This is a genomic window from Bacillus cereus group sp. MG9 (assembly GCF_040459995.1).
In the GTDB taxonomy this organism is placed as follows: Bacteria; Bacillota; Bacilli; order Bacillales; family Bacillaceae_G; genus Bacillus_A; species Bacillus_A mycoides.
Map to the genome: position 1 here is coordinate 2448250 of NZ_JARVHC010000001.1, position 115343 is coordinate 2563592.

Below are 115343 nucleotides of genomic sequence, written 5' to 3' on the forward strand. Positions count from 1 at the left end.
AAGAGGAAATTACAAAAATGCCTAATGACAATGAGCCAGTTACAAAAAAATCACATATTCGAGATGTCGAAATTCTGTCTCCCAAAGAAGTATTTCAAAAACTAAAACAAGGAGACTTTGATCCTATAATATCTTTCAAAGCAGGTGATACATTAGTCATTACAGATTATAATATAGATTACTACGCTGATACAAAAGGCTTTTCTCAACCTATATATGTTTTTCAAGTACGCTTAAATGATAATGGGAAAGATAGTTGGTCTCAACCTATTTCTGCGAGAAGATAACGTAGATTTTCATGTTTTTGTTCATGTGAAATAGTTTAATCGAGTTGTCTTGCTCATTTGAAAAATCTCCTATGGAATTTAATTGAAATTGAAAAACATTTAAGAAGAACAATTACGCTGTGGGCTATTGTATAGTGTAGATATGAATAACAAAAAAGGGGAACTATATATGTGGAAGCGATTTGTAGCGATTGGTGATAGTTTTACAGAGGGGATAGGGGATGAAGTTGAGGGAATAGCATTAAAAAGCTGGGTAGATCATTTTGTTCAGCTGTGTGTAGATGATTTAAAATATGCTAATTTTGCAAAGCGTGGGTTAGTAACTAAAGAAATTCGCTCGCAGCAATTGGAACAGGCATTAACTTTTAATCCAGATTTGGTTAGTCTAATTGCAGGTGCAAACGATGTTTTAAAAGGACGTTGGAATCATCAAGCATATAAGAACGATATGGAATGTATGATAGATACATTAAGTAAAGCAGGTGCTGATATTATTATAGCAAACCTTCCAGATTTTACAGTTCGGCTTCCGTTTCCTTCTGAAAAAAAACAAGTATTAAAAGAACAATTATTAGAGGCAAATGAAGTTATACTTTCACTGAGTAGAGAGTATAAGCTACATCATGTTGACTTTTGGAATCATCATTTAGTTAATGACAATACGCTTTGGTCTACGGATTTAATTCATCCAAACTCAAAAGGATATGTAAAAGTTGCTGAATTGATTTTTAGTAGTTTGCCTGTACATGACTCTTTTAAATAAGCTGTAGAATGATCTAAACTCCTGTCGCATGCTGTACAGGGGTTTTTGGTGCGAAAAAGAAGGATATAGAGTGCCTATAAATTATACTTTAAGTAATTCTTTTTATTGTTTATATTTTTGTTATTTTCTGTTGCAGAATCCTTAGTATAAGGATTCTTTTTTTGTATCAATAATCTATAAAGAAAAAAGATGAAATTGGCGGAAATGAACTAAAAGGTATTTTAAATGAATTGTTAAAACAACACTAATAATGATAACGTTCGCTAAATATATTCGTCGTTTGTAAGAATCTTAAAATCCTCCCTTTTGGATGCAGCTTACCCATAAATTTAATTTTTTTGTAAATGTGGAACTATTTCATTACTTACACTGTCTATTAAGCGTTAAAACATTTTTTATTTAACATATTTAGAAAGGAATAATCATTTTTAATTAAGGGAGAAGATTGAATTGAAAAAAATATGGATGCTGCTTTTCTTTTGTTTTGGAGTTATGTTGGTAGGATGCAATAAAGATGAGCCGCCAAAACAAGCATTTGAAGAATATATCAATTTATGGAATGATAAAAAATTTACAAATATGTATGATTATTTATCAGAACATGCAAAAAAAACGATTTCTAAAAAGGAGTTCACAGAGAAATATCAAAAAATTTATGAGGGTATTGGAGTTAAGAATTTAAAAATTAAAACGAAAGGAGCGAATACTAAAGATAAAGAACTTTTTCTTTTTGAAGTTAATATGGATACGGATGGAGGAACAGTTTCATTCATCCATGAAGCAAAACTCGTGAAAGATAAAGATAAGGAATCTTGGAAAATAGATTGGAAACCAGACTTCATTTTCCCAGGTATGAAAAAAGATTACAAAGTACGTATGCAAACAGAGCAAGGAAAACGCGGAGAAATATATGATCGAAATGGAAAAGGGCTTGCAACGAATGGTAAAGCGACTGAAGTTGGAATTATTCCAGAGAAACTAGGTGAAACGGCAGCGCAAACGAAAGAAATAGTAGCACAATTACTTGATATGTCTATAGAAGAGATCAATCAAAAGCTCGCAGCGAAATGGATAAAACCAGATTCCCTTGTACCAATTGGTATTTTAAAAGAGGGAACGAGACAGAATGATTATATTGAATTAGAAGGAGTTTCATCTCGCCCAGTAAATATTCGTACGTATCCATTAGGAGAAGCAGCGGCACACTTAACGGGATATATAGGAAAGGTAAATGCAGAGGAGTTAAAATCGCTTCAAAAAAAAGGTTATCAAGCAGATGATTTAGTGGGTAAGACAGGTTTAGAGAAAGTATTAGAGAATAAATTGCGTGGTGAAAAGGGTGGACGCGTATTTATGGAAGATGAGAACGGGAAAGAGATTAAAAACGTAGCAAAACAAGAAGCAAAAAAAGGGGAAAATGTTACGTTAACTATTGATGCTGCAATTCAAGAAAAAATCTTTAATGTGATGAAAAATGAAGCAGGATCTAGTGCAGCGGTCAATCCTAAAACGGGTGAAACAATCGCACTTGTAAGTAGCCCTGCTTATAATCCAAATACAATAGTTAGAGGAGCATCAAAAGCTCAACGGGAAGCATGGAATAATGACTCGAAACTGCCAATGATGAATCGCTTCACACAAGCGTTTGTACCAGGTTCCGTATTTAAAACGATAACAGGTGCAATTGGTTTGGAAACAAACACAATAAATCCTAAGGAAGAATTTAAAATTCAAGGATTAAAGTGGACAAAAGATTCATCTTGGGGAAATTATTATGTAACACGTGTGAAGGATGCTAGTCCAGTTGATTTTGATAAGGCAATGAAGTACTCTGATAATATTTATTTTGCTCAACAAGCTTTGAAAATAGGAAAAGATCAGTATGTAAATGAATTTAAGAAATACGGATTTCATGAAAAATTACCAATTGAATACGAATTCCCTATTTCAATCATTGCAAAAGATGGGATAAAAAATGATATTCAACTAGCAGACACGGGGTACGGACAAGGACAAGTATTAATGACACCTCTTCATTTAGCATTGACTTATGCACCGATTGTCAATGAGGGTAACATTCCGTCACCGCATCTTATAAAAAAAACAAAAGAAGCGGGAAATTGGAAAGAAAATGTGATTTCTACCAAGAATCAAGAGATATTAAAAAGTGCGTTAATAAAGGTTATTAATGATCCTGATGGTGCTGGGAGAATTGCTAAAGTTGATGGTGTAACTCTCGCTGGTAAGACAGGTACAGCAGAACTGAAAGAATCGAAAGAAGCAGAGGGTAAAGAACTTGGATGGTTTGCAGCTTTCGATGCAAGCGCGCCAAACATGATTGTTACCATGATGATTGAAGATGTAAAAGGAAGAGGCGGGAGCAACGTTCCAGGTGAAAAAATAAAACATGTTTTTCAGAAATAATACTTAATTAGAAGGTGAAATTTACTTCTTTAGTAAATATACAAACCTTACCGATTCAAGATTATATTAGGAATCGGTTAATTTATGTCTAAACGCAGATTTTATGATTTTAATAATCGTATTTAATTACGTGTTTTTTACACAATTAAATACGATTATTTTTTATTTGAAAATTATAAAACAACAAATTTTAAAATGTTAAATTAGATAATTGAAATTTAAAAAATAAGAGCTATTATACTTACCTTTATTTTCAGAAATATTACAAAGCTGTTAGTTTGAAGTAAGGTTATTCAATATAAGTAAGAGGGGAATTTCTTTATACTAAAAGATAAAAGTATTAATTAGATATTTCTAGATAATAAATAGATACATAAATAAAAGGAGCTAAATATATGTATAAAATCATGATTGTAGAAGATGACCAAAAAATTTCTAAACTACTTCAATCCCATATTAATAAGTACGGGTATGAAGGGAATATTACAGAGGATTTTGAAAACATTTTGGCTAACTTTGAAAAAATTCAACCTGATTTAGTTTTATTAGATGTAAATTTACCGAGTTTTGATGGTTTCTACTGGTGCCGACAAATTAGAACGGTCTCTACTTGTCCCATTATATTTATATCAGCACGTAGTGGAGAGATGGAGCAAGTTATGGCACTTGAACATGGTGCAGACGATTATATCACTAAACCGTTTCATTATGAAGTTGTAATGGCAAAAATCCGAAGTCATCTTCGAAGAATTTACGGAGAATACGCACCGAAAGCGGAAGAAAGAGTTGTTCAGCAATCCGGTTTAATACTTTATCCAGAAAAAATGGAATTAAAGCTAAATGATAGCATGTGTATACTGTCAAAAAAAGAAACTGTTTTACTAGAAACTCTCTTACGACAATCTCCTAGTATTGTTAGTCGAGAGAAAATTTTAGAAAAACTTTGGGATGACTATACGTATGTAGATGATAATACGTTAAGTGTAAATGTTACACGTGTCCGAAAAAAATTAGAGGAAATCGGAATAAAAAATGCATTAGAAACAGTTCGTGGTGCTGGATATCGTTTGAAAATAACTTGGAAGAATGATGAGGTATAATAATGAATTTATTTTTACGTGAACATATCCCTTTCATCTGTTTCTCAATCATTCAGCTATTTGTCGTTCTAACTGTTTATTGGCTGGATGGATATAACCACTTATCTACTGCGTTATATAGTGTGTTTTTAGGAGGATGCTTTTTAATTGCGTTTTTACTTTATCGCTACTTTAGCCATCGTAGATTTTATAACAAATTATCCAACCCTTCTGAAACATTAGAGGACTCCTTAGAAGAACTCGATTCCACTCCATTATCAGTAGCACTTCAGCGTGTGTTAAAGACACAATACAGTCAATATCATCAACAGTTAAAGACTTGGGAATATAAACAAAAAGAGCACCTTACATTTATTAATCAATGGGTGCATCAGATGAAAACGCCCCTATCAGTTATTGAACTGATCACACAAGAAGAGAATGGGGAGGTTTTTGAAAGTATTGTGGAAGAAGTAGATCAAATGCAGTACGGATTAGAAATGGTCTTATATATGGCGCGATTACAAACGTTTGAGCAAGATTTTTATGTGGAAAGAGTTTCGTTACAGGAAATCGTTCAAGAAGTAATCCGTGAAAATAAACGTCTGTTTATCCGTATCTATGTTTATCCAGAAGTAAAAGTAAAACAAACTATTATGGTAGAAACCGATAGAAAGTGGCTTCGGTTTGTTATTCATCAAGTGATATCCAATGCCATTAAGTATTCAGCAGGAAGTAGAAAAAACGTTACTATTACTACATTAGAAGAAGAGCGCTCAGTAATCCTTGAAATACACGATCATGGTGTGGGAATCCCAAAAGAAGACCTCCCGAGAGTATTCCGCCCATTTTATACGGGAATAAACGGTCGGAAATTTAAGGAATCTACTGGGATGGGATTATATCTTGTGAAAAATATTATAAAAAGATTGGAACATGATATTGAAATAAAGTCGGAAGTAGGAAAAGGAACAACAATCTGTATTATTTTCCCTTATGAAAATCGTTAGAATGGTATTTAGTCTGACTTTTCAGAAATATTACAGACCTGTTAGATATATGAAAGGTTAATCGATATGAGAAGAAGGGACGCTTAGATAAACTTAGGTTATTAAAAGATAAAAAGGAGCAAAACGATATGGAAATATTAAAGGTCTGTGAACTGAGTAAAATCTATACAGGAAAGGTATCTTATGAAGCGCTCGCCGACATTAATTTGAGTGTGAAAAAAGGAGAGTTTGTAGGAATAATGGGACCATCAGGAAGTGGAAAAACTACTTTGTTGAACATGGTTTCTACTATTGATTCTCCCACATCAGGAGAAATATTGATTAATGGAGAAAATCCATATCAATTATCTCAAAATGAACTGGCATTATTTCGAAGACGTGAATTAGGTTTTGTGTTTCAAGCATTCAATCTTCTTACAACATTAACTGTAAAAGAAAATATTGTTCTTCCTCTGACGTTAGATGGTACTAAAGTTGAGGATATGAATCAGCGTGTAGAAGGTATTGCAGAAAAATTAGGCATTCAAGATATATTAAATAAACGAACATATGAAATATCGGGCGGACAAGCACAAAGAACAGCAATTGCACGTGCTCTAATTCATAAACCTAAATTATTACTTGCAGATGAGCCGACAGGAAACTTAGATTCAAAAGCGGCTAATGATGTAATGGAGTTATTAAAACGATTAAATAAAGAACAAGATGCAACAATGATGCTTGTTACGCACGATCCAGTGGCTGCAAGTTTTTGTGATCGCGTTGTATTTATTAAAGATGGAAAATTATATAACGAAATTTATAACGGAGAAAACCAACAAATGTTTTATCAAAAAATTATAGATGTACTTGCATTACTAGGAGGTCGTAAGCATGACTTTTCAAAGATTCGCTTTTAATAGTATCATTCGAAGTAAGCGGAATTATGCTGCACACTTTCTAAGTAGCTCATTTTCAGTTATGGTTTTTTTCACATATTCACTCTTACTTTTTCATCCTGATTTACAAGGAGAACTAGCCTCCACAAGTAAAACAATGAGCCTTTTAGGAACAATGGGGATGCAAATCTCTCAATATCTCATTTTTGTATTTTCATTCTTCTTTCTTTTATATTCGGTGAGTTCTTTTTTAAAAACAAGAAAAAAAGAATTTGGAATTTTAATCATGCATGGTATGACACCGGCGCAGTTAAATAAATTAATTTTTTTAGAAAATATGTTAATTGGAGTCGCTTCAATTACATTTGGTATCTTAATTGGTTTGATATTTTCAAAGCTCAATTTATTGGCAAGTGAAAATATATTAGCGATTGATAAGGGTCTTCCTTTTTACGTTCCTATAAAAGCTGTCTTTACGACAACTGGCGCATTTTTGATTCTGTTTCTAGTCATTTCGTTGTTTACTTCTAAAATGGTAAAAGCAAACAAGTTAATTGATTTGATGAAATCAGAGGAAAAGCCAAAACCAGAGCCAAAGGCATCAAAAGCATTAGCATTCCTTTCCGTATTATTAATTGGGTTAGGGTATGGATGTGTGTTCTATTTCGTACTAGAAAGAAACTTCATTATGCCTTACTTACTTGGAGGGGTAGTCTTTGTAGTGATAGGGACATATTTTCTATTTTCACAGTTGAGCGTGTATGTAATAAGTGTCTTAAAGAAAAAAGACACTTTGTTTTTTAATAAAACAAACCTTCTTACTATATCTGAATTGGCCTATCGTATGAAGGATAATGCAACTATGTTCTTTATGCTAGCGATTGTTTCCGCTGTGGCCTTCACAGGGATTGGTACATGCCTAGCAATGGGAAATAAGGGATTAACCGAAATGACCAACCCATTTGCATTTACATATACTTCGTTAGGAGAAAATGCACAAGAAGAAGAGCACATTACAGAAATAAAAAAACAACTTACTCGCTCAAATTTCTCTTATCAGGTAGCGGTTACGAATCCTAAATTCACGGAAAATAATTTAGTGCTAATCAAAGTATCAGAGTATAACAAGTTTGCAAAAATCTTCGGGTATGAAATGGAAAAGATAGATAATGATCAAGAAGCGATTATAGTACCCTCAATAATTTCGCAAAAAGAAAAGTATGCAAGAGGAAAAGATATACCCGAGAAAATAGATGTAGTACAGGAAAACTTAGAGATGTCCCTTGGGGTCAAGAAGGCAGTCCCATATATAGTTCTCCCAAATACAATTGGAGCTATTATTGTTGTTTCGGATTCTTTGTACGATACAATCCCGAATAGAAAGACAGAAGATGATTCTTACGTAATGAAAAGTCAATATGGATTTGTAGTGGAAAATTGGGAGAAATCAAGAGTGGTTACAAAAAAATTAGAAGCAACAATGGGTAATAATAATTCGGTGCAAGCACATCATTATTTTAAAGCATTGTATTCTGAATGGATTTTTTCGAAACAAGAGAACGGTATTTTACTTATTGTCAGTGTATTAGTAGGGATCGTATTCTTTACGTTCGCAGCCAGCCTATTATATTTCAGGCTATATGCAGATTTAGAAAGGGAACAACAACAATATGAAATGATTGCGAAGGTCGGTCTAAGTAGAAGAGAGCTAAAGAAAATCGTAACGCGTCAGCTTACGTTAATGTTCTTCTTGCCTTTAATTATAGCGATTATTCATAGTGGTGTCGCTTTTATAGCCTTGCAACAGCTAATTGACTTCTCTGTTTTAAAGATGTCCATTTTAATTATACTAGCCTTTATATCCATTCAAAGTGTGTACTTTTTCACTGTCCGTTGGCGTTATTTACAACGGTTATATAAAAAAATCATGTAACGTATTGATAAAACAAGCAAAGAGGAGAAAAAGAAATGAAAAAAGTAATGAAAGTGTGTATGGCAGGAGTTGTATCAATTTCTATGTTAGGGGCTTGTTCTTTTGGAAAGAAAGAAGAACCAAGGAATGCCGCTTTATTGATTGGGGAAGAACAATCATTAAAAGAAATAGTAAGTCAACATAAAAGTGAAATTAAGACCAACACTTTATATAAAGTGAAAAAAGCAGAAACTGGCGGTAAACAACTATTAATTATGGAACGAAAAACTGCAGAGAAGATGGTTGAGATAGGTGTGTTGAGAGAATCAGATAATGATAATGAAGTATGGAGTTCAGATCCAATAAAGTCATTACCTTCAGCTCCAAAAGGTAAAGCTGTATTATTGGCTAGTAAGAAAAATAAAAAAATTAAGGAATTAACAATTAATGAAAAGAAAATAGAAGCCCAGTATGCTAGCGATATTTGGTTCGGTCACTATCGTAATTCAGATTATGAGGAGCTGATTGTAATTGTTGACAATACTACTTTCAATCAAATTCCTGTAAATGAAACATCAATGGAAATCCTTCATTTCAATAAATCGTATGGTGAAGATAGACCATATAACACAGATGATGTTACGGCTGTACAAGCAGAAACTGAATGGAAAAAACTCACTAAAACTATGGGGAGTCAAGTGGATGTATTAGATGCGGTTTCTATTATAAAAAAATAATGAAAATATATTTAATACAGAAAAACCAGGATGATTTTAAGAATTTATCCTGGTCTTTTTTATTACATTTTTTTAAGAAATATCATCTATCGAAAAAAAAGATAAACAATGGAACAAATGAAACTTGTATCATGTCTATATATTGAAACCATATTAAAAGTGAGGGCAGCTTTATGTTTATTCAAATAAGTTTGAGGTGTGGAAATGGAACAGAAGTTTATTGAAAAATGTAATCATGATGAGCTTGACTATGTTATAAAAGACTATTGGCAAGATGTATGGAATTATTCATTTATTATTACGAAAGATCCACACTTATCAGATGACATCACACAAGATGTATTTATTAAGGTTTTTAAACATTGGAATTCGTTTCGAAAGGAGTCATCTATTAAAACGTGGATATTAAAAATTACAAGAAATACGGCAATAAACTATTTGAAATCCTCTTATTTTAAAAGGATATCTTTAGTGGGATTTTTTAGCGACGATAAGCAATCTCCATCGGCAGAACAAGAATTTTTTAATCAAGAGGAAATGAATGATGTGTGGGATGTTGTATTAAAACTACCTAAAAAACACCGCGAAATACTAATATTGGACGCGAAATATGAATTATCTTATGAAGAAATGGCTGAAACATTAGGTGTATCCATTGGAACAGTCAAATCTAGGTTAAGCAGAGCAAGAAGTAAAGTTTCAAAATTAATAGGGGAGGGTAGAAGTGATGAACAGTAAAAAAAATCCTGACTGGTATAGCAAATTAAAAAATGGACCAATGGAGCGTCGTAAAGATGAAGAAGCATTTATTTATAAAATAAAGCAATCGATATACCAAAATAGTGAAGTAGACTCTGTACCATACAAGAGACCATTTCGTAAAAAAGCATTGCCTATTGTAGTTGTTTTGGTTTGTACAATGTTATTTTTTATTGTTCAACAACCTTGGCTTGATGATAATAAATCACCGGTACAAAGTAGTACTCAAATTAAGCCTAAAACAAAAGATGAGTCTGCTCAAGATCCATCATTAAAACAATTTATGAATGAGTTATATCGAAGTACAAATTCAAAAAATGAAAATGACCTGTATAGAGCGTTAAATGATGAAGTTCTATTTAAAGGGAAAATTTATCAGAAGGATGAATTGAAGTTTGATGAGGATATTTTTCATGAGTTGCAAGTCGCTCTTACAATGGGGGGAGAATTTGCAAATGATACAAAGAAAGTATACAAAGTACCAAGTGGATTGACAGAAAGTAACCAACCAAAGCAATCGCATTTTATATATGCAACTGTTACTGGAAATAAAACGAAAATTTTAGCTGAACCAAAACGAGAATCACAAGTTTTATATGAAGTATCTAATGAAATGGTAAAAGCTTTGATTCCAGAAAAAGCACAGAATGATGGATATATAAAAATATCGACAATTAACGGTTATACTGGATATGTACAAAAAGAGTATGTTTTAACTGATATTAAATATTCTTTCATATTTGAAAAGAATGATGAAGGCATATGGGGAATAACGAATATAGATTCTATTTGGTAAAAGAGGAAGGTTCACTTTAATGAACCTTCCTCTTTATCTTTATCCTCTTTTTGAAGTGAATTCCAGCACTCTAAAATTTCTGATGTAACGAGAGCAGCAATATTTTTTTCTGAATTACTACCAGGAATAACGACAGAAATAGCAATTTTTGGATCTTCGGTAGGAGCATATGCAATGAAAAGAGAATGATTTATCATTCTTTCTTGCTCGTTCGGAGAGCCAGTTATCCCTGTTTTACCCGCGACATGAAAGGGCAAGTTTTTAATCTCCTCTATATTTTGACTCATCCCACCTTGCACGACACTCCAAAATTTCATAGGATAACGATTTGAACTTTCTAAGAGTGGTTTAAACTTTTTTGTTTCCTTATCGTCTTGACCAATAATAGCACTTACGATTTGAGGTTTATATTTATCACCTTTACTTGCCAAAGTTGCTGCATATTGAGCAAGTTGAAGAGGGGTGTGTACTTCATTTCCTCCCCAAGATGCATTTAATAAAGCAGAGATTCCATTTTCAAACTTATTAGATGGATGAAATTCATATTCTCCGTCTTCTTCAAAGGGTAAATCAATACCAGTTTTAGAGCGGAGGCCAAATTGCTTTAAATAATCTGTCCATATATTTGCTACTTTTTCTATATTCCCATTATTTCGGTTGAATAAGGGGAGAGCTACTTTTGCTGTCATAAATGTATTTGATGAATTAATGATAGCTTGACTCGGTGTAATTTCACCTGTTGGTGTTCCAGGAGCATTGGTGATGTTATTTTGATTATCATACTGAAAACTACCATTATCCAAATATGTATCCTCAGGTTGAAAAAGCTTTTCGTTTAATCCGATTAAAATAGTAAGTGGCTTTATAGTAGAGGCCATATTTACATAAGATTCACCATACTTTAATTTTTGAATTGCTTTATTTTGCGAAAGGGATTTAATGTTTTCTTTTTTAGATGATACATGTGTATTTAATATATTTGGATCAAAAACTGCCGAATTGGCCATAGTTAATATTGCGCCAGTTTTTACATCGGTTACTACTGCATAACCAGCATTAGCATCAGGTACTTTCTTAATTTGAGATCTTAGTGCTTCCTCTGTTTTTTGCTGCAATTTAGAGTCTAAAGCTAGCCGGACATCTTTTCCTTTTTGTACTTTTTGAATGTTCCATAAGAACTTTTTATTATTCATTTTAAAAATCAGAGTTTTTCCGGGTTTTCCTTTTAAATCATTTTCATATTGAAACTCAATCCCACTTTTACCAACAGGTACATACTTAGAATTAAGGTCATTTTCTACATACCCAATTACTTGTGAAGCAATTTCGTTCTTTGGATAATATCGAATGAATTCGTCTTTGATCACTACATTTTTAGGTTTATTCTTGTTTATGAATGAAATTTCATTTTCATTTATATCAGAGTATAAGGATATTTCATTCATAGTCTGCTTATTACAGGATTGTTGTAATTGAGATTTTATGTCCTCTGTAGAAATGTCATGTTGAAACTCGTTTGAAAATTGATTGAAAAAAGCTAATGTGTTTGATGTATCTTTATTCGATAGTTTTTCATCATTAGAAGTGCAATATAGAGACTTAACTTTCTTATTTGTAGCTAGTATTACACCATTTTGATCCAGAATTTTTCCTCTTTCAGCTGAAGAAGTTGCGATAGTAATTGAAATGAAGTTGATTTTTAATAAAATTAGTAAAAGCACACTTACAATAGAAAGAACCGCAAAAAATCTCCATCTTTTCGTATGTAACATATAACCCTCCCTTATGTAGCCTATTCCATCTTATAGTTAATTATTTTTTTTGTAAATGTGGAACAACTTTATGATTTAGATTGTCTATTAAGTATTACAGCATGAAGAAAGGAACAATCAGTATGAAAAAAAGTACATGTTAATAGTAAGTCTATGTGTAAGTTTAATATGAGTCATTATACAGTTTAGCATTTCTAATGCAGGCGACAAAAAAATAGAGAAAAAACAGGAAGGGAGATTTATCAATTACACGGCTAAACCAAAAGGAATGGATGCTTACAAGGATTTAACAAAAAAGATAAGACACTATTATAACTGAATAGTGGTTTCTAATATATAGGGAACGCTTTTAGTATATTTATTTACTAAGTATTAGTGAGGATTTCCTGAAGAATTATATGGAGGATTTATGAAAGAACAAAAAGTAAAGAAACAGAAGACATATATATCTATTCGATTGAATATAATGTTCCTTTGCATATTTGTACTATTCTCAGCTATTATTATGCAGCTAGGAAAAGTACAAATCGTTGAGGGAGAGGCTTATAAGAACCAAGTGGAAAACAGTCAAAATGAAACAACTAGTATACCAGTTCCACGTGGACAGATTCTAGATCGAGAAGGGAAAACGGTCGTTAATAATAAATCTCTTCGCACAATTACGTATACAAGGGTGAAGGGGATTACGAGTGAAGATATTTTAAAAACAGCAAAAGACTTGGCGAAGGTACTTGAAATGCCTGAGCAAGATATAAATAAATTAACCGATATCGATAAAAAAGATTTCTGGATGCAATTGAATACGAAACGTGCGGAATCAAAGATTACTAAAAACGACATAGGAAAGTTTAAAGAAAAGGGAATAGAGGGAAAAGAACTAGACAAAAAAATTCAAGACTTAAGACGAAGTCGCGTTACAGAAGTAGAATTGGCAGAATTAACAGCACAAGATTTAAAGGTGTTAGCTATTAAAAGTAAAATGAGTTCAGGTTATCAACTGACACCACAAATTATAAAAAAAGATGTGACAGATCAAGAATATGCGCGGATAAGTGAAAAACTTGCGGAGTTTCCAGGAGTAGATACAACAGTTGATTGGGAACGTAATTATGTAAATGGTAATTTATTTCGTTCCGTGTTAGGTAATATTACAAGTAGTGAAGAAGGATTACCGAAAGAAAACTTAGATTCTTATTTGGTACGTGGATATAACCGTAATGATCGTGTAGGAAAAAGTTATATTGAACAACGATATGAAGATGTATTACACGGCACAAAAGAAGAAGTGAAAAACATTACTGATAAATCAGGAAACATTATAAACACAGAAATAATCTCTAAAGGAAAAAGTGGTAGTAGTTTAACATTAACGATTGATATGGAATTACAAAAGAAAGTGGAAGAAAGTATAGAGAAAAATTTGAGAGCTTTTAAGAGTTCAGAGCCATTGTTGGACCGAGCGTTTGTCGTCATGACAAATCCAAATAACGGACAGATTTTATCTATGGCAGGCAAAAAGATTGTAGAAAAAGAAGGGAAAATAGAGATTGAGGATTTGGCATTAGGTAACATGACAACTTCGTATGAGCTAGGATCAGCTGTAAAAGGCGCAACGTTATTAACTGGATATGAGACAGGGGCAATACAGCCAGGAGATCAATTTTATGATGCACCGATGAAATTTAAAGGTACACAAGCCAAGAAATCATGGAATGTATCCGGATTTGGTAATATTAATGATTTACGAGCTTTACAAGTATCTTCGAATGTATACATGTTCCAGACAGCTTTAAAAATTGCGGGAGTTAATTACGTACCGAATGGTTCATTGGATATTAAACAAGAAGCATTTGATAAAATGCGTTATTATTTTAAACAATTTGGTTTAGGGGTACCAACCGGTATTGATTTACCGAATGAAATAATTGGGCAAACGAGAAAAGTAGATAGTCAACCTGGGTTTTTACTAGATTTTTCTATCGGTCAGTATGATACGTATACGCCATTGCAATTGGCACAATATATTTCAACTATTGCAAATGGTGGATATAGAATGCAACCCCAAATTGTACAAGAAATACGAGAGCAATCAATAAAAGAAGAAGAGGTCGGTAAAGTTATACGCTCTATAGAGCCTGTCGTATTAAATCGAGTTGATATGAAGAAAGAACATATTGATCGGATAAAAGAAGGCTTTAGATGGGTATTCCAAGAAGGTGATGGAACTGGCGTGAAGTATTTCAAAAATGCGCCATATAAACCAGCAGGAAAGACAGGGACAGCTCAAACTGTATATGGTGGAGATGATCCAATTGGTAGAAATGCAAAAGGAGAACGTATGGAATGTTATAACTTAACATTAGTTGGATATGCTCCATATGATAATCCAGAAGTAGCATTTTCTGTAGTAGTCCCATGGCTTCATGATGATAAAAATGGAATTAATTCTATAATTGGAAAGGAAATTTTAGATGTATACTTTGATTTAAAAAAGCAACGTATACATGGTGAAGCTGCTAGTACAGATAGTTCGAATCAAAGATAGTAAAATTTGTGCACTTTTCTCAGGGGAAGAGACCCTGTTTATATAAAAGCCTTTATAAGTTAAAGAAAAAGGAAAATTTGAAATAAGAGATAGCGGCTATCATAGTTGCTATCTCTTACTTTTGTTAATATCTTGGCTACTAGTTAAAAAGGTTTTAAATTTATGGAACAAACTTGTTTCTTAGATGGTCTATTATGTGTACGTATAAAAACAGGTTTTCAAATAGGATACAGTGTATTGAATTTACTACTTGTTTTCAGTATTGAAAATTTGAAAGGAATGATGATTTTGAAAAACAAGAGGATGCTAAAAATAGGTTTATGTGTTGGTATATTAGGTTTAAGTCTTACAAGCCTAGAAGCTTTTACAGGAGGGGCATTGCAAGTTGAAGCGAAAGAAAAGACCGGACCAGTTAAACATAAAAATCATGCGACGTATAAAGAATTCTCTCAACTTGAGAAAAAATTTGATGCTCGATTAGGTGTGTATGCTATTGATACTGGTACAAATCGAACAATTGCTTATCGACCTAACGAAAGATTTGCCTTTGCATCAACCTACAAGGCATTAGCGGCAGGAGTATTGCTACAGCAAAACTCAACTGAGAAATTAAATGAAGTTATCACTTATACGAAAGACGACTTGGTGGAATATTCACCCATTACAGAGAAACATGTAGATACAGGCATGAAACTTGGGGAAATTGCAGAGGCGGCTGTTCGTTCCAGTGATAATACCGCCGGGAACATTTTATTTAATAAAATAGGCGGACCTAAAGGATATGAAAAAGCACTTAGACAGATGGGTGATCGGGTTACTATGGCTGATCGCTTTGAGCCAGAGTTAAACGAAGCTACTCCAGGAGACATTCGTGACACTAGTACAGCGAAAGCCATTGCTACGAATCTTAAAGCTTTTACGGTCGGAAATGCACTTCCAGCTGATAAACGTAAAGTTCTTACAGAGTGGATGAAAGGAAATGCTACAGGAGACAAACTTATTCGTGCAGGCGTACCAACTGACTGGATAGTTGGAGATAAATCAGGAGCTGGAAGTTATGGGACACGCAATGATATTGCTATCGTTTGGCCGCCAAATAGAGCACCCATTATCATCGCAATTTTATCTAGTAAAGATGAAAAAGAGGCTGCCTATGATAATCAACTAATTGCAGAGGCAACTGAAGTGATAGTTAAGGCTCTTAGGTGATAATCTCTCAATTCTTTATTTAATGTAATTGAAAATATGAACTTGGAAAGCGATTCTTTTTAATGTGAAAAGAATCGCTTTCTTGTATTCCTATCATGAATAGTATAAAAGAAAAAATCTATTGGCTAGAATCAAATCAAAAGACCCTTCCTCAAGTATAATCACTCTTCACATAATAATACTGGAGGAAGGAAAATTCATAGGAGAAATTATATAAAATACAAGAATAGAGTGATTTAATTTCTAATGGTCCCTGTATCTTTTATTTTGACGTGTGTCTTTACATTTATTTTAGCCTCTGCTAACGCTTGCAACCAATTTCCTTTTACTTTTTTCCACTCGTTATATTGAAAAGCTCTAGCATATAACGATAATCCGATAGGATCAATTTTATTCTTTTGTAATTCATACAACATATTTTGTAATTTCTTATTAATTTCTTTTTGAACCTCATTTTCTAAATTATGTATGTTTTTTTTATTATCATAATGCTCCTTAATTAAATGTGCGTTAGTTTTTTCTATTATAGCTACATTAGCGTTTATATCGAAATTAAATACAAACTTTCCTTTTTGAAAATTAACATCTATTTTCCTAGTCGCATTCTGTATTAATATAGAAGTGTTTGGTTTTTGGCTGGATTTTTTAGGTGGAAGCACAAGGTGTAGTATCATCCGGCCTTTATTTTTGGGCTTATTTAAAAGATTGAAGAACTTAACATTTTTTTTAGGGATACGGCTTAAATATTTACCTTGTCGATCTAAAAGTGCAATTCCTACCGTGTCGATTTCATTCTTTGCTTTTTTTATAACTGGAACAGCTTGTGTCATTCCTTCTTCATTTTTTTCTCTCATTAATTGTTGAATCGTGGAAGAAACGGATTGATTATTTTGAATGGAGGATTCGATTACACTACTTATGTAAGATGGTAGTGATGGTTTATCGGGCTTATTAATTGTGAAAATTTCTTCTACAGGTCCATCAACAAGTACTACTTTAGCATTAATGGTAGCGTAAGGATCACGGTAAGAAGAATCAAGCTCCTGCATCCAATTTGCTTCTTGGGCCAATTTTTTCCCAATTAAAATGATTTCAGCTTTTGAGGCTGTCATATAGCCCGTTAACTTCGTATCTATTTTACTGAATCCATTATATACAGTGGATGCCCGCGTCCATTGCTCTATAGTACTTCTTTGCTGTTTATGATGAAAGAGTGGTATGCTTGTGCCCACTTTTATGTCTCCATTAGAAGTTCTATCTAAGGCGATTAACAGGATTAATGAAACCTGTTCAAGAGGGATTCTTTGACTACAACCGATTAAACATACACAACAAGTTACAATCCATATCCATTTTCGAATCAAAGTTGTTTCCTCCTAGTTAACCAAGTGAAAAGAATGCTGTATGCGAAAAAAAAGATTGGTAATAGAATAAAAAAAATGATATTTAAGATATCCATAAGAGAATATATAAACAAATATTGATCCACGTCGGGATTTAGAAAAATAAATAAGCCGACTATTAAAAACATAAAACTAACGAGCACCCAATTGCGAGCATTTTTTTGAAGTAAAATGGTCACAGATTCAAAACTGAAAAATAAATACGGATATATTGTAGTAGAAAATACAATCAAATAGTAAGCGATATATATAATTTCTAATCGTTCTATGAATGAAAAACGAACCCCTTTTAACAAATGAAATACTGGCCAAATTACGTCTTTTATCCCCTCCGGACTAAAGTATATATAAGAAAGAATAGTCACATATAGATAGAAAAACATGGTTCCAGTATTCGCTATTAGTATTCCTTTTATGGCTTTTTGTTTTTTTTGTAAGAACGGATAAATAAAATATGCAATTTCTAAGCCAGCATAAGGGGTAATTGTTTCTTTTGTTGCCTTTACAATAGGGGATATGCCATCTTTAAAAATAGGTAGTAGGTGTAAAGGATTGTAGTTACTCTTTAATGAAAACAGAAGAAATAGTGGCATCCAAGCAGTGAAGAAGAAAACAAGCATAGAATAACTAGTAAGAGCCCTTATCCCACTCAATGATAAAATAATAAAAGGCAATAGTAATAATATGGCGATTTGATAAGCAGGAGTGGAAGGGAATATCCACACTTTTATAATGTCAGTTGCCTTTAATAAAGTATTAAAACCAGCAAAAAATAGATAAAAGGCATATAAAAGAAGAAAAATTGTTCCTAGCCATTTACCAAAGTATGTTTTTAAAATCTGTGAGAAATTTTTGCTAGGACTTTTTTGTAACATTAATACAATAAATACGCCAATTATAGAAGTAACCATCCATCCCAGAATGATAGAAATCCAGCCATCTGTGCCAGCGGTAGTAGCAAGTGGGCTTGGCATAATTAACATACCTGATGCAAGTTGCAGTGAATGGATGAAAACAATAAATTCAAATAAAGTTATGTTTTGAAATTTAAGATTCCCCATGCGAACCACCTTCTTTTTTCTTTTTTTGTTCCGGCTGTCCTGTACTCGAGCGGGTGGTGATCATGGAAATAGGAAATCTTACAAAAGAATCTTTTAACTCTTGGAGACGAAATGGTGCAATTGGCAATCCATATGGTGAACCATAGGAAGTTAATGAAACAAAATGAGCAAATAAGAGCATTAATCCACTAACAATACCTACAATCCCATAAAAATAGGCTAATAACATCATTGGAAAACGAATAAGCCGAATACAACTTGATAAATCATAATTAGAAACAATAAATGATGCAATGGCGGTAATAGATACGATAATAACCATAACGTTACTCACAAGACCAGCTTGAACAGCCGCCTGCCCAATTACAATCCCTCCAACAATTCCAATTGTTTGTCCAATTGGTTGTGGTAAGCGAATACCAGCTTCACGTAGCATTTCTAGTGTGATTTCCATTATAAAAGCTTCCAATAAAGGAGAGAAAGGGACTTTAACTCTTGACGTTGCAATAGAAGTGTATAGATCTAAAGGAATGATTTCAAAGTGAAAAGAGACTATAGCAATATAAATTGCGGGTAAAAAAATAGCTATAATAAATCCTGCAAATCGTAATAAGCGAAAAAATGATGCAATGAGCCAATGTATATTATAATCATCTGGAGTCTGAAAAAATCCAATTAAATTCATTGGGACAATCATCGCACCAGGAGATCTATCAATTAACACTGCTACTTTTCCATCAAGTATATGATTAGAAATGGCATCTGGGCGTTCACTTAAATAAGCCTGTGGAAAAGGAGTCCAATTTTGATCCTTTGTAAAATTAGATAGTTCTCCAATGCTCAATACCGCATCCGTTTTAATTTTACAGATTCTAGTTTCTATTTCTTGGACCACATCTTCGTTTGCTACATCCCCTAAGTAAATTAAATAGACTAAAGAAGTGGCGCGTTCTCCAATTGTCATTTTTTTAATTTTCAATTCAGTAGAAGGAATATATCGACGAATTAAGCCTATGTTTTTTGTGGCATTCTCAATAAACCCATCATGTGAGCCTTTAATAGTAACTTCTGAAATGGGTTCTTGAATCGCTCTTTCTGCCCAGCCTTTTGTATTTATTAGAAGGGACCTCTTTTCTCCTTCCATAAACAGTACACATTGTCCCTCAAGTAATCCTTCTTTAATTTCATTCCACGTATATACTATTTTGGTATGAGTAGCAATAATATTAGAATTAAATATTTGACTGTCTTCATTCACTTCTTGTAATAATGGTGTAACAACATTTCCTTTTAATGCAACACCATCTGTAAGGCCTTCAAAATAATATAGTAAAATATTCGTGTTTGTTTTTAATTGCAAAGGATGTTCAATCAAATCTGCACTAATATCAAAGATGTTATCTAATGTATTTTTAAGTTCTTTTAAGTTACTTGTTTGGATTTTTTCAATGGTTTTATCTGTCTTTGTTTCTAGGGTCTTTTCATTTAAGGACAAAATTGACACCTCTTTAATATATAACGATTAGTTGTAGTTATTATTTTTATATGTTTGAATTTTATTCACTAATTTAAACGGATTGAGATCAAGAATAACTAAAATTGAAGTACTATATTATAAATTCAATAATTGAGAGTAAAAAAGTAGATGTAATTTGTGTAGAAATCTAAGTATCAAGATAGAAGTGAAATTTGAATGATTATAATAAAAAAGAACCCTTGATAGGTTCTTTTTAATAGTTGGTAAATATGTTGTCAACAATAGATGGCGATAAAGGTAGTAATTTAGATGTCTTTATGTTACTCAGCTGAATTTTGTAGGAAGAATTATTTTTTCATACCTCAATGCTCAATAAAAAAGGACATTTCATTTATTTGGGTGTTTTAGTGTATTTGAATTTTGCACGCTAACAAATTTTGTTTAGGGACAAAATGTGAAGTTTTATTCTGAAATAACAGAAAGTTAATGCGGCAAAATTCCTATTGGTAATTTGGATAGGTATCAAATATTTCTTTGGCCTTATTTTCTTGATATGACCGTACGTTTATATGTTTCTAAGGGAAAGAAATATTTTCATTTTTATTACCATCTATTGTTTGATTAAGATGGTAACACGAAAATGAAACGTTTACAACCAGAAAATAAAGAAAAAATATTAAAATGCGACTTTTTTCGACAAATATTCCTATAAAACGTTTTGTAGGAATTAGAAATAACTAAATTAGTAATAATAGCTTAATATATTAAAGGGAAATTCAATGAATAAGAGTCCAAAGGCATGAATTTAAATGATAAAGTTATAATTTTCTTTTTTGAACTGTAAGTGTTTTACAAGTATAGTTAAACTTTAATCCAACTAGCATTTCTTCCTTTTGTCACTAGCTTAATATGGCCAAACAATTGCAAGGAATTTAAAGCCTTACTGATTGTACTCTCTGCTATGTCTGGATATGTGTTACGAATACACTCCTTAGTAAAGGGTTGTTTTTGTTTAAGGATAAAATCCTGAATTCTCTCCACTTTAGTATGCTTACATATAGAATCTAGAACTGTATTATGAAGATCTTTGTACGCCTCTAATATAATAGTTAAAAACGTTTTTAACCAAAAGCTACTATTATGTTCCTCGCAGTACCAATTTACCGAAGATTTATAAATCGAATTGTAATATTCAGATTCATTTTTCTTAATGTATTTATCCAGACATACATATTTTACAAATGTATTTCCACTCTTAATTAATAGCAATTGCATTAACATAAGTGCCAATCTGCCGTTACCCTGATTAAAAGGGACTATGCAATAAAAATTAAATATAAAACGAGCTATTAATAAAAGTGAATGATGGCCCTTACTAGAATTTAATGAGTTATATTGATCACATAATTGTTCCATTACTTGTGGAATAAGCTCATGTGGAAGAATGCGGTAACTATTTAAGTGCATTCCGTTTTCAGGAATACCTGGAATAGTAAACGGTTTTTCGCGCCATTTGGCACTGTCAGAGGTAATGTAATGTATTAATTGAAAATGTAATTCCTGTATAGTCTCTGGATTGATTAATAAATCACAGGAATTCTTATGTACAAAAGTAAGTGTTTGATAAAAACAAAAGATAGCATCTTCCGAAATATTTTGAGGTACTATATCATCTAAAATAAGTTCTTTCAATCTTTTATTAGGGACTTTTATATCTTCATAGGTAGTAGTAAAGTTTTTTATGTAATGAAGTGGTATGGTTTTTTCTAAGCTAGTAAATATATCAGGATTTTGTTCCTGATAAGCAGCTAATTTTCCTTTTAATTCACTAATTTCACTAATTATATTTAATAGTCTCCTTTTTAATTCAATATTTTTATACCTGTCATCGAAAAAATTTCTCATTTTTATTCCCCCTGTAACCCCTTAACATGCTGTTACATAAATCTTTCCATTCTAAAGATAGTTTACAACATTATTTTGAAATAACAATATATTTATTTTGATTTTGAACTTATTTTAGAATCAAAATTGTTATTTAAATTTGATTAACGAGTTAGAACTTATAATTAATCATGTTTGAATAAAGAATGAATATACACAGATAGAAAATATAGTTTGACTTAAATTCCTTTTTATGAATTTACGAGGTGAAAATATAATTTTAGAATTATTATTAGTGTAGTTTGCTGTATTATTGCTGGGAATTTACTAGAAAGTAACTAATTTTCACAAATAAAATAAAGAAATCTTAAAGAGGAATCAATAGGATCTAATTTGAATAGGCATAATCCTAACATTAAATGTGCAAATGTACAATAATTAAATGAAAAAAATATAAAAATATCGACTTTTTTCGACAAAATAAATTAAATAGAAAAATAATCTAATGTAAGAAAATTGTTGCTTTAGATGGTCTCTGCATTTCATAAATTAATATTGAAGGAATTATCAAATGATTTTTACGAGTAATAAAAGAGTAGATATATATATTAAATTGTGACAATTATAAAGTTAGTATTCTCCATTTTCATTATTTAATTTAACAAATTTAATAATAGTAAGGTGACTTTTCTATATTTAATATAAGTATTTGAGGGGGTATGGTGATAAAAAGTGTCATTTTCTATATATCCATGTAGCATTTAGCACTTGTATTGCGAAATATTTTGACATAAGTTAATTTAAATATTAGGTACAGAAACATTTTAAGGAAAAGAGTCAGTATAAAAGTACCCTGAAAAACGTTTCACCCTAAAAACGTTTTTCCTCAAGAGATTTTTTCTCAGGAGCACTAAAGTTTTTTAATTTGTTTCTGTGCCTTATTAGATAAAAATAATATAATAAGTTGTTTAGAAAAGGTGAAAATTCCCCCCATTATAAAATGAACTCATATCACTTAACGTCCGTATGGTCTAGTTAAAGTAGGAATTTAAAGAAAAGGAAAGGGCTAGCTCTAGTTATAATTAGTGCAATAAATAGGGGGCTACTCAAATTTTTTTGTTAGATTTGGTAGGAGTAATATTTACGTTTGTTGGACTAGGTGTATTAAAGTGCATACCCTTTTTGATTCAACCGATGAGGCGCTAATCAAGGATTTAATCATCTAGAATTTAGAAAGGTTAAATGTGGAACTGAATTTTCTGCTAAATTAGTAGAGACTAAAACAATCCCCTTAAATTGAACTATTCACTACTTAACGTCCTGATAGATTGTTTGAAGTGTTAGTAGGCAAATCTAAAAATAAAAAAGGATATTCTACTCTTCTTTTATGTATATAAAACAAAGTGTAAGGTAAGTTCCAGATCCAAAGTGTTTTATTTAATATTCATTCAATCTCATGCGTACTACTTTTATTTTCTTAAGAGCATGTATTTGCGTGGATGCTCTTAAGAGAATAAAATGCCTAAAAAAATAAGTATAAGCATACATTTTAAAAATTGATATATCGTATATAATAAAAAACTCCTTGTTCTTCAAATAACGAACAATACAATGTGAATGAAACTCTCAGAAGAATTTACATATAGAATTCACCTTAACTCAAAAAAACACATTTTATGCAAAATTATATTTGCTGCTATAGAAGGGTGGGGGTTAACATGACCAAAACTTGGTGTAGGTTCGTATTCCTTGTAAAATAAGTGATTCTTTACTGTTTTCTCTAGTTGTATCTATTAATGATTCATCAGGTTTCCTTCCAGTGGAAGGGACATAAGTTGTTACTACCCTTGGAAATATATTAATAAACACCCATTCAAATTTTTCGATATTTCTATTTCCAAATTCTAATGTTTCAATTGGCTTAATTGTATTTTCTCTATCAAAAAATTTTATTATGTAAAACCTTTTTGAGAGGTCACTACTATGTTCAATAGTCCAAATTAAATTTTCCATTTTCTTGATTTGCAACAAGTCCATTTCCGAAAATCCTTTCATACATAAATATAGCGAATGTTCCTATTCTATACTATATATTTTGAAATTTAAATAGTTATCTTATACGATGGGATAAAAAGAAGTTAATACTCTAAAATTTATCTTAGAAAAGGACACACCTACGCATACATATGCTATAGGTGTGTCCTTTTTTAGTTGTTTATAAGTTTCCTACAGAGTTATTGAAGTAAAGTTTCAACAGTGTCTCCATAGTGAAGTGAGATTCATTATATAAGATTCATTTAAACCGTATATTAAGTTCATATGAATCACATATTGGAATTTTACAATATGTGTGTAAGGCGTTTCTGGAATTATATTATTTTGAAAATATAAACTTCAATATACCAAAAAGTAAGAATATTAAACCGTAATAATTTTAGAATATACTTCTAATTAAAAGACGTGCGGAAATGCACGGATAATAAAGGAGAATTTCCTATGACAATGTATAAAAGTGAAATGAAAAAGAGTGTAATAACTGAAGAGGATGTAGATATGTTAAAAATAATGGCACATCCAATTCGATTGCAAATTATAAACGAGTTAATTCAGTATAAAAAATGTAATGTTACACAATTGACGGAACTTTTAAAAATTCCACAATCTACTGTTTCCCAACATTTATCGAAAATGAGAGGCAAGGTGCTAAAGGCTGAAAGAAAAGGCTTAGAGATGTACAATTATATTACTAATTTAAAGGCGAGTCAGATTGTAGGGATTTTAGGTTTGTAAATAAACAAAACTTCACACATATCATTATAAGTAAAGCACAGAATAATCCCCCCACAAATAAGTGGGGGATTTCTTTTATGACAAAATATCAGTTTTTTTGAGGAGTGTCACGATAGTCACCATGTTCTAATGTGTTAGTATATGAAAAATTTTGAAAGTGCTAAAATGCTTGATATTATTCACTAGAAGTTATGTCGCAAAAATCTTTTAATTTCATCAAAAGCTAAGTGACGATGACCAGCCTGACAATGTTGTTCACCACCAGTTTTCTTAGTGAAAACTACAGAAGTGATGGAGGCTGCATTACATAGCTCCGATTCGATTTGCGGTAATCGGCTAATTGGAACGTACTGATCGTCTTCACCAGCCAGGAGCAATACTTCTTGATTTATGAACTGACCGATTCCTGCCATCGTATGTTTTTCAAAGTTTTTAAGTAAGCTAAATGGCGTTTTTTCACCTGTATTTTCCATACCTTTTTTAACTTTCCAGTTCAGGTCGATGCTGGTGGCCATCATTTGTTTAAACATGGTATTAATTTTGTCAGCTTCATTAGTAGCCAGAAGCGTGGTCAATTTATTCCAGATATTATCCGGCATGCGCATCTTGAGTGCATCAAGGCCACTATAAAAAATATTAAAGGCGATGACTTTGTCGATTCGTTTTTCAAAAGCGGCGGCACGCATTGCCAAGTAGCCGCCCCAAGAAGCTCCGAGAATACTAACACGGTCAAGTTTGAAATAGTCAATGACTGTGGAAACGGGCTTCTCCCAGTTGTGGATGAATTTTAAGCCGTTTTTCAGTGCTGTTCCTTGTCCAGGTCCATCAAAAACTATAATATTATAATTGATTCCTATGAGGTAGTTCATCATCTTCATCATTTCCTCCATGTAGGAATCGTAGCCTCCAAAGAAAAGTAGTGTATTACATGCGCCTGGTGTCATGAATTTGATTGCAGGAAGATAGGAATCTTCATAAGGAATTTGAAAGGTTTCATACTCAAAGTCATGAAAGCCCTTATAAAAAGTTTCACGGTATTTTTGGTACACTTTTTCTTTTTTTGGATCGGATGATTCCATATAAAACTCGGCAGCCTGATAATAAATCGAAGCTAGATCGAAGTCTTTCTGATGCTCCCGCATTGCTGCATATTCTATCCAAGTGTTATACCAGCTGTCCGTGTCTGTAAGTCTTGGGATGATGGCTTGCAAATCCTGATTTGCCCGCTCATCGTCTTGATAGAAATCGTTGAAAAAACGGTTAATTTGCAAATTGAACTGTTCGTTGTTTACATACTGTTTAAACATAAAATCCCTCCTTATATTTGCCTACAAGGTAAGGATAAGAGAAGTATATTAAAGAAACAACAAGCAGGAAAGGGTAAGAAGTACGAAATCGAACCATAAGGATATAAATGGTTTGATAAGCAACTTTGGGAAGGAGATTGATTATTAATGGGAGAGGATGTTCGCGTTTATAAAACGAAGAAAAATATTTCTAATACACTTATTACCCTCTTGAACGAAAAAGAGTTTGGGCGAATTACAACTAAAGATATTTGCATACATGCTATGGTGAGTAAGTCCACATTTTACAGCCATTTTGCAGATAAATATGATCTTTTGGAAAAATTAGTGCGAAATTATGTCTGCTGGTTCAAGGAAGAAATTGAATTTCGTTTCGCATTAATAGAGAATGGAAATGTGGCTCAAGCTATTAATATGATAACCGATAAGATCTCAGCGCGAAAAAAAGAGATTGCAACTTTACTCCATGTACGTGTTCCCTCAGCGGATTTACGTTTAGAATTAGAATCCATTTTATATAATGCTTGCTATTCCTATTTGAAAGAGCAGCAGGTTGAAGTAAGTGTGCCGATTGACTTTGTAGCTCAGTTGTATACAGCAAACGCAATGGTGTCAATCAATTGGTCGCTGAGCAACGATAAAAATCCAGATGTGGTTGAACTAATCGATAATATGCAGGGATATGTTTTTGATCTGATTTTGTCAGGTGGCGAGAGAATGTAATAAATCATGAAACCTGCTTAATAATGTAGTTATCGTGTGGGGTGTGGTTGTAAAAAAATAAGTAATCGATATTTGGATTTTTTGTGAATCTTTATTGGTTTTTTATAAACTCTTTACTACATAATGTTACAAAATAGAATTAATTTGCTTAATTTAGCCCCATATCAGGTTAATAAATAAACTAAATGTGTTTATGTTATTGAACTATTAATATATTAGTAGGTGATTTGTTCGTTTATCCCTATATTGCTATTATATTAGCATAAACAATATATTGGGGGGACAAGTATGAATTTGAAATTAACATCTAAGTTAGAAAGATTAAGAAAAAGTAAAAAAGGAATTGGTGCTTGTGTTTTAGCTGCAGGGGTGACGGCAATTACAATGATTCCTCAAAGTGCATATGCACATGGGTTTGTTGAAAAGCCGAGTAGTCGTGCTGCTTTATGTAGTCAGAATTATGGAGCATTAAATTTAAATTGTGGAAATGTAATGTACGAACCTCAAAGTCTAGAAGCACCTAAAGGATTCCCAGATGGTGGACCGATTGATGGGAAAATCGCTTCGGCAGGAGAACTGTTTGGAGGGATTCTTGACCAACAAACATCAAATCGCTGGTTCAAAAACACAATAAAGGGGGGAGCAAATACATTTACATGGAAATACACAGCGGCACATTCTACAAGTAAATGGCATTATTACATTACCAAAAAGGGATGGGATCCTAATAAACCATTAACACGTGCTGAATTAGAACCAATTGGAACTGTGAAACATGACGGTTCGGCAGCATCAAATAATTTAACACATACAATTAATGTACCAACTGATCGCAATGGTTATCATGTTATTTTAGCTGTATGGGATGTAGCAGATACGTCAAATGCGTTTTATAATGTAATTGATGTAAATCTAGTAAATAATGAAGCTCCCGATACAGTAGCTCCAAGTCAACCAACTGGATTAAATGCGTCTAAAGTTTCTGCCAATAGTGTTGAACTAACATGGAAGGCCTCAAATGATAATATAGGCGTAAAAGAATATCAAGTGTTACGTAATGGAGAAGTAATTGGTACGGTACTAGGTACAACTTTTACTGATAAAAAACTAAAAGCAAATACGGAATATCCCTATACAATAAAGGCATTAGACGCTGCTGGAAACATATCAAAAGAAAGTGAAAAACTAAAGGTTAAGACAACAAATGAAACTCCAGATAAAGAGGCTCCGACTCAACCAAAAGGATTACATAGTATGGGTACAACAGCGACAACTGTTGATTTGATGTGGAGTGCGTCTGAAGATAATGTAGGTGTTGATCATTATGTTGTATATAGAGAAAGCACTGGGGTTATGAATAAAATTGGGACAGCGGATAATACATCCTTTATGGATAAAGATTTAAAAACTAATACATCGTATAAATATGTAGTGACGGCGGTTGATTTAGCTGGAAATGAGTCTAGTAGAAGTGATGTTTTAACTGTAGCAACAAAACTAGAGGACTCTACTTATGAAAAATGGGATGCAAGAAAAGCATACAATAAAGGTGATAAAGTAGTACATGAGGGAAAATTGTATGAAGCGATTCAAAGTTATCAAGGGAACGGCGATCCAAATTGGATTTTTGCACTATCGCTTTGGAAGCCAGTTTTAAATAAATGATAAGTGGAAAAGGGTAGTTATCACTTATTCTATGTGCAATACCGGAACAGGGGTGCAATTTTTACTCTTCATCCCAATATATACGAAATGAAATTATTAAAGAACCCCAATGGTATTCCATCAAAAAGGAATTCCATTGGGATTCTTTATTTTTTAATTTGTAATAGCGTATATTTTCACTGTAAATTTGTTAGTGGCACCAAGTGGGCTTGCAATATAATATTTAGTATTCGTATAAGCTTCAGTCCTAGATCCATGTGAAATATTTTTCCAACGAGTAGAATCTGTACCTAGGGAAACGTCAATCATTACATTGAAAGAGATAGAAGAAGGATGATCTTTTTCTGAAGGCTCAATAATCCATTTTAATTCCTTAGTACCTACAGGTAAACTATCAATTTTAAAGTTTTGACTGGATCGATTTTGTTGTCCGGATAAAGGGCTAGATTCGGATGAAATTTGCGAAATTAATATTTCTTTTTCATTCGAATGTATACCATTTAATTTAATGATACTATCAATTAAACCTGGACCAGGAAAATCAGCTGCGATAATACCAGAATGTTTAATTCCACCTTGTTGCAAGAGTTCGGTCCCCAGTGTATTCATTCCACCATAAAATACTTGACCATTTATATCACGAGGGAAATCTTCCCACGCATTAGTTGTAGCTTTTTGAATCATCTTGAGGTTACTATCAGTATTTCTGCTCTCTTTACCACTTGCAACAAACCAAGGATAAACATTATTTAATAATGCAGCAGCACCACCTGTGCCACTAAAATAGTTAAGATAGATTTTATCATTGTTAAAATTATTATTTGCATTTTGAAGGTGGGTTCTCACCGCATTCCATTTTTCATACATTCCGTCTGGTCCGTTTTCAATTTCAAATGTATCTTGTATATTTAAGCTATCGTAATTAATACCATATTGCTGAGAGGCTGTAAAGTTTTGTAAGATTAAAATTTTCCCTCGGATGTCTGCTAGAGTAGGGTTATTTCTTTTTGAAGTTGGTACAGAACTCGGATCCCAAAAATAGGAAGAATTAAGGTCTTTGTATTTATTAAGTATTTCCTCGAATGATAGTGAGCCACTTTCAGGAGTAGTTTCTTCTTTTAAGCGCATTAAAATTGTTTCTGTAGGATGATCTTTTAAAAATTGAATTGCCTCTTTTAATACATCTTCAAACATTGCTTTTTGATTTACAATCCCATGGTACATTGCAAAAGAATCTTTTACACGTTTAACACGCATATCTACATATCGAATTCCGGAATTTAATTGTTGTGGTAGACTCATAGTTTGATTTCTTGTCAAATTTTCATCAAGAAAACTTGCTCCATGTAAAGCCATTGTACCGTGAGTCCCTGGAATAGATATTTCACTCAATTTTGTTGAATCTGCTACTTTCGACATCCATGCTGGGTTTTGATAGCCTATATTGGATTCATAGGAATAACCTGGATGACTATCAGCAAAAATAGTAGATGGTGTACTTAAACTTGCTAGTGTGAAACAAGTAAGGATACTAATTTTTAAAAAATTCCTCATTTTTATTTTGTTCATTTTATCTCTCCTGACTTTTAAACAATAGATATAATAAAACAAGATGATTTTTTACTACATCTATTGTTTTCATTCTTAAAGTAATGAATTTTTGTGTTTGAAAAAATCAAAATAGGGTAGGAAGTTATTTGAGATTTTAATAGTTTGTTGTAATAAATTGTATCTAATAGTCAAACGGATTCTTAAAGAATTGAAGCATAGATAGGTAAAAAACAAACTTTCCGCTGTACTGTATACAAACAAAACAGAAGTCTTAAAAAAGACTTCTATTTTGTGATATATAATGAATGATAAGGTGGTTAACAAATCAAGATAATGTGACTGAGTGGTAAAAATCTATTTATAGCTGTTTCAGAATTTTTTATAACAAGGTTACTTATGAAAAATGGGACTCTGTTAGGCTAACAAAAATTAAGAAATTCTACTCATTACAACTTAAACTAACTACAGTTGCGATAGATTGGGCTGCATGTTCCCAGCTTCCATCTATCACTTTTCCAATCTGTTGACCAAGTGCATTTAAATCATTTGGATTAACTGGAATCCCATTATACGCAGCAAGAATTGATAAAAGTGGAGCGGCAAAAGGTGTCCAACCACCTCTATCAATATTAAATACAGGCTTATCTATTACCTTTCCATCTTGCACTGTAAACTCATAATAAAATTGATCATCTGGACGAAAACTTAAATGATGAGAAATTTGTCCCTTAACATATGTTTTACCGCCACCTAAATTTACTACTTCAATTGGTTTTACATTAAATTCATGCTCAAATACTTTAATTTTTTTAACTTCTGGACCATTTAAGGCAGCTTTAACTGCTGTTTCCAAATTATTTTGTGCAAATGGTTGAATACTCATCTGTGTCTCTTCTTGTTGGATAGGAGCCTCTTTTTCAGCAGCAAACACCGATGTACTTGGTAGTGCACCTGTAGCCAATGTAGCTGCAAGTGCTGTCGTCATCATGATTTTTCTTTTCATCTTCATAGTTTTCTTCCTCCCTTAAAGTTATGATATATAATTTTTTAAAGACTGACATGGGGCAATATTTTATTTCATAATGTACGCAAAAAACTAGTTTAAGAATTATGTGAAATTATGTCAGGAAATTAAAGTTAATTATATATGCACTTACAATGATAGCTATCTACACATGTTTTTTCAATTTTCTAACAAATAATACAGTAATACCTTTTCATAAGGCAATTTAGTGTTTCAATTCTCTCTTTGTACGTTTTAAACAAATTAAAATCGTAGTGGTAATAATATATTTGTAATCAAATGTCGTATATACTTCGAGAAAAGTACACAATATTTTTATAAAAAACTATAGGAATTATCATGATATAGTTATCAAACTAAGTAAGAAAAATGTTAATATTATGAAGAGATTCCAGTGATCTGCTATAAAATTACTGGAAAATGAGCATGACATCATACACGCATGCGATTGAAAAATTTTATAAGTGGCGTATAAAACTATAACAAATACTACAAATCAATTAAAAAATTTCAGTTATTCTGAATGCGAAGGGCACGTAATATTTATTGTGAACTGTAGTACTGATCAAGATTTTAGGAGGAAATATGAACAAGAAGACTAAAAGAATCATATTAATTATTGGTATATTAGTAGGCATTAGTATCTTTTTATATTTACAAAACAATTTAATAAGTATAACTGAGGTTAAAATAACCTCTAGTAAAATTCCCTCTTCTTTTAAAGGATATAAAATACTACAAATTTCAGATTTACATAATAAAAAATTTGGTGATAATCAAGACGTTTTAATTCAAAAAGTAAAAAGCATAAATCCAGATATTATTGCTATTACGGGTGATTTAATAGACAGTAAATCGTACGATGCAGAAATTAGTATGCAAGTAATACGAGAACTTGTAAAGGAATATCCGGTATATTTTGTGACAGGAAATCATGAAAAATGGTCAGGAAAATATAACAGTTTAGAAAAAAAATTAAAGAAACAGCATGTCACTGTTTTAAGAAATGAACATGTAATAATACAAAAGGGAGGACACGAAATAAACTTGTTAGGAATTGATGATCCCGAATTTAATACTGGAGATATTGATGAAGGAAGTATTGTAAAAGATGCAATTGTAAAAGCAAAAATTGAAACGCAGCCAGATAGGTATAATGTATTATTATCCCATAGGCCTGAATTTTTAGAAGCATATGCTGATGAGCAAGTAGATTTAGTGTTATCGGGTCATGCACATGGGGGACAAGTTCGGTTACCTTTTATCGGGGGATTAGTTGCTCCTAATCAAGGAATACTGCCCAAATATACAGCGGGTTTATATGAACAACAAAATACGTCTATGATAGTTAGTAGAGGATTAGGCAATAGTATCATTCCGCAAAGAGTTTTTAATAGACCTGAGATTGTAGTCGTGCAGTTAAATTAATCTGTACGGCTTTTTTGTTCAGGAGAATAATTTAAAGGTAGTTTTTCTTGAGTACAAGTTTCCATTACAATTTTGTTAAAATTTTTCAACGTTACATAAAGTAACAAAATTTGACCTATTGAGTTTGTTATAGTGTAAATAATCAAAAAACTTAAAAATTAGTCGAGTTAAAATAGTTATTATTAAGCAATATTAAAAATATAAAGGGGTGTACAAATGCATAAAGAATTTGAAATTGAAGAATATACGGCGATTGAGGAGCAAATTCATTATTATAGTACGTCTTTATTAGTAAGTCATCCTGAGCAAATTGTAAAGTATTTAGAAAAACGGTTGGAAAAGTATGCAGAAACGTTACAATATGCACATTTATATCCGGAAACGGTTATATTACCAATACAGCAAATAGTTATCGAATATTCATTAGATGTTGCTAGAATTAGAAGGTATTTAAATTTAAAAACATAACAAAAATCGAATAATTTACAATGAAACAGAGTCGACTTTAAGAAAAGATATTCTAATGTCGACTCTGTTTCATTGATTTAGTAAATAACAGAAAAAATATATGTTTGAAAAGTTTGACATATAATAATTCGAGAGTAAAATAAAAGTGAGTACTCACTCATTTCAAAGAAAAGGGGGATTTTTAGTGCAGCAACCTTCAATTATTTTACGAGATGTATCAAAAAGTTTTGGGAAAAAAGAAGTTTTGCATAACCTTTCGCTGCAAGTAGAAAAAGCAGAAATTTTTGGCTTGGTTGGACCTTCCGGATCAGGGAAAACAACACTCATTAAAATGATTGCAGGTATTAATGAGTCAACTACAGGGGATGTAATTGTTTTTAATACAAACATGCCTAATCTAAATGAAATGAAAAGAATTGGTTATATGGCTCAGGCTGATGCATTATACGAAGAACTATCGGCATATGAAAATGCAGATTTTATTGCAACGATGTATGGGTTAAAAGGTAAGCGTAAGAAAGAGAGAATCGTAGAAGTTTTTGAACTTGTGCAATTATCAGAGCATATGAAAAAGCAAGTACAGCATTTTTCAGGTGGAATGAAAAAACGTTTATCATTGGCGATAGCACTCCTTCATGAACCAGAAATATTAATTTTAGATGAGCCAACAGTTGGGATAGATCCTCTACTTCGAAAATCGATTTGGGAGAAGTTTTATGACCTTAAAAAGAAAGGAACAACTATTATTGTAACAACGCACATTATGGATGAAGCTGAGTTTTGCGAACGTCTAGGGCTAATTAGAGAAGGGAATTTAGTTGCGATTGGCACACCGGAGGAATTGAAAAAACAAACATCTTCTGGACGAATTGAAGATGTCTTTATGTTAGAAGGAGTGATTGAATCATGAGAGTTAATGGTGTAGTCATCCGTATCATTCGTCAATTTTTTCGAGATAAGCGTTCTTTAGCAATGATGTTTGGGGCACCAATGTTATTACTTTGGTTATTGTCGCTAGTATTTACACAAAAAGACTATATACCGCATATTGCTGTAGTCGATGTACCTGCTCCTATAGTAAAAGCAATGAAAAATCAAGAAGCATCAATTTATGAATATAGTAAAGACAAAGCAATTTCGGAGTTAGAAAAGCAAAAGGTAGATGCAGTAATTCATTTAGAAAATGGAAAAATGAATCTTCTATTAGAAGGCAGTGATTCATCAAAAAACCGTGCGGTACTTCAAGTATTGCAAAAGAGTACAGAGAAGAATGATGTATCAATGATGAAGCCTGAAGTGGATTATTTACATGGCTCTAAAGACATTACGATGTTCGATGGGCTTGGTCCCGTATTAATTGGTTTCTTTACATTTTTCTTTGTATTTATATTGTCCGGAGTATCTTTTGTAAGAGAACGTTTAAGTGGTACATTAGAGAGATTATTGTCCACACCAGTGAGAAGATGGGAAATAGTTTTAGGATATATTATTGGTTTTGGAATCTTTGCATTTATACAATCTATTATAATTGTAAGTTTTTCAGTTTATATTTTAGATTTATATGTAGCTGGCTCAATATGGCTAACGCTACTTATAACATGTATGCTTTCTTTAACTGCACTAACATTAGGCACGTTTTTATCGGCATACGCAAATAATGAATTTCAAATGATTCAATTTATACCGCTTGTTATCGTGCCACAAGTCTTCTTTTCTGGGTTGTTTCCAATGGAATCCATGAATACATGGTTACAAATGTTAGGTAAATTATTTCCACTCACATATGGTGCTGACGCTATGAGACAAGTAATGATTCGGAATCAAGGGTTTACAGAGATTGCATTAGATCTTACTGTATTACTACTTTTTTCACTATTATTTGCAGTAGGAAATGTATTTGCATTAAAGAAACATCGCAAAATATAATGATGATAAAAAGGAGCACAATAAATGAAGAAGGATTGGCTGGAAGAATTAGTTGCCGCAACGAATACTGATAAACGTAATGAACGCCAAATGCGTATATTAGAGGCAGCTGTTGATATGTTCGGAGAAAAAGGGTACGCCTCAACTTCAACGAGTGAAATTGCAAAGCGAGCTGGTGTAGCGGAAGGAACAATCTTCCGCTACTATAAAACGAAAAAAGATTTATTGTTTGCAGTCGTGATGCCGACCTTAACAAAGTTCGCTGCACCATTTTTCGTACAAGCCTTTGCAAAAGAAATATTTAAAACAGAGTATGAATCGTATGAAGTGCTTTTAAGAGTAATAATTCAAAATAGATTTGAATTTGCTAAAAAGCACTTTCCAATGATAAAAATATTAATTCAAGAAGTACCATTTCAGCCAGAACTAAAAAGTGAAATACAACAATTAATAGAAACAGAACTGCTTGTACATTTTAAAAAGCTGATTGCAAAGTTTCAAGAAGAAGGGGAAGTTATTGAACTTCCGCCTTCTTCTGTATTACGTCTTACTTTATCAGCTGTATTAGGGTTGCTCTTAACGAGGTTTTTATTATTGCCGGAAGAGAAATGGGACGATGAAGTGGAAATTGAAAATACGATTCAATTTATATTGTATGGACTAACGCCACGGAGGTAATGTGATGCGACAATTTGCTAAACCGATAATTGTTGTAAGTAAATGTTTAGAATTTGATGCCTGTCGTTATAATGGAGAGATGGTTCCAGATTTAACAATTCGAAACTTGCAGCCATTTGTTACATTTATACCTGTATGTCCTGAAGTAGAAATTGGTTTAGGGACTCCTCGTGAAACGATACGTATTGTAGAAAAAAATGGTGTGAATAGGCTTGTACAACCGTCAATACGAGAAGATGTAACTGAAAAAATGAATGGATTTTCAAATGCATTTTTACAAACATTACCTGAAGTTGACGGTTTTATTTTGAAGAATCGTTCGCCAAGTTGCGGAACTCGTGATGTGAAAATCTATTCTGGTTTTGAAAAAGGGCCAGTAAAAGGAAAAGGAACTGGATTATTTGGCGGAGCAGTAATAAAAAAATTTTCGCATCTTCCAATTGAAGAAGAAGGTAGATTGTCGAATTTTATTATTAGAGAGCATTTCTTTACAAGATTGTTTACAATCGCGCATTACAAAATGATTAAACATACTAAAAACATAAAAGAACTCGTAGCGTTTCAATCAGATTATAAGTATTTATTTATGGCATATAATCAGGTGAAACAAAAAGAATTAGGGCGTATTATTGCAAATCAAAAAAATGAAACAATTGAAGTCGTATTTGATAACTATGAGAAGACTTTATATGAATTATTTATTCGCGCGCCTCGCTATACATCGAATGTAAATGTATGTGAGCACATTTTCGGATATTTTAAAACAAAGCTAAAAAAACAAGAAAAAGATCATTTTCTAGAACTGATACAAAAATATGCAGAAAAGAAAATACCACTTAGTAGTTTGCTTACAATTTTAAAATCATGGGCCATTCGATTTGATGAAAAGTATTTATTAAGACAAACATATTTCGAACCATACCCTGAAGGGGTAGTAGAAATTTCTGATTCGGGAAAAGGTAGAGATTATTAAACAATAAATTACATAATTCGACACAAAACCTCCTATGTTGTTGTAGAACAATGTAGGAATTTTTTTGTGCATTGGTACAGAATCTGTTTTAAAATTAAGTTATGACAGAATTATAGCAATTATCTAACTAATATTCGTGTCTTTTAAGAAGTAATGTTTGTAGTAGAAACTCGCACGCTGTCGAAACTCAATATTCGATAAGGGGTGTGTAGCGGAATGGAATTTACTCTAACTCGCGAAAAACAAATGATTAAAGAAATGGTACGTGATTTTGCTGAAAAGGAAATCGCACCGAAAGCTGTATATTATGACAAAACTGCGGAATTTCCATATGAAACATTTCAAAAAATGGGCGAACTGGGATTATTAGGTATCCCATTCCCGGAAGAGTATGGAGGTTCAGGTGGCGATACGTTATCGTACGCGTTAGCTGTTGAAGAGATTGGTCGTGCTTGTGGTGGAACAGGTTTAAGCTATGCTGCAACAATTTCATTAGGTGCTTCTCCAATTTATTATTTCGGTACAGAAGAACAAAAACAGAAATTTTTAGTTCCAATGGCGTCAGGTAAAACGTTAGGTGCTTTCGGATTAACGGAGCCAAATGCTGGATCTGATGCAGGGGGCACACAAACGAAAGCAACTTTAGATGGCGATGAATATGTTATTAGTGGTGAAAAGTGCTGGATTACAAACGCAGAGTATGCAAATACAATTATTGTAACCGCTATCAACGGTTTTGAAGACAATGGTAAAAAACGTATTTCTGCATTTATCGTACCGACTACTAGTGAAGGATTAACGATTTCAAGCCCTTACGATAAGATGGGTGTTCGTGCTTCTAATACTTGTGAAATCGTACTTGATGGTGTACGTGTACCGAAAGAAAATATTCTTGGTGATGTAAATAAAGGATTTAAACAATTCTTATATACACTTGATGGAGGACGTATTTCAATTGCAGCATTAGCAGTAGGTATTGCACAATCTGCATTTGAGCGTGCATTGCAATATGCGAAAGAACGTCAACAATTTGGAAAACCGATTTCTAATTTCCAAGCGATTCAATTTAAATTGGCTGATATGGCGACTGAAGTAGAATTAGCGCGTAATTTAGTACATAAAGCAGCTTGGTTAAAAGATAACGATAAACCTTTCGGTAAAGAAGCGGCTATGGCAAAGTTGTTTGCATCTGAAGCTGCAAGTCGTATAGCAAATCATGCAGTACAAATTCATGGTGGATATGGCTATATGCGTGAATACGAAGTTGAACGATATATTCGTGATGCAAAACTTTTAGAAATTGGTGAAGGAACTTCTGAAATTCAACGTCTCGTAATTGCAAGACATTTAGGATGTAGATAAAAAGGAGGGGTCACTATGTTTCAAAAAATATTAATTGCTAATCGCGGGGAAATCGCAGTTCGCATTATGAAAACTTGTCAAAAACTTGGCATTCGCACTGTTGCTATTTATTCTGAGGCTGATGAAAATGCCCTTCATGTAAAATTGGCAAATGAAGCTTACTTAGTAGGCGGTCCACGTGTCCAAGAAAGCTATTTAAACCTTGAAAAAATTATTGAAATAGCTAAGAAGACAAATGCTGAAGCAATCCATCCGGGGTACGGATTATTATCAGAGAATCCATCTTTTCCGATTCGCTGTAAAGAAGAAGGAATCGTATTTATCGGTCCTTCAGAAGAAATCATTACTAAGATGGGAAGTAAAATTGAGTCACGTATAGCGATGCAAGCAGCAGATGTGCCAGTAGTTCCAGGTATTACTACAAATATTGAAACTGCTGAAGAAGCAATTGAAATTGCGAAACAAATTGGTTATCCATTAATGCTTAAGGCATCCGCGGGCGGCGGAGGCATTGGAATGCAGTTGATGGAAACTGAGCAAACGCTCACCAAAGCATTTGAAAGTAATAAAACAAGAGCGCAAAATTTCTTTGGTAACGGAGAAATGTATTTAGAGCGCTATATAGCAGATGCACATCATATTGAAATTCAGCTTTTAGCAGATACACATGGTAATACAGTGTATTTATGGGAACGCGAATGTTCAGTGCAGCGCCGAAATCAAAAAGTAATTGAAGAAGCACCTTCACCATTTTTAGATGAGGGTACACGAAAGGCTATGGGAGAAGTTGCTGTACAAGCTGCTAAAGCACTTGGTTATACAAATGCAGGTACAGTTGAGTTTCTTGTAGATGATCAAAAGAACTTTTATTTCTTAGAAATGAATACGAGATTACAAGTAGAACATCCAGTTACAGAAGAAATTACTGGGTTAGACTTAGTTGAACAACAATTACTTATCGCATATGGTGAGAAGCTATCATTTACACAGGATGATGTAAAACGTAGTGGTCATGCCATTGAGGCTCGTATTTATGCAGAAGATCCGAAAACATTCTTCCCATCACCTGGGAAAATTACAGATTTAACGTTACCGACAAATATACGTATTGATCACTTTTTGGAGAATCAAGTAACGATTACACCTTTCTATGATCCAATGATTGCGAAAGTAATCGCACATGGTGAAACTCGTGAAGAAGCGATTTCAAAATTAAAAATTGCTCTAGAAGAGTTAAAAGTAGAAGGTATTAAAACAAACACACCAATGTTACTGCAAGTACTCGGAGACGATGTGTTCAAAAGTGGTATTTATACAACGGGTTTCGTAACGAAACAACTTGTTAAAAAGTAAGATTTATGAATATTAAGGGGGAAAAAATGATGACGAAAGTATATGCATCGATGGCAGGAAATGTTTGGAAGATTGTTGTAGGAGTAGGAGATACAGTAGAGGAAGAGCAGGATGTCGTCATTTTGGAATCTATGAAAATGGAAATTCCAATCATTTCAGAAGAAGCCGGAACTGTTATGAAAATAAGCGTTCAAGAAGGCGATTTTGTAAATGAAGGAGATGTATTACTAGAAATTGAATAGGGAGATATAGGGGGAAGCGAATTGAAACTACCTAATTTTGCTGTCATTAAAGAAGTCGGGCCACGTGATGGCTTACAGAATGAAAAAAAGATTGTTGGCACAAAAGATAAAGTAAAATGGATTCAACTACTTACAGAAGCGGGATTGTCGTACGTTGAAGTTTCCTCATTCGTTCACCCTAAATGGGTTCCTGCATTAGCAGATGCAAGTGATGTATTTTCTGAGCTAAAAAGGGATCCAAATGTTACATATGCAGCGCTTGTTCCAAATCAAAATGGTTTGGAGCGAGCTTTTTTGCAAAATGTAGATGAGGTGAATGTTTTTTTATCAGCAAGTGAATCTCATAATAAAAGTAATATTAATAAATCTATTAAAGAAGCATTAGCTGTAATTGAAGATATAACAAAACAGGCAACGTTCGAAGGTAAAAAGGTAAGAGGCTATGTTTCTACTGTATTTGGATGTCCTTATGAAGGGGATATAAGTGCCACAGCAGTTGACGAAATATGTAATCAACTATTTTCATACGGCATTTATGAAGTTTCTCTCGGTGACACGATTGGTGTAGCGAATCCATTACAAGTAGAACAAGTATTAGAACATTTATTACAGAAGTATGATGCTTCGCAGTTTGCGATGCATTTTCATAATACGTATGGAATGGCTCTGGCGAATGTAGTTAAGTCATTAGAATATGGTATTACAACATTTGATAGTTCTTGTGGTGGACTGGGAGGATGTCCTTATGCACCAGGAGCATCGGGTAATGTTGCTACTGATGACTTAGTGCATATGCTCCATAAGCTGGGAGTCCAAACTAATATTGATGAAGAAAAGTTATTGAGAGCTAGTCAGTTTATTCAAAGTAAGTTAAATATCCAATTACCGAGTCATGTGTATAGAGCGCTTCAACATAAAACGATAAGTAGGTGAGAAGATGCTACAATTACAAAACATTTCAGTTGACTATGTTACACCGCACGTTGTAAAGATTTCGTTAAATCGTGAAAGACAAGCAAACTCATTGTCTTTGGCATTATTAGAAGAATTACAAACTATATTAACTCAAATAAACGAAGAATCAAATACGCGCGTTGTTATTTTAACAGGGGATGGCGAAAAAGCATTTTGTGCTGGTGCTGATCTAAAAGAGCGTGCAAACATGAATGAAGAACAAGTTCGCGATGCTGTGGGTATGATTCGTTCTACTATGGAGATGGTGGAACAATTACCACAACCAGTTATTGCTGCTATTAATGGAATCGCACTTGGTGGAGGTACTGAATTAAGCTTAGCTTGTGATTTTAGAATTGCTTCTGACACTGCAAGTCTAGGTCTTACTGAAACTTCTCTTGCAATTATACCTGGAGCAGGTGGTACGCAGCGTTTACCGAGATTAATTGGAGTCGGTAGAGCGAAAGAATTAATTTATACAGGAAGACGTATTTCGGCGCAAGAAGCGAAAGAATATGGTTTAGTAGAATTCGTAGTACCAGCTGATTTACTAGAAGAGAAAGCAATTGAAATTGCAGATCGAATTGCTAAAAATGGTCCAATTGCTGTTCGATTAGCAAAAGAAGCAATTTCAAATGGAATTCAAGTAGATTTACATACCGGCTTACAAATGGAAAAACAGGCGTATGAGGGCGTAATCCATACGAAAGATAGATTAGAAGGATTACAGGCATTCAAGGAAAAACGCAAACCAATGTATAAGGGGGAGTAAATATGTTAGATCAAAAACAACAATCTAATTCATTTGAAGAAAGAGTTGAAACAATTAAGCAAGGCGGGGCACCGAAATACCATGAACAAAACAAAGCAAAAGGAAAACTTTTTGTTCGAGATCGTTTAGCTCTTTTATTCGATAATGGTGAATATGTGGAAGATGCATTATTTGCAAATTGTGAACAAACTGGATTACCAGCTGATGGTGTTGTAACTGCGACTGGTAAAATACATGGTCGTACTGCGTGCGTAATGGCAAATGATTCGACTGTAAAAGCTGGATCATGGGGAGCACGTACAGTTGAAAAAATTCTACGAATTCAAGAAACAGCAGAAAAATTACGTGTACCGTTATTTTATTTAGTTGATTCTGCTGGAGCGCGTATTACAGATCAAGTTGAAATGTTCCCTGGACGCCGCGGTGCAGGAAGAATCTTTTATAACCAAGTGAAATTATCTGGTAAAGTGCCACAAATTTGTTTATTATTTGGACCTTCAGCGGCTGGTGGTGCGTATATTCCAGCATTTTGTGACGTTGTTATGATGGTTGAAGGAAATGCTTCTATGTATTTAGGGTCTCCGCGTATGGCTGAAATGGTTATCGGTGAGAAGGTAACTTTAGAAGAAATGGGCGGAGCACGTATGCATTGCTCAGTATCAGGATGCGGAGATGTTTTATGTAAAACAGAAGAAGATGCAATTATGCAAGCAAGACAATATATTTCTTATTTTCCAAGTAACTATTTAGAAAAGACTCCTTTGATTACACCTCAAGAACCGAAACAGTTCGATAAAACGTTAGAAGAAATCATTCCAGAAAATCAAAATGCTCCTTTCAATATGAAAGATCTCATTAACAGAATTATTGATGAAGGTTCTTTCTTTGAAGTGAAAAAATTATTTGCTCAAGAACTAATTACAGGTTTAGCACGCATTGATGGTAAGCCAATTGGCATTATTGCAAATCAGCCGCGTATGAAGGGCGGCGTATTATTCCACGATTCAGCTGATAAAGCAGCGAAGTTTATAAATTTATGCGATGCATACCATATCCCATTATTATTCCTTGCAGATGTACCTGGATTTATGATTGGTACAAAAGTAGAACGTGCCGGAATTATTCGTCACGGTGCAAAAATGATCTCTGCAATGAGTGAAGCAACTGTACCGAAAATTTCTATCGTCGTTCGAAAAGCATATGGAGCTGGCTTATATGCAATGGCAGGTCCAGCGTTTGAACCAGATTGCTGCTTAGCATTACCAACAGCTTCTATTGCAGTAATGGGTCCAGAAGCAGCGGTTAATGCTGTATATGCAAATAAGATTGCAGCTTTACCAGAAGAAGAGCGTGCAAGCTTTATTGCTGAAAAACGAGAAGAGTATAAGAAAGATATTGATATTTACCGTTTAGCATCAGAGATGGTGATTGATGGTATTGTTCATCCAAATAATTTACGTGAAGAGTTAAAAGGACGATTCGAAATGTATATGAGCAAATATCAAGTATTCACGGATCGTAAACATCCTGTATATCCAGTTTAAAAGCCCTATTTAGGGCTTTCTTGCTCAAAAAGTCAAGGAGGGGAAAACATTGAAACAAGCAGTTTGGTTTCCAACAGAAGAATATAAAGAAAAAACGCGTTTATTTGGTTGGATGAAATCATTAGGCTATGAAGATTACGAAGCTTTTTATAATAAGTCAATTGAAGAAACAGCATGGTTTTGGGGAGAAGCTGAGAGAGCAGTTGGCTATCAGTGGATGAAACCATATACAGAAGTGTTAGATTTAGAAAATGGTACACCGTTTGCACAGTGGTATACTGAGGGAACTTGTAACGTTGTAGAATCTGCTTTATCTCGCTGGCTTGCAGACGATAAAATGAAAACACAAGCAGCACTTATGTATGAAGGGGAAAACGGAACTTCAAAATCATTTACATATGAAGAGCTTGACAGCTGGGTAAGTCGTGTTGCCAACGGTTTGAAACATGCTGGTATTGAAAAGGGTGATCGTGTAACAATTTACATGCCAATGATTCCTGAAACAGTTGTTGCTATGTTAGCGGTAATGAAAATTGGAGCGATTATTTCACCAATATTCTCAGGTTTTGCTGCTGATGCAGTAATGACACGTGTACAAGCAGCTGGTTCAAAAATGGTTATTACCGCAGATGGCTTTTCACGCCGTGGGAAAATTGTTTCATTAAAAGATGAAGTAGATAAAGCTTGTGAACATTGTCCAACTGTTGAAAAGGTGGTAATTGTTCGTCATGCAGGAAATGATTTTACACCGCATAATTATGATTTTTCATGGAGTACGTTAGAAAAAGAAAAACCATTTATACATGCTGAAGAAATGAACAGTGATGATCCATTAATGCTTATCTATACATCTGGAACGACTGGTAAGCCGAAGGGGACAGTACACACACATGCTGGTTTCCCGCTAAAATCTGCATTTGATGCAGGATTTGGAATGAATATAAAACAAGGCGACCGAGTATTATGGGTAACTGATATGGGCTGGATGATGGGACCATTTTTACTATTCGGCTCTTTAATTAATGGCGCAACAATGGTTATGTATGAAGGTGTCCCAGACTTTCCAGAAGCAGACCGCTTATGGGAGACAGTCGATAAATATGAAATTACTCATCTCGGTATTTCACCAACGTTAATCCGTGCATTAATGGCAAAAGGTGATGAATATGTAAATAAACACTCGTTAAAGAGTTTAGAAGTATTCGCATCAACAGGAGAACCTTGGAATCCAGACCCATGGATGTGGTTATTTAATACAGTTGGTAAAGGTAAAGTACCAATCTGTAACTACTCAGGTGGAACTGAAATTTCTGGTGGGATTTTCGGTAATGTTCTTATAAAGCCAATTGCACCGATTAGTTTTAACGCATCTTTACCAGGAATGGCAGCAGTTGTACTTGATAATCAAGGTAAACCGATTCGTGATGAAGTCGGAGAATTATGTTTAGAAAAACCGTGGGTTGGTATGACGAAAAGTTTCTGGGAAGATGATGAACGTTATGTGAACACATACTGGTCACGTTTTGAAAATAAATGGGTTCATGGTGACTGGGTCATTTATGACGGTGAGCAATATATCATTACAGGGCGTTCAGATGATACGTTAAACATTGCTGGAAAACGTATTGGGCCTGCTGAATATGAATCTATTCTTGTGAAACATAATGATGTAATAGAAGCAGCGGCAGTTGGTGTACCGGATGATGTAAAAGGAGAAGTTTGTCATTGTTTTGTTGTATTACGAGACGGTGTAATATTCTCTGGAGAGTTAAAGAAAGAATTAATGAGTTTAGTAAACTCTCATATTGGTAAAGCTTTATGTCCAAAAGACATCCACGTTGTAGAAGATTTACCAAAAACACGAAATTCTAAAGTAATGCGACGTGTTATTAAAGCAGCTTACTTAGGAAAAGAGTTAGGAGATTTATCGTCACTTGTAAATCCTGAAGTAGTTCCGTTTATTCAGGGGTTACAGTCTAGCAAACTATAAAATTACGAATGAGCTCTATGTAAATAGAGCTCATTTTTAATGTTTACAAAAAGAAAAGAGAGAAAAAGTAAATTTGAAGTTAAAAAATCTACTATTAGTGTTAAGTATGTCTGTTTGTTTTTAGTTTTTATCAAAATAGGATACTGTGGCTGTCTATTCAATGGAGTGAATGAATTTTGTTAAGAATGAAAATTTAGTGAAGAAAAAAGTAATGAATAAAAGGAGAAATCCCTGGGGGACAGGGATTCAATAAGGGAGATATTATTGTCGTTCAATGTCGAAATTTGGCGTATCCGACAAATTAATATTATCACGAATTTTCAGGAGATTGTGATAGTGGATGTGTCAAAAATGTGTACGGGTTTCATATAAAAGTGTTATTTAAATAGGAAAAGGGAAAAGAATTAAGTTCACTCGTTCTTAAGATTTTTTCCCTTTTAAATTTACTGTTTGTTCGTTGTTCTATATACATCTGAAATTGGTAAATCTTCGCCATGTAAAGCTTGAGTACTGTCCTTTTTGTTTGAATTATGTGCCTCCTGAGAGGTTTCTTGCAGTTGTTCTTGGGCCTTACTAGGGGTATTCAGCGCATCTAATGACACAGAATCAAGTTGTTGACTTAATAAATCTTTTTTATCCATGTTATGTAGCTCCTTTTTGAACTTAGATATAAAAACAAAGTATTTTTAAATAGTTACGTGGGTATTATGTATCTTTGAATGGAATTATATACACAAACTATATTGAGAATTTAACTAATTATAAAAATTACTTGTGCTGACAAGCTTAAGAAATATAAAGATCATTAGTTCTTAATAAAAGCGTTATTTTAGTAGGGTGTTACGAAATTTCATTTGAAAGGAACATCCCAATGATAAAAAAGAGCACTGTAAATCAGTGCTCATCTTATTAGATATTGCTTAGTCCTTAAAAATAAAACCGTTACGGACAATTCACAATGGTAATAGTGACGCTAGCCATTGTTCCAGGAGAATCAAGAAGTGAAGCAGTAACGGTTACTGTTCCAGGCCCATTAGCGGCTAGAAATACAGCGGTAAAGTTACCTGAAGCATTGGTAATGACCGCAAGAGGAACCATGAAAGCAAGAGAAGGGTTACTAAATGAAAAACTGACCACTACTCCTGGAGTAGGACTACCGTTTACTAATACTTGACCCGAAAAAAATAAAGTATTATTTCCTTGAGTGGATACACATGCTGTGGTTTCGTTAGAAGTCAAGGTAATAGATGCAGGCCCAGCAGGAAGATTAAATCCAGTTGGTCCAGTTGGTCCGGTAGAACCAGTAGAACCAGTAGAACCAGTAGAACCAGTAGAACCAGTAGCGCCAGTAGCGCCAGTAGAGCCAGTTGATCCGGTTGAACCAGTTGGTCCAGTTGGTCCAATTAATCCAGTTGATCCGGTTGAGCCAGTAGCTCCTGTAGAACCGGTGGGACCAGTAGGACCAGTAGGGAATTGAAAGGGTTGAACAGGTGGAAGTGTAGGTCCAATAGAACCCGGATTAAGTGCAGCAAAATATAAAAACTCGTCCATTATTTATCACCTCTAAAAATCGTATTACTAATAGTAAATGTAATGACAGAGCAAAGTGAAATGGACAAGCGGTTGTATTTTAACAAATTAAATAAAATAGTTATCTGATAGAAAGAGAGATTAGTATGATTTCTTTAGAAATTAAATATAAAAAGGCGATTATCTTCAAATCGCCTTTTGGGTAATGCAGTGTAATTTTATTCAGTTATTTGAAATATAGTTTCATTCGGTTTAGAAAATCCATACAGTTTCCTTGCGAATTTTAAAATTTCTTCTTCACTACCTGTTAAAACTTTAACATCATTCTTAAGGGAATGACCATCCTTCTTTACAGAAGATAATTTTTGTTGCTCCGTATTCAGCGTGATTTGTTTTTCTTTAATCATTTCTTGTTGGTCATTCAGAGAATATTGAAGGACAAAAATTATAGGTAATATAATAGCCAAAGTAGTTATAATACGGCGTCTTGTTTTTTTTATATTACCTTGTTGGGTATTAGGGTTCACTTGCTGTGAGGGTATCTTAGGATTTGATTGTTGTGATGATATTTTTGGGATGTTTCCCATTAAAATGCCTCCATTACTGATTGTAGAATTTAAACTGTTTAAAAGTATTATAAATGTTCAATGGGAATTTTAGAAGATAGTTTAATATAGGTGAGTTTTGTAAAGTTTAAACAAAATCCTTATTTAAATAAAAGGAACCCCGATTGTCTGCGGGGCTCCTAAGGGTAATCGTCAAGTAATGACGTACTCGACTAGTTAACGATACCATGAATTTTTTGGTAAATATACTGGTAAATGCGTCCAAATTAATGAGAGCATTATTTGAAACAAAAACGCTATTTTAATAGGGAGGGGAATAATGATGATTCCATGGGACAAGCGAGTATACATTGTATCAAGGTGATCATTTTATTACAGAGGGGACAATTTTAGAGGTTAGTGAAAAGGCGAATGAATCATTATATTGGCTTTGGTGCATGTTAGCTCCAAGCTATGAAAAAGTGTGCGGTAATAGTACAAAGCGACTTCGGTTGATTCGGATAGATGATGATGAAGAATGATATAAAAATTTCATTTTGTAGAGAAATGAGGTGATTAAGGATGGGCATAGAATATGCCATGTTTGTATTAAAAAAGAGCAGAATTTAGCCTATATATAAAGATTTTGGAATTGTTCTAAAGGGGGGAATATCTGAAATATAAATAATTGAGGGGAGTGAACTAATAATGGAAACTAGTACTTTTTTAGGATTGTTTTGGGGATGGATAACGGTTATCGTATCGGGAATACTTTTCGTACGTCCATCGGTACTACGTGAATTGAAAAAATTAGTGGTTGAAGACAGAGGATTTGGTATTATGTATGGTTTTCTATCGATTTTCCTAGGGTTAGGTAGTGTAATCCTACATAATGTATGGGTATTCAATTGGCAGGGGTTCCTAACGGTTATTGCATGGCTTGCATTATTAAAGGGAATCTACATAATTGCATATCCTGAACCCTCCAAGAAAACAGACTTTGAATTAAGGGTACTATCTACACGTATAGTGCTCGCTATCATTGGCGCCTTGGCTTTATGGATGCTTATAGTAATCTATATAAAATAATCCTTTTCTAATAAGAACTATATTAAAATAAATCTCTACGTGTTCATTGACAAAAAGCTGACTATACTTAGTCAGCTTTTTGTATATTACATTCTAGTGTTTATCGGTCACAAAAGACATGTTCTCTCTTTTAAGTCGATATTGAAAATATTACCAATTTTTTCTTTTACAATGACAACAAATAAAGAAACATTTACAACGACACTTATTTCGTTTAGAACTCCAATCATCATCACAATGATTCTTTTCTTTAGATTTCCACCAATCATCATCACAATGATTCTTTTCTTTAGATTTCCACCAGTCATCACAACAATGCTTTTTCTTAGAACTCCAGCAATCATTTTTCCAGGACATTCTTTTATACCTCCCTTCAATAGGATTCATACTATTCTATGTTTTAGTAAAAGAATGGCTTGTTTATTAACCTATTATTTTACCTTTATATGATAGAGTGCTTTCTACTAGATATAGAATTCATACAAACTATGCTAATTTTCAAGAGATAGTTGAGAGAACTATTGGTTATGATATTAATCAACAAACACTTGTTGAAGGAAACGTTAAGATTTTAAATAATATCTTATTTTGGAGTACGCTTTTCTGAATGTATATTTCACAATGGTAAAGGAAAAATACACCATATCACTGCGAACAAAGCCTATGTATATGTGAAGTAATAGGAAAAGGTGGTCCCTATTCAAGGAGCCGGCTTATTAAAAGTATAAATAAGAAGGTTTAGTACAAGTGTTTGTTTTTTTATTTCTATGCTTTTGTCTCGTACACTTTTAAGCTATTGGACATACTTTACTAGTAGAAAGGATTAGGGGGTGAGGTTTTGGGTTCTCGATTTAATAATTGTAGAAAGAAATGTACGTGTAAGCATGATGATTGTTGGGACATTTTTGAAGAGTGTAAAAAGGAAAAGAATGAGAAATGTGACAGCTCTTGTGTACAAGGAATTAGAGATGAGCTTAAAAAATTAATTAATAAAACAGTGCGAATTAACACTGAAGGACGTACTTATATAGGTACTGTTTCTTCGGTAACTTGCGATGTTGTTAAGCTAGCTGCTATTCCTGGTTCAGTTGCAGCAATTATATCTCTTTGTAAAATTGAAGCAATTTTACCACCTGCTACAACTGTTACTGATGAGTTTGATTTTAACGGTGTTGACGTAGCAAATAAAGATTAATTATACTTTATTGATGCTAAGCCATTCTTATGAATGGCTTTTTATTTTGCGTGCCCAGCTAAGCTGGGCACTGCTTGCTGGTGAAAGTCCAGCCTAGGTAAGAGCCAAGTCGCCTAGTAGCTGACAGGCAGCTGGTGGAGAAATCCTAAGGTTGAAGCCCTGTGACAAAGTAACTTTTACTAGAAGTGCGAGCGAATCAACAGACCGTAACATAAAGTGAACCTTGCCGCCTCGTTAAAAGCAACCTAGAAATAGGACAAAGGGAAGTCGAGCCTGGTGAATATGGGCGAAGACCATGGAAGATGTAAAGAACTTGGAAATACGACATCGAAGAATCCCTCGGGGTACGGAGGGCGGTATGTTGAGAAAGTAGTGTCTGGAACTGGGGAGCCCCTCCTTTGCCCTTTCTTTCAGAAAGGAGAGAGGAAACCTATAAGCATATACGAAATGGTGGACTGTAAAGAGGGAGTCGGAGGAGGTCATAGTACTGAATATCATAACGACAACACAACGTTATGTAGGGAAGGACCTCTACTTTGTTCATAAGTTGGAAGGAGGTAAGAGTGAGTGAATGCTGGAAAACTAGCTAACTACACTGATGTAAAAGCTCAAGAACTTTGGAAGACTTTATATCTTTGTGCCAAAGAAAGTTCAAGTCGTAGGTTTCACGCGTTGTATGACAAAATATATCGTCCTGACATATTGGCTGAAGCATGGAGAAGGGTAAAACGAAATCAAGGAAGCGGTGGAATTGATGGACAGACGATTGAAGAAATCGTGTATCAATATGGAGAACGAAACTTTCTCAATGAATTATATATAGAATTGAAAAGTAAATCATACCATCCACAAGCTGTAAGAAGAATGTATATTCCAAAAGGTGATGGAAAACAAAGACCGCTTGGAATTCCCACGATCAAGGATAGGGTTGTACAAATGGCAACGAAATTGGTGATAGAACCTATCTTCGAAGCCGATTTTCAAGACTGTTCGTATGGGTTTCGCCCGAAACGAAACGCACATCAAGCGATATCGAAGATACGGAAAGCGAGTAAAACATCTCATTGGATTGTAGATGTAGACATACAAGGATACTTTGACAATATTAATCATGACAAATTAATGAGGCTTGTAGAAAGAAGAATCAGTGACCGAAGAGTGTTAAAACTCATTAGAAAATGGTTGAAAGCGGGAATCATGGAACATGCGCAATTTCATGAAACGACATTAGGTACACCACAAGGTGGCGTGATATCTCCATTACTTTCTAATATATATTTAAACTATATGGATACCATTTGGGAAAAGAAGTGTAAACATTTGGGGGAACTAATTCGATATGCGGATGACTTTGTCATCGTATGTCAAACAAAACAACAAGCATTAGAGAGTATTCGGATACTACAATCCATTATGAATAAGTTAGAACTTACAATCCATACAGAAAAGTCGAAGCTAGTGAATACGTGGGATGGAAACGAGGGATTTGATTTTCTAGGATTTCACCACCGAAAATACCCTAAACATGTGAAAGGCGGGAAGAAAGTGCATGTGATGGCACATATTCCGAGCCAGAAAGCCATGAGGAAAATGCGGGAACGCATTAAAAGATACACAGAGCCGAGGAACAAACTGTATTTACAATTGGAAGAGATGGTGAAAGGTTTAAATAGAATTCTGCAAGGATTCAAGAATTATTATAGCTTATCTTCAATTGGACAGAAGTGGCTCTGTAAAATAGACTGGTACGTCCTAGAACGACTTAACCTTTTTTGGAATAAGAAAAGAAATGTTCGAAAGAAACATGGTCGTATCAAGGACTTGATGAAGAAAACAACATATGCACTCGTGAAAGTAGGAGGATAGAACAAAACTGAACGCCAAAGAAGGAAGAACATCGGAAAGCCGTATGAGGGAAAACCTCACGTACGGTTTGATGAGGGGAAGCTGAAACAGAAAAGGGATGGCAAAGCCATCCCTAAAGAAAATTTAATCTGTTTCAGTTTTCTACTCTACGTTTAAAAGGGAATATATTTTTCATATAGAAATAAATTTGAAGGTGTATAAAAGGTTGTGTGAAAGGAGAATGAGAGTGATCAAGCTGAAACAATTTACAAGAACTGATTTCAAACAATTAATAAATTGGATTAATTCCGAAGAATTTTTAATACAATGGTCGGGAAATGCATTTACATATCCTTTAAATGAACAGCAATTAGAGAAATATACAGAAAGTGCAAACACACTGGCATTCAAAATAATAGATGAAGAGACTACAGCAGTTATTGGTCATATTTCTCTTGGACAAATAGATAATATAAATAAGTCTGCTAGAATTGGAAAAGTGCTAGTTGGTAATACGAAAATGAGAGGGCGTTCTATAGGGAAACATATGATGAAAGGCGTACTTCGTATTGCTTTTGAAGAATTAAAACTACATAGAGTAACTCTTGGTGTTTATGACTTTAATAAGTCAGCTATTTCTTGTTACGAAAAAATAGGTTTTGTAAAAGAAGGTTTATTAAGAGAGTCAAAAAAAGTAGGAGAAACGTATTGGAATTTATGGGAAATGAGTATGTTAGAATATGAATGGAACAATAAAAAAAGTGTTTTATAATTATATTATGTTAACAAAAGGGGTTTGGTGGGAATCGTGAATAAAAAAACAAAAATAATTTCAATTGCAGCTGTTTCAGGGGGCGGTAAAACTACCATTACAGAAAGTTTAGCTCATGAGTTGAAAAACTCAAAGGCTCTATATTTTGATAGATATAAATTTGATAACTGTCCGGTTGATATTTGCAAATGGATTGATGATGGAGCTAATTACGATGAATGGGTACTTACACCGCTAATGAATGATATTCAGCGTTCTATACAAGATAGTAGTTTAGATTATATTATTGTAGATTATCCTTTTGCATACTTAAATAGAGAAGTGGGACAATTCATTGATGTAACTATATTTATCGATACACCTTTAGATATTGCGATGGCTAGAAGGATTTTGAGAGATTTTAAAGAAGATACAATGAGTGAAATACACAATAATTTGAAACATTACATGACACATGCGAGAAAAGCTTATTTAAAGGCGATTCATACTGTTAAGCCGAATTCGGATATTGTATTGGATGGATCTTTATCTATAAGTGAAATAATTGATCAAATAATAGAGGAACTTAATCGAAGAGAAGTGATTGTGAATGGTTAAATGTATAAAACAATATGTACAAGTTGATAGCTTTAAAATATATACAAAAATATTTCAAGGAAAAAAGCAGCAGCCTGTTATTATAATGGAAGCAGGTTATGGCGATTATTCAAAGGCATGGGATCGTATTGCGGAAGGGCTGACAGAATATGGGACGGTACTCACATATGATCGAGCTGGATTAGGAAAAAGTGAGAATAGCTCTAAGCTACGCATTAGTTCTGAAATGGTAAAAGATTTAAGAGATTGTTTAAAGCAACTTCATTTAAGCCCACCATATATATTTGTAGGTCATTCATTTGGTGGTATTAATGCACGTTTATTTACGACTTTTTATCCTGATGGTATGTTGGGAATCGTTTTGGTTGATTCAACACCAGAAAATTATAAAGAAGATTTTTTACCAATAATGCCTCCAGAATTTCAAGAAGCTTACTATAAGCAATTTGTATATGAAAGTTCATATGAAGAGTTTATGTTTAGTCTAGGTGAAGCAGATCGACATTGTAAATCAATGAGTGATATTCCACTTGTCGTGTTAGCTGCTGGAAAAAAAGCTTTTTATTCAGCAGATGCACAACTGAAATGGTTACAATTGCAAGAATAATTATTACAATTATCAGCCAATAATAAATTTATAATTGCAGAAAATAGTGGTCACTATATTCAAAAAGATGAACCACATTTTGTAATAGATGCTGTTAAGTGGATCCTTGGGGTAGGGGAGAGATAAATATGTACACTTTATTTCAATACAATTGGCAAGTAAGAGATGATTGGTTTAAATGGTGTGAACAACTTACAGAGGAAGAATTGCTTCGCAAACGTGTTGGAGGTGTTGGGAGTATTTTAGAAACACTTTTCCATATTGTAGATGTTGAGTATAGCTGGATTAGTGCGCTTCAAGAAAAAGAGGATAACGAACCACAGTTTAAAGATTATCAATCAATCAAAAAAGTGAAAGCGTTATCTGATTTATATAGACGAGAATTAGATAACTTTTTGCAGTTATGGTCTGGCGACTTCGAATCAAAAATATTGAAAGCTTCATGGACAGATAAAACATATAAATACGGTGAAGTTTTAAGGCATGTAATTGTACATGAAATTCATCATATTGGTCAGATATCTATATGGGCAAGAGAATTAAATCTTCAGCCCGTTTCAGCGAATTTAATTGGAAGAGGATTGTAGATTTAGAAACCGACTTGCAGTGTAAACGCAAGTCGGTTTTTATATATAAGAAGATTTCTTAATTAAAATCCTCGGCTTTTTTTTGACGTATATATAAAAACATTAAGATTGTAATGATGAAAAAGATCATAATCGTTTGTATGATTAAATTTTTAAACTGAAACAATATTGTCCAAGATGTAACAGCATCTTTAAAAGCTTGGAGTGCAGAGTACGAGGAAGGATCAAAACCGTACTGAAGTAACTTTTTTGTTTCAATAAAAGTACTGTTTTCATCACCGGCGTCTAATATTACTGAAATAAGTCTAGTATCTCCTCGTGTGGCTGTACTGACAAAACTATAATTACCATTAGTTGAAAAACTAGTTTGTAAGCCGTCAACACCTTGGAGTTTAATGTTTTTATTAAGGGAATATATCATTTTATTTGTATTGAAAACTTTTGAATCTTTGAAGGTAAATTGGTAAGAGGTTAGTTTCGTAACATTCAATACATCTGGAAAGTCTTTTACTAATTGTGTTGCTAGTTTAGCGACGTCTATCGATGTTGTAGTTGATTGTTTATTCGTATCGTTATTAATTCCAGTAGCATTTAGAAACGGGGATGGTTGTGATAACTTTAGTTGTTTTGCTTTGTCATTCATTAAAAGTGTAAAGTTATCTTCGTTTCCAGCAATGTGTTCTGCAAGGGCAAGTGCGGAACGATTATTCCCTGTCAAAAACAATGCATGAAGTAAATCACGAACCGTCGTTTTATCTTTCGAAGTTACTTGTATAGGACTCGTTTCTGCTCGGAAAACTTCGTTACTTATTTTTACTAATTCATCTAACTGTATTTTTCCTTCATTCAGTTGTTCCAGTGCGATATACTCTGTCATTAATTTAGATAAAGTAGCTGATTGTATAGGAGTTTCTTCATTTTTTTTATAAACAATCTCACCAGAATTAGTATCTATTAAAATAGCTGATTTAGCTTGAATAATTGGACCATTTACATAAAGATAAAAATATAAAACGATAAGTGCAGTAATAAGAAAAGATAATAATAAAACTGTTATTTTTTTTAAGAATTGCATTAGCGATCCTCCTACTATTACATCAATAATATTATTGTAAAAAGGAATGCTTAATTAGGAAGAAAGAAAAGGTAAAGAATTTCTAAAGAATTATAAAGGATTATTAAATTTTGGATATTGATGGAATATAAAAGGTTCAATTTCTTATATGATAAAAAATTGAACCTATAAATATGTGGTATTAAGCTTTATAAGGGAGTAATTTTACAGTGAAAGTTGTTTTTTTATCATCGCTATATACTTCAATTGTTCCTTTATGCAATTCAACAATACTTTTTGCAATTGCTAATCCGAGCCCAGATCCACCAGTGTTTGTTGAACGTGATTTTTCAACACGATAAAAACGTTCAAAAATATGAGGTAAATCAGTACTAGGGATAGGTTGTCCGTAATTTGTTATATCAATTGTAATCATGTTATTGCTTTCGTAAGCGGTAATATCAATATGATCTCCATCATTTCCATAAGTAATAGCGTTTATGATTAGATTTTCAAACACACGTACTAATTTATCCCCATCAGCTAGTACCATTAGCTTTTGAGATGGGAAAGAAGGGCGACATTCAATATTAGCTTCTTGAAGCTGTATCCGAAATTGGACAGTTAATTGTCCAAGCAATTCTACAATATCAATGGGAGCAGAATATAAACTTAACTCTTTATTTTGAACGCGTGTATATTCAAACAAGTCATTCATTAATGCATTAAGACGAGTTACTTTAGCGTAAATGACTTGAATATAGTATCGTAATTCTACTTCATCTCTATAATTATCATGATGGATTAAATTTACGTATCCAACTATAGATGTAAGAGGGGTTCGTAAATCATGTGATACATTTGTAATAAGTTCGCTTTTTGCTTGTTCTGCCTGTCTTTCTTCATCAATTGATACTTTTAATTGCTCAATAATTTGATTGACCCCAGTTGCCAGTTCTTCTAAATAATTATGGTGTACGATGGAAACTTTATGATTAAAGTTTCCACTTGCAATATACCGAATCTCTTCAATCATTTTTTTTATACAAGTTTCATAGTAAACCTTTCTTTCATGACGATAAAAAATGTATAAATAGGATGAGAAAATAGAAAATAAAAACAAATAAGATACAATCATCATCCATAAAGACTCTTTTAATCCAATATATTTTTCATGGCCAAAAATTCTAATGAATTCTTTTCCTAGTTCGCTTAGAGTAAGTGAACTCTCAATTACACTCGTTACGAGGCGAAATATAATTAATTCGGTAATTGGTGTAAGAGTGATAGCTAATAAAAGCCAAAAAATAAGCTTCCACTTTGGTATATCTTTTAATATATCAAATGCTTCATTTCTCAATTTTATATCCTACTCCCCAAACCGTATGAATTAGTTTTTCACCATTCATTACGGTTTCAAGTTTATCGCGTAAATTACTAATATGGACCATTACCGTTTTATTAGAACCATAACCGTCTTCATTCCAAACTCGTTCGAATATCTCTTCAGAGCTAAATACTCTTCCAGTATTACTCGCTAGTAAATATAAAATATCAAATTCGATAGAGGTGAGTTTAATATATTCTCCATTTACTTTAACAGTATGATTATGTTTATGTATTTCAACAGAACGAATACGAATAATACCATCTTCATTCTTTTGGGAAGTAGCATTTTGGAAAGAGGATCTTCGTAATAAAGCTTTCACTCTAGCCACTAATTCTAGTGGATTAAACGGTTTAATCATATAATCATCTGCGCCGGTCATAAGTCCTAAAATTTTATCCATATCTTCAGCCTTTGCACTAAGCATAAGGATAGGTACAGTATTATTTTCACGCACTTCTTGACAAACTTCCAATCCGTTTCGTTTTGGCATCATAATATCTAAAAGCATAAGGTCAACTTCATATGTACATATCATTTGTAATGCTTCATCACCATCATAAGCTTTATAAATGTTATAACCTTCATTTCGCAAATAAACAGCGAGTAATTCTACAATATCTTTATCATCATCAATAATTAATATGTTTTTATTCATCATATAGTTCCTTTCCTTGCGAATCATCAATATTACTATAATATCAAACATTTATGTATTTTGTAGTAATGTTTCTACATTAAATTTCACGTAACGTATTAAAAAGGAATTAATACAATTATAACGAATACAAAATAAGAAGGAAATTTAAATTTCACATTATATTGAAAGTTAGTTATAGGGGGCTTGCTATGTTATATAATGATATATATTCATTTACTCCAACTGGAAAAATAGAAAATGATATTAAAGCTTTTCTATTAAAATACAATAAAGAATTTACATATAAACATTCAATTCGTGTGGCAAATGAGGCGAGAAAAATTGCGAAAATATTTTATGAAGATGAAGAAAAAGCAGCGATTGCAGGGTGTTTACATGATATTAGTGCAATTTTTCCGAACGAGGAGCGGATTGCAGTTGCTGAAAAATTCGGAATAGAAATATTACAAGAAGAACGAGAATTCCCAATGATTATTCATCAAAAATTATCGAGAGTAATTGCAAAAGAGATATTTAAAATAGAGGATGAAGAAGTTTTAAATGCTATCTGTTGCCACACTACTTTGCGTAAACATGCTACAAGGATGGATTTAGTACTATTTGTTGCTGATAAATTAGAATGGGATCAAATAGGGACACCTCCATATTTAATAAATGTAAAAAAAGCTTTAGGAAACTCTTTAGAACATGCTGCTTTTGTATATATTTCATATTTGTGGGAAAGAAAAGATATATTAAAAGTCATACACCCGTGGTTAGAAGAAGCATATTGGTATTTAAAAGAAATTGTAGAGTAGAAAGGGTATGAAAATGCAATTAAAAGAATATATGAATCAAACATTCCCAGGAGTTACATTAGTACCGTCCATATACTTTCAGTCGGAAAATCATCTTCATTTTGATTTTGGGAAAGATAAATATCAATTCAAAGAAGATGGTAACACGTATAATATGGAATATTTCACACAACTATATAGGTATAATAAAAGTCTATTTAAAGATATATTTTCAAAAGAAGATACCGTCTTTTTAGTCACAAATGTTTATCGATTTAAACAGGAAAATATAAAAAATGCGCAGAAAATAAATGTATACAATAGGTTTATTAAAAAGAGCGGTTTAAAGTTTCATATTAGACAAGAAACATTACCTTTTCTATTTGAAGATGAAGAAGCTGACTTATATTGTACATATCAATTTTCTTTAAAATGTCTTGCTGAAGATATTAAATATGAACCGCTTATTCAAGCAGCTAATCATGAAGATTTCCCTGACCTACGTCCACGTCTAGGGCGAAAAAAAGAAATTTCATATCCAGATGTATTTTTTATAAATGTAACAAAGGATATTATCATGTTTATTTATGGTGATAGAGGATGTGAAGTAATTGCGAAGAATAAAGAAAAGATACGGGATTTATATGAGAAGTATAAAGAGTGGATACCAGAATATGAACGAGAGAGTATAGATGACTTATTTACATGAAAATAGGAGGAAGTGAAGTGTGTAATGAAAAGGATCGCAATTGTATCTGCATGGGAACCAGAGCTTACGTATTTGCATCAACATTATCCAAGTGAGCGTGTAGAAAAAATAGCAGCTTGGGAATTTCATTTTCATTCTATTAATGAATTAGAAGTTATTTCAGTTGTAACTGGTGTCGGTAAAGTAAGTTGTGCTAGTTGTGTACAACTATTAATAAGTGAATTCCAGCCAGACCAGTTATTTATGACAGGGATTTGCGGGAGTTTATCAGATAAGGTGAAAAATGGACACATCGTTGTAGCTCTTAATACTTTGCAGCATGATGTTACTGCGGCTGGTTCAGGAGAAGATAGTTTTAATCTATATGATGGTAGAACAGCACCTATTGAAACAACTAAATCACTCGTAAAGCGAATGAAGAAATTGCGTTCGTATGACCCGGTCCATTTTGGTACATTTCTATCTGGAGATCAGCGTATTCGAAGTTCAGAAATGAGGTATTTACTGCATACTGTATACGGTGCTTTAGCCGTTGATCAAGAAGTGGCAGCATTTGCTTATGTATGTCATGTAAATAAAAAACCATTTCTATGTTTAAAAGCTGCCTCAGATCAAGCGAATGACAAAACGAAAGAAGAACAAAAGGTTTTTAAAATGTTAGCATGTGAACGAGCATGTGAGCATTTAATTACTTTTTTACGTGTTTATGAGATTACTGTAGTTAACAATGTATAGTAAGAGGAGTATAGTGATGCAAGCTACAAATAAAATAGCGATTCTTGGTGCGAATGGAAAAGTCGGAAAATTCCTCGTAAATCAAGCGTTAGAAAAGGGCTATCAAGTACGAATATTAACGAGAAATTCTAAAAATATGACGATAACTAATGAAAATATAGAGACTATCAGTGGGGATGCCCGCGATTTTTCAGTCATACAGGAATTACTTCAAGGGTGTAAAGCTGTGATTAATGCGGTGGGTCAGCCGAAAAATGAACCTTATATTTTTAGTACAGTTACGAAGCATATTTTAAAAGTAATGAAGGAATATGAAATGAAGCGCTATATTCTTATTTCTGGAGGCTCCTTAAATGTAAAAGGAGATCAGAAGGGAATTGCAAATAAAATAGGGGCTAATTTGTTTCGATTATTTCTTCCAAAGATGATGCAGGATAAATATAAAGAATTGCAAATTATACAAAGTAGTGAAATAGATTGGACAATTGTTAGATTACCGTTTGTTATAGAGGGAAATGGGATCGGTGATATTAAAGAGAGTTTAGTAGATATGCCAGGAATCAAAATTCAAAATGGGGATATTGCACCGTTTGTAATAAAACAAATTAATAGTGAAAGATATATAGGAAAGTGTCCGCTCATTTCAAATTAAGAGATATCGTTAAAAATTAAAGAATAATGGATATAGTGGTAATAGTTTATTTCATGTGTTTGAATGTTGAGTTTAATACAAGTAAGAGGAGGATAATTCTATATGATTCAATATAAAAGGTGTAATGAAGTAAATATTGATTTAGTATATGAAGCGTTTAAAGATGGTTTTTCTGATTATATTATTAAAATGGAAGTTTCAAAAGAGGATTTTGTACAACGGTTTTTGGGACCAGAAGGTAACTCGCTAGAACACTCCTTTATTGCGTTAGACGGTGACAAATCTGTTGGTGTAATACTTGGTGGTATTAAGGTATATGAAAGTATAAAAACAATGCGCTGCGGAACATTAGCTGTTCATCCAGAGTTTCGAGGCATTGGTGTAAGTCAAAAGTTATTTGAGTTACATAAAGAAGAAGCGACACAAAATAAATGTAAGCAGCTTTTTCTTGAAGTTATTGTAGGAAACGATCGGGCGATTCATTTTTATAACAAATTAGGTTATGAAAAAGTATATGATCTTTCTTATTATAATTTAAATGATTTAACTAAAATAATGAATAAAGGTAATAAAAATATTGAAGTAAAACAATTAGAATTTCCAACATTTAAAGTTGAAATTCAGAAATGGCTAAGCTTCCATATAAATTGGCAAAATGATATTGATTATATCGAAAAAACAAATCATACATTTTACGGTGCATATGTTGATAGTGATATAAAAGGTTCTGTATGTGTAAATGAACAAGGAAAAATTAGTTTTATTTTCATAGACAAAGATTATAGAAATATTGGTGTTGGGACGAAATTATTACAGGTAGCAAGTGAAGAATTAAAGTTATCAAGTTTATCAATTGGGTTTCCAAACAACAATTTACTGGAAGGGTTTTTAAAGAAATCTGGATTTGAAAAGAATTCTTTAGCACAATATGAAATGTATTTATTGCTATAAAAAGCGGAGGGAATTATTCTTTTCGCTTTTTATTTTGTACTATAAACGTTTTTGCTGTATGTGGGAGGATAAGTAAAAACAACAGAAGTTTTGTTATCTATCTTATTGAACTAACTGGCACTTTAGTTGAAGAAGGAAAAAATATAGTAAACATAGAATATATTAATACATTAAAAGATTTATGAGGTGAAAGTGATGGCAATTAAGCAAGACGAAATTAAAGTAGTAGTCGGAGCTGGAGTATTTAATAATAATCCAGGTTGGGTTCAAACGCAAGAAGATGAACTTAATTTACTAGACAATACCACTTGGGAAGAAAGATTTGAATACAATTCCATTTCAGCTATTTTAGCAGAGCATGTATGGGAACATCTTACTTTTGAAGAAGGTGTAAAAGCAGCTGAAATCTGTTATAAATTTTTAAAGCCATCAGGTCATATTCGGTGCGGAGTGCCTGATGCATTTTTCCGAGATGAAACCTACCAAAATATAGTTCAAATAGGCGGCCCTGGCCCGAAAGACCACCCAGCTGCAAGCCATAAAATCGTACATAATTATAAAACATTAACGAGAATGTTTGAAATTGCTGGATTTGAGGTAGTTTTACTTGAATATTGTGATGAAAATGGTCAATTTTATTACACAGAATGGGATGCGAATGACGGCGTTATTTTCCGTTCGAAAAGGTATGATTCTAGAAATAGAGGCGATAAACTTGGTTTTCCATCGCTAATTGTTGACGCGATTAAAAGGTAAGTCATTCACCTAAAATAGGTGTTAGTTCTATCAGTTCATGAGTCGCAAATGCGGCTTTTTTTATTTGTTTTGTAAACCTACGTTTAGCAAGGAATTAGACATACATAATAAGTGATTTTGAACATTACATAACTTGATTTGAATACTATATTAGCTCTTATTAACACCATTTATCTTAAAGGAAATTGCTTTTAAATATTTAATGGAAATATCATATAAAGTAAATAAATCAACGTTTTCTCATGTTGAATTTTTTGCGGAAATGTTGAGGTACGCCTATTGTAATAAACACATGGAGAGAATATATAATAACTCAATTAATGTTCAAGATACCATTCACACATTAAATTAATATTTCATTGCCATAGAGATTTCTTTTATACATAAATTCGTGTAAAATAAAACAGGAACATACATTCTATACAAGAGTAGGAGGAAATAAATATGTTAGCTCAAATAGAGAAACAAACTGATGGCTATATTATAAAATTTGAACGCCAATTTCCCAATACAATAGAGGAAGTTTGGTCTGTTTTAACTGAAAACAGCAAGCTTAAAAAATGGATGTCTAATTTACAGATTGAAAACCTTAAAACAGGTGGAATTATAAAGTTCGACATGATGGATGGTTCATTTTTAAATATTGATATTTTAGAGTGCCAACTAAATTCAGTACTTGAATTCACATGGGATAAAGATCGTGTCCGATTTGAAATACATAAAGAGGAAAATGGTTCTCTTTTACTACTTAAAGAATACATTCATGAATTAACTGATCATACACCAAAAGATATAGCTGGTTGGCATATTTGTCTTGACCTTTTTTCTTCAGTTTTAGAAGAGGAAGAGAAGGGATTTTCTAAAAACGAATGGCAACAATGGTTCGAAAAATACAAGGATAAGATTCAAGAAGTGAGAGGATAATTGTATAATAGGTAATATTCATTATGTAATTATTATATTGTAAAAATGATTTTGTGGAAAAATAAGAATAGAGGTTAATATGAAAGTAAATCAATTAATTGCTAATAACATAAATAAACTTGATACTGTTATTCCATTTAATAAATCACTTGGTATTGCTGGTTTATCTGGATCTGGAAAAACAACTCTTTGTCAAACAATTGGTGAAGAATCAAAGAAGCGTCTAGTTTCCTTATTGCCAAAGGCTGAATATCAATATTTATTTCCTAATATTATGGAAACTAATTTTAGTGCCATTAAGATGGAGGAAATGCCTTTAGTACTTTTTTTAGGAAAATCATCAATTTCTTCCAATCCGCGTTCGACGATTGGTACTCATACAGGTGTTTTTAAAGAGATTCGTGAAAAACTAGCGGAAGAATTTAATTTTTCACCTGAAGTCTTTTCATTTAATAATCAATTAGGTTGGTGTGCTGGCTGTAAAGGGCGTGGTACTACTAAAAATATTGAGTGTGAAAAATGTAAGGGGAAACGTTATAGTGAAGAAGTTGAACAACGTACTATTGAGTTATTTGCTAAATCACATACAATTTCGGATATTAACGATTTAAGTGTTGAATCTATTCTTTCATTAGCAGAAGAATTAAATATTAGTGAAGCAAAACAACATATATTGCAAAATATTATCAATATGAACATTGGTTATTTAACATTAAATCGAATTATGGGTACGTTGTCAGGTGGAGAATTAACACGACTTTACTTAGCTGAATTCATGGCAGTAAGTGAAAATGCTGTAATTATTATTGATGAGATTTCCGTGGGGCTTGATCACGAAACATTATTACAAATATTAGAAGAGATCGAAAAATTAGGGTGCAAAAATCAAATTTGGCTCATTGATCATTCAGATACAGTACTGGATACAACGGATGAGCAAATGTTCTTCGGACCTGGTAGTGGAAAATATGGTGGAAAAATCGTAAAAGAATCACCAAGGCCAAAGCCAATACTATCGGAACGAAATTACAAAATGCCAACAGAATATTATACATTCCATGAATTATATTGCCGAAATATCCAAATGACTGAGTTTCAGATTCCTAAAAATAGACTTGTAACTGTTACAGGAGAGTCTGGATGCGGGAAATCTACACTTGTCAATGAGTGTTTAGCTACAGATTTCTTGAAACGATATCCAAAAGATAAACTAGTTATGGTAGGGCAAGATCGAAACCAATCGATTACAAGTCGATCAACTGTAGCAACTTTCTTAGATATTAAAAAGAAACTGACAAAGTATAGTGAAGAAATTGATGATATTTTTGAGCGCTCAATTGAGGATATTATTGATGAAATTCCAAACGAAGATATTGCGTATAAACGCTTGAGCCTACTAATCAAATTAGGACTGGGCTATTTAACATTAGAACGAAAAACACAAACATTATCAACGGGTGAGTTTCAATGTGTTCATTTAGTTTCTGAGTTATTTGCAAAAACAAGAAATCCACATACATTGTTTATTTTTGATGAGCCTTCAAAAGGTTTATCGCAAAATATTTTAAATCAATTTATAGATAGTGTTAGAGGGATATTACAAGATGAATCAGTCTCTATCATAATGATTGAGCATAACAGTTACATGCTAGAAAGTTCTGATTATATTGTCGATTTTGGAAAAAGACAGCTTGAATCTATAGAGCATCTTGATGTAGTAAGTCATGATGATTATTATCGTCAAAAAAGCAGTGTGAATAATGCTGAGCAAATACATATTTCTTCAACACTGAATCAACAAAATGGAATTAATTACTTAGAAGAAAATCATATTGATTATTTTAAAAATGCAGAAAACATCTATAAGGGTGGCATATTAAAAAGCTTATCATCAATGGCTCGTTTAATTTACGGTGAATACGAATCTGATACAATTGCACCTGTAGTTGCTATTGATTTCGAAAGACATTTGTATAGTCAATATAGTTTCTTATATGAAATTGGTGGATTGATCAATCATATTGTAGCTGCTCATCCGACTAATAAAGATACGAGAAGCTTCGATTTCTATTCTCAGGATAATCATTGCCCATCATGTTCGGGACGTCTTCAAATTGAAGTTTTTGATAAAGAAATTACAATTCAAGATAAAAATGTTCCATTTTGGGATGGTCTATTCGATCCGGAAATCATGAAAGTATTAAAATTTTATCAATATGAAAAAATAGAATTTCTATTTGAAGAAATTAAAAATGAGCTTGGTCATGATTTGTCAAAGAGCTATAATGATATGTCTGAGGAAGAAAAACATACATTTTGGTACGGCTATTTTGATAAGTCCTTTTATGATAAGAAAGGAAAGACACGTAGAACATGGGTAGGATTTAATACAATTATTGGCGGATATATTGTTATTTCAAAAGCAGCTATTAAAGAAGATATTAAGACTTCTAAAGAAATGATGACATGTCCAATTTGTGAGGCAACTGTATTAAATCACCAAAAATCGCTTGAATTTGGAGATACAGATATTCGTGAAATTATCAATCAGCCGCTTAATGAAATAATAAAAATTGTAGGCGATTTACCTGTACTCATCAAATTGAAATCTATCGTAGGTGACAATATGATTATGACAGAAGATGTCTCTTTACTGCCTAGGAAAACACAAGTTGCACTGAAAATGTTTGAATTAGAACAAGCAAGCTTTTCAAATTATGACATGGTGTTACAAAATGTTTTACCATTCTGGAGCCAAATTAAAGGTAATATCGAATCAATCAGCAATAATAATAAGGTGACTATTTGTGATTTCCAAAATATCAATGAAACAAGAGAAACTATCATAGATAAGTATTTCACAAATGGAAAATATAAAAAATTAACATATGTGTATGAAGCATTTGGTTATAAAAAATTAGTTACCCAAATTAATAAAATTAAAAAAAGCAACCCATGTCCATTCTGTAACGGAAAAAAAGTTATAACCGAGGATAATCTACATGATGGCGTGTTTAAATTAACAATTCCATGTATAACTTGTAATGCAAGTGGTATTAATGATGAAGGGCTTAAAGAAATTGTTGATGGCATAGATGTACAAACATGGTTAACTGGAAAAGTTAGTGATGTTGTGGATGAAAGCTTACGAACTGAGGATGTTGCAGACATTCTAATATTTAATCGAATTAGTGAGTTGAATAAGCGAGAAATGATGGCAGTTTATGAATGTCTTGAGAAAAATAATTAAATTAAGAAGAATAAAAAATAGTGGTCAGTTAGGGATTAAAAACTCATTTGCAATAATCTGCAAATGAGTTTTTATGTTGAAGAAGAGTTTCTTTAAACGTGTTAAGGTAGATAGATAATAGAGCAAGAAAAATCTATTTGTAATACCAATATAAATTATTCTTAAATTTAAAACTGAAAGGTATTACAGGTTGGCATTTATGTTTAAGTTTTGTTAGTCTTTCTAAGATGTAAATACATTTATCTGTGAGAGTTAGTTTTAAATCGTTAATTATGATTATTTATTATATAATTATTGACGTATAAAAATGTTTTTTGGGGATAATAATTTAGGTTATTTGGATAATAACAAAAGGAATATGCTACTTTTTTAGTGATTGTATAATTATTAGAATTTTTAAATTTAACAGAAATATATACTTGAATGAAGTATATATTTCTGTTAAATTTATCGTATGGATAGAACAAGCTTAATTAAAGGGAATTTAGAAATGTGTGTATTGTCTATTTTGTCTACAAAGAAAAGTTATGGTTATGAAATTATGAAAGAACTCGAAGTACATAATTTAAAATTGAAAGGAGTAGGAAGTATTTATCCCATTTTAACTAAACTGAAAAATCAAGAGTGGGTTAATACTTATCAAGAGGTGACGGATAGTGGTAAAGTTAGGATTTATTACGAAATTAATGAAAATGGAAAATTACGTCTTGAGAAGAAAGTTAATGAATGGTTAGAGTTGCAATCTGATATTAAAATATTATTAAAGAGTGGTTTGAAAGGAGACCTTCTGAAATGAGGAGTGAATTAAAAGATAAAGAACAGCAATTTTTAACAGGCGTACTTAAGGAATTAAAGCAATATGATATAAGTTTAGAAGAAAGGGAAAATATTAAACAACAAATTTTAGAGCATATCCAAGAATGTCGTGAACATGGTGAGGAAAGTATAAATGACCTAGGAACGCCTCAATTATTTGTTCAAGACTTTTTGGAGATAAATGAAATTGATCTGCGAGTGAAAATGAAACAACTTCAAAATATAAATAAAAAATCTAATACATTAATCATAATTGGCATATTTGTCGCATTTATTACATACCTCATTTCACAAACTACACTTTCAATATTTTTAACTGAATCCCTTAATCCAACCAACAGTGAAAATAACTTTAATTTTAATCTTTTATATCGAATAGCAGAAAATCAATGGTGGAACTCTATATTAATAATGATTAGTTTAATGGTTTCTTTATTAATATCTATAATTTTAGTAATTTATAAAAAAAGAAAGTTATCCGAAGTACATTAAGATGAAGATATCGAAATATAAATTGTTTCTAATTTGTATAGTTTGTAATGTATTAATGTTATGTATTGCACATTCAAAAGTTTACGCTCAGCAAAATATTAGAGTTACTTTAGATATTTATATTGAAAAATTTTTAAAGGAACATAAAATTCCAGGAGCTTCAGTAGCTATTGTACATAATAGAGATGTATTTTACACAAAATTATGGGGGGTTACTGGAGAATCTGAAAAAAAGATAACTAGTAAAACACCATTTGCAATTGGATCAATAAGTAAATCTTTAACTGGTCTAGCTATAGTGAAGTTAATAGAAAATAAAAAAATAAATTTAGAGGATTCAGTTCAACAACATCTTCCTTGGTTTAAAGTAAAAGATAATCAATCGGCCTCAAATATAACAATCCAACATCTACTAACACATTCAAGTGGAATGAGTACCTATGAAGGTTTAGCATTATCAGATAAGCAATCAAAGACTACTACGGCTATAAAAGAAAATGTAATGAAACTGTCGAATGTAACATTAACTGCTCCCCCAGGACAAAAATATCAATATAGTAATGCAAATTATCTCGTTCTTGGTGCACTTATTGAGGAAGTTTCAAAAGAGACATACTCTACTTATATGGAGAAGCAAATTTTTCAGCCATTAAGAATGAATGGTGCAGCAGCAAATAGTGAAGATTCTTATAAAAAGGGTTATTTAACAGGTTATCAATCATGGTTTGGAATACCAAGAAAAAGTACGGTGTCGTATGATAATGGTGGGACACCATATGGATATATTACAGCAAATCTAGAAGATATGATTCAATTCATTAAGTTTTTGAATCACCAAGAGCATACACAATTTTTAAATAAAGATAGTATGGATCTTTATTTATCTCCATTATATAAAATAGATTCAGCGAAATATTATGGTTTTGGACTGAGGACAACAAATATAAATGGAAACGAAAAGATGGTTTGGCATTCAGGCTCAACTCCTGATTCACATGCAGAAATATTTATTTTAAATGAAACTGGCTGGGGTGTTGTGATTTTAACGAATAAAAATCATGTTTTAGAAGAAGCATCACTACCAGAATTTAAAAAAGGGATTATTAATATTTTGAATGGTGAAGAACCGGTTGATATACCAAAAAATATACCAATAGTTCAAATTGTTATGTCAATATTAATATTCGCACTTTTCATTACAGCAATTATGTTAATAATAAAGTATAAACGTAATAAAATTTGTGAAAAAATGACCTGGCTTTTTCTAGGGAGTTTATTTCTAATATTATCTATTACTTTAATTCCACTTCTTATTTATAGTACAAATTCACCGTGGCAGACGATTAAAACGTTTTCTGCAGATGTAGCGTTGCTCATTAGTATTATAGTTACTTTATTGAATGTAAATGGATTAATATCAATATATATTGCGTTGAAAAGTGAATTGGTAAATAAGTCATAAGAGCTTTTAATTATATAAATATAATACATTAAATAATTGTTTAAACTGTTATAAATAGTTGACTCTCACACAATGTCATTGTTTAAGCTTAAGTTGAGCTTCGAATAATTGTAATAAATAGGAGGAACTAATGTTCAAAATAGGGGATTTTTCAAAACTTTCTTCCATTAGTATACGTATGTTGAGACATTACGATAAAGTGGAATTATTACAACCAGTAAAAGTCGATGAGCAAAGTGGTTATCGATTTTATTCAGCAGCCCAATTAAAGAAAGTAAATCAAATTCAAGTGTTAAAAGATATGGGATTTAATATTGCCACTATTAAAGAATTAGTAGAGAGTGAAAATATTGAAGTAATAAAGTCACAATTTGAAAATCGTAGTGCTCAAGTAAAGGAAGAAATGGACGATCTCAAAAAACAATTACGTCTCCTCGAAGACTCAATGAAAACGATGAGAGAGGATGTTATTGAAATGAACTATCATGTTTCATTAAAAGAAATTCCAGAAAGAAATGTAGCAAGTGTTAGAAAGGTTATTCCATCGTATAATTGCGAAGGGGATTTATGGAGTATATTGATGCAAGAAATTAATGTTAAAAATATTAGTATAGCTAATCCGAGTTATAGTATTGCTACATTCCATGATCAAGAATATAAGGAAAATGATGTGGATGTAGAAATACAGATAAATATTTTAGGGGAGCATGAAAATACAAAAGATGTTAATTTCAAAAAGATAGATCCATCCTATGTAGCTTCAATAACAGTTAACGGAAGTTATGAACAAATGACAGCTGTAAATGAGGCGGCAGCAAAATGGATTGAAACGGAAGGTTATGAATTAGCTGGACCGATGTTTAATATTTATCACGTTAGTCCAGCGATGGAATCAGATCCTAATAAGTGGGTTACAGAGGTTTGTTATCTGATAAACAAATAAACAATAAAGTAAAAAAGGCATCGTATATGCCTTTTTTACTTTATTTCTATCTGGAAATATTTAGCACAAAGGACTCGTTGATTAACCATAATAGCCTCCTTAATACTAGTTAATCTAAGGAGGCATTGAATTGTTATAAATTAATGATATGTGTATCCTCCATCAGGAAATAATACATTACCTGTAGTAAAACCATTTTGCATTAAATACAGGACAGTATGTGCAATTTCATCATTATACCCAGGTCTCTGTACAAGAGAAAGAGATTTATAATCTTCATAAGCAGCTAGTCTTTTCTCATTTTGTTCATTCTCTCTTCGTATCGTTCCAGGAGAAACAACATTAACTCTAATAGGAGCTAATTCAACAGCTAAAGCTTTCCCTAAGCTTTCAATAGCACCATTACAAGCTCCGTAAGCAGGCGCTCCTTTAAGTGGCCGTTGACTAAATGCACCGGACATTAATACGATAGATCCAGAGTTTGAGAGAAAAGGAATTGCATATTTTACGGCATAATATTGTGGCCAAAACTTTCCGATAAAGCTGCTTTCGGCGATATCATCCGTAGCAGTTATTGATCCAAGTGTGTAAGAGGCTCCTGGTGTGAATAAATGATTAAAATTCCCAACCTTCTTGAAAAAATCTTGTAATTGCTCTTTATTTTGATTATCCAATACATAAGTTTGAAGATGGTTGTTATTTATTAATTCTCGAGAAATTTTTAATTTTTTTCCGAGCGTCCTGCAATAATAACATGTGCGCCTTGTTCGATTGCTTGTTTTGCTGTTACTAATCCAATACCAGAACTCCCGCCGATGATAACGATATGTTTATCTTTTAATACAGTAATAGACATGATTAAACATCTCCCTTAATATAAGATTTAAAATAAGTTGTGTTAATTTTATTATTCGTTAAAAAATGACTACTGAAAAGTACGCACTTTATATGTACTTAGTCGCGAATTTCGTACTAATCGCTTGTTATATGGATACATAATATAAAAAATTACTCATTATAATTTATGATTTGAGGGGAGTGGTGAGGAAAGTGAATTTAGAGGAACCGAAATTAAAAGGGGTAATAGCGACATTACGAATAATCGGTGGGAAATGGAAGCCACTCATTTTATTTATATTATTAACAGATGGAACGAAACGGTTTGGTGAATTAAAGCGATTAATACCAGGCATTTCTCAAGGGACATTAGCGAAGCAGCTTCGTGAATTAGAGCACGATCAACTAATAAAACGCGAAATTTATCAAGAAATACCACCTAAAGTGGAATATAGCTTAACTGAGCATGGGAAAACAGTCAGTATTGTTTTGGATAGTATGTGTGGTTGGGGAAGAGGACATTTAGAATATATCGATAAAAACAAACTATAATATTATTATGTAAACTAAATGGGATTTGTCGAAACATATCGTTTTAATAATTTGTATTTTATAATATACAATTAAATAGTGTTATAGGTTATTATATATACAGTCTTCCAGATGAGGTGATATAGATGAAATGCTGTATCGTTCGAAGTAACTAGTTATTCGGGGCTGAAAAAATGCGTAGCAGATATAAAAGAAGACGTAGGCCCTTTCACGATAATATCAACTATGAGTCTATTTCGAGAATCATCTAAACAGTTAATGCATTTTTACAAAGGGGAAATAATAAAATGAATGAATTAGAGTATAAAAGTTTTTATGATAAAGTGGGACGATTAAATGGGTGGGACTTTAGTAAGCTAAAGTGTGAAACTGTAGGTGACACTTGGGACTTTTATGGTGAAGTGCAAGAAAGATGTAAACCATCAGATATTCTACTTGATGTTGGCACAGGTGGAGGAGACAATATATTAAAAATAGCATCTTCAGCTGCATTACTGATTGGAATAGATAATTCTAATGGAATGATCAAAACAGCACATTCCAATTTGAATAAAGCAGGTGTACAAAATGTTGAATTTCTTCAAATGGATTCGGAATTTTTAACGTTTCCGCATGCTCATTTTGATATTACTTCAAGTTGTCATGCGCCGTTTGTAGCATCTGAATTGGCAAAAGTAATGAAAAAAGGTGCTTTTTTCTTAACACAACAAGTTAGCGAACATGATAAATTAAATCTTAAAGAAGCATTTGGTAGAGGGCAATGTTTAGGTGAAAGCGATGGTACGTTAAAAGATAATTATATGGGTGAACTTATTAGTGCAGGATTTGAACTCGTACAAGTACGTGAATATGATGTTACTGATTATTACAGTACTCCTGAGGATCTTATTTTCTTATTAAAACATACGCCTATTATTCCTAGATTTGGAGAAAAAGAAGAGGACTTTAATATTTTACAAAAGTTCATTGACGCTAATAGTTCCGAAAAAGGTATTCGTACGAATTCAAAAAGGTTTATGATTATTGCTGTTAAATCATAGTGTATTTTAACGTAAAAGCTGATTTTCTTTAAAAGAAAATCAGCTTTTTTTGTGGAAAAGTATGCAGGGAAAACTTAAAAATCATAGAAATAGGTAAAGTGGTAATCTGAAAATTGAAATATAGGGGATAATTATTTTGAAACGTTACTATATTAACAACGAAAAAATAAACGCACATATTACTGAGTGGGGAAATAATGAAAAGCCCGTTATCTTTTGTTTACATGGGTTAGGTAGTACGAGTTTAAGTTTTATAGAAATTGCAGAAGAATTAAAGGAAGAGTATAGATTTATCTCCATTGATGCACCTGGACATGGTAAAACACCGCCCTTTGAAAGAACGGAAGATTATGAGATGCTGAATTTAGCAAACTGGTTAAATGAAATAATAAATGAACTGAGAATTGAACATTTCTATTTTTTATCACATTCGTGGGGAAGTTTTGTAGCACTATTTTATTTATTAAATAATCCAGAAAAAGTACTAGGAAGCATTCTTATTGATGGAGGATATCAAACAAAAAGGCTTCAAGAAGAAACGCTTGAAGAGGAAATCGCGTATTACGAAAAGGATTTTGAAGAATATATTTTTAATAATTGGGATGGATTTTTCAAAAGTGAAAAAGAAGCATATACTAGGTGGTCTCCATTATTAGAAGTTGCTGTAAAAGACCTAGGGATTGAAATGGATAATGAAGTATGTTGGCATGCGAGAGGTACAACAGCTGGTAATATAATAAGAGGTATGCATAAAGATGAAACGATAGATATTTACGAGAAGTTACCGGCTAATATTATATTGCTTCGAGCTACAGTTCCACAAATATGGGATGAATATAGAGATAAAACAGTGAGAATTTTCAAGTTAAAAACTGGCGCGAAAGTAAAATTAATCTCTGATACTACACATTTGTTACACTGGGATAAACCAGAAGTTGTTATAGAGGAAATAAAAAGTAATTGGAGCTAACATATTCATACTAAAGTTGTAGTTTTTATATAAAAAATCAATCCTTCCGTTTGATTTTATCTATTTATAATTGTAATACAATACGAATAGATAGTAAGAAACAAGGGGGAATGTAGTGTGATTACACATATATCAGATATAAAACTACAAACGGTTTCCATAGAAGGGGTAAAACAAGTCTATAAAGACATATTATCTTTTCCGATAAAAACAGAAACAGCAACATTTATTCAATTTGAAGTCACACCTTACACAACAATTAGTTTCCAGGAAGTATATGAACCGATTGCACCTGCACATTTCGCCTTTGAGATTCCATATTCAAAATTTCATGAAACAGTAAGATGGCTTGAAGGTTCTGGATTACTCATTGTGAAATGGAAAGATGGTCATACAATTGATGAGGAAAACGGTCTATTCAATTTATACTTTAAAGATGGTGATGGAAATCTTCTCGAAATTATCGCACATAGTTATGTTAAAGAAGAGGTATTAGTCCCGCATTCACCGTTAAACATTTTATACGTAAGGGAAATTGGTCTTCCGGTTAAAAGTGTACCTGTATTTACGGAATGGTTGAAATCAAATCTAGACATGAAAACGAAGGAAGATGGGGATATTTTCAACTTTGTTATAGGTGGCACTGCATATATCGTTGCAACCTGGTGGCAGCGACCGTGGATTCCAATCGCGATGAAAGCTTTACCACCGAAAGTACATGTTTCATTCGGAACAGCGGATCATGCGTTTTTACAACAAATCCAAAATAATTTTAAGAAAAATGGTGTTCCATTTGAAAGTAAACATACTGAAGTATTGTTTATTCAACAAGGGTATTCATTTTCTGTTTTGCATACACCGGAGTTTCATTCCGATATTCCTAGAAAATTAAACTTACCACTTTCTATATAATTATAGGGAGGGGTAAGTTTTTTTTATTTTCATGAAGAAGGGTTTCAGTATAATTACACTGAATTTATAGAGGACTATAAAGCGTTATTCTAATTTACTGTAAGGAGAGAAATGAATTGAATCTAGGAAATCCGATAGCCAAAGGAAATACGGCTGAAATTTATCTTTGTGATAATAAAGTTGTGAAATTGTTTAAAGAATGCCTCCCTAATACAGAATCTCTATACGAAGCACAAAAACAAAAGTATGCATATTCATGTGGTTTACACGTTCCTAAAGTATTTGAAGTTACAGAGATACAAGGTAGACAAGCTATTATTATGGAATATGTAGTAGGAGAAAGTGTTGGTGAGCTTTTGCTTAATAATTTGAGTAAAGCGGAGCATTACATAAGTATATGTGTTAGTGTACAACAAAAGATTCATGCGATCTGTGTGAGATCGGATGAAATAGAGCTGATGGAAAAGAGGCTTTATCGTCAAATTAATTCTGTTCATAATCTGGATGAAAAACAAAAGGGAAATATATTAAAAAAGTTAGATTCAATCACATTTGAACCTAGATTATGTCATGGTGATTTACATCCGTTTAATTTAATTATGAGTAATGGTGATGTGAAAATTATAGATTGGGTTGATGCTAGTTCAGGTGATATTCGTGCGGATGTGTTTCGGACATACTTATTGTATTCACAGAATTCAGTGGAATTAGCTGAAATGTATTTACATATATATTGCAAAAAAACAGGTCTATTAAGAGATGAAATTTTCCAGTGGGCTCCTATTATTAGCGCAGCTAGATTGGCAGAGAGTACACCTCTGTAAATAAAAGATGTTTTCAAGTATTTATTTTGATCCCTATTAAAATAGTGAATCATTTATTTTTTTACTCATTGATTCTCTCCGTTATTTTTCTTGCTAATTCTTTTCGGTTTGTCATATACTTAAAAGAGACCAAACGTTTTCTTTTAGGAGGACACAATGCGTAAAGGTGAATTAACAAAAAGAATGATTCTTGATCGTTCCTCTGCTCTGTTTAATGTAAAGGGGTATAGTGGTTCTTCAATTTCTGATATTATGCGAGAGACTGGGCTAGAGAAGGGCGGTATTTATCGTCACTTTAAAAATAAAGATGACTTGGCTGTTCAAGCCTTTCAGCATGCAACTTCACAAATGGGAGTGCGTTATGTCGAAGAGATAAAAAAAGCATCCAATACGTTGGATAAGTTAAAAACTTTTATTTCAGTTTTTACATCTCTCATTCATAATGATCCTCTTCCAGGAGGCTGTCCAATCATGAACGTAACGTTAGAAGCAGATGATTCCCATCCTCTCATGGCAGAACAAGCACAGATAGCGATGAATCAATTACTTGGAATAATTGAAAAGATTATTACGTATGGAATTGAGCAAGGAGAGTTAAAACCAGATACTCAAGCAAAACAGATTGCTATCATCTGGATTTCTTCTCTTGAAGGAGCACTTGCCTTGTCACGCTTATACCAAGATACAGTTTATATTGATACAGTATCGTCACGACTTTTAGATGAATTGGAAAAACAAATTACGGCCAACTAAGCCGTAATTTTTATCGCAAAAAAGAGACTGTTCGGTTTTTTTTGAGGGGGTGATCACTTAATAGAAATTCCATGATGGAACTATGAAAGAACGGATGAGAGAAGAATGGTACTAATACAAAATAGTAAATTGAAAAATGTGTAGAATATGAACGATTTCGGCCTAACTGTTTCTAATTTTTGGAGGAGTGTGAAAAGGGATATGAGAGAATTTGAAACAATCGTAATTGGCTCTGGACCTGGAGGATATGTTGCTGCAATAAGAGCTTCACAATTAGAGAAACAAGTGGCAATTATAGAAAGAGAGAATCTTGGTGGCGTATGTGCTAACGTCGGCTGCATTCCATCTAAGGCACTTATTTCTGTAGGTCATCGTTTTGAGGAAACAAAGCATTCAGAAAATATGGGTATTTTTTCTTCTGGTGTAAATGTTGATTTTGCAAAAGTACAAGAATTTAAAAACAACGTTGTAAAGAAATTAGTAGGTGGTGTAGAAGGGTTATTAAAAAGCAATAAAGTAGAAGTGATAAAAGGTGAAGCTTATTTCATGGATGCTAACACTATACGAGTAACCAATAAAGATGCAGCTCAAACATATACATTTAAAAATGCAATTATAGCTACTGGATCACGCCCAGTTGAAATTCCAACATTTAAATTTACAAAACGTGTGATTAACTCTACAGGTGTACTTAGTTTAACTGAAGTTCCAAGTAAATTGGTTGTAATCGGTGGTGGTTACATTGGTACTGAATTGGGCTCTGCTTACGCTTCCCTCGGTTCTATAGTAACAATTATTGAAGGAGGTAAAGATATTTTAACTGGCTTCGATAAACAAATGACTCAAATTGTGAAAGAAGACCTTATAAACAAAGGTGTTACAGTAATAGTAGATGCATCCGCTAAAGGTGTTGAAGAAGTTGAAAATGGTGTAATTGTTACCTACGAAATTGATGGTGAAGAAAAGAAAGTTGACGCTGATTACGTATTAGTAACGGTTGGCCGTCGTCCTAATACTGAAAATATGGGTTTTGAAAAAATCGGTATTGAGTTTTCTGACCGCGGTTTATTAAAAATTGATCAACAATGCCGTACTAACCTTCCGAACATTTTTGCTATCGGTGATATTATTGCTGGTCCACAGCTTGCACATAAAGCATTTTACGAAGGAAAAGTAGCTGCTGAAGCTATTTCTGGTGAACTATCATGTGTTGATTACTTGGCAATTCCAGCAGTTTGTTTCACAAATCCTGAATTAGCTACAGTTGGTTATACTGAAGAGCGAGCAAAGGCAGAAGGCATGGAAGTAAAAGTGATTCAATCCCCATTTTCAGCAAACGGTCGTGCACTTGTATCAAATGAAGGAAAAGGGTTCTTGAGGCTATTGGTGCGTAAAGAAGATGGTGTATTAGTAGGTGCTCAAATCGTGGGTAATGGTGCATCAGAAATAATTGCCGAAATGGGTTTAGCAATTGAATCAGGCATGACAGTTGAAGATATTGCATTAACACCACATGCTCAACTAACTTTAAGTGAGATTGTGATGGAAGCTGCTGAGGCCTTAATTTACAATTTTAAATAAATATTAATTAATAAAAATTGGATTGCTTCGTTTTTTAGAAATTCTAAATAAAATAAATGTAGAGATAAATAAATATGTAAAAAACAATCTTTACTAATAAACTTCTTAATAACATATTATGGATAATTGAGCCGTTTTTTTACCGTAAAAAAGAGACTATTCGGTTTCTTTTTGCGAGAAGATTTATTCATTTATTAGAGAATTAAAAGTCAAATTATGAAAATGAATATGTGAGGAGAATACAAATGAGTCAATTTGTTAATTCAACAATGGAAGGTAAAAATTTTAGTGCTGTTCAAGTAGGAAAGTGGGAGGATCTGCTTCAATATAAAAATGGAAATCCATTTAAAGCTCCTGGAAAGGTATTTCTTAAAGATGACTTACAATGTACAGGGATGGAAGTTTCACTAAATGTTTTCCCTCCAAGCATTTCAATGCCCTTTTATCATAAGCATAGAGAAAATGAAGAGCTGTATATTTTCGTCAAAGGACAAGGGGAATTCAAGATTGATGATGAAATTCTTGAAATCAAAGAGGGTACTGTCATAAGGGTGGCACAAGAGGGGGAAAGAATTTGGCGTAACAATTCAAGTGAACCTCTCTATTTTATTTGTATTCAAGCTAGGGCAAATACTTTGGAAGAAAGTAATATCGAGGATGGCATTAAGCTAGATAAATCCGTTGAATGGATTGAAAAATAGGTGCCACTGTACGATTAAATATCGTTTCGCTCCTTGTATTTTGTCTTTTGAAGAAAACTTATCTATAGAAAAGTACACCCAATTGTTAAACTGAATGTAACAATTGGGTGTACTTCATAGGAAACCAACTGTGTTTAAAGAATGGCTTTTTTCAATCTTTATTCTATAAAGGTTCATTATCCGTACTTGTTCCTCAGTTAACTCTTCTTTATTCCAATACATATGCATTAAACTATATTCGAATATTTCCTTTAATTTAATAAACAATGGAAGCTGCTCTATCATTTCTGTAGGTAGATCATTTTCCTCCTGGTATCCGTCGATTATTGCTTTTGTAATAGAATTCTCATAGTCGACTATGTTGCCATTCCCAACGAAAGAATATTCTATCGCGCTATAGACTGGAACAGCTAAATCGAATATGTAAAAATGTTTTTCACAGTCTTGAAAATCAATCATTTGGATATAGTTTATTAATTAGTTTAAGTATCTCTTTTTCTATATTATTCATTTTAACTTCCTTTCCAAACATAAATTTTCCACTCACAAAACTACTAGTTCATTAACTTACAAATTTCGTGTTTTATTTGGTAGAATCCTTTAAAAAAGATTTATCCCGTAAAAGTCCGATTAGTATGGGATAATAATCAGTGGGGAGGAACAAACTCCCCACTGATTAAAGTTTCACTTTATTGGAAAGTTAAGTAAATGTATGACAAAATAAGATAGCTGAAAAAATATGAAATGAGTAATTACATATGATATTTAAAGGTTCTAGAGGGTGGTTAATGTTATAAACCACAAGAAATATCAAAAAAAAGAAGTGGATACTTCTTATAATATTTAGTGAGGAGGGAGATAAATGAATGAACATATACAGCTAATGATTGAATGGATTGAGGGCAATTTAAAAAAGGAGTTTTCATTAGATAAATTATCTGATTATATGGGGTATTCTCCTTACTTCTGTTCGTTTAAATTTCATCAAGTAACAGGGATAAGTATTAGACGATATATTCTTCTTAGAAGATTGTATTTATCAACGGAAGATTTGACGAATGATAGAAAGATAATTGATATCGCATTTGATTACGATTACTCTTCGCAAGAGGCTTATAGTAGAGCATTTAAAACTGTTTTTGGTATAACCCCAGGAAAATTCCAACTTAACAAAATACCGGTTCCATCATTTATTAAACTCTCAATCAATGATGGAAAGGAGTGGGATAGAATGAATTTTTCTAGAAAAATTGAAGTTAATCAGTTACGAAATGCGAAGAGTGAGCTGTTTGATAAAGATGTACTAAACATATTAAATGGTCAATTTATGTATGAAGAATTTAAAAGTGAAAGACTAATGGGAGAGTCTGATTACGCTCCATTTAATGAAGCTATGTGTGTAAATGCGACTACTGCACAGATTTTTGATGATGAGTTTATTAAAACAAGGGCAGAAGGACATCAAGGTACTGTAGAAAATTATATGAAAAAGGTTATTCATCCTTTAGAGAATCTTTTTAAGAAAGAGTATAAATGTATCGTTTTATGGTTTGGTGAGGATATGTTTTGCCAAATGAATCTACTTACCGTACTTTCTTACCTTGAACAATCTGATTATAAGGGAAAAGTATACTTAAATAGCTTCAGAGAGGATGAATTTAAAGTAAGTCAAATTGAACTTGAATTAGGGAACTATTTTTCTGTTTACAATGAAGTTCTAGTAAATCATAAAAAGTCATCTCATGAGATACTACCTGTAATGTATCAGGCGATAGATTTATATTTAGAGATGCTAAAAGAAAATAATGTAGTAGTAAAGTATATCTCCAAAAATAAAGATTTACCAACACAAGAGTTACTAAAAAGGTTGTTTAATCTTTTTCCAACAATAGGATATGGGGACCTACAATATATAGAGCTTATTAATAAAGCGAGATAAAGATTCAATTTGTATTGAATAAAAAACAATAAAAAATGCACCTATAAGGACAGATGCATTTTTTTATTTATATTTGTTTAAGTAATTCCAATTCCTCTTCTACAAATGCCATTAATTCTTTTATTGTCTCACTAGAAAAATCAAAACGAATTCCAGCTGCTTCATATACCTCTGGTAAGGATTCAGAGCTACCTAGAGATAATGCTTTTTTGTAATTTTGTAGTGCTTGTTTAGGATTCTCTTTATATTGTTTATACATTTGCAATGCACCAAGTTGCGCGATTGCATATTCGATATAATAGAATGGTATTTCGAATATGTGTAGTACAGGTAACCAGCCAGTTGCTATCCAGTTTTCATAACCTTCAATATTTACCACATTCGATTGGTAAGTGTTATGTAATTCTAAATATTTTTCATTTCTTTCTTTAGCAGTATGATTTGGATTTTCATACATCCAATGTTGGAATTGATCAACGATAAGCATTTGTGGTAAATACTTAACAATATCTTTAAAGAAATCTAATTTTGCTTTTATAAATTCTTCTGTATTCTCATAAAATGTATCCCAATACTCCATCGAAAACAATTCCATTGTCATGCTGGCTAGCTCAGCTGATTCTGAAGGGATTTCTAAATATTTTTGTAGCTTTAGCTGCTTCATACATTCATTATGAATACTATGGCCCATTTCATGGAGGAAAGTAGTAACATCATAATGTGTATGATTGAGATTCATAAAAATAAAAGATAATTGAGAAGCAGGTAAGTGTTCGCAAAATCCTCCAGGTGCTTTTCCTTTACGACTTTCTAAATCTAAGCAATCATTTTTATGCATACGGCTCAATAATGCAGAAAATTCTGGGTCTAGTTTTTGTAAAATATGAGAACTTTTTTCGATTAAATCACTCTCGTCTTCAATGGGTTTTAATACTTTTTGATTTGGTGCGGCTGCTTTTAGATCCCACGGACGAAGTGTATCTACTTGAAGTTCAGCTTTTTTCTCATTAAATATATTATCAATAAGTGGCACAACGTATTTACGAACGGATTCTGCAAGTTCATAGCAATCATCAGCCGTATAATCAAAACGTTCATATTTTTTAAACATATAATCACGATAATTATCTAATTGAATGTTTTTTGCCTTTTGGTGACGGATTGCAATTAATTCATTTAAAATATGTTGTAAATTATTTTCAACAGATAAGAATTTTTCAGAAATGAGCGTTTTTGCTTTTTTTCGTATATCACGATTCGGATTTTGTAAGTAAGACTGTAGTTCAGTAATTGTTTTTTCTTCGCCATCCCATAGTGCAGTCAAACTGCCTGTAATTTCGAAGTACTCGGTTACTAATTTGTCTTCTTTTACTTCTAAATCAATGTTCTTTTCACAAAATAATGTTTGCGCATTTTTTATTTTTTTATCTAGTAAGCTATAAGTTTTTGGATCAAGTTGCATTCGAAATGGTAACTCTAAATATTTATTATCAAAGGAATTTTGATAACGTTTCAAAAGAGGCCTTACATATTGTTGATCATATTCAAACGTATCTTTTATTTCTTTGTTATCTGTATTACATTGAAAGTCAATATAGTGTGTTCTCAATTGTTCTTCGATTTCCCATATTAATTTCGACTGTATTTTCAGCCAATTTTCTAAATCTTCTCCTGAAGAAATGGGTTTACTTAATAAAGTAGATAATTCGTTCTCTAGCTCATGTATATTACGGATATCGATCGTATTAGAGTTCTGCATTATTTACCCCTCACTTTTTATTTACTCAAGGAGGTATTCTTCTTTTTCGCTATGATTCCTTTTTTTCCTAGAAAATTTGTGCCTATTACTCCAAGAACAATCATAAGTGTACCGACAATATGATAGTAGGCAATTTGCTCGTGTAAGAATACAACGCCTGCGATAATGGTAATAAGAGTAGATAAGTTGCTAAAAACACTTATTTTGGCTGCTTCAATATAAGATAATGAATAGTTTAATAATAATGCTGTCAGTAAGGAAGATAGTAATCCTAAATATAAAATGGAGATAAGGAATGTTCCATTCGTAAATGGCTTAAAGTATACAGTTATTGTACCTTTGTTCATATGGTCAATGATTGCGATGAAATTAAAACTAATAAAACCGATTGCTGTCATTGTGTATGTTAAATCCATCAGCTTGAATTTCTTTGTCATTTTTCGAGCTAATACATTGTAGCAAGCAGATGATAATGCCGATAATAAAATGAGAATAACACCGATAAAGCTCGTTTCATGAGCCCCTATACCATTCATAACAAATATATAAATGACACCTATGACAGAAATACATACTGATGTTTTTTGCCATGTATTCGTATATTCTTTTAAAAAATAGGAAGCTAGTATCATCGTAAATATAGGGATCGCTGCTTGTATAATTCCAGCTTCAGATGAACTTGTATATACTAAGCCAAATGCTTGGAAAGCAAAGAACAATGCTGGATAAAATATTGCGAGTGGTAAAAGTGTAAGTATGTTTTTAAATGATATATTTAACTTTACAAAACCGAAAATAACCGGAATGGTTGCTGCTATGAAGGCAACTGTAAAACGGTGAGCCAGAGTATCAAGAGGACTCGTAATGGTTAGTGCTAGTTTCACAAACATAAATGAAAATCCAATAATAAATGAATAGAGTAATGCTGATATATATGCTTTTGTTGTATTTGTCATAATTCCACCTCATAGTAGTTGATTTCTTACTGGCCAGTATACGTACATAGTAATCCTTCTGATCTAGTGCTACAATGTGAATAAATACAAACTGTACCGGTACAAAAAAATAGGAGGTGTAATGATGTATAAATATTTACATGTTTTGAACGACTTAGAAAGTATGATTCAAAATGGTGAGATAAAAGAAGGAAAGAAATTACCGTCTATACGGTCGCTTGTTACACAATATGAATGTAATAAGGCGACTGTAATACGAGCGCTGCATGAATTGGAAAAGCGTCATATTATTTATTCTGTACCTCAAAGTGGATACTACGTTGTTAAGAAATCTGGAAGTTACGTAGAAAGTAACGAGATTATTGATTTCGCTTCTTCGGCCCCAGATCCAGATGTTTTTCCATACTTAGATTTTCAGCATTGCATTAATAAAGCGATTGATACCTATAAGAATGATTTGTTTATATACGGAACACCGAAAGGGTTACCATCTTTAATTTCGGTTGTGCAAAAACAGTTAGCAAACTATCAAGTTTTCACAAAGGAAGATAATATATTTATAACGTCAGGTGTGCAGCAAGCACTTGCAATACTAACTTCTATACCATTTCCGAATGAAAACGAAACGATATTAATTGAACAGCCAACATATCATTTATATATTGAATATCTAGAAATAAATAAAATTCCTGTAATCGGCATTAAACGTACGAATGAAGGCATCGACTTGAATGAATTAGAACGTATATTTCGAACAGGAAAAATAAAATTCTTTTATACGATACCGAGATATCATCATCCACTTGGAACGTCTTATTCTAAAGATGAGAAAGAAAAAATCGTGCTATTGGCCAAGAAGTATAATGTATTTATAGTGGAAGACGACTATTTAGCAGATTTAGAAACTGATTCAAAAGTAGATCCGTTATATAGCTTACATAATTGTAATCATGTCATATATCTGAAAAGTTACTCGAAGATTATTTTTCCAGGTTTACGAGTCGGTGTGGCGGTTATTCCACCAGCTATTGCAAATGATTTCCATAAATATAAAAAGATTTTAGACATCGATAGTCCAATGATATCTCAAGCTGCTTTAGAAATTTATATAAAGAGTGGCATGTTCGAACGCCATAAAAATAAAATTAAATCCTCCTATAATAATAGATCAAAAAAACTAGCAGAAACATTAGAAAAAGTGCATAATGAAAACCCACTTTTATTTAAATATAAGAAGTATAATACAATAGGAATCCATACTTGTTTAGAAATAGATAAAACCAGTATTTCGGAAATGTTTTTACAAAAATTGAGTGATATTCAAATAAATATTGATACTATTGATAAAAATTATGTAAGGGATTTTCCTAAAGAAAGACTGTTAAAGTTAAATGTATCGAATGTAAAAGAAAATCAGATAGAAGAAGGTATACGCAAAGTAATTGAGAAAATCAAACAATCAGAACGTCTAAATTTTCAATTTAAAAAAGAATAATATGAATAAGGAGGTTTATTGTGAGACACAAATTAATAACCTTGTTTATATGTATTACTATAGTAATTGGAGCGATGGTAGTTACTAAATATTATATAGAAGATGATCAATGCATAGCAGTTGGTATGTATTCAAGAGGTATAATCGTAGATCAAAATAACGAACCTATATCAAATGTGAAAATTTATGAGGATTCAATTGAAAGTAAGGACCGTAGTATTTCAAATGAACAAGGTGAATTTGAAATTGCAAATGGCGTTTGTGGTGACATTACGTTACAATTAGTTACTCCAAATAGCGAAATCTATATGAGGAAGTATGAAAGAAAGCATATACCCCAAGTTATAAAGTTGAATTATAAAAATGAAGGTGAATAAAATGAAACCATTACAAGGTAAAGTAGCAGTTGTGGCCGGAGCAACACGAGGCGCCGGAAGAGGTATTGCGATGATGCTTGGTGAAGCCGGTGCAACTGTATATGTAACAGGAAGAAGTACAAAAGGGAATTTATCCTGTATGGGAAGAACTGAAACGATTGAAGAAACGGCAGAGCTTGTTACAAAGCAAGGCGGAAAAGGAATCGCAGTTCGTGTTGATCATACGGTAGAAGAAGATATTAAAGCATTATTTACAAAGATTCAAGACGAACAAAATGGACAGCTTGATATTTTAGTAAACGATGTTTGGGGCGGCGATCCTTTAACGGAATGGGAGAAACCTTTCTGGGAACACAACCTACATAACGGACTACTTATGCAACAAAGAGCTGTTCATTCTCATATAATGACAAGCCATTACGGTGTACCATTAATGGTGAAAAATAAAATGGGACTTGTTATTGAAATTACAGATGGTGTCGATTATCAATATCGAGGTAATTTGTACTATAGTTTAGCAAAAGTCTCAACAATTCATTTAGCAGAAGCTATGTCGAAAGATTTAGAACAACACAATATTACAGCTGTCGCAGTTAGTCCAGGATTCCTTCGTTCAGAAGCGATGTTAGATATATTTGGTGTAACAGAGGAGAATTGGCGAGAAGGAGCTAAACAAGACCCTCATTTTATCGCATCAGAAACTCCTTTCTTCGTTGGAAGAGCAGTAGCAGCTTTAGCAAGTGATCCAAATGTTCATGAAAAAACGGGACGAGCGTTAAGTTCATGGGAATTAGGAAGAGAGTATGGATTTACAGATATGGATGGAAGACGCCCAGATTGGGGGAAATATTTTGAGGAGAATGTTTTGAATCAAAATTAATGTTTTTAGAGCACTCAATAGCTGAGTGCTCTTTTTCTTTAGACTGTACATAAATAATACAGTCCTCTTAAAAATAAAGTGAAACTTTAATCAGTGTGGAGGTGTCCATTCTCCACTGATTATTAGCCTTCACCAATTGGGCGTTTACTGCCCACAAATAGAGGGATAAAATAGTTATTTAAAAAGCATTGGTACAAATGAAATACAGTCAAAAATAAAGTGACAAATCCAACTTACCCAAATACTTTTTGAATTTTTCCATATATAATTTAGTGCTAATCTAATTGGGATTATAGTTATTAATAACTGCATTGGCACAAAACCATAAGCTGGAATATGCCACAAAGCGAACAACAAACTACATATTAATGATGCCGTGCCAAATTTTAATCCTAATTTTTGTAATGCGATAATTATATTAGTGCAAATCAACTCTTCACCCATTAACATAAAGGGTACACGGAATAAAATCATAGAAATACTTATTACTTCAGCAACGGAATTTTTAGTTGCAGGTTCAAAAATGTAACTGAATATTAAGTTGGAAGCCATACCTACGATAATTGTTAAAGGCAAACCCCAAAGTAATGTCTTAATATTAAAATGTTTAAATTGCTCTAATGATATTTTTCCTAAAAAATAGTATCCTATAATTCCACATAATATAAGATTCCATAAAGCTTCAAGAATCATTCCCAATACTTCAGGTATATTATCTCCTAACACTGCGAAAAGTTGATATACAATCCCGGAAATAATTAATAATCCCAAAGCCAAAAGGGATTTTGAATCAATTTTCTTCTCTGTTTCTATAATCTTTGTTTCCACAACAACCCCTTCTTTCTTATTATTTCATTGATTACGAATATATAATAGCACATTGTTCTCCAAAATAATGGTAATTGAGACGATCATAATAATTTTATTTTTCCAAATCAGTAAGTCCAAGATTAGGAGATTCCTTGCAAGAATCATTTAGACCAAAACCTATTATTAATGTCGTGATTGAAATAAAGCATATTGCAAATGGTGTGAAATAAAGCAATTATTAAACAAAAATAATAATCGCCCATCAAATTTATGAGTAGGCGATTAATGTATTTCTAAGAACAAAATTAAACAACTTTATTATCTTTACACATATATCGCATAAAACATTTTTTAACTTCATTAAATATATAGGGAATCATTACCAAAAAAATGATATCCTTAAAAGTATAGTCTATATTTTGCGTAGGAGGGTGATGGAGTCTATGGCGGTACGTATAGTCGATGATTTACAACAATTCTCTTTATTACTTATGTTTTTGAGTACATTAATATTTTACAGATACTTAAAGAAGATTAAACGAGAGAGAAAACTGACTTCTTTCGAATGGACAATGTATTTTGTCACTCAATTCGCGACTTCCATTTGGGCAATTACTTATTTTATTAAATTCTTGTCTGAATCGTAAGTTACATTAAACCATTTTAGTTTACTGGGTTATTGTTATCTATTAGGGATATAAATATAGTCCGTATCTAAGTCAATGAGGACATGGCTCTTAATGTCTTCTTGTAATGACTTTGGAATGTTTTCAAAATGATAACGTACACAAAATAAATTTATAAGCGCCTCATTAGATAACTCTTTATTTTTTACGTTAAAATACATTTTTTTTAACTTACTGATAGAACAGTTATGACCAATAACATACTCATTAATTCCATATCCATCAAATTCAATTATCATGTTATCACTATTGGTTGCTAGCCAACATTATAGCTTTAATTTTGGATGAATCTTTCATATTGATTATTATACATAGCTTATATATGTCTCGTCTCAATTATGATATTCAAAATAAGAAGAAACACATTTGGAAATTTTTGTAGCAGGTGCAACAGCACGTTCTTTAATACCAATGCTAATAAAAGAAGGTCATACTGTGTATGCAATGATTCGTAACGAATCACAAGTAGAAGCAATGAAGAAAGTTGATGCTTTACCAGTACTAGCTGGGAGAGAGGTGCTTCAAAGAATAAGGCACGTAAAGAGAATGGATACTTTAAAATATCATAAAAATCCTTTAATGGGAATACTAGTAAAATTCACTATTAAAGGATTGGGCTGTAATGAATATACTTTTTGAAAGCATTATTTTAATCCTCACTGGAATTATTGTTTTAAAATTGACAGGTAGTAAATCTGTTAGCCAAATGACGAGAGCTGAAATTATTATTGTGGTTTCTATAGGACGTATTATTGTAGAACCTATATTAAGTAGGAAAGTAGGCCCATCTATTTTTGCTGCGTTTATTTTTGCGGGTGTTTTACTTATTATTCATTTTTTTGAATTGAAATCACGAAAAGTAGAAAAGTTTCTAAATGGAAATAGCATTATTGTTATAGAAAACGGAGAAATCTTAAAAAAGAATTTATTACGCGCGAAAATGTCAGAACAACAATTATTTATGCATCTGAGAGAAAAAGGTATACATGAAATCAAGAATTTACAACAAGCAACTGTAGAAACGAATGGACGGATTGGGTATCAACTAACTACTAAGGCACAACCAGTTACTTTGGAAATGCTAGAAAAGCTTCTAGAGCAATGCAATCTGAAAAAATAGTTTTAGACTGAAAAGCGCTTCTTGTACATAAAGGCACTTTTCGCAAACGTGTAAAAGTCCCTTCAGTAATCCTGAAGGGACTTTCGTGTTATCTACTGTATCTATTAATTTAATTTGTGTCTATTAAGATTGGAAGGTATGATTTTTAACGGTCTCATCATATCATGGTCTTCATGCTCTAAACGATGACAGTGCCATACATAATCTCCAGAATAGGGCTCAAACTTCATTATGATTCGGACGGTCTGTTCACCTGCTACAAGCACGGTATCTTTTAAACCGAAATCAGCTGGGAGAGGATCTAATAAGTTTCCATTCAAATCATGACGATCAAGAACTTGAAAATTAACTAGATGTATATGAATAGGATGAATCCCAACGGTCAAATTTACTAACTCCCATATTTCAACAGAATTTAATAAAGGTGTTTCTGTCACTGGATCGTCCCATTCTTTATTATCTAATAAAAGCATAAGACGCCCAAATTCATCCTCTGAGTCATTTAATGTTAATCGTCTTACTTTCTTTACTTTTTCTACGGGAATAAAGTCAATGTTACTTAATTTGCATGGGATTTTACTTTTATCTGGGCAGGGTAATCTTTTCGTTACTTGGAACTCCATTATCTCACCAGTTGGATTATCTAAATCAATTCCATTTTGTAAAACTACTTTTTTCCCTTCAAACCTTGAAAAATCAATAATAATGTCAATACGCTCTGCTGGTGAAACATCTAAACTTTGTACTTTAATCGGCCGTTTAAGAAGGCCTCCATCAGTCCCTATTAAAAAGAATGAGCTAAGGTCACTTAATTGGAACTTGTATGTGCGAGTATTAGAAGCGTTTAATAAACGAAATCTATATTTGCGGGGCTCCACTTTTAAAAATGGCCATACTTTCCCGTTGACTGCAATTGTATTTCCTAAAAATAGAGGAACAATAGAAGGGTATGGTAAACCTGGTGATGGATCTTCAGGTTGAGCAGGATAAAATAGGGAACCGTCCGGATTAAAAGATTTATCTTGAACGATAAGTGGTATCTCGTATTTCCCTTTAGGTAGGGGTAGTGATTTTTCTTCTTTATCACGAATCAAGTAAAGTCCTGCGAGACCCGCATATACATTTAAACGAGTAATCCCAAGTGCATGATCATGATACCAAAGGGCAGTTGCTCGTTCTCGATTCGAATAATGATAAATCTCTTTTACGAAACTAGGTCCTGTTTGTTGAAAGTTTTTCGTAAACCATGCTTCAGGATGACCATCGCTATCTGGTTCACTTGGGCTTCCATGTAAATGTACAACAGTTCGTACTTCTGGGTTATCATGCGCCCCGTGAACAGTTGTATCAACAGGTAAGAAGTGTTTTTTAGGTAAATCGTTTGACCATCTCACATATACAGGATGATCTTTTTTTACCTCAAACGTTGGACCAGGTACCATTCCATTATAACCCCATACTTTCGTCTTTGGTAAATCACTATGAAACTTGTGTAGCGTTTCAATCATACGTACATCATAAAACGGCTTACCTTTATATATTCCTATAGGTTTTATTGCAGAGGGAATCGGAAGGGGATCAATAAATTTTTTTAATTCCAAATATCGCTATCTCCTTTCGTGTAATATAGTATATTCTATTACATGAATGTTATATTGTTTGTATACTTGACCAACAAAATCATTGATATATCCCTTATACATGTGAATCTAATATGACTTAAAATAATATACAGGAAAATTTAGTGGTCTAACTGCTTATTCAAGGGTTTTAGGCTGTGGACCATCCAAATTTTCTTGAAATTTACAGAGGAAGATATTTTACTGGGCAAAACAGAAAATCTATTTGATTTAGTATGTGCTTGTATTTTATCAAGGGTGATGACGATCAATATTACGATTAACAACATTAAAGTTCATAAAAATAAACAGAATGAATAATTGACAAAAAATGAGAATAGTAGTAATCTAACGTAAAACATACGCTACCGTATTTTATTGGAGAGATAATATGCAATTAACGAGGGAAGACTGGATAAAAGTAGGATTACAACAATTAGCTAATGAAGGTATACATAAAGTTCGCATTGAAGCACTTGCTCGATTGCTAAAAATAAGCAAAGGAAGCTTCTATCACTATTTTCGTGACCATCAAGAGCTTTTAGATTCTATGCTCGACTTTTGGGAAGTGCATGCAACAAAGCTGATTGTTCAAAGTATGGAGCAACAGGATGCCTCTTTAGAACAGCTATTACAGATTAGTTTTAATCGAGATAAAAAAATTGAGAATGGTATTTATGCTTGGGCTAAATACGATCCTGTTGTGGCAACACGTTTAGTAGATATAGAAGAACAAAGAATTTCTTGTGTTGCAAAATTGTATCAAAAAATGGGCGTAGACGAAACTGAATCAATTGATCGAGCGAGACTTGCCTATTTAACGTATGTAGGATGGATGACAAGGTTTGAAGCAAATCTTAATTTTGATATTGATAAAATGGTTGAGCTTTTAACTTCTTTCAGCGGGTGTCCAAACATCCACTGAAAGAAGTGGAAGCCTCCGGCGGATGTCACGGAATTATGCTGAGGCATAATTGATTATTCGATAATAAATGTCCCTAATATGGTTATAAAACCTGAAGGGACAATACTTTCACTATAACATACGGTAGTGTATGTTATCTTTGAAGTTACGAAATTGGGGGCGAATAAATGAAATTACTATTAATAGTAGTAGCTGTGGGGCTTCTGTGGTTTATCAGTTTTTTGCATATTTATTGGGCTTTTGGAGGTCGATGGGGTTCTGCTGCTGTTATCCCAGTAAAAGAGGGAGAATATAAGCCTGCTTTTACTCCGAGAATATGGGGAACATTATTCGTAGCCATTCTTATTCTATTAGCTAGTGTCATTATTGTTGTTCAAGTAGGTTATTTACAGGGGTTCGAAGCAAATAGTTTATCTAAAATCGGAAGTATTGTCTGTGCTTTAGTTTTCATTGTTAGGGCAATTAGTGATTTTAAGTTTGTTGGATTTTTCAAAAAAATTAAACATTCTCAGTTTGCTAGATATGACACTTGGTTCTATAGTCCATTATGTTTATTCTTTGGTTTTGTCTATATCATGTTGTTGTTTTAATAAGTATAATGAATCCCCTATAAAATAAATTTTATGCAGGAAGAAAACACCTCTTATTGAACAAGTAGTAATAAAAAGAAGTTTGAGCATAGCAATAGAGCAATACAGGTTCTGGTGACAGCGAAGTCCGCTATGATTAGTCATTTGTGTTTAAAAAGAGGATAGATAGGGCGAATTTATTCAAGCTCTTCTATCCTTTTAATTTTTATACATATAAAATGTATGACATTAGATAAGAATTCACTATTAATAATAGGTTCAGCTAATATCTTGACTTTTAATAAAATTTTAAAGTGTTGGTTTTTTATTGTGTGAATAAGAGGTTAGTTGTTGTTTTAGAGTTTAAATCATTGATTTAAACTTGGCAATTGTATCATGTAATCTTTCTAATCCAATCAACATATCTTTTTCATTTAACATTGAATAACTAATTCGCAAATGATTATATTGATTTTCATGGTTTATCAGACAAGCTGTGCCGGGTAAAAAAGAAACATCTACTTCATTCGCTTTTTGTAATAATGTAAAAGGATCGATTGACTGAGGGAGTGTAACCCATAAGTTAAATCCTCCATTAGGTATTTCAAATTCTAATTCTTTTAATGGAGATAATATATCAATTGTTAAATCGCGTCTAATTTGTAAAGCAGTCCGTAATTTTTCTAAATGATTTTTCATTCGTTCCGCGCGTAAAAAAGGAAGTAGTGCTTTTTGTGTCAATAAGGGACTACCAATATCCATCGAAGCCTTAACGGCGTATAACCATTCAAAGATAGGACCTTCAGCTGCAAGTGCCGCGATGCGAAGACCTGGTGCTAACGTTTTACTAAATCCTTTTAAATATATAACATGACCATTTGTATCAAAGCTTTTTATTGGAGGGGGAATTTTAAAATCCTCAAAATATATCTCTCCGAAAGAATCATCCTCTAAAATGAAAAATTGATAAAGCTCTGCTAGTTCTACAAGTTCCATTCTTCTTTCTTTACTCATTACTGTGCCCGTTGGATTCTGAAAAGTAGGATTCACATATAACAAAACAGGATTCTTTCTTTGACAAATATCATCGATTAAATCTGAGCGAATGCCGTTGTTATCAAGACTAACAGGGATAATTTGAACTCCTTTATTAACAAATACATCAAGCGCCGCTCCGTAACACGGACTTTCTACTAACACTATGTCTCCAGGTTTTAATAATGTTTGGGCGATTAAATCAATTCCTTGCTGGGCACCACTTGTAATTAATAATTGAGATGGATCTGTAACTACTTGTTGGTGTTCTTTTAAGTAGTTTGTTATTTCCACTCTAAGTTCTTTGTCACCTTGAACAGGTCCATATGTTGCCAGTATCATTTGATCCTTATTAAGTAATTTGTGCATTTCATCTGAAAGAAACGGATTTGGTAATAAACGTGGATAAAGGACAGCCTGTGAAAAATCAAAATATTTACGATGTTGGTTCATTACATATTGAGAACGCATAACATTAATGGATTTCGTTTGTTGCCATTGATATGGAATTGGTTTGAAATCTTTGTTCACACGTTTATGTATATAGGCACCTTTTCCTTGTTCAATTCGTATATAACCTTTCGTTTCTAACTGTTTATAAGCTTTACGAACAGTTAATAAACTAATTTGCAAATCATCGGCCATAGCACGTAAAGAAGGGAGGTAATCGCCATGCGAAAGCATCCCGCTTTGAATTCTCTCAACAATTTGCATATATATTTGTTGGTAATATGGTATGTTGGATTCTTTACGTAGTACTATCTTCATAGAATCACCTGTTTTTCTTTTTAATTTAATTAAAGCGAAAAATAGTCTGACAATCAACTATATTTTCATTCAACTGTTATATGCTCGGATACACTGTTATACACCATATCCTCTATACTCATTTCAAGAGTAAAAAGGAGGAAGGAAAATGGTCATTTTAAATTATATTTTAGTATGTATCATCTTTGGAACAACATTTTTAACGATAAAAATCGGAATTGAGGCAGGTGCACCGCCGTTATTTTCAGCTGGAATTCGCTTCTTTTTGGCCGGTCTTATTCTCATTACTATTTTTAAGTTAAAGAAAAAGCGTGTTATGCCTTATTTATTATCAAAGCGTATTATGGGCGCTGGCTTTTGTTTAACATTTATGACATTCGCAACGTTATATTGGGCAGAACAGCATATTTCTTCTGGATTAGCAGCAGTGCTTTCTGCAACAGCCCCAATGATGATTTTATTGCTACAATCAAAGAAAAATAAAACAAAATTACAACGAGAACAGTTTTTGGCTTTATTCATAGCACTTACAGGAGTTTTATTTATATCTTTACCTGGCATGCATCAAGAACTTACTTTCATATGGAGTATTGCATGCCTTGTCATAATAGTTGGGCAACTATTTTACGGAATAGGTTCTATTTATTCAAAAGAAATACTTTCAAATTCGCCTGACGTATCACCTTTTCTGATTAACGGTATTCAAATGTTTTATGGGGGAATCTTGTTATTAATTGTATCTATTATAATGGAACAGCCTAATCTAACAGTCTTAACATCTTGGAATGTACAATGGCCAATTTTATATCTCATATTTGTAGGATCAATCGGTGGGCACGGTTTATATTATTGGCTCTTATCAAAAACAAATCCAATATTTCCATCAACATGGTTGTATGTATCTCCATTAATCGCTGTTATTGTAGGTTATTTTGTATTAGGAGAACCATTAAATCCTGCAATGGGAATTGGAGCTTGTTTAATCTTGATTGGTGTATTTTTAGCGAATCGTACTACACTTGGAGTTTATTTTAAGCAAGGAAGGTTGTTAAAAAAAGAGATGTAGTTAAAGCTTAATGATGTGGAAAACAGCGGGAAACGTATTCAAAATTCAGAAGAAAAAATAGTTAATTTGAAGAAAATGATTAACACATTAGAATACAGATTAGAGATAGTAAAATCAAAAACACAGTTGGAGAAATAACCAACTGTGTTTTAATATAGGGTGTATTTAATTTTACACTTAACTAAATCGATCGCATAATGTTTGGTGGATAAGTGTTATTTTTTTATTACGGTATTGCCCATCGCGATAGAAATTCGATTCCAACTGTTTATTTGATTAATGATTAACACAAGGTCAACATATTGTTTTTCGTCAAAGTGCTCACGTACTCGGCTGTATAGATTTTCAGGAACTCTATTAGTAGGAATGAGAGTAATATGCTCCGATAGTTCCAAAGCAACTTTTTCTTCAGGAGTATAAAAATCACAATCATCCCAAGCATTTAAGCAATAAATTCTTTGCTCGGTTTCACCCAATTTTCGGGCGTCAGAAGTATGCATATCGATACAATAAGCACAGCCGTTAATTTGAGAGACTCTAATTTTTATAAGCTCTCTAACAGCTCGATTAATTGAAGATTTCTTCGTGTATTTCTCCATATCCATCATAATTTTCATACCATCAGGCGAAATATCATAATAAGACATTCTTTGACTCATAAGACAAAACCTCCGTTATTATAAGTTTTTATAATAAAAACACACTAGGTCGCTATTGTGACTTCTAGTGTGTTTTTGTAATTAATTCACTTTTTTTATAAAACCTTTATAATGACGCTTCACAAGTTGACTTTCTAACGTCTTCATCGTTTCTAATGCAACACCTACGATGATTAGTAAACTTGTACCACCGATTTGAGCAGATGGTGGTAATGTTGCGATTTTCGTGAATACGAGCGGTAATATTGAAATTGCTCCTAAGAAAATCGCACCGATAAATGTTAAACGGTATAAAATTTTTGTTACATACTGTTCTGTAGATTTACCTGGGCGAATACCCGGGACATATCCGTTTTGCTTTTTCAAATTCTCAGCCATTTGTTCAGGGTTTACTTGAATAAATGCATAGAAGTATGTGAAAGCAACGATAAGACCAACATAAAGCGCCATTCCAAATGGATGTGCAAAATCAAGATTCGCAATTAGCCATTTAGATACGCTCGAGTCAGGGAAGAGCTGCGCAATTGTACGCGGCGTCATTAAAAAGGCTGAAGCAAAGATAACAGGAATTACACCTGCACTATTTACTTTAAGAGGTAAATGAGTATTTTTTGCTCCTTGATATTGATTGTTTCCTGAAACAGCTTTTGCATATTGAATCGGTATTTTTCGAACAGCTTGTTGAATGTAAATAACACCAACAACTATCGCTAAAATTACGAGTCCAATTAAAACCATTTTTATTATGTGCATAAATAACTGATCGCCTGCGTTTTGGAATTGTTGCAAATAAATTTGATTAGCGACATTCGGAATCGCCGCAACAAGTCCTGCGAAGATAATCATTGAGATTCCATTACCAACGCCATTAGCGGTAATTTGTTCACCTAACCAAAGTAAAAATGCAGTACCAGCAGTTAAAACTGTCGCAATAAATAAGTATGTAGTCCAGCTTTGATCTGTAATTAATTGTCCACCTGCTATATTATTAAAACCATAAGACATCCCAATGGATTGTATGAATGCGAGAATGATTGTAAAGTAGCGAGTAAATTGAGCTGATTTCTTACGGCCCATTTCTCCTTGCTTTGCCCATTCTGTAAATTTAGGTACAACGTCCATTTGTAGTAATTGTACAATGATAGAAGCTGTAATATATGGTGTGATACCTACAGCAAAGATTGAGAAGTGTTGCAGTGCTCCTCCGCCAAATACGTTTAGCATACCTAAAACGTTGGCTTGATCTTGTACTTTTAATACCTCTGCGTTAGTATGAGGAACTGGAATAAACGTGCCAATTCGAAAAACAATTAGCATCGCTAGTGTAAAAAGAATTTTGTTTCTTATCTCAGCTACTCTCATGAAATTTGAAATCGTACGAAACATTATGTCGCCTCCTATATTTTTATCAGTTCAAAACTGATTATTATATCCCGATGAAGTAACCACAAACCTCCTTCCGCATTAAATTCATTTGACAAATGGAATTTTATACATTTTGTAGTTTTCACGGATATAAAAAAATATAAGGTGTTATACAAGCGATTTATTAACTTTTCGTAATCATTCAATACCCATAATATAACTAATAAATTAACAAATGTACATACATAAGCATTAAAAATGAATGAATAGAGTGATTTTTTACATATATTTAATGCTAGATTGATAATTAGGAACGTTTTATGTAGTTATATTGAAAGGATTCCGTGGAAAGTATTATGATGTAGCTGTAGCACATAATAACCTCAAGGAAATCTTCAAGGATGTTGAGAGAACTCATACATTTCAGCATGAATTAGAGAACCTACTAAAGAAAGAAAAGATTGGATTGGAATAATAGTGAAGGAAAATCTTTTTTCCATAGAGAATATTTCTAGCGTAGGAATTTAAGTCTGTAGGTTCTAGCGAAAGGAGAATTCACATGAATACATTTGTAAATGACAAGTTTTATGAAACTAGAAATCAATTATTTGAGGAAATTACTTTGTTAAGTGATGCTCAATTTAATAGGAAACCAGATAAGGATAAATGGAGTATAGCACAAGTTTGTCATCACTTAGTTTTATTAGATGAGAGAGTTATAACAGTTATTTCATCGGGATTAAAAAAGGTGGATAGTATCTTAAATGAGCGTAAAGAAATTCACACTATTTTATTAGATAGATCGATAAAATTTATAGCCCCAGAAATGATTGAACCAAGTATAGAACCATTTGAAGTACAGCAAATGGTTGATTTGTTAAACGACTCTAGAAAAGAATTGATGCGTTTCCTGAGTACAATAGAAGATGAATCTATATTAGCGAAAAAATCAGTGACGCATCCAGCTCTTGGAGAATTACTTCTTGATCAGTGGATAGAACTGATCTATTTGCATGAACAGCGTCATATAGAACAAATTAAAGAGATAAAATTGCTTTGTGGAGTTGAAAAGTAAAATCATTGTCTATTTATTGAGCGATTTGGGATAGCATCAAGGATTCGAGTGATAAAATACAAGTCCTGATTAAAATTATGATGAATTTAGTTGAAAGCAACCAATAAGCAGAAAAAAATACGAAACTAGCAGATTTTACTCCTGAAGAGGAAACGAACATTTGAAAAAAATCTGAATCCGATTTGCTGTATAAGTGTAACCCCGTCTTAAATGAAGAGCGGGGTTATTATTTTTGGAAGTGATCTCAGCATTTTCATATAGAAGGAAAAAATTAGAAATAAAATCCGAAAATGAGTTATATGTCCAAAATTTTGAAAGTACATATACATCTACCGTTGGTTTAGCGCTCTTCACACGTTGGAGGAAGAAGTATTTTATTAGAAAACGATAAAATACTATTCTGTTAGGGGATATATGCATTTTATTCTCTATATTTTCACAGCAAAACCACCTCCAAAATTATCTTTTGCAGTTGAAGTTTTCTGAATAACAAGTTATATTTTTAAAGTTCAAGCAACTTTATGACAGTACAAAAAGGGGAGAAATATTGTTATTATGCAAAAAATGAAATGGAAGAACTATGTATGCAATTTTATTATTCTTATGCTTCTTGTAACAGCAGTAACAGTCAAACCAGCTATTTCTAAGGCTGAGGAATCTAATGTTAATATTACATTGTTAGGTACTGCAGATATTCATGGTAGATTTATGCCTTGGGATTATGCGCTTGATGGAGCAAATATGAGTGGAAGTTTGACGCAGCTTTATACGGTTATAAAGAAGGTACGTCAAGAAAATCCAAATACCATATTAGTAGATGCCGGGGATACAATTCAAGGAAACTCAGTAGAATTATTCAACGATAAGCCACAATCGCCAATGATGGTAGCAATGAATACAATGGGATATGACGCCTGGGCATTTGGAAATCATGAATTCAACTTTGGATTAGATACATTGAAAAAAGTTAGTGAGCAATACAAGGGAAAGACGTTAGCAGGAAATATTTATAAGGAAAATGGAGAGCGTTTTCTTCCTGCATATACGATTGTTGAAAAAGGTGGAATTAAAGTCGGGATTATTGGTATGAATACACCAATGATTAGTGATTTTGAAAAAGGGACAGATCATTTGGATGGTTTAGTAGTGAAAAATCCAGTAGAAGAGACAAAAAAGGCTATTAAAGAATTAGAAGATAAAGTAGATGTAATGGTAGGGGTTATGCATATGGGACTAGAAAATGAGAATGGAATCCCAGGTACTGGTGTTCAAGATATTGCGAATGCTTGTCCGGAACTAAGCGCTATTTTTGCGGCTCATATGCATAAACTTGTAAAAAAAGAAGTTGTAAATGGCGTAATTATTACAGAACCAGATAAATACGGAACGCATATTTCACGTATTGACCTTACTTTTACAAAGCAAGATGGGAAGCTTGTTTTAAAAGATAAAACAGCTACCGCTATACCTGTAAAAAATGCTGATGGAACTACAGTATTATCTGATTCTACACTTGAAGAAACACTAACACCTTTTCATGAGTATGCGAGAGGAGATGCAAATGTTGTAGTCGCCCGATTAAAGGGTAGAAACCTTGTTCCTCAAAATGAAATAAAGGGTATTCCAAGTGTGCAGATTCAAGAGACACCTTTATCAGATTTCTTTCATGAAGTCATGCTCCATTACAGTAAGGCGGATGTAGTAGCCCATCAAATTGATAATGATTATGCCCGTTTGGATATAGGTCCTATAAAGAAGAAAGATATTGCTTATAATTATCAATATGCTTTGGGAGAAATTACAGTATATAAGATAACTGGAAAAGATTTAAAAGACTATATGGAATGGGCAGCAGGATATTTTAACTCATCTCGTGCCGGAGATGTAACAGTTAGCTTTGATAAAAACCGTCGTGCGTCTAAATACAGTACGAACGATTTCTTTGGAGGCGTAAAATACGAAATTGACTTAACAAAACCATATGGTAGTAGAATTACAAATTTACGCTCTATTCGTACAAATAAACCAATCAAAATGAGCGATGTTATGACGCTAGGAATGAATGCGTATAGAATGGAGGCTCTTCAGGCAAAAGGGGGAGCTTTAGAGGGACGTAAATTTGAACAAACTTGGTCATCTAAACAAGAGAATGCATTCGGAGAAACAGGTGGAACCATTCGTAACCTTGCTATTACATATTTAAAAGAGGTAAAGAACGGTGTATACACGCCAAAAGTTATGCATAATTGGAAAATTACTGGTGTAGATACACATTCTTCAGAGCATAAGGCTGTAGTTGATCTTGTAAATAAAGGGATTTTAGAAATCCCAAAAACAGAAGATGGAAAATATACAAATATAGCATCTATAAATACTAAAGATTCAATTACAAAAGAAGAGATTGTAGCACTCTCACAAAAAGCTAATATTAATCCAAATCAGTTTAATCATGTAAAAAGAAAAGGTGAATTTTACAAAAAACTTAGTAGGATAATTAAATAAATATAAAAAAGATGGCTCTCGTGCAAAAAACTATTAAACTTGGACATACCATTATCCTAAAAAAGTTTGTGATTGGTATGGAAATATAGAGAATCATCGGTGAAAAACCCCCTGGATTGCTTTAAAAATTCAGGGGGTTTTTCATTTGAATAATTATTGTTTCATTTCTCACTATGTATATTTATAATATGCTTTAAAAGAACATACCTTAAGTTAATAACATGCAATAGATATGTCCTTTTCTATATTTAAATGGGGAGACAAATTTATCTTTGAAAGATATTTTTGACAAGATGAAACTCATATAAGACTTCAGCAGTCTCAAAACGTTACAATCCATGCAGCTATAGACATAAATAACAAAATTATATTGAAAAATCTAACTTGTATATGCGTTGCCTCACCTCACTAAAGTATTTGACTACAATTCTTAAAATAGTAAAGAGTGGTTTTTTATGTTGTTAATAAGATATAAGTGTACTTTGATTAGAATGAATATAGATAATTAACGACTAACCAATTGGATGAGCACCTAAAAGGGCTCATTTTTTATTTTATCGACCACATATATGTAATTTTGCATAATATTACATAAATTTTGTATTTTCTCTTTTTTTCGACATAAATAGACAGTATACTTTGTACAAGCTTTCTATTTCAAAAATTATACGAGGTGAAAAAATGAAAAACACAAAGACATTAACTAAGGTAGCATTAACAACAGGATTAGCTTTAACAGCTGTGGCACCATACGGAATAGGTCATGCAGAGGAAACAGATCAACTTCAAGTTCAAATTCAGGAGGACTCATTCCGTTCAGGTGAACTTACACAACCGTCAAAAAAAACACCAGAGAATGTAGTAAAAGATGCTCTTAAGGAGAAAGCTGAACAAGCTCTTTCTCCAAATCAAGTCAATGGAGAAACAGGAGTAGATTATAAAGTTCTTCAAAAACGTGGTTCGTATGATGGAACAACACTTGTGCGTATGCAGCAAACATACGAAGGAAAAGAAGTATATGGCCATCAATTAACTGCACACGTAGATAATAAGGGTGTTATTAAAAGTGTTTCAGGCGATAGCGCGCAAAATTTAAAACAAGAAGAATTGAAAAAGCCTATTAATCTATCAAAAGATGGAGCGAAACAATATATTTATACGAAGTACGGGAATGATATCAAGTTTATTTCTGAGCCAGAAGTTAAGGAAGTTATTTTTGTTGATGAAAATAATGGACAAGCTAGCAATGCATACCAAGTTACCTTTGAAGCGGCAACACCAAACTATGTTTCCGGAACTTATTTAGTAAATGCACAAAATGGTGATATGTTAAAAAATATGGTACAAGAATCTAACTTAAAAGCAAGTGAAAAACTAGTTGGAGCTTTAAAGGAAAGTAAAAAAAGTAGTCTTACATCATTAACTGGAACAGGAAAAGATGATTTAGGTATATCTCGTTCATTTGGTATTTCTAAACAAAGTAATGGAAAATATGCACTTGCTGATTATACAAGAGGGCAAGGAATTGAAACATATGATGTGAATTACAGAGATATTACTAAAGAAGAAAGCTATTATCCTGGTACACTAGCAACCAGCACTTCAACAACATTTAACGATCCAAAAGCAGTAAGTGCTCATTACTTAGCAACAAAGGTATTTGATTTTTATAAAGATAAATATAAGCGTAATAGTTTTGATAATAAGGGACAAAAGGTAGTTTCAGTTGTACATGCTTGGGATTCTGAAGATACGAACAATCCGAAAAATTGGCAAAATGCATTAAGTGCTAATAATGGAAGTATGCTTGTATATGGCGATCCTATTGTCAAGGCATATGACGTAGCTGGACATGAATTTACACATGCTGTTACTTCTAGCGAATCTAATCTTGAATATTACGGTGAATCTGGTGCGATTAATGAGGCGCTATCTGATATTATGGGAACATCTATTGAGAAATACGTAAATAATGGAAGCTTTAACTGGACAATGGGCGAACAAACTGGATCTGTTTTCCGTGATATGGAAAACCCAGCTTCTGTTCCATCTTCACTTGGAGTACCGTATCCAGATGATTACAGTGAATTTAACGATTTTAATGGATGGGATCAAGGCGGCGTTCATTTTAATTCAAGTATTATTAATAAAGTTGCGTATCTCATTGCAAAAGGCGGAACTCATAACGGAGTAACTGTTAAAGGAATTGGTGAAGATAAAATGTTTGATATTTTCTATTATGCAAATACAGATGAGTTAAACATGACATCTAATTTCAAAGAATTGAAATCAGCATGTATTCGAGTGGCAACTAATAAATATGGTGCGAATACAGCTGAAGTTCAAGCAGTGCAAAAAGCATTTGATGCAGCAAAAATTAAGTAAGTTAGAAATATAGTTTTCATTCATATATTAATACATTATGAAAATCAGCTAATGTCATTTTAAGGATATTAGCTGATTTTTTACGTAGCAATGTATTAGTGAAAATAAAATTACTAAGCAATAATCAGGCATCTATCTTCAATAAGTTACGACAAATATATAAGATTTCAAGGATATAAAAACAGAAAATTAATAATATATTGACCTCTTAATAGTAAGTGCTATAAAATGAAAGCGATAACAAACGATTGCTTTAAAATGATTTCCCTGATCTTTTAGTATTTACAACTATATGAAGGCAAAAAAAATCTATTTTTTTAAGCACTAATGCAAACGTTTTCGTATTAAAAGATCATTGAAATACATACGTGAAAGTAGTCAATATGGGGGTGAAGTACAAGAAATTTCTACATTAATTTAAGCAGTGTAATTTAGTATGAGCATAATAAATAGCTCGTACTATTTAAAGAAAGGGTGTATGTGGTGCAAATGACAAAAAAATTAATTAACAAATCGTTTTTATTACTTACCATAATCGTTATGTTATCATCTGTTTTCTCTTTTCAGAGTGTGAAGGCAGTTTCAAATTCGAAAACAACTGAAGTTATCATTCATTACAAAGAGAAATCTGGAAATACAAAAGACTGGAATCTTTGGGTATGGGGAGAAAATGCAAACGGTAAATCTTATGAATTTACTGGTGAAGATGAATTTGGAAAATACGCTAAGATAAAAATAAATGGTGACTATAATCGTGTAGGATTTATAGTTCGTACCAATGAATGGGAAAAAGATGGAGGTGATCACTGGGTTGAAAATATAAGGGATGGTCGTGCTGAAGTATGGATCCTTTCGGGTGATGAAAAAGTATATGATTCTAAGCCTTCTTCTGATCTCTCTATTCAAAAAGCTACTATTGATAGTTTTAATGAAATCACTATAAATACTAATATTCCGTTTAATATTAAGGAACAGAAAATTGAAATTGAAGGCGTTAAAATTAAGGGAATTAGTCCTTATGATAAAAATAGTGGAGATATTACTAATAGGGTTAAAATAATTACGGAACAGAAAATTGATTTAAAACAAACATACAAAGTTAAAATAGCAAACTTAGCTGATGCGAATACTGAAATCGGTAAAGTCATTCGTAGCGAGGAATTTGATAATTTATTTTATTATGGTGGTAATGATTTAGGTAATATGTATACACCGCAAGAAACAAAGTTCCGTTTATGGGCTCCAACTGCGAGTGAGGCAAAGCTAGTTACATACAAAAAATGGAGCGATAAAATAGGTACTGAAATAAACATGCAACAAGGTGAAAAGGGAACTTGGAAAGCAGAACTTAAAGGGAACCAAAAAGGTCTCTTTTATACGTATAAGGTGAAAATTGGGGATAAGTGGACTGAAGCGGTTGATCCGTATGTGCGTGCTGCTTCTGTAAATGGAGATAAAGGTGCAGTTGTTGATTTAGAAGAAACAAATCCGAAAAAATGGAAAGCAAACAAAAAGCCAAAATTTAAAAATCCGGAAGATGCTATTATTTATGAATTACATGTACGCGATCTTTCCATTCAACCTGAAAGTGGTATTAAGCAAAAAGGAAAATATTTAGGTGTAACAGAAAAAGGAACAAAAGGGCCTGAAGGTGTAAAAACAGGACTTGATCATATGAAAGATCTTGGTGTTACTCACGTTCAGTTTTTACCGATATTTGATTATGCTTCAGTAAATGAAGAGAATTTAAATGAACCACAATATAACTGGGGATATGACCCGAAAAATTTCAACGTCCCAGAGGGCTCCTATTCTACAAATCCTTTTGAGCCAACTGTTCGAATAACTGAATTAAAGCAAATGATTCAAACATTGCATGATAATAATCTTCGTGTTGTGATGGACGTAGTATATAACCATATGTATAATGCCGCTGAATCAAATTTTCATAAGTTAGTTCCAGGTTACTATTATCGTTACAATGAAGACGGAACATTAGCAAATGGAACTGGAGTAGGGAATGATACCGCTTCAGAACGAAAGATGATGAGAAAATTTATGGTAGATTCCGTCACATACTGGGCAAAAGAATACAATTTAGATGGGTTCCGTTTTGATTTAATGGGTATTCATGATTATGAAACGATGAATGAGATACGTAAAGCTGTTAATCAAATTGATCCTTCTATTATTCTGCATGGAGAAGGCTGGGATTTAAATACACCTCTTGCAGCTGAATTGAAAGCAAATCAAAAAAATGCGGAGAAAATGAAAGGGATTGCTCATTTTAACGATAATATTCGTGATGGATTGAAAGGTAGTGTATTTGAGGAGAAAGAAAATGGTTTTGTAAATGGAAAGCAAAACATGGAAGACCGTATTAAAAAAGGCATTACAGCCGGTATTGACTATGATACAAATGCGTCTACTTATCAAGATCCGGAGCAGGTGCTAACTTATGTGGAAGCACATGACAATCATACTTTATGGGATAAACTTGAGTTGACTAATTCAGGTGACAGTGAAGAAATGCGAAAACAAATGCATAAATTATCTTCTTCTATTTTATTAACATCACAAGGTATTCCATTCTTACATGCAGGACAAGAGTTTATGCGCACAAAATATGGTGATCATAATAGTTACAAATCTCCTGATTCTATTAACCAGATGGATTGGTTACGCCGTGCAGCATTTAATAATGAAGTAGAGTATATGAAGGGCTTAATAGATTTACGCAAAAAATACCCAGCTTTTCGTATGACTTCTGCAGAGCAAATTAAAAAGTATGTAGCTTTTATCGATGTTCCCAAAAATGTTGTAGCTTATACAATAGATGGAAAGGGAAGTGGGAATAAAAGCGAATACTTTATGGTGGCTCACAATGCAAATAGGGAAGCCGTTGACATAACACTTCCATCGAAAGGTCCATGGAAAGTGCTAGTAAACGAGAATCAGGCGGGAAGTAAAACACTTTACGTTGTCCATGACAATAAAATTAAAGTTCCTGCATTAAGTTCACTAGTTTTAAAAACAGAGAAACCGATTAAATAAAAGCAAATAATGTGAAAGTATATACTGAATTGAGCAAATTGAATAGGGATTGCAAATGAAAAAAGCGAAGTGAAGGTTGTTTTCACTTCGCTTTTAAAGTTAAAGTAATATAATTTCACATACTGTAATTATATTACAATTTAATAACGAAAATAGACAAGAGATTATTGCTATTGTAACAGTAGGAGGAGAAGATATCTTTGTATTTATTTATAAAATTATCTGAAGCACATTCTTAATTTATATAATTTTTATTATATATTCGAACATATAACGGGCTAGATGTTCGAGTTGTATTAATTCCTACAAATCGTTTAAAAAATAGCAAAGATGCAAAAGTATATGGAATTAAAATAGAGAAAAGACACCTTAAATGGTGTCTTTTCTCTATTTTAAATACGATATGTTAGTAATTCACTTGTATGTAATAGTATGTGCATTTTTACACTAACTTCTAAAGAAAAATTTCAAATTCTTTTCTTAATCTATTTGTAATAAATCTCATTAGAAAATTTTATCGCTATAACAAATAAAACTTTCTCAATATTATTTTGTTTAATAACTATTTCCATCTGCTTTCCAATCCATTACAATAATTTCACATTGGAAATACATGAAAATTCTCAATGTTCTAAATGGTTTATACCTTATAGGATTACTATGGGAAAGGAAGTGAAATGTCTAATAAAAAATCATTTTTTATGATGAAATAAAAAAATTTAATGAAGAAAAAGTTATTTTATTATTCTCAAGCTTCGTTGAAGTACATGTATTTATAATCACTATGAGACAAGGGGCAGAATCTAAAGATTATTTTTGTAGATTAGAAAATTGTATTTTGAAAATAAGTAAAACATTTATGGAGGGTTATATGAGCGAGAAAATTTATTACTGGTCTCCTATTAAGCATTGGGAGAAGTTGCATAATGAAATTTTGATAGGGGAAACAAGATTTGCAGGCGTTCTGTCTGAATGGTTTCCTGAGTTTTATTTTTTGACTCAAAAAGGTGTGAAAATTAGTGAACTAGTAGAGCACTTTTCGTTAGGAAATGTAGAAGAGACACAAAAAACAATAGAGCTTATGATAAAAAATCGTGTGTTAGTAAGTAACATATTACCCCCAAGAGAAGTATTTTCCACACAAGAAAAGATTTTTCCGAATCCATATAGCAACCAGATTCGCTTTTCTAAAGAAGATTTAGATAAGTATATGAGTGAACAATTGAATCGAACACACCATGCTGTGCGGTCAACCGAAATTCAACTTGAAACAACAAATGAGTTACCCACTATAATCAAGGAACGTAGGTCTTGTCGCCAATTTGATATGAAAAAACATATTAGTTTTTTAGAATTTTCCCAATTCATATCAACTCTAAAACAGGTTAGGAAAGAAAATATATACTATCATTACGCAAGTGCAGGCGGACTCTACCCTATTGATATCTTTATTTATATAAAACCAAAACGTATAGAAGGTATGAAAGCTGGGTTTTATTATTATAACCCATCAAAAAACTGTCTTGTTATTGTAAATAATATTGATCAAGTAATCAAAAGTGATCATGAGTCAATTAACCAAGATTTATTTACTCAGTCTGCCTTTTCAGTTTATTTGGTTTATAATGCGAACGCTTCCATCCCGAAATACGGTTCAGATGGATATTTATTTGCTTGTATTGAGTCTGGTATTATCACTGCTACCTTAAATATGGTGGCTGAGACATTGAATTTAGGCGTTTGTTCAGTTGGTCATATGAAATTTGAAGAGATTCAGCAATTTTTATTTTTGGATAACCATCAAGTATTTCTCCATGGGCTTGAAGTTGGCTTGAAAATTAACGAATAGATGAAATGAATATTAGGGGGATAAAGATAAAAATGCACATTAAAGATCGAAGTTCGATTCATGAAAATAAAGGGGTAGAGGCTTTTTGGAAGGAGCAGTTATCTTCCGAAGTTCTCGATTTTTCTGTATTTAATAGCGGTTACCAACTAAATAAAGAAAATCCTTGCGAGCACGTTCAAGTCATAATGAATGTAGAGTTTAGTAAAAGTATACAAAAAGTAATTAAGTCTCAAGATTTATTATTATTTAGCTGGTTACAGGCCGCGTTAAGGATTTGTTTGGCACACTATACAGATCAAGAAAGGATTACTATTGGTATTCCTGTAATTGAAAAGAATATTGAACAAAGCGAGAATCTTAATAAGTTGATTCCTTTAGGAAGTGAAATCCATCCGCATCACAGCTTTAAACAAGTAGTAAATCAGATTGAACAAACGACTTTATTCGGGTATGACAATCAGAGTTATCCACTCTCTGAATTATTAGCGAAACACCATTTAACTCCTTTTCAAATTGTTATTGGGATGGAAGGATTACATAATAAAAATTCGATAGAAGAATATGCAGAGAATAATTTAGCCATCTGGATACAAAGAAAATGGAATGAAATACATAATGAATTTGAAATTCAAATTTCTTTCAAGTCTCATTTATTCTCTTCTTTGCAACAGTTTGCAAATTCATATCTTTATGTTTTAAAGCAAGTGTCAACAAATTCGAATTTGGCTGTGAAAGATATTTGTATCATTTCAGAAGAAGAGAAAGAGTTGCTAGAAGAATTGAATCAAGGTCAGGCGGACATAGAATTGTCTCAATCATTTCAAGATTTGTTTGAGGAACAAGTGTTAAAAACCCCAGATCAAATTGCTGTTGTTTGTAATGATCAATCTTTGACATATAGAGAATTGAATAAAAAAGCAAATCAATTGGCTTCTATTCTTCAAAGTAAGGGTGTTTCGAAAGAAAGTATTATTGGGGTTATGGTAGATCGGTCATTGGAAATGATCATTGGCATGGTGGGGATTTTAAAAGCAGGAGCAGCGTATTTACCAATCGATCCTAACTATCCAAATGAACGAATTGAATATATGTTACAAGATAGTCAAGCGAAATGTTTACTGTGCAAGCGAACAGAAGTAGAATTGCCGCAATTTGCGGGTGAAGTGCTGTATCTTGATGAGGAATATCTCTTCCAAGGTGAGGAAAGTAATTTAGTTCGAGAAAGTTATCCTAATGATTTAGCTTATGTTATTTACACATCGGGATCGACAGGGAATCCAAAAGGGGTAATGGTAGAACAGAAATCTCTTGTCCATTTTTTAAGTGTAATGAGAGAAAAAGTAAAAGATAATCAGTCATTCTTGTTTCTTGCTAGTGTTTCTTTTGATATCTCCTTGTTAGAAATATGTCTGCCTTTAACGCAAGGTTCGAAAGTAGTTATTGCTACAGAGGATCAGTTCGCAACAAAAGAATTGGCTTATTTGGTCAAAGAACATAAGGTGGATTTATGGGAATCAACGCCATCGCGAATGGAAGTGATTTTGAGTGATCCAGAAGGGGCAAATTTTCTAAACGATTTAAAATCTATTTTGTTAGCAGGAGAAGCATTTTCCATTGATTTGGTTGAAAAAATTCGATGCATCAGTGAAGCGACAATTTTAAATATTTATGGTCCTACAGAAACAACCATTTGTGCAACAGTAAAAGATTTGAGCTCTGCCAAAGAAGTTACGATTGGAAGTCCCAACCCGAATTATCATTCCTATATATTGAATAAGTATGGTCAATTAAAACCATTTGGAATTCCGGGTGAACTCTGCATTGGTGGCGTGGCGGTAGCACGAGGGTATCTTGGGAAATCTAAACTGACAGATGAAAAGTTTGTACCGAGTCCTTTTACGGCAGGAGAAATGATGTATCATACGGGTGATCTCGTTCGTTGGTTGCCTAATGGAGAACTTGAATATCTAGGGCGAATGGATCATCAAGTAAAAATTCGGGGATATCGGATTGAATTAAGAGAAATCGAAAGCCAGTTAAGGGAATATCCAGAAATAAACCAAGCTATCGTTGTTGATCAAGTATATGGAAATAGGAAATTATTAGCTGCGTACTATGTATCGGATAATAAGGTCTCTTTTGATGAAATCAGAAAATATTTAAGTGATAAATTACCTGAGTTTATGATTCCTGAAAAAATGATTCAGGTGGAAGAGATTCCGTTGAATCCAAATGGGAAAGTAGATAGGAAAAGGTTATTAGATATAACACAAACAGATTATGTATCAATTCCATACGTTGCCCCGCGCAATGAAATTGAACAAAAATTGGTGCATGCATGGGAAAAAGTTATGGGGATTGAGGGAATCGGTATTCATGATAATTTTTTTGCTTTAAAAGGAGAATCGATTAAAGCACTTCAGGTAATTAATTTATTAAGAAAAGACTGCTTAAAAATAAGTACAACAGATTTTTTTAAGCATCCCACGATTGCTCAACTTAGTACTTGTGTAAAGTTAGAGCATAAAACGGAAAACTTTGAAAATAGACCAACCCATGTTAAAGATTTGTCTAAGCCATTTCCCTTAACAGAGGTTCAGACAGCGTACATGTTAGGACGGAATTCACAGTTTGAATTAAGTGGTATTTCACCTCAAACTTATTTTGAATATGAAACAGAATTGAATATCAATCGTCTTTCAAAAAGTTTTCAAAAGGTAATTCAACGTCATCCGATGTTACGAGCTATAATTTTACCAGAGGGAGAACAGCAAATATTACAAAGCGTTCCTGATTACGAGATTGAAATAGTAAGTCTCATAGATTTAGATGATAGGAATCAAAATGCTCGCTTACAAGAAGAACGTTCTCGAATGACTAATCATGTATTTCCTTTAGGGCAATGGCCTTTGTTTGAATTAAAAGCCTTTCTTTTAAAAGAAGACACGTATTTATTATGTTTTCGATACGATGCTTTATTAATGGACGGAGCAAGCATGAACATCGTTGGACAGGATTTGTTTCATTATTATTATAAACCAGAGCAAAGGTTAGAACCTCTATCTTTTGATTTTCAAGATTACATGTTTATCTATGATGAACTGGAACAAAGTACAGAATATAAAACAGCAAAAGATTATTGGACAAGTAAGCTTCCTGACTTTCCGTTTGCGCCTTCTTTGCTGTTAAAAAAGGATCCAGCAGAGATTGCTACTCCTAAGTTCCAATCACTTAATAAGATCCTGGACAATGAAATATGGACAAAGCTACGAAAGTTAGCACAAGAGAAAGAAGTAACTCCTTCGGCTCTGCTTTGTACAATATATGGTGATGTATTGGCATATTGGAGTAATCAACGTCGATTGGCAATTAATTTGACTGTATTTAACCGTTATCCTGTTCATGAAGAAGTAGAGCAAATTGTGGGAGATTTCACTTCACTCATCTTGTTGGATGTTGATGTGAATCCAGATCAATCTTTCTTTACTAGAGTAAAAGAAACGCAATCTACTTTATTAGATGGTCTCGAACATCGCTATTACGATGGAGTTAATTTCATTCGAGATTTTACTCGATATCATCAAATGACGCCAAAAGCAGTTATGCCAATTGTTTTCACCTCGATGCTAGCAGGTGCGGGGGCTTTTGCTTGGGAACAACTTGGTTCACTTCGCCATATTCATGCTCGGACTCCACAAGTGTATTTGGATAATGTGGTAATTGAAAAAAATGGAGAGTTATTAATTAGCTGGAACTATGTTGAAGAATTGTTTGATGTTGATGTGATAGAAGCGATGTTTCACCAATTTGTTGACTTATTGGAACAATTAGTGAAACAAATTGGTGAAACATCTTTGCAGATGAAAGAGTTAGACCATGCTTTAATTGAGCAATACAATGAGACAACAGAAAAAATACCGTCGACTACTTTATATCAATTATTTACAGACCAAGTAAAACGTACACCGGATGAAGTAGCAGTAGTTTTTGAACAAGACTACTTAACATACTCGGAGCTTCATAAGCGCTCCAATCAAGTTGCGCACTTTTTAAAAGAACAAGGAATTGGTCTAGGTGACAAGGTTGGTCTTTTAGCACAAAGACGAGTTGACACAATTGCTAATATGATAGGTATTTTAAAAGCAGGTGCCGCTTATGTTCCGATTGATCCCGACCATCCTTCAGATCGCCAAACATATATTTTAGAAAATAGCTCATGCAAACTTTTATTAGAACCTAGTCTTTATGCAGAAAACCACTTGTCATTATACACAACAGAAGATATGCCTGCTATTGCTGGTCCGGAAGATCTTGCCTATATTATCTACACTTCAGGAAGTACAGGGAAACCGAAAGGAGTAATTATTACTCACCAAGCGGTTGCAAATACCATTCAAGATATTAATCAAAAATATCAGGTAAATGAAGATGATCGTATTATTGGTATTTCTTCTATGTGTTTTGACTTATCTGTATACGATATTTTCGGAACGTTAAGCACAGGTGCAATGTTGGTAATGATTCGTGACCCAAGAGACATGCAAGAATTAATCCGTACTGTCGAACGTAGAGGAATTACAATTTGGAATACAGTACCTGCAATTATGGATTTGGCATTAGATCAAGTAGGTTCTCATTTTGAACATTCTTCCTTGCGTTTAGTTTTACATAGTGGAGATTGGATTCCACTTTCTTTACCAGAAAAAATAAAACGACATTTTCCGATTGCGGAAGTAGTTTCACTCGGAGGAGCAACAGAAGCATCGATTTGGTCAATTTATTATCCGGTCAAACAGGTGGAATCGCATTGGAAGAGTATTCCATACGGGATGCCTTTGGCAAACCAAACGTATTATGTGTTGAACTATGAAAAGAAAATGTGCCCTGTTGGTGTAATTGGAGATTTATATATCGGGGGAGTGGGCCTTGCTAAAGGATATTTAAATGATGAACAGAAAACAAATGAAGCATTTGTATCACATCCTGATTTTGGTCTTATTTACAAGACAGGAGACTGTGGAAAAATGCATCCTGAGGGATATATTGAATTTTTAGGCCGCCAAGATTATCAAGTCAAAATTCAAGGATATCGAGTAGAGTTAGAAGAAATCGCCCATTGCCTTCTCACTTACAAACAAGTCGAACATGCAGTAGTGATTGATCAGACAGATGAGTATGGTATAAAATTTTTAGTCGCATATGTGGTAACTGAGAAAAATATTAGCACAACAGAACTTCGAAAGCATTTGCGAGATCACTTGCCAGATTACATGATTCCTTCTTATTTTGTTTATTTGGAACAATTGCCCTTGACTCCAAACGGGAAATTAGATAGAAAAGCGCTCCCTACTCCGGAGAAACAAACAAATGAAGTATTTATTGCTCCAAAAACGGAAATGGAAAAAATATTAACTAGTGTTTGGCAAGAAGTACTCAAAGTAAATCGGATTGGAGTAAATGATCATTTCTTTGCCTTAGGTGGAGATTCGATAAAAGCGATTCAAGTTTCCGTCAGACTGTATAGACAAGGATTTGAGCTGGAGCCAAAAAATTTATTTTCATTTCCTATATTAGGAGACATGGTTCAATTTGTTAAAAAGCTTGATCATCTTCCAAATTCGCAAACAAGTGATGTAAACAAAATGAACGATAATAAAGTTACATTACTAAATGTTAAAGATAAACAACTTAATCAACATACACTTATCAAAATACAAGAAAAAATGCCAGAAATAAAAATAGAACGTATTTACCCATTGGCACCTTTCCAGGAAGTTATTTATGAACATGCTGCGACTGAACCTGATACAAATGCATATTTCGAACAAACAATTTGGGCACTTGAGGGGGAGCTGGATATTAATCTCTTTATTCAGTGTTTCCAACAATTAGTTGATCGTCATGATTCTTTAAGAACGATAATTGTGCAAGATGAACAAGCACAACCTTGGCAAGCTGTTCTACATGATGTTCAAATGATTTCAGAGATAAAAAACTTGATTGAGATGACGAAACAAGAACAGCAAGAATTCCTAGACCAGTGGATGAATGAAAATTTAAGTCAAGGATTCAAAAATGATGAACTCATGACCCGTCTCTGTATATTCCAACTAGAAAATAACGAGCATAAGGTGGTTTGGAGTTCCCATCATCTATTATGTGATGGTTGGAGCGTCAGCATTTTGATAGACGAATTATTCCAGCTCTATGAAACAATAAATGCGGGAACTACGGCAGAGTTACCTATGGTGAAACCTTTTGAGACATTCATAGATTGGACTGTAGCAAGAGATCATGAGAAAGCACGTCATTTTTGGCGGGATTATTTATCAGGATACAATCGGAAAATTAGTATTCCTAAAAAGAAAGTACCAACTCAAAGTGAAGGGTTAAATTTCACATTTATGGATTTAACATTAGATAAGGATTTGACTAATCAGTTACAGACATTTGTAACTAAAAACAATATAACTATGAATTCGGCATTACTAGCTGTATGGGGAATATTGCTTGGCAAATACAACGGAATGAGAGAAGTAGTATTACCTAATCTAGTATCAGTCAGACCCCCCGAAGTAGAAGGGATTGAAAATATGTTCGGTCTGTTCACAAATGTTTTGCCTATCCGACTAGCATGGACAGAAACGCAATCTTTTGTGGACTTCCTGCAAAAAGTACAACTAGAAACATTGAAATGTAATGAGTATGCATACTATTCATTTGTTGATATACAAAAACAAAGTGAATTAAAAACTGAGTTGACTGACCATCTTTGGGTTTTTGAAAACTATCCGACTAACTCAGCTATCTTTTCTTCAAATGAAAACAGAAATTTTGCCATCACAGATTACGAAGTTGTTGATGAGCCTCATGTAAAGTATGGAATTATGTGCTTCCCTGAAGAGAAACTTACAATAAAGTTTGGATATGATCAAACCGTATATGAAGCGGAGAAAATACAGGAAATATTGAATCACATCCATCAGTTAATCAACATGATTCTTCAAAATCCAATACAGGCAATCGGTGATTACAAATTATAAAAAATGAAAAGGCGAGCAAGAACTCGCCTTTTTAAATAGAATAGGAGTAAACCAAATGACAAAAAACTTGCAGTTATCAGCCGAAGAGATGCGTCAGTTAGGATATCAAGCGGTGGACTTGATTGTTGATCATATGAATCATTTAAAAAGTAAACCAGTTTCGGAAACGATTGATAGTAATATTTTTAGAGACAAGCTAATTGAAACGATTCCAGAAAACGGATCCAATCCAAAAGAGTTACTTCATTTTCTTAATAACAATGTGTTTAATCAAATTACTCATGTGGACCATCCTCATTTTATGGCTTTTGTGCCAGGTCCTAATAATTATGTTGGTGTAATAGCAGATTTTTTAGCAAGTGGGTTTAATGTATTTCCTACAGCTTGGATAGTAGGTGCAGGTGCTGAACAAATTGAATTAACGACAATCAACTGGTTAAAATCAATGCTAGGATTCCCTGATTCAGCTGAAGGGCTATTTGTCAGTGGCGGTTCCATGGCTAATTTGACTGCACTTACTGTAGCGAGACAGGTCAAGCTGAATAATGACATAGAAAATGCGGTTGTGTATTTTTCTAACCAAACTCATTTTTCTGTAGATCGAGCACTTAAAGTATTAGGTTTTAAACATCATCAAATTTGCCGAATTGAAACAGATGAAGATTTAAGAATTTCAGTTAGTACTTTAAGAAAGCAAATAAAAGAAGATCGATTAAAAGGGAAAAAACCATTTTGTGTTATTGCTAATGCAGGGACAACGAATTGCGGAGCGGTGGACTCCCTCGATGAATTGGCTGATCTATGTGGTGATGAAGATGTATGGCTACACGCGGATGGTGCTTATGGGGCTGCAGCAATTCTCAGTGAAAAAGGAAGGGAGGTGTTAAGAGGAATTCATCGTGCTGATTCTTTGACGTTAGACCCGCATAAATGGCTTTTTCAGCCTTATGATGTTGGTTGTGTACTCATTCGCAATAGCCAATATTTAAGTAAAACGTTCCGTATGATCCCAGAGTATATTAAAGATACGGAAACTAATATAGAAGAAAAAGTGAATTTTGGGGAGCGTGGAATTGAACTTTCTCGTAGATTTAGGGCATTAAAGGTATGGCTTTCTTTTAAAGCATTTGGAGTCACAGCTTTTCGTGAGGCAATAGATCATGGCATTATGTTGGCTGAACAAGTTGAAGAGTTTTTAAGGAAAGAAAAAGATTGGGAAGTAGTAACACCTGCCCAATTAGGAATTGTTACTTTTCGTTATATTCCTTGTAAGCGAACGTCTACAGAAACAATTCATGAAATAAACAAAAAACTGGTGGAAGAAATTAATCAAAGAGGATTTGCTATGCTAAGTACGACTAAATTAAAAGAAAAAGTAGTAATCCGACTTTGCTCTATCAACCCGAGGACAACATTAGAAGAAATAACTCAAATCATGATGAGCATTAAGGCGTTGGCAGAGGAAATAAACACATCGCCTAAACATCTTATATCTGTTTCTCAACCTTGATATATTAGGTGAATTTTACATATTAATAGCCGATTCTAAATGAGAATCGGCTATTATACTATTTACGAGTGTTTTTCTTGTAAAGGGATTAAGCCTCAACCTTAGAGACTCTTTTGAAACCAGTCTTTACTGCTTGTACCATTTCGTTTACAGCGTAAATAGATACATCGGCATTTGGATTTAACCCTTCAAACCAGTGATAGGCATTTGGATATAAATGAAACTCGACATCAACACCAGCTTGCGCTAGTTTGCTTACATAGGTTAATGTTTCACTGCGGAATGGATCTAATTGACCAACAAATGTGTAAGTATATGGTAAATCACTATAATCCTCTGCTCGAGAAGGCGCTGCATAGACAGGGATTTGATCTGTTCCATACATTTCTCCTAAATACATTTTCCAACCAGCTTCATTTGCCTTTTGATTCCAAACAAATCCTTCTTTAATTTCATTCGCTGAAGGTGTATTATTTCGGTCATCAATCATTGGATAGAGTGGCATCTGTAAACAAATTGAAGGATATTTTCGATCTCGGGCTAATAATGACAATGCTGCTGTTAGTCCACCTCCAGCGCTTACTCCTGCAACCCCAATTCGATTCGAATCAATGTTTAATGACTTCGCATTATCAGCAATCCATTT

General features: G+C 32.9%; 99 protein-coding genes and 5 pseudogenes (2 of these 104 only partly in view). 76 read left to right on the plus strand and 28 right to left on the minus strand.

What is annotated here, in order from left to right; genetic code table 11:
* The 10 genes from QCI77_RS12490 to QCI77_RS12535 form a co-directional block, all read left to right on the plus strand.
* Positions 1-287, plus strand: partial view of a VanZ family protein gene (locus tag QCI77_RS12490; RefSeq protein ID WP_113769431.1) — the 3' end only. The gene continues 745 nt to the left of window position 1, outside the view; only the last 287 of its 1032 coding nucleotides appear in the window; its start codon lies beyond the left edge, outside the window; it ends in the stop codon at positions 285-287.
* A 169-nt stretch (positions 288-456) separates the two neighbouring features.
* Entirely contained in the window at positions 457-1050 is a 594-nt protein-coding gene (locus QCI77_RS12495) for an SGNH/GDSL hydrolase family protein (protein WP_113769432.1), read from the plus strand.
* Positions 1051-1500: 450 nt separating this feature from the next.
* On the plus strand, positions 1501-3474 hold the full coding sequence (locus tag QCI77_RS12500) for a penicillin-binding transpeptidase domain-containing protein (RefSeq protein ID WP_353824963.1): 1974 nt from the start codon (positions 1501-1503) through the stop codon (positions 3472-3474).
* A 395-nt stretch (positions 3475-3869) separates the two neighbouring features.
* A complete protein-coding gene (locus QCI77_RS12505; RefSeq protein ID WP_002085493.1) occupies positions 3870-4574 on the plus strand; it encodes a response regulator transcription factor in 705 nt (234 codons plus the stop codon).
* 2 nt (positions 4575-4576) lie between these two features.
* Positions 4577-5563: a sensor histidine kinase gene (locus QCI77_RS12510; RefSeq protein ID WP_353824964.1), complete on the plus strand. Its 987-nt coding sequence runs from the start codon at positions 4577-4579 to the stop codon at positions 5561-5563.
* A 128-nt stretch (positions 5564-5691) separates the two neighbouring features.
* On the plus strand, positions 5692-6462 hold the full coding sequence (locus QCI77_RS12515) for an ABC transporter ATP-binding protein (RefSeq protein ID WP_002017024.1): 771 nt from the start codon (positions 5692-5694) through the stop codon (positions 6460-6462).
* Positions 6437-8374: an FtsX-like permease family protein gene (locus QCI77_RS12520; RefSeq protein ID WP_353824965.1), complete on the plus strand. Its 1938-nt coding sequence runs from the start codon at positions 6437-6439 to the stop codon at positions 8372-8374. The genes QCI77_RS12515 and QCI77_RS12520 overlap by 26 nt, the downstream gene beginning before the upstream one ends.
* 35 nt (positions 8375-8409) lie before the next feature.
* Positions 8410-9090: a lipoprotein BA_5634 family protein gene (locus QCI77_RS12525; RefSeq protein ID WP_113769435.1), complete on the plus strand. Its 681-nt coding sequence runs from the start codon at positions 8410-8412 to the stop codon at positions 9088-9090.
* A gap of 204 nt (positions 9091-9294) precedes the next feature.
* On the plus strand, positions 9295-9828 hold the full coding sequence (locus QCI77_RS12530) for an RNA polymerase sigma factor (protein WP_002127457.1): 534 nt from the start codon (positions 9295-9297) through the stop codon (positions 9826-9828).
* The gene (locus QCI77_RS12535) at positions 9818-10645 is read left to right on the plus strand and encodes an SH3 domain-containing protein (protein WP_113769436.1); all 828 of its coding nucleotides are present in this window, start codon (positions 9818-9820) and stop codon (positions 10643-10645) included. The genes QCI77_RS12530 and QCI77_RS12535 overlap by 11 nt, the downstream gene beginning before the upstream one ends.
* A gap of 11 nt (positions 10646-10656) precedes the next feature.
* Here the strand turns inward: QCI77_RS12535 and QCI77_RS12540 are convergent, their stop codons facing one another.
* Positions 10657-12417 (minus strand): peptidoglycan D,D-transpeptidase FtsI family protein, encoded by a 1761-nt coding sequence (locus QCI77_RS12540; protein ID WP_353824966.1) that lies wholly within the window; start codon positions 12415-12417, stop codon positions 10657-10659.
* Positions 12418-12826: 409 nt separating this feature from the next.
* On the opposite strand from QCI77_RS12540, the gene QCI77_RS12545 reads away from it, so the two are divergent.
* Positions 12827-14962, plus strand: coding sequence for a peptidoglycan D,D-transpeptidase FtsI family protein (locus QCI77_RS12545; protein ID WP_113769438.1), 2136 nt, complete (start codon positions 12827-12829; stop codon positions 14960-14962).
* A gap of 282 nt (positions 14963-15244) precedes the next feature.
* Positions 15245-16171, plus strand: coding sequence for a class A beta-lactamase Bla1 (bla, locus tag QCI77_RS12550; protein WP_483298993.1), 927 nt, complete (start codon positions 15245-15247; stop codon positions 16169-16171).
* 19 nt (positions 16172-16190) lie between these two features.
* On the opposite strand, the pseudogene QCI77_RS12555 reads toward bla, so the two are convergent.
* From QCI77_RS12555 to QCI77_RS12580, 6 genes and pseudogenes are all read right to left on the minus strand, one after another.
* Positions 16191-16268: pseudogene (locus QCI77_RS12555) on the minus strand (undecaprenyl-diphosphatase); the annotation flags it as partial.
* Between the two features lie 139 nt (positions 16269-16407).
* Positions 16408-17535: a Ger(x)C family spore germination protein gene (locus QCI77_RS12560; protein ID WP_353824968.1), complete on the minus strand. Its 1128-nt coding sequence runs from the start codon at positions 17533-17535 to the stop codon at positions 16408-16410.
* Positions 17532-18635 carry a GerAB/ArcD/ProY family transporter gene (locus tag QCI77_RS12565; protein ID WP_002127474.1) on the minus strand — a complete coding sequence of 368 codons (1104 nt, stop codon included), beginning with the start codon at positions 18633-18635 and terminating at the stop codon, positions 17532-17534. Before QCI77_RS12565 ends, QCI77_RS12560 begins: the two co-directional genes overlap by 4 nt.
* Positions 18622-20130 carry a spore germination protein gene (locus QCI77_RS12570; RefSeq protein WP_002085466.1) on the minus strand — a complete coding sequence of 503 codons (1509 nt, stop codon included), beginning with the start codon at positions 20128-20130 and terminating at the stop codon, positions 18622-18624. Before QCI77_RS12570 ends, QCI77_RS12565 begins: the two co-directional genes overlap by 14 nt.
* A gap of 843 nt (positions 20131-20973) precedes the next feature.
* Positions 20974-22017 carry a Fic family protein gene (locus QCI77_RS12575; RefSeq protein WP_016091364.1) on the minus strand — a complete coding sequence of 348 codons (1044 nt, stop codon included), beginning with the start codon at positions 22015-22017 and terminating at the stop codon, positions 20974-20976.
* A gap of 1692 nt (positions 22018-23709) precedes the next feature.
* On the minus strand, positions 23710-24033 hold the full coding sequence (locus tag QCI77_RS12580; protein ID WP_002085464.1) for a hypothetical protein: 324 nt from the start codon (positions 24031-24033) through the stop codon (positions 23710-23712).
* A gap of 459 nt (positions 24034-24492) precedes the next feature.
* Between QCI77_RS12580 and QCI77_RS12585 the strand changes: the two genes are divergently transcribed.
* A complete protein-coding gene (locus tag QCI77_RS12585) occupies positions 24493-24786 on the plus strand; it encodes an ArsR/SmtB family transcription factor (RefSeq protein WP_002141834.1) in 294 nt (97 codons plus the stop codon).
* Positions 24787-24968: 182 nt separating this feature from the next.
* On the opposite strand, the gene QCI77_RS12590 is transcribed toward QCI77_RS12585, so the two are convergent.
* Positions 24969-26093: an alpha/beta fold hydrolase gene (locus QCI77_RS12590; protein ID WP_353824969.1), complete on the minus strand. Its 1125-nt coding sequence runs from the start codon at positions 26091-26093 to the stop codon at positions 24969-24971.
* A 147-nt stretch (positions 26094-26240) separates the two neighbouring features.
* On the opposite strand from QCI77_RS12590, the gene QCI77_RS12595 reads away from it, so the two are divergent.
* Positions 26241-26816 (plus strand): TetR/AcrR family transcriptional regulator, encoded by a 576-nt coding sequence (locus tag QCI77_RS12595; RefSeq protein WP_353824970.1) that lies wholly within the window; start codon positions 26241-26243, stop codon positions 26814-26816.
* A 288-nt stretch (positions 26817-27104) separates the two neighbouring features.
* Complete coding sequence (locus QCI77_RS12600; protein WP_353824971.1) at positions 27105-28481, plus strand: lytic polysaccharide monooxygenase; 1377 nt, start codon at positions 27105-27107, stop codon at positions 28479-28481.
* Between the two features lie 153 nt (positions 28482-28634).
* On the opposite strand, the gene QCI77_RS12605 is transcribed toward QCI77_RS12600, so the two are convergent.
* Together QCI77_RS12605 and QCI77_RS12610 are read right to left on the minus strand one after the other, a co-directional pair.
* Positions 28635-30050 carry a phosphatidylinositol-specific phospholipase C gene (locus tag QCI77_RS12605; protein ID WP_353824973.1) on the minus strand — a complete coding sequence of 472 codons (1416 nt, stop codon included), beginning with the start codon at positions 30048-30050 and terminating at the stop codon, positions 28635-28637.
* A gap of 421 nt (positions 30051-30471) precedes the next feature.
* A complete protein-coding gene (locus QCI77_RS12610) occupies positions 30472-31041 on the minus strand; it encodes a methyltransferase (protein ID WP_353824974.1) in 570 nt (189 codons plus the stop codon).
* A gap of 600 nt (positions 31042-31641) precedes the next feature.
* Here QCI77_RS12610 and QCI77_RS12615 point away from each other — a divergent pair.
* The 13 genes from QCI77_RS12615 to QCI77_RS12675 all read left to right on the plus strand — a co-directional run bounded on the left by QCI77_RS12615 (position 31642) and on the right by QCI77_RS12675 (position 44746).
* Positions 31642-32484, plus strand: coding sequence for a metallophosphoesterase (locus QCI77_RS12615; protein ID WP_113769445.1), 843 nt, complete (start codon positions 31642-31644; stop codon positions 32482-32484).
* Positions 32485-32700: 216 nt separating this feature from the next.
* Positions 32701-32952: a hypothetical protein gene (locus tag QCI77_RS12620; RefSeq protein WP_002017002.1), complete on the plus strand. Its 252-nt coding sequence runs from the start codon at positions 32701-32703 to the stop codon at positions 32950-32952.
* A gap of 184 nt (positions 32953-33136) precedes the next feature.
* Positions 33137-33862, plus strand: a complete 726-nt coding sequence (locus QCI77_RS12625; RefSeq protein WP_002032219.1) for an ABC transporter ATP-binding protein — start codon at positions 33137-33139, stop codon at positions 33860-33862.
* The gene (locus QCI77_RS12630) at positions 33859-34878 is read left to right on the plus strand and encodes an ABC transporter permease (protein ID WP_113936472.1); all 1020 of its coding nucleotides are present in this window, start codon (positions 33859-33861) and stop codon (positions 34876-34878) included. The genes QCI77_RS12625 and QCI77_RS12630 overlap by 4 nt, the downstream gene beginning before the upstream one ends.
* Positions 34879-34902: 24 nt before the next feature.
* A complete protein-coding gene (locus QCI77_RS12635; RefSeq protein ID WP_353824975.1) occupies positions 34903-35556 on the plus strand; it encodes a TetR/AcrR family transcriptional regulator in 654 nt (217 codons plus the stop codon).
* A 4-nt stretch (positions 35557-35560) separates the two neighbouring features.
* Positions 35561-36529, plus strand: coding sequence for a YbgA family protein (locus QCI77_RS12640; protein ID WP_353824976.1), 969 nt, complete (start codon positions 35561-35563; stop codon positions 36527-36529).
* Positions 36530-36745: 216 nt separating this feature from the next.
* Complete coding sequence (locus QCI77_RS12645; protein ID WP_353824977.1) at positions 36746-37891, plus strand: acyl-CoA dehydrogenase; 1146 nt, start codon at positions 36746-36748, stop codon at positions 37889-37891.
* Between the two features lie 15 nt (positions 37892-37906).
* Positions 37907-39244 (plus strand): acetyl-CoA carboxylase biotin carboxylase subunit, encoded by a 1338-nt coding sequence (locus QCI77_RS12650; protein WP_002136442.1) that lies wholly within the window; start codon positions 37907-37909, stop codon positions 39242-39244.
* A gap of 26 nt (positions 39245-39270) precedes the next feature.
* Positions 39271-39486, plus strand: coding sequence for an acetyl-CoA carboxylase biotin carboxyl carrier protein subunit (locus tag QCI77_RS12655; RefSeq protein ID WP_085311237.1), 216 nt, complete (start codon positions 39271-39273; stop codon positions 39484-39486).
* Between the two features lie 21 nt (positions 39487-39507).
* Positions 39508-40419, plus strand: coding sequence for a hydroxymethylglutaryl-CoA lyase (gene mvaB, locus QCI77_RS12660; RefSeq protein ID WP_193665706.1), 912 nt, complete (start codon positions 39508-39510; stop codon positions 40417-40419).
* A gap of 4 nt (positions 40420-40423) precedes the next feature.
* On the plus strand, positions 40424-41212 hold the full coding sequence (locus QCI77_RS12665) for an enoyl-CoA hydratase (protein WP_353824979.1): 789 nt from the start codon (positions 40424-40426) through the stop codon (positions 41210-41212).
* 2 nt (positions 41213-41214) lie between these two features.
* Positions 41215-42756, plus strand: a complete 1542-nt coding sequence (locus QCI77_RS12670; protein WP_353824980.1) for an acyl-CoA carboxylase subunit beta — start codon at positions 41215-41217, stop codon at positions 42754-42756.
* A gap of 49 nt (positions 42757-42805) precedes the next feature.
* A complete protein-coding gene (locus tag QCI77_RS12675; RefSeq protein ID WP_353824981.1) occupies positions 42806-44746 on the plus strand; it encodes an AMP-binding protein in 1941 nt (646 codons plus the stop codon).
* A 443-nt stretch (positions 44747-45189) separates the two neighbouring features.
* On the opposite strand, the gene QCI77_RS12680 is transcribed toward QCI77_RS12675, so the two are convergent.
* Positions 45190-45387: a hypothetical protein gene (locus QCI77_RS12680; protein ID WP_002189672.1), complete on the minus strand. Its 198-nt coding sequence runs from the start codon at positions 45385-45387 to the stop codon at positions 45190-45192.
* Positions 45388-45704: 317 nt separating this feature from the next.
* Between QCI77_RS12680 and QCI77_RS12685 the strand changes: the two genes are divergently transcribed.
* Both QCI77_RS12685 and QCI77_RS12690 read left to right on the plus strand, forming a co-directional pair.
* Positions 45705-45920, plus strand: coding sequence for a hypothetical protein (locus tag QCI77_RS12685; RefSeq protein ID WP_002085442.1), 216 nt, complete (start codon positions 45705-45707; stop codon positions 45918-45920).
* Between the two features lie 45 nt (positions 45921-45965).
* Positions 45966-46223 carry a hypothetical protein gene (locus QCI77_RS12690; protein ID WP_353824982.1) on the plus strand — a complete coding sequence of 86 codons (258 nt, stop codon included), beginning with the start codon at positions 45966-45968 and terminating at the stop codon, positions 46221-46223.
* Between the two features lie 17 nt (positions 46224-46240).
* On the opposite strand, the pseudogene QCI77_RS12695 reads toward QCI77_RS12690, so the two are convergent.
* Both QCI77_RS12695 and QCI77_RS12700 read right to left on the minus strand, forming a co-directional pair.
* Positions 46241-46297: pseudogene (locus tag QCI77_RS12695) on the minus strand (exosporium leader peptide-containing protein); the annotation flags it as partial.
* A gap of 197 nt (positions 46298-46494) precedes the next feature.
* Positions 46495-46863: an FtsB family cell division protein gene (locus QCI77_RS12700; protein WP_193665718.1), complete on the minus strand. Its 369-nt coding sequence runs from the start codon at positions 46861-46863 to the stop codon at positions 46495-46497.
* 329 nt (positions 46864-47192) lie between these two features.
* Between QCI77_RS12700 and QCI77_RS12705 the strand changes: the two genes are divergently transcribed.
* Together QCI77_RS12705 and QCI77_RS12710 are read left to right on the plus strand one after the other, a co-directional pair.
* Positions 47193-47363 carry a hypothetical protein gene (locus QCI77_RS12705; protein ID WP_193665719.1) on the plus strand — a complete coding sequence of 57 codons (171 nt, stop codon included), beginning with the start codon at positions 47193-47195 and terminating at the stop codon, positions 47361-47363.
* 166 nt (positions 47364-47529) lie between these two features.
* Positions 47530-47910 (plus strand): hypothetical protein, encoded by a 381-nt coding sequence (locus tag QCI77_RS12710; protein WP_016120241.1) that lies wholly within the window; start codon positions 47530-47532, stop codon positions 47908-47910.
* A 107-nt stretch (positions 47911-48017) separates the two neighbouring features.
* On the opposite strand, the gene QCI77_RS12715 is transcribed toward QCI77_RS12710, so the two are convergent.
* The gene (locus tag QCI77_RS12715) at positions 48018-48254 is read right to left on the minus strand and encodes a hypothetical protein (RefSeq protein ID WP_353824983.1); all 237 of its coding nucleotides are present in this window, start codon (positions 48252-48254) and stop codon (positions 48018-48020) included.
* A gap of 494 nt (positions 48255-48748) precedes the next feature.
* Between QCI77_RS12715 and QCI77_RS12720 the strand changes: the two genes are divergently transcribed.
* The 6 genes and pseudogenes from QCI77_RS12720 (at position 48749) to QCI77_RS12745 (ending at position 53513) form a co-directional block, all read left to right on the plus strand.
* Positions 48749-49105 carry a hypothetical protein gene (locus QCI77_RS12720; RefSeq protein ID WP_002032241.1) on the plus strand — a complete coding sequence of 119 codons (357 nt, stop codon included), beginning with the start codon at positions 48749-48751 and terminating at the stop codon, positions 49103-49105.
* A 567-nt stretch (positions 49106-49672) separates the two neighbouring features.
* On the plus strand, positions 49673-50971 hold the full coding sequence (ltrA, locus tag QCI77_RS12725) for a group II intron reverse transcriptase/maturase (protein ID WP_088031616.1): 1299 nt from the start codon (positions 49673-49675) through the stop codon (positions 50969-50971).
* Between the two features lie 226 nt (positions 50972-51197).
* Positions 51198-51722: a GNAT family N-acetyltransferase gene (locus tag QCI77_RS12730; RefSeq protein ID WP_113769453.1), complete on the plus strand. Its 525-nt coding sequence runs from the start codon at positions 51198-51200 to the stop codon at positions 51720-51722.
* A gap of 36 nt (positions 51723-51758) precedes the next feature.
* Complete coding sequence (locus tag QCI77_RS12735; RefSeq protein ID WP_353825769.1) at positions 51759-52319, plus strand: nucleoside/nucleotide kinase family protein; 561 nt, start codon at positions 51759-51761, stop codon at positions 52317-52319.
* Positions 52312-53052, plus strand: a pseudogene (locus tag QCI77_RS12740) (alpha/beta fold hydrolase). Before QCI77_RS12735 ends, QCI77_RS12740 begins: the two are co-directional and overlap by 8 nt.
* 2 nt (positions 53053-53054) lie before the next feature.
* Positions 53055-53513 (plus strand): DinB family protein, encoded by a 459-nt coding sequence (locus QCI77_RS12745; protein ID WP_353824984.1) that lies wholly within the window; start codon positions 53055-53057, stop codon positions 53511-53513.
* A gap of 58 nt (positions 53514-53571) precedes the next feature.
* Here the strand turns inward: QCI77_RS12745 and QCI77_RS12750 are convergent, their stop codons facing one another.
* The 3 genes from QCI77_RS12750 to QCI77_RS12760 all read right to left on the minus strand — a co-directional run bounded on the left by QCI77_RS12750 (position 53572) and on the right by QCI77_RS12760 (position 56612).
* Complete coding sequence (locus tag QCI77_RS12750) at positions 53572-54588, minus strand: D-alanyl-D-alanine carboxypeptidase family protein (protein ID WP_002141854.1); 1017 nt, start codon at positions 54586-54588, stop codon at positions 53572-53574.
* 181 nt (positions 54589-54769) lie between these two features.
* Positions 54770-55927, minus strand: coding sequence for a sensor histidine kinase (locus QCI77_RS12755; RefSeq protein WP_113769456.1), 1158 nt, complete (start codon positions 55925-55927; stop codon positions 54770-54772).
* The gene (locus QCI77_RS12760) at positions 55917-56612 is read right to left on the minus strand and encodes a response regulator transcription factor (RefSeq protein ID WP_002016575.1); all 696 of its coding nucleotides are present in this window, start codon (positions 56610-56612) and stop codon (positions 55917-55919) included. The genes QCI77_RS12755 and QCI77_RS12760 overlap by 11 nt, the downstream gene beginning before the upstream one ends.
* A 191-nt stretch (positions 56613-56803) precedes the next feature.
* Between QCI77_RS12760 and yqeK the strand changes: the two genes are divergently transcribed.
* The 12 genes from yqeK (at position 56804) to QCI77_RS12820 (ending at position 69081) form a co-directional block, all read left to right on the plus strand.
* Positions 56804-57412, plus strand: a complete 609-nt coding sequence (gene yqeK / locus QCI77_RS12765) for a bis(5'-nucleosyl)-tetraphosphatase (symmetrical) YqeK (RefSeq protein ID WP_353824985.1) — start codon at positions 56804-56806, stop codon at positions 57410-57412.
* A gap of 13 nt (positions 57413-57425) precedes the next feature.
* Complete coding sequence (locus QCI77_RS12770) at positions 57426-58100, plus strand: DUF3885 domain-containing protein (protein ID WP_113769459.1); 675 nt, start codon at positions 57426-57428, stop codon at positions 58098-58100.
* Positions 58101-58124: 24 nt separating this feature from the next.
* Complete coding sequence (gene mtnN, locus QCI77_RS12775; RefSeq protein ID WP_061690205.1) at positions 58125-58835, plus strand: 5'-methylthioadenosine/S-adenosylhomocysteine nucleosidase; 711 nt, start codon at positions 58125-58127, stop codon at positions 58833-58835.
* A gap of 16 nt (positions 58836-58851) precedes the next feature.
* Positions 58852-59487, plus strand: coding sequence for an SDR family oxidoreductase (locus QCI77_RS12780; protein ID WP_353824986.1), 636 nt, complete (start codon positions 58852-58854; stop codon positions 59485-59487).
* A 102-nt stretch (positions 59488-59589) separates the two neighbouring features.
* Positions 59590-60438, plus strand: a complete 849-nt coding sequence (locus tag QCI77_RS12785) for a GNAT family N-acetyltransferase (RefSeq protein WP_215560442.1) — start codon at positions 59590-59592, stop codon at positions 60436-60438.
* Positions 60439-60630: 192 nt separating this feature from the next.
* Positions 60631-61194 carry a class I SAM-dependent methyltransferase gene (locus tag QCI77_RS12790; protein WP_353824987.1) on the plus strand — a complete coding sequence of 188 codons (564 nt, stop codon included), beginning with the start codon at positions 60631-60633 and terminating at the stop codon, positions 61192-61194.
* A gap of 444 nt (positions 61195-61638) precedes the next feature.
* A complete protein-coding gene (locus tag QCI77_RS12795) occupies positions 61639-62118 on the plus strand; it encodes an SRPBCC family protein (RefSeq protein WP_063226168.1) in 480 nt (159 codons plus the stop codon).
* A 79-nt stretch (positions 62119-62197) separates the two neighbouring features.
* Positions 62198-65368: an ATP-binding cassette domain-containing protein gene (locus QCI77_RS12800; protein ID WP_353824988.1), complete on the plus strand. Its 3171-nt coding sequence runs from the start codon at positions 62198-62200 to the stop codon at positions 65366-65368.
* 454 nt (positions 65369-65822) lie between these two features.
* On the plus strand, positions 65823-66164 hold the full coding sequence (locus QCI77_RS12805) for a PadR family transcriptional regulator (RefSeq protein ID WP_002085418.1): 342 nt from the start codon (positions 65823-65825) through the stop codon (positions 66162-66164).
* On the plus strand, positions 66161-66676 hold the full coding sequence (locus QCI77_RS12810; RefSeq protein ID WP_098168227.1) for a DUF1129 domain-containing protein: 516 nt from the start codon (positions 66161-66163) through the stop codon (positions 66674-66676). Before QCI77_RS12805 ends, QCI77_RS12810 begins: the two co-directional genes overlap by 4 nt.
* 1 nt (position 66677) lies before the next feature.
* Positions 66678-68138, plus strand: coding sequence for a serine hydrolase domain-containing protein (locus QCI77_RS12815; RefSeq protein ID WP_353824989.1), 1461 nt, complete (start codon positions 66678-66680; stop codon positions 68136-68138).
* Between the two features lie 130 nt (positions 68139-68268).
* Positions 68269-69081: a MerR family transcriptional regulator gene (locus tag QCI77_RS12820; protein WP_353824990.1), complete on the plus strand. Its 813-nt coding sequence runs from the start codon at positions 68269-68271 to the stop codon at positions 69079-69081.
* A gap of 140 nt (positions 69082-69221) precedes the next feature.
* Here the strand turns inward: QCI77_RS12820 and QCI77_RS12825 are convergent.
* Positions 69222-69937 (minus strand): annotated as a pseudogene (locus QCI77_RS12825) (SDR family oxidoreductase).
* 185 nt (positions 69938-70122) lie between these two features.
* Between QCI77_RS12825 and QCI77_RS12830 the strand changes: the two are divergent.
* The 8 genes from QCI77_RS12830 to QCI77_RS12865 all read left to right on the plus strand — a co-directional run bounded on the left by QCI77_RS12830 (position 70123) and on the right by QCI77_RS12865 (position 77251).
* Positions 70123-70470 (plus strand): winged helix-turn-helix transcriptional regulator, encoded by a 348-nt coding sequence (locus QCI77_RS12830; protein ID WP_353824991.1) that lies wholly within the window; start codon positions 70123-70125, stop codon positions 70468-70470.
* Positions 70471-70757: 287 nt separating this feature from the next.
* The gene (locus tag QCI77_RS12835; RefSeq protein ID WP_353824992.1) at positions 70758-71510 is read left to right on the plus strand and encodes a class I SAM-dependent methyltransferase; all 753 of its coding nucleotides are present in this window, start codon (positions 70758-70760) and stop codon (positions 71508-71510) included.
* Between the two features lie 136 nt (positions 71511-71646).
* A complete protein-coding gene (locus QCI77_RS12840; RefSeq protein WP_353824993.1) occupies positions 71647-72480 on the plus strand; it encodes an alpha/beta hydrolase in 834 nt (277 codons plus the stop codon).
* A 117-nt stretch (positions 72481-72597) separates the two neighbouring features.
* Positions 72598-73392 (plus strand): VOC family protein, encoded by a 795-nt coding sequence (locus tag QCI77_RS12845; RefSeq protein ID WP_353824994.1) that lies wholly within the window; start codon positions 72598-72600, stop codon positions 73390-73392.
* A gap of 116 nt (positions 73393-73508) precedes the next feature.
* Positions 73509-74216: a phosphotransferase family protein gene (locus tag QCI77_RS12850; RefSeq protein WP_353824995.1), complete on the plus strand. Its 708-nt coding sequence runs from the start codon at positions 73509-73511 to the stop codon at positions 74214-74216.
* Positions 74217-74372: 156 nt separating this feature from the next.
* Entirely contained in the window at positions 74373-74969 is a 597-nt protein-coding gene (locus QCI77_RS12855; protein ID WP_016095405.1) for a TetR/AcrR family transcriptional regulator, read from the plus strand.
* Between the two features lie 201 nt (positions 74970-75170).
* Positions 75171-76550 (plus strand): dihydrolipoyl dehydrogenase, encoded by a 1380-nt coding sequence (gene lpdA / locus QCI77_RS12860; protein WP_353824996.1) that lies wholly within the window; start codon positions 75171-75173, stop codon positions 76548-76550.
* Positions 76551-76795: 245 nt separating this feature from the next.
* Positions 76796-77251: a cupin domain-containing protein gene (locus tag QCI77_RS12865; RefSeq protein WP_353824997.1), complete on the plus strand. Its 456-nt coding sequence runs from the start codon at positions 76796-76798 to the stop codon at positions 77249-77251.
* A 114-nt stretch (positions 77252-77365) separates the two neighbouring features.
* On the opposite strand, the pseudogene QCI77_RS12870 reads toward QCI77_RS12865, so the two are convergent.
* Positions 77366-77716 (minus strand): annotated as a pseudogene (locus QCI77_RS12870) (protein kinase); the annotation flags it as partial.
* 397 nt (positions 77717-78113) lie between these two features.
* Here QCI77_RS12870 and QCI77_RS12875 point away from each other — a divergent pair.
* Positions 78114-79190, plus strand: a complete 1077-nt coding sequence (locus QCI77_RS12875; protein WP_353824998.1) for a helix-turn-helix domain-containing protein — start codon at positions 78114-78116, stop codon at positions 79188-79190.
* A gap of 67 nt (positions 79191-79257) precedes the next feature.
* Here QCI77_RS12875 and QCI77_RS12880 read toward each other — a convergent pair whose 3' ends face one another.
* Both QCI77_RS12880 and QCI77_RS12885 read right to left on the minus strand, forming a co-directional pair.
* Positions 79258-80949 (minus strand): M3 family oligoendopeptidase, encoded by a 1692-nt coding sequence (locus QCI77_RS12880; RefSeq protein WP_353824999.1) that lies wholly within the window; start codon positions 80947-80949, stop codon positions 79258-79260.
* Positions 80950-80966: 17 nt separating this feature from the next.
* Positions 80967-81905, minus strand: a complete 939-nt coding sequence (locus QCI77_RS12885) for a DMT family transporter (RefSeq protein WP_000185903.1) — start codon at positions 81903-81905, stop codon at positions 80967-80969.
* Positions 81906-82029: 124 nt separating this feature from the next.
* On the opposite strand from QCI77_RS12885, the gene QCI77_RS12890 reads away from it, so the two are divergent.
* Genes QCI77_RS12890 through QCI77_RS12900 form a run of 3 tightly spaced genes read left to right on the plus strand, consistent with a single transcriptional unit; the run spans position 82030 to position 84657 of the window.
* Positions 82030-83400, plus strand: coding sequence for an aminotransferase-like domain-containing protein (locus QCI77_RS12890; RefSeq protein WP_353825000.1), 1371 nt, complete (start codon positions 82030-82032; stop codon positions 83398-83400).
* Positions 83401-83420: 20 nt separating this feature from the next.
* Positions 83421-83777, plus strand: a complete 357-nt coding sequence (locus tag QCI77_RS12895; RefSeq protein WP_002161682.1) for a carboxypeptidase regulatory-like domain-containing protein — start codon at positions 83421-83423, stop codon at positions 83775-83777.
* A gap of 1 nt (position 83778) precedes the next feature.
* A complete protein-coding gene (locus tag QCI77_RS12900) occupies positions 83779-84657 on the plus strand; it encodes an SDR family oxidoreductase (protein WP_353825001.1) in 879 nt (292 codons plus the stop codon).
* 174 nt (positions 84658-84831) lie between these two features.
* On the opposite strand, the gene QCI77_RS12905 is transcribed toward QCI77_RS12900, so the two are convergent.
* Positions 84832-85485 carry a CPBP family intramembrane glutamic endopeptidase gene (locus QCI77_RS12905; RefSeq protein WP_353825002.1) on the minus strand — a complete coding sequence of 218 codons (654 nt, stop codon included), beginning with the start codon at positions 85483-85485 and terminating at the stop codon, positions 84832-84834.
* A gap of 425 nt (positions 85486-85910) precedes the next feature.
* Here QCI77_RS12905 and QCI77_RS12910 point away from each other — a divergent pair, with 425 nt between their 5' ends.
* Positions 85911-86114: a hypothetical protein gene (locus tag QCI77_RS12910; RefSeq protein ID WP_000290880.1), complete on the plus strand. Its 204-nt coding sequence runs from the start codon at positions 85911-85913 to the stop codon at positions 86112-86114.
* A gap of 35 nt (positions 86115-86149) precedes the next feature.
* On the opposite strand, the gene QCI77_RS12915 is transcribed toward QCI77_RS12910, so the two are convergent.
* The gene (locus QCI77_RS12915) at positions 86150-86392 is read right to left on the minus strand and encodes a hypothetical protein (RefSeq protein WP_353825003.1); all 243 of its coding nucleotides are present in this window, start codon (positions 86390-86392) and stop codon (positions 86150-86152) included.
* Between the two features lie 127 nt (positions 86393-86519).
* Here QCI77_RS12915 and QCI77_RS12920 point away from each other — a divergent pair, with 127 nt between their 5' ends.
* Positions 86520-86792 (plus strand): Rossmann-fold NAD(P)-binding domain-containing protein, encoded by a 273-nt coding sequence (locus tag QCI77_RS12920; RefSeq protein WP_353825004.1) that lies wholly within the window; start codon positions 86520-86522, stop codon positions 86790-86792.
* Positions 86776-87273: a DUF421 domain-containing protein gene (locus tag QCI77_RS12925; protein ID WP_002085380.1), complete on the plus strand. Its 498-nt coding sequence runs from the start codon at positions 86776-86778 to the stop codon at positions 87271-87273. Before QCI77_RS12920 ends, QCI77_RS12925 begins: the two co-directional genes overlap by 17 nt.
* A 104-nt stretch (positions 87274-87377) precedes the next feature.
* Here QCI77_RS12925 and QCI77_RS12930 read toward each other — a convergent pair whose 3' ends face one another.
* Complete coding sequence (locus QCI77_RS12930) at positions 87378-88874, minus strand: multicopper oxidase family protein (protein WP_353825005.1); 1497 nt, start codon at positions 88872-88874, stop codon at positions 87378-87380.
* 409 nt (positions 88875-89283) lie between these two features.
* Here QCI77_RS12930 and QCI77_RS12935 point away from each other — a divergent pair, with 409 nt between their 5' ends.
* The gene (locus QCI77_RS12935) at positions 89284-89817 is read left to right on the plus strand and encodes a TetR/AcrR family transcriptional regulator (protein WP_002013313.1); all 534 of its coding nucleotides are present in this window, start codon (positions 89284-89286) and stop codon (positions 89815-89817) included.
* A 167-nt stretch (positions 89818-89984) separates the two neighbouring features.
* On the plus strand, positions 89985-90407 hold the full coding sequence (locus QCI77_RS12940; RefSeq protein ID WP_353825006.1) for a DUF3995 domain-containing protein: 423 nt from the start codon (positions 89985-89987) through the stop codon (positions 90405-90407).
* Positions 90408-90749: 342 nt separating this feature from the next.
* On the opposite strand, the gene pdxR is transcribed toward QCI77_RS12940, so the two are convergent.
* Positions 90750-92189: a MocR-like pyridoxine biosynthesis transcription factor PdxR gene (pdxR, locus tag QCI77_RS12945; RefSeq protein ID WP_002141887.1), complete on the minus strand. Its 1440-nt coding sequence runs from the start codon at positions 92187-92189 to the stop codon at positions 90750-90752.
* A gap of 148 nt (positions 92190-92337) precedes the next feature.
* Between pdxR and QCI77_RS12950 the strand changes: the two genes are divergently transcribed.
* Entirely contained in the window at positions 92338-93255 is a 918-nt protein-coding gene (locus QCI77_RS12950; RefSeq protein WP_002141888.1) for a DMT family transporter, read from the plus strand.
* A gap of 15 nt (positions 93256-93270) precedes the next feature.
* Positions 93271-93393: a hypothetical protein gene (locus tag QCI77_RS12955; RefSeq protein WP_002032302.1), complete on the plus strand. Its 123-nt coding sequence runs from the start codon at positions 93271-93273 to the stop codon at positions 93391-93393.
* Positions 93394-93470: 77 nt separating this feature from the next.
* Here QCI77_RS12955 and QCI77_RS12960 read toward each other — a convergent pair whose 3' ends face one another.
* A complete protein-coding gene (locus QCI77_RS12960; RefSeq protein WP_353825007.1) occupies positions 93471-93914 on the minus strand; it encodes a carboxymuconolactone decarboxylase family protein in 444 nt (147 codons plus the stop codon).
* A gap of 81 nt (positions 93915-93995) precedes the next feature.
* Positions 93996-95300 carry a preprotein translocase subunit SecY gene (secY, locus tag QCI77_RS12965; RefSeq protein WP_002141891.1) on the minus strand — a complete coding sequence of 435 codons (1305 nt, stop codon included), beginning with the start codon at positions 95298-95300 and terminating at the stop codon, positions 93996-93998.
* A 538-nt stretch (positions 95301-95838) separates the two neighbouring features.
* Here secY and QCI77_RS12970 point away from each other — a divergent pair.
* From QCI77_RS12970 to QCI77_RS13000, 7 genes are all read left to right on the plus strand, one after another.
* Positions 95839-96354, plus strand: a complete 516-nt coding sequence (locus QCI77_RS12970) for a DinB family protein (RefSeq protein WP_113936424.1) — start codon at positions 95839-95841, stop codon at positions 96352-96354.
* A 555-nt stretch (positions 96355-96909) separates the two neighbouring features.
* Positions 96910-98856, plus strand: a complete 1947-nt coding sequence (locus tag QCI77_RS12975; RefSeq protein ID WP_341024603.1) for a bifunctional metallophosphatase/5'-nucleotidase — start codon at positions 96910-96912, stop codon at positions 98854-98856.
* 681 nt (positions 98857-99537) lie between these two features.
* A complete protein-coding gene (locus QCI77_RS12980) occupies positions 99538-101241 on the plus strand; it encodes a M4 family metallopeptidase (RefSeq protein WP_353825008.1) in 1704 nt (567 codons plus the stop codon).
* A 483-nt stretch (positions 101242-101724) separates the two neighbouring features.
* A complete protein-coding gene (pulA, locus tag QCI77_RS12985; RefSeq protein WP_353825009.1) occupies positions 101725-104295 on the plus strand; it encodes a type I pullulanase in 2571 nt (856 codons plus the stop codon).
* Between the two features lie 871 nt (positions 104296-105166).
* Positions 105167-106144 (plus strand): SagB/ThcOx family dehydrogenase, encoded by a 978-nt coding sequence (locus QCI77_RS12990; RefSeq protein WP_113769483.1) that lies wholly within the window; start codon positions 105167-105169, stop codon positions 106142-106144.
* 32 nt (positions 106145-106176) lie between these two features.
* Entirely contained in the window at positions 106177-113187 is a 7011-nt protein-coding gene (locus QCI77_RS12995) for an amino acid adenylation domain-containing protein (RefSeq protein WP_353825010.1), read from the plus strand.
* 55 nt (positions 113188-113242) lie between these two features.
* Positions 113243-114697, plus strand: coding sequence for a pyridoxal phosphate-dependent decarboxylase family protein (locus QCI77_RS13000; RefSeq protein WP_113769485.1), 1455 nt, complete (start codon positions 113243-113245; stop codon positions 114695-114697).
* 88 nt (positions 114698-114785) lie between these two features.
* Here the strand turns inward: QCI77_RS13000 and QCI77_RS13005 are convergent, their stop codons facing one another.
* On the minus strand, positions 114786-115343 hold the 3' portion of the coding sequence (locus QCI77_RS13005; RefSeq protein WP_002127565.1) for an alpha/beta hydrolase. It continues 399 nt past the right edge of the window; the window shows 558 of its 957 coding nt (coding positions 400-957); its start codon lies off the right edge, out of view; it ends in the stop codon at positions 114786-114788.

Excerpts from the sequence above, each read along its gene's own strand:
- QCI77_RS12495 (WP_113769432.1), top strand. The coding sequence starts at position 457 with ATGTGGAAGCGATTTGTAGCGATTGGTGATAGTTTTACAGAGGGGATA.
- QCI77_RS12505 (WP_002085493.1), top strand. The coding sequence starts at position 3,870 with ATGTATAAAATCATGATTGTAGAAGATGACCAAAAAATTTCTAAACTA.
- QCI77_RS12510 (WP_353824964.1), top strand. The coding sequence starts at position 4,577 with ATGAATTTATTTTTACGTGAACATATCCCTTTCATCTGTTTCTCAATC.
- QCI77_RS12515 (WP_002017024.1), top strand. The coding sequence starts at position 5,692 with ATGGAAATATTAAAGGTCTGTGAACTGAGTAAAATCTATACAGGAAAG.
- QCI77_RS12520 (WP_353824965.1), top strand. The coding sequence starts at position 6,437 with ATGACTTTTCAAAGATTCGCTTTTAATAGTATCATTCGAAGTAAGCGG.
- QCI77_RS12525 (WP_113769435.1), top strand. The coding sequence starts at position 8,410 with ATGAAAAAAGTAATGAAAGTGTGTATGGCAGGAGTTGTATCAATTTCT.
- QCI77_RS12530 (WP_002127457.1), top strand. The coding sequence starts at position 9,295 with ATGGAACAGAAGTTTATTGAAAAATGTAATCATGATGAGCTTGACTAT.
- QCI77_RS12535 (WP_113769436.1), top strand. The coding sequence starts at position 9,818 with ATGAACAGTAAAAAAAATCCTGACTGGTATAGCAAATTAAAAAATGGA.
- QCI77_RS12540 (WP_353824966.1), bottom strand. The coding sequence starts at position 12,417 with ATGTTACATACGAAAAGATGGAGATTTTTTGCGGTTCTTTCTATTGTA.
- QCI77_RS12545 (WP_113769438.1), top strand. The coding sequence starts at position 12,827 with ATGAAAGAACAAAAAGTAAAGAAACAGAAGACATATATATCTATTCGA.
- bla (WP_483298993.1), top strand. The coding sequence starts at position 15,245 with ATGATTTTGAAAAACAAGAGGATGCTAAAAATAGGTTTATGTGTTGGT.
- QCI77_RS12565 (WP_002127474.1), bottom strand. The coding sequence starts at position 18,635 with ATGGGGAATCTTAAATTTCAAAACATAACTTTATTTGAATTTATTGTT.
- QCI77_RS12575 (WP_016091364.1), bottom strand. The coding sequence starts at position 22,017 with ATGAGAAATTTTTTCGATGACAGGTATAAAAATATTGAATTAAAAAGG.
- QCI77_RS12580 (WP_002085464.1), bottom strand. The coding sequence starts at position 24,033 with ATGGACTTGTTGCAAATCAAGAAAATGGAAAATTTAATTTGGACTATT.
- QCI77_RS12585 (WP_002141834.1), top strand. The coding sequence starts at position 24,493 with ATGACAATGTATAAAAGTGAAATGAAAAAGAGTGTAATAACTGAAGAG.
- QCI77_RS12590 (WP_353824969.1), bottom strand. The coding sequence starts at position 26,093 with ATGTTTAAACAGTATGTAAACAACGAACAGTTCAATTTGCAAATTAAC.
- QCI77_RS12595 (WP_353824970.1), top strand. The coding sequence starts at position 26,241 with ATGGGAGAGGATGTTCGCGTTTATAAAACGAAGAAAAATATTTCTAAT.
- QCI77_RS12600 (WP_353824971.1), top strand. The coding sequence starts at position 27,105 with ATGAATTTGAAATTAACATCTAAGTTAGAAAGATTAAGAAAAAGTAAA.
- QCI77_RS12605 (WP_353824973.1), bottom strand. The coding sequence starts at position 30,050 with ATGAACAAAATAAAAATGAGGAATTTTTTAAAAATTAGTATCCTTACT.
- QCI77_RS12610 (WP_353824974.1), bottom strand. The coding sequence starts at position 31,041 with ATGAAGATGAAAAGAAAAATCATGATGACGACAGCACTTGCAGCTACA.
- QCI77_RS12615 (WP_113769445.1), top strand. The coding sequence starts at position 31,642 with ATGAACAAGAAGACTAAAAGAATCATATTAATTATTGGTATATTAGTA.
- QCI77_RS12620 (WP_002017002.1), top strand. The coding sequence starts at position 32,701 with ATGCATAAAGAATTTGAAATTGAAGAATATACGGCGATTGAGGAGCAA.
- QCI77_RS12630 (WP_113936472.1), top strand. The coding sequence starts at position 33,859 with ATGAGAGTTAATGGTGTAGTCATCCGTATCATTCGTCAATTTTTTCGA.
- QCI77_RS12635 (WP_353824975.1), top strand. The coding sequence starts at position 34,903 with ATGAAGAAGGATTGGCTGGAAGAATTAGTTGCCGCAACGAATACTGAT.
- QCI77_RS12640 (WP_353824976.1), top strand. The coding sequence starts at position 35,561 with ATGCGACAATTTGCTAAACCGATAATTGTTGTAAGTAAATGTTTAGAA.
- QCI77_RS12645 (WP_353824977.1), top strand. The coding sequence starts at position 36,746 with ATGGAATTTACTCTAACTCGCGAAAAACAAATGATTAAAGAAATGGTA.
- QCI77_RS12650 (WP_002136442.1), top strand. The coding sequence starts at position 37,907 with ATGTTTCAAAAAATATTAATTGCTAATCGCGGGGAAATCGCAGTTCGC.
- QCI77_RS12655 (WP_085311237.1), top strand. The coding sequence starts at position 39,271 with ATGATGACGAAAGTATATGCATCGATGGCAGGAAATGTTTGGAAGATT.
- QCI77_RS12665 (WP_353824979.1), top strand. The coding sequence starts at position 40,424 with ATGCTACAATTACAAAACATTTCAGTTGACTATGTTACACCGCACGTT.
- QCI77_RS12670 (WP_353824980.1), top strand. The coding sequence starts at position 41,215 with ATGTTAGATCAAAAACAACAATCTAATTCATTTGAAGAAAGAGTTGAA.
- QCI77_RS12680 (WP_002189672.1), bottom strand. The coding sequence starts at position 45,387 with ATGGATAAAAAAGATTTATTAAGTCAACAACTTGATTCTGTGTCATTA.
- QCI77_RS12685 (WP_002085442.1), top strand. The coding sequence starts at position 45,705 with ATGGTAATAGTGACGCTAGCCATTGTTCCAGGAGAATCAAGAAGTGAA.
- QCI77_RS12700 (WP_193665718.1), bottom strand. The coding sequence starts at position 46,863 with ATGGGAAACATCCCAAAAATATCATCACAACAATCAAATCCTAAGATA.
- QCI77_RS12710 (WP_016120241.1), top strand. The coding sequence starts at position 47,530 with ATGGAAACTAGTACTTTTTTAGGATTGTTTTGGGGATGGATAACGGTT.
- QCI77_RS12715 (WP_353824983.1), bottom strand. The coding sequence starts at position 48,254 with ATGATTGCTGGAGTTCTAAGAAAAAGCATTGTTGTGATGACTGGTGGA.
- QCI77_RS12745 (WP_353824984.1), top strand. The coding sequence starts at position 53,055 with ATGTACACTTTATTTCAATACAATTGGCAAGTAAGAGATGATTGGTTT.
- QCI77_RS12750 (WP_002141854.1), bottom strand. The coding sequence starts at position 54,588 with ATGCAATTCTTAAAAAAAATAACAGTTTTATTATTATCTTTTCTTATT.
- QCI77_RS12760 (WP_002016575.1), bottom strand. The coding sequence starts at position 56,612 with ATGAATAAAAACATATTAATTATTGATGATGATAAAGATATTGTAGAA.
- yqeK (WP_353824985.1), top strand. The coding sequence starts at position 56,804 with ATGTTATATAATGATATATATTCATTTACTCCAACTGGAAAAATAGAA.
- QCI77_RS12770 (WP_113769459.1), top strand. The coding sequence starts at position 57,426 with ATGCAATTAAAAGAATATATGAATCAAACATTCCCAGGAGTTACATTA.
- mtnN (WP_061690205.1), top strand. The coding sequence starts at position 58,125 with ATGAAAAGGATCGCAATTGTATCTGCATGGGAACCAGAGCTTACGTAT.
- QCI77_RS12780 (WP_353824986.1), top strand. The coding sequence starts at position 58,852 with ATGCAAGCTACAAATAAAATAGCGATTCTTGGTGCGAATGGAAAAGTC.
- QCI77_RS12785 (WP_215560442.1), top strand. The coding sequence starts at position 59,590 with ATGATTCAATATAAAAGGTGTAATGAAGTAAATATTGATTTAGTATAT.
- QCI77_RS12795 (WP_063226168.1), top strand. The coding sequence starts at position 61,639 with ATGTTAGCTCAAATAGAGAAACAAACTGATGGCTATATTATAAAATTT.
- QCI77_RS12800 (WP_353824988.1), top strand. The coding sequence starts at position 62,198 with ATGAAAGTAAATCAATTAATTGCTAATAACATAAATAAACTTGATACT.
- QCI77_RS12805 (WP_002085418.1), top strand. The coding sequence starts at position 65,823 with ATGGATAGAACAAGCTTAATTAAAGGGAATTTAGAAATGTGTGTATTG.
- QCI77_RS12810 (WP_098168227.1), top strand. The coding sequence starts at position 66,161 with ATGAGGAGTGAATTAAAAGATAAAGAACAGCAATTTTTAACAGGCGTA.
- QCI77_RS12815 (WP_353824989.1), top strand. The coding sequence starts at position 66,678 with ATGAAGATATCGAAATATAAATTGTTTCTAATTTGTATAGTTTGTAAT.
- QCI77_RS12820 (WP_353824990.1), top strand. The coding sequence starts at position 68,269 with ATGTTCAAAATAGGGGATTTTTCAAAACTTTCTTCCATTAGTATACGT.
- QCI77_RS12835 (WP_353824992.1), top strand. The coding sequence starts at position 70,758 with ATGAATGAATTAGAGTATAAAAGTTTTTATGATAAAGTGGGACGATTA.
- QCI77_RS12855 (WP_016095405.1), top strand. The coding sequence starts at position 74,373 with ATGCGTAAAGGTGAATTAACAAAAAGAATGATTCTTGATCGTTCCTCT.
- lpdA (WP_353824996.1), top strand. The coding sequence starts at position 75,171 with ATGAGAGAATTTGAAACAATCGTAATTGGCTCTGGACCTGGAGGATAT.
- QCI77_RS12865 (WP_353824997.1), top strand. The coding sequence starts at position 76,796 with ATGAGTCAATTTGTTAATTCAACAATGGAAGGTAAAAATTTTAGTGCT.
- QCI77_RS12875 (WP_353824998.1), top strand. The coding sequence starts at position 78,114 with ATGAATGAACATATACAGCTAATGATTGAATGGATTGAGGGCAATTTA.
- QCI77_RS12880 (WP_353824999.1), bottom strand. The coding sequence starts at position 80,949 with ATGCAGAACTCTAATACGATCGATATCCGTAATATACATGAGCTAGAG.
- QCI77_RS12885 (WP_000185903.1), bottom strand. The coding sequence starts at position 81,905 with ATGACAAATACAACAAAAGCATATATATCAGCATTACTCTATTCATTT.
- QCI77_RS12890 (WP_353825000.1), top strand. The coding sequence starts at position 82,030 with ATGTATAAATATTTACATGTTTTGAACGACTTAGAAAGTATGATTCAA.
- QCI77_RS12900 (WP_353825001.1), top strand. The coding sequence starts at position 83,779 with ATGAAACCATTACAAGGTAAAGTAGCAGTTGTGGCCGGAGCAACACGA.
- QCI77_RS12910 (WP_000290880.1), top strand. The coding sequence starts at position 85,911 with ATGGCGGTACGTATAGTCGATGATTTACAACAATTCTCTTTATTACTT.
- QCI77_RS12915 (WP_353825003.1), bottom strand. The coding sequence starts at position 86,392 with ATGATAATTGAATTTGATGGATATGGAATTAATGAGTATGTTATTGGT.
- QCI77_RS12925 (WP_002085380.1), top strand. The coding sequence starts at position 86,776 with ATGAATATACTTTTTGAAAGCATTATTTTAATCCTCACTGGAATTATT.
- QCI77_RS12935 (WP_002013313.1), top strand. The coding sequence starts at position 89,284 with ATGCAATTAACGAGGGAAGACTGGATAAAAGTAGGATTACAACAATTA.
- QCI77_RS12940 (WP_353825006.1), top strand. The coding sequence starts at position 89,985 with ATGAAATTACTATTAATAGTAGTAGCTGTGGGGCTTCTGTGGTTTATC.
- pdxR (WP_002141887.1), bottom strand. The coding sequence starts at position 92,189 with ATGAAGATAGTACTACGTAAAGAATCCAACATACCATATTACCAACAA.
- QCI77_RS12950 (WP_002141888.1), top strand. The coding sequence starts at position 92,338 with ATGGTCATTTTAAATTATATTTTAGTATGTATCATCTTTGGAACAACA.
- QCI77_RS12960 (WP_353825007.1), bottom strand. The coding sequence starts at position 93,914 with ATGAGTCAAAGAATGTCTTATTATGATATTTCGCCTGATGGTATGAAA.
- secY (WP_002141891.1), bottom strand. The coding sequence starts at position 95,300 with ATGTTTCGTACGATTTCAAATTTCATGAGAGTAGCTGAGATAAGAAAC.
- QCI77_RS12970 (WP_113936424.1), top strand. The coding sequence starts at position 95,839 with ATGAATACATTTGTAAATGACAAGTTTTATGAAACTAGAAATCAATTA.
- QCI77_RS12975 (WP_341024603.1), top strand. The coding sequence starts at position 96,910 with ATGCAAAAAATGAAATGGAAGAACTATGTATGCAATTTTATTATTCTT.
- QCI77_RS12980 (WP_353825008.1), top strand. The coding sequence starts at position 99,538 with ATGAAAAACACAAAGACATTAACTAAGGTAGCATTAACAACAGGATTA.
- QCI77_RS12990 (WP_113769483.1), top strand. The coding sequence starts at position 105,167 with ATGAGCGAGAAAATTTATTACTGGTCTCCTATTAAGCATTGGGAGAAG.
- QCI77_RS12995 (WP_353825010.1), top strand. The coding sequence starts at position 106,177 with ATGCACATTAAAGATCGAAGTTCGATTCATGAAAATAAAGGGGTAGAG.
- QCI77_RS13000 (WP_113769485.1), top strand. The coding sequence starts at position 113,243 with ATGACAAAAAACTTGCAGTTATCAGCCGAAGAGATGCGTCAGTTAGGA.